Origin of the sequence: Pseudonocardia sp. MH-G8 (genome assembly GCF_002262885.1) — a bacterium.
GTDB lineage: Bacteria > Actinomycetota > Actinomycetes > Mycobacteriales > Pseudonocardiaceae > Pseudonocardia.
The window spans coordinates 114,238-227,424 of the sequence record NZ_NKYF01000004.1 but is presented as its reverse complement, the minus strand read 5'-3'; the positions used below and the strand labels follow the sequence as shown (position 1 = coordinate 227,424).

At 74.0% G+C, this 113,187-nt stretch carries 102 protein-coding genes and 3 pseudogenes (1 of these 105 only partly in view); 60 read left to right on the top strand and 45 right to left on the bottom strand.

Annotation, left to right across the window (positions count from 1 at the left end):
• Window positions 1-217: 217 nt before the first annotated feature.
• A complete protein-coding gene (locus tag CFP66_RS13165) occupies window positions 218-991 on the bottom strand; it encodes an enoyl-CoA hydratase-related protein (RefSeq protein WP_094923462.1) in 774 nt (257 codons plus the stop codon).
• Between the two features lie 133 nt (window positions 992-1,124).
• Here CFP66_RS13165 and CFP66_RS13160 point away from each other — a divergent pair, with 133 nt between their 5' ends.
• From CFP66_RS13160 to CFP66_RS13150, 3 genes are all read left to right on the top strand, one after another.
• Window positions 1,125-1,832: a TetR/AcrR family transcriptional regulator gene (locus CFP66_RS13160; protein ID WP_094923461.1), complete on the top strand. Its 708-nt coding sequence runs from the start codon at window positions 1,125-1,127 to the stop codon at window positions 1,830-1,832.
• 32 nt (window positions 1,833-1,864) lie between these two features.
• Window positions 1,865-3,115: a cytochrome P450 gene (locus CFP66_RS13155; RefSeq protein ID WP_198961420.1), complete on the top strand. Its 1,251-nt coding sequence runs from the start codon at window positions 1,865-1,867 to the stop codon at window positions 3,113-3,115.
• A 110-nt stretch (window positions 3,116-3,225) separates the two neighbouring features.
• Window positions 3,226-5,061, top strand: a complete 1,836-nt coding sequence (locus CFP66_RS13150; protein WP_094923459.1) for a hypothetical protein — start codon at window positions 3,226-3,228, stop codon at window positions 5,059-5,061.
• On the opposite strand, the gene CFP66_RS13145 is transcribed toward CFP66_RS13150, so the two are convergent.
• Window positions 5,058-5,588, bottom strand: a complete 531-nt coding sequence (locus tag CFP66_RS13145) for an NUDIX hydrolase (RefSeq protein ID WP_233159386.1) — start codon at window positions 5,586-5,588, stop codon at window positions 5,058-5,060. The genes CFP66_RS13150 and CFP66_RS13145 overlap by 4 nt on opposite strands.
• 44 nt (window positions 5,589-5,632) lie before the next feature.
• On the opposite strand from CFP66_RS13145, the gene CFP66_RS13140 reads away from it, so the two are divergent.
• The 7 genes from CFP66_RS13140 (at window position 5,633) to CFP66_RS13115 (ending at window position 11,714) form a co-directional block, all read left to right on the top strand.
• Entirely contained in the window at window positions 5,633-6,604 is a 972-nt protein-coding gene (locus CFP66_RS13140; RefSeq protein ID WP_094923457.1) for a YafY family protein, read from the top strand.
• 98 nt (window positions 6,605-6,702) lie between these two features.
• Window positions 6,703-7,362, top strand: coding sequence for an endonuclease NucS (gene nucS, locus CFP66_RS13135; protein WP_094923455.1), 660 nt, complete (start codon window positions 6,703-6,705; stop codon window positions 7,360-7,362).
• 19 nt (window positions 7,363-7,381) lie between these two features.
• The gene (locus tag CFP66_RS47890) at window positions 7,382-7,603 is read left to right on the top strand and encodes a hypothetical protein (protein ID WP_158228087.1); all 222 of its coding nucleotides are present in this window, start codon (window positions 7,382-7,384) and stop codon (window positions 7,601-7,603) included.
• A complete protein-coding gene (locus tag CFP66_RS47885; protein ID WP_158228086.1) occupies window positions 7,600-8,019 on the top strand; it encodes a type II toxin-antitoxin system VapC family toxin in 420 nt (139 codons plus the stop codon). Before CFP66_RS47890 ends, CFP66_RS47885 begins: the two co-directional genes overlap by 4 nt.
• A 58-nt stretch (window positions 8,020-8,077) precedes the next feature.
• The gene (locus CFP66_RS13125) at window positions 8,078-9,568 is read left to right on the top strand and encodes an aldehyde dehydrogenase family protein (RefSeq protein ID WP_094923452.1); all 1,491 of its coding nucleotides are present in this window, start codon (window positions 8,078-8,080) and stop codon (window positions 9,566-9,568) included.
• 74 nt (window positions 9,569-9,642) lie between these two features.
• Window positions 9,643-11,424, top strand: coding sequence for a 3-hydroxyacyl-CoA dehydrogenase family protein (locus CFP66_RS13120; RefSeq protein WP_255413854.1), 1,782 nt, complete (start codon window positions 9,643-9,645; stop codon window positions 11,422-11,424).
• Window positions 11,424-11,714: a hypothetical protein gene (locus CFP66_RS13115; protein WP_094923446.1), complete on the top strand. Its 291-nt coding sequence runs from the start codon at window positions 11,424-11,426 to the stop codon at window positions 11,712-11,714. The genes CFP66_RS13120 and CFP66_RS13115 overlap by 1 nt, the downstream gene beginning before the upstream one ends.
• A 48-nt stretch (window positions 11,715-11,762) precedes the next feature.
• Here CFP66_RS13115 and CFP66_RS13110 read toward each other — a convergent pair whose 3' ends face one another.
• The 3 genes from CFP66_RS13110 to mce form a co-directional block, all read right to left on the bottom strand.
• A complete protein-coding gene (locus tag CFP66_RS13110) occupies window positions 11,763-12,995 on the bottom strand; it encodes a hypothetical protein (protein ID WP_094923444.1) in 1,233 nt (410 codons plus the stop codon).
• 89 nt (window positions 12,996-13,084) lie between these two features.
• Entirely contained in the window at window positions 13,085-14,416 is a 1,332-nt protein-coding gene (ccrA, locus tag CFP66_RS13105) for a crotonyl-CoA carboxylase/reductase (RefSeq protein WP_094923442.1), read from the bottom strand.
• 96 nt (window positions 14,417-14,512) lie between these two features.
• Window positions 14,513-14,956, bottom strand: coding sequence for a methylmalonyl-CoA epimerase (gene mce / locus CFP66_RS13100; protein WP_094923440.1), 444 nt, complete (start codon window positions 14,954-14,956; stop codon window positions 14,513-14,515).
• A 119-nt stretch (window positions 14,957-15,075) separates the two neighbouring features.
• On the opposite strand from mce, the gene CFP66_RS13095 reads away from it, so the two are divergent.
• Window positions 15,076-16,266: an acetyl-CoA C-acetyltransferase gene (locus tag CFP66_RS13095; RefSeq protein ID WP_094923438.1), complete on the top strand. Its 1,191-nt coding sequence runs from the start codon at window positions 15,076-15,078 to the stop codon at window positions 16,264-16,266.
• A gap of 11 nt (window positions 16,267-16,277) precedes the next feature.
• A complete protein-coding gene (gene meaB / locus CFP66_RS13090; protein ID WP_094923437.1) occupies window positions 16,278-17,252 on the top strand; it encodes a methylmalonyl Co-A mutase-associated GTPase MeaB in 975 nt (324 codons plus the stop codon).
• On the opposite strand, the gene CFP66_RS13085 is transcribed toward meaB, so the two are convergent.
• Together CFP66_RS13085 and CFP66_RS13080 are read right to left on the bottom strand one after the other, a co-directional pair.
• Window positions 17,249-18,475 carry a helix-turn-helix transcriptional regulator gene (locus CFP66_RS13085; RefSeq protein WP_094923435.1) on the bottom strand — a complete coding sequence of 409 codons (1,227 nt, stop codon included), beginning with the start codon at window positions 18,473-18,475 and terminating at the stop codon, window positions 17,249-17,251. The genes meaB and CFP66_RS13085 overlap by 4 nt on opposite strands.
• Window positions 18,472-19,383 carry a pentapeptide repeat-containing protein gene (locus tag CFP66_RS13080; RefSeq protein WP_094923433.1) on the bottom strand — a complete coding sequence of 304 codons (912 nt, stop codon included), beginning with the start codon at window positions 19,381-19,383 and terminating at the stop codon, window positions 18,472-18,474. Before CFP66_RS13080 ends, CFP66_RS13085 begins: the two co-directional genes overlap by 4 nt.
• A 110-nt stretch (window positions 19,384-19,493) precedes the next feature.
• Between CFP66_RS13080 and CFP66_RS47200 the strand changes: the two genes are divergently transcribed.
• The gene (locus CFP66_RS47200) at window positions 19,494-19,808 is read left to right on the top strand and encodes a hypothetical protein (protein WP_143517245.1); all 315 of its coding nucleotides are present in this window, start codon (window positions 19,494-19,496) and stop codon (window positions 19,806-19,808) included.
• Window positions 19,809-19,819: 11 nt separating this feature from the next.
• Here the strand turns inward: CFP66_RS47200 and CFP66_RS13075 are convergent, their stop codons facing one another.
• The gene (locus tag CFP66_RS13075; RefSeq protein ID WP_094923431.1) at window positions 19,820-20,347 is read right to left on the bottom strand and encodes a MarR family winged helix-turn-helix transcriptional regulator; all 528 of its coding nucleotides are present in this window, start codon (window positions 20,345-20,347) and stop codon (window positions 19,820-19,822) included.
• A gap of 105 nt (window positions 20,348-20,452) precedes the next feature.
• On the opposite strand from CFP66_RS13075, the gene CFP66_RS13070 reads away from it, so the two are divergent.
• Window positions 20,453-20,755, top strand: coding sequence for a thiamine-binding protein (locus tag CFP66_RS13070; RefSeq protein WP_094923429.1), 303 nt, complete (start codon window positions 20,453-20,455; stop codon window positions 20,753-20,755).
• A 58-nt stretch (window positions 20,756-20,813) separates the two neighbouring features.
• On the opposite strand, the gene CFP66_RS13065 is transcribed toward CFP66_RS13070, so the two are convergent.
• Window positions 20,814-21,107, bottom strand: a complete 294-nt coding sequence (locus CFP66_RS13065; RefSeq protein ID WP_094923427.1) for a hypothetical protein — start codon at window positions 21,105-21,107, stop codon at window positions 20,814-20,816.
• A gap of 314 nt (window positions 21,108-21,421) precedes the next feature.
• On the opposite strand from CFP66_RS13065, the gene CFP66_RS13060 reads away from it, so the two are divergent.
• Window positions 21,422-22,336 (top strand): tetratricopeptide repeat protein, encoded by a 915-nt coding sequence (locus tag CFP66_RS13060; RefSeq protein WP_094923883.1) that lies wholly within the window; start codon window positions 21,422-21,424, stop codon window positions 22,334-22,336.
• A gap of 116 nt (window positions 22,337-22,452) precedes the next feature.
• Here CFP66_RS13060 and add read toward each other — a convergent pair whose 3' ends face one another.
• The 5 genes and pseudogenes from add to CFP66_RS50285 form a co-directional block, all read right to left on the bottom strand.
• Entirely contained in the window at window positions 22,453-23,490 is a 1,038-nt protein-coding gene (gene add, locus CFP66_RS13055; RefSeq protein ID WP_233159385.1) for an adenosine deaminase, read from the bottom strand.
• A 164-nt stretch (window positions 23,491-23,654) separates the two neighbouring features.
• Entirely contained in the window at window positions 23,655-24,671 is a 1,017-nt protein-coding gene (locus CFP66_RS13050; protein ID WP_094923423.1) for a LacI family DNA-binding transcriptional regulator, read from the bottom strand.
• 111 nt (window positions 24,672-24,782) lie between these two features.
• Complete coding sequence (locus CFP66_RS13045) at window positions 24,783-25,268, bottom strand: SRPBCC family protein (protein WP_094923421.1); 486 nt, start codon at window positions 25,266-25,268, stop codon at window positions 24,783-24,785.
• Window positions 25,265-25,627, bottom strand: a complete 363-nt coding sequence (locus CFP66_RS13040; protein ID WP_233159384.1) for a helix-turn-helix transcriptional regulator — start codon at window positions 25,625-25,627, stop codon at window positions 25,265-25,267. The genes CFP66_RS13045 and CFP66_RS13040 overlap by 4 nt, the downstream gene beginning before the upstream one ends.
• 837 nt (window positions 25,628-26,464) lie before the next feature.
• Window positions 26,465-27,043 (bottom strand): annotated as a pseudogene (locus CFP66_RS50285) (neutral zinc metallopeptidase); the annotation flags it as partial.
• A gap of 91 nt (window positions 27,044-27,134) precedes the next feature.
• On the opposite strand from CFP66_RS50285, the gene CFP66_RS13030 reads away from it, so the two are divergent.
• Window positions 27,135-28,352, top strand: coding sequence for a glycosyltransferase family 87 protein (locus CFP66_RS13030; protein ID WP_158228084.1), 1,218 nt, complete (start codon window positions 27,135-27,137; stop codon window positions 28,350-28,352).
• A 1,330-nt stretch (window positions 28,353-29,682) separates the two neighbouring features.
• Here the strand turns inward: CFP66_RS13030 and glgB are convergent.
• Window positions 29,683-31,875: pseudogene (gene glgB / locus CFP66_RS13025) on the bottom strand (1,4-alpha-glucan branching protein GlgB); the annotation flags it as partial.
• A 220-nt stretch (window positions 31,876-32,095) separates the two neighbouring features.
• Between glgB and CFP66_RS13020 the strand changes: the two are divergent.
• Entirely contained in the window at window positions 32,096-32,611 is a 516-nt protein-coding gene (locus CFP66_RS13020) for a hypothetical protein (protein ID WP_094923416.1), read from the top strand.
• A gap of 51 nt (window positions 32,612-32,662) precedes the next feature.
• On the opposite strand, the gene CFP66_RS13015 is transcribed toward CFP66_RS13020, so the two are convergent.
• Genes CFP66_RS13015 through treS form a run of 3 tightly spaced genes read right to left on the bottom strand, consistent with a single transcriptional unit; the run spans window position 32,663 to window position 36,890 of the window.
• On the bottom strand, window positions 32,663-33,679 hold the full coding sequence (locus CFP66_RS13015) for a sigma-70 family RNA polymerase sigma factor (RefSeq protein ID WP_198961419.1): 1,017 nt from the start codon (window positions 33,677-33,679) through the stop codon (window positions 32,663-32,665).
• 59 nt (window positions 33,680-33,738) lie between these two features.
• The gene (locus tag CFP66_RS13010) at window positions 33,739-35,142 is read right to left on the bottom strand and encodes an aminoglycoside phosphotransferase (RefSeq protein WP_094923413.1); all 1,404 of its coding nucleotides are present in this window, start codon (window positions 35,140-35,142) and stop codon (window positions 33,739-33,741) included.
• Window positions 35,139-36,890, bottom strand: a complete 1,752-nt coding sequence (gene treS, locus CFP66_RS13005) for a maltose alpha-D-glucosyltransferase (RefSeq protein WP_094923412.1) — start codon at window positions 36,888-36,890, stop codon at window positions 35,139-35,141. Before treS ends, CFP66_RS13010 begins: the two co-directional genes overlap by 4 nt.
• A 510-nt stretch (window positions 36,891-37,400) precedes the next feature.
• Between treS and CFP66_RS13000 the strand changes: the two genes are divergently transcribed.
• A complete protein-coding gene (locus CFP66_RS13000; protein WP_143517244.1) occupies window positions 37,401-38,012 on the top strand; it encodes a hypothetical protein in 612 nt (203 codons plus the stop codon).
• Window positions 38,013-38,084: 72 nt separating this feature from the next.
• On the opposite strand, the gene CFP66_RS12995 is transcribed toward CFP66_RS13000, so the two are convergent.
• A complete protein-coding gene (locus CFP66_RS12995) occupies window positions 38,085-40,079 on the bottom strand; it encodes an alpha-1,4-glucan--maltose-1-phosphate maltosyltransferase (protein WP_094923408.1) in 1,995 nt (664 codons plus the stop codon).
• Between the two features lie 499 nt (window positions 40,080-40,578).
• Here CFP66_RS12995 and fepB point away from each other — a divergent pair, with 499 nt between their 5' ends.
• Window positions 40,579-41,544 (top strand): Fe2+-enterobactin ABC transporter substrate-binding protein, encoded by a 966-nt coding sequence (gene fepB, locus CFP66_RS12990; protein ID WP_094923407.1) that lies wholly within the window; start codon window positions 40,579-40,581, stop codon window positions 41,542-41,544.
• 56 nt (window positions 41,545-41,600) lie between these two features.
• Here fepB and CFP66_RS12985 read toward each other — a convergent pair whose 3' ends face one another.
• Complete coding sequence (locus CFP66_RS12985) at window positions 41,601-42,146, bottom strand: TetR/AcrR family transcriptional regulator (RefSeq protein WP_158228083.1); 546 nt, start codon at window positions 42,144-42,146, stop codon at window positions 41,601-41,603.
• 58 nt (window positions 42,147-42,204) lie between these two features.
• On the opposite strand from CFP66_RS12985, the gene CFP66_RS12980 reads away from it, so the two are divergent.
• Entirely contained in the window at window positions 42,205-43,029 is an 825-nt protein-coding gene (locus CFP66_RS12980; protein ID WP_094923404.1) for a S9 family peptidase, read from the top strand.
• 10 nt (window positions 43,030-43,039) lie between these two features.
• Here the strand turns inward: CFP66_RS12980 and CFP66_RS12975 are convergent, their stop codons facing one another.
• Window positions 43,040-44,467, bottom strand: a complete 1,428-nt coding sequence (locus CFP66_RS12975; RefSeq protein WP_094923402.1) for an MFS transporter — start codon at window positions 44,465-44,467, stop codon at window positions 43,040-43,042.
• Between the two features lie 86 nt (window positions 44,468-44,553).
• Window positions 44,554-45,000: an Rrf2 family transcriptional regulator gene (locus tag CFP66_RS12970; RefSeq protein ID WP_094923401.1), complete on the bottom strand. Its 447-nt coding sequence runs from the start codon at window positions 44,998-45,000 to the stop codon at window positions 44,554-44,556.
• 116 nt (window positions 45,001-45,116) lie between these two features.
• Here CFP66_RS12970 and glgP point away from each other — a divergent pair, with 116 nt between their 5' ends.
• A complete protein-coding gene (glgP, locus tag CFP66_RS12965; RefSeq protein WP_094923879.1) occupies window positions 45,117-47,693 on the top strand; it encodes an alpha-glucan family phosphorylase in 2,577 nt (858 codons plus the stop codon).
• Here the strand turns inward: glgP and CFP66_RS12960 are convergent.
• Genes CFP66_RS12960 through CFP66_RS12950 form a run of 3 tightly spaced genes read right to left on the bottom strand, consistent with a single transcriptional unit; the run spans window position 47,658 to window position 52,281 of the window.
• Window positions 47,658-48,302 carry a TetR/AcrR family transcriptional regulator gene (locus CFP66_RS12960; protein WP_094923399.1) on the bottom strand — a complete coding sequence of 215 codons (645 nt, stop codon included), beginning with the start codon at window positions 48,300-48,302 and terminating at the stop codon, window positions 47,658-47,660. The genes glgP and CFP66_RS12960 overlap by 36 nt on opposite strands.
• Entirely contained in the window at window positions 48,299-50,824 is a 2,526-nt protein-coding gene (locus CFP66_RS12955) for a PEP/pyruvate-binding domain-containing protein (RefSeq protein WP_094923398.1), read from the bottom strand. The genes CFP66_RS12960 and CFP66_RS12955 overlap by 4 nt, the downstream gene beginning before the upstream one ends.
• Window positions 50,824-52,281 (bottom strand): MFS transporter, encoded by a 1,458-nt coding sequence (locus CFP66_RS12950; protein ID WP_233159383.1) that lies wholly within the window; start codon window positions 52,279-52,281, stop codon window positions 50,824-50,826. Before CFP66_RS12950 ends, CFP66_RS12955 begins: the two co-directional genes overlap by 1 nt.
• An 808-nt stretch (window positions 52,282-53,089) precedes the next feature.
• On the opposite strand from CFP66_RS12950, the gene CFP66_RS12945 reads away from it, so the two are divergent.
• Complete coding sequence (locus CFP66_RS12945) at window positions 53,090-53,293, top strand: zinc ribbon domain-containing protein (protein WP_094923396.1); 204 nt, start codon at window positions 53,090-53,092, stop codon at window positions 53,291-53,293.
• Window positions 53,294-54,475: 1,182 nt separating this feature from the next.
• Here CFP66_RS12945 and glgX read toward each other — a convergent pair.
• Complete coding sequence (glgX, locus tag CFP66_RS12940) at window positions 54,476-56,527, bottom strand: glycogen debranching protein GlgX (protein ID WP_094923394.1); 2,052 nt, start codon at window positions 56,525-56,527, stop codon at window positions 54,476-54,478.
• 38 nt (window positions 56,528-56,565) lie between these two features.
• Between glgX and CFP66_RS12935 the strand changes: the two genes are divergently transcribed.
• Entirely contained in the window at window positions 56,566-57,330 is a 765-nt protein-coding gene (locus CFP66_RS12935; protein ID WP_094923393.1) for an ABC transporter ATP-binding protein, read from the top strand.
• 31 nt (window positions 57,331-57,361) lie between these two features.
• On the opposite strand, the gene CFP66_RS12930 is transcribed toward CFP66_RS12935, so the two are convergent.
• Window positions 57,362-58,015 carry a helix-turn-helix domain-containing protein gene (locus CFP66_RS12930; protein ID WP_233159382.1) on the bottom strand — a complete coding sequence of 218 codons (654 nt, stop codon included), beginning with the start codon at window positions 58,013-58,015 and terminating at the stop codon, window positions 57,362-57,364.
• A 56-nt stretch (window positions 58,016-58,071) separates the two neighbouring features.
• Here CFP66_RS12930 and CFP66_RS12925 point away from each other — a divergent pair, with 56 nt between their 5' ends.
• From CFP66_RS12925 to CFP66_RS12915, 3 genes are read left to right on the top strand one after another with little or no spacing between them, the layout of a single operon-like run.
• Complete coding sequence (locus CFP66_RS12925; RefSeq protein ID WP_094923390.1) at window positions 58,072-58,575, top strand: pyridoxamine 5'-phosphate oxidase family protein; 504 nt, start codon at window positions 58,072-58,074, stop codon at window positions 58,573-58,575.
• Window positions 58,572-59,255, top strand: coding sequence for an alpha/beta fold hydrolase (locus CFP66_RS12920; protein ID WP_094923388.1), 684 nt, complete (start codon window positions 58,572-58,574; stop codon window positions 59,253-59,255). The genes CFP66_RS12925 and CFP66_RS12920 overlap by 4 nt, the downstream gene beginning before the upstream one ends.
• Window positions 59,252-60,031 carry an enoyl-CoA hydratase/isomerase family protein gene (locus tag CFP66_RS12915; RefSeq protein WP_094923387.1) on the top strand — a complete coding sequence of 260 codons (780 nt, stop codon included), beginning with the start codon at window positions 59,252-59,254 and terminating at the stop codon, window positions 60,029-60,031. The genes CFP66_RS12920 and CFP66_RS12915 overlap by 4 nt, the downstream gene beginning before the upstream one ends.
• 131 nt (window positions 60,032-60,162) lie before the next feature.
• On the opposite strand, the gene CFP66_RS12910 is transcribed toward CFP66_RS12915, so the two are convergent.
• Window positions 60,163-60,510, bottom strand: a complete 348-nt coding sequence (locus tag CFP66_RS12910; RefSeq protein ID WP_143517241.1) for a hypothetical protein — start codon at window positions 60,508-60,510, stop codon at window positions 60,163-60,165.
• A 36-nt stretch (window positions 60,511-60,546) separates the two neighbouring features.
• On the opposite strand from CFP66_RS12910, the gene CFP66_RS12905 reads away from it, so the two are divergent.
• The 4 genes from CFP66_RS12905 to CFP66_RS12890 all read left to right on the top strand — a co-directional run bounded on the left by CFP66_RS12905 (window position 60,547) and on the right by CFP66_RS12890 (window position 64,118).
• Entirely contained in the window at window positions 60,547-61,512 is a 966-nt protein-coding gene (locus CFP66_RS12905) for a class I SAM-dependent methyltransferase (protein ID WP_094923384.1), read from the top strand.
• Between the two features lie 55 nt (window positions 61,513-61,567).
• Window positions 61,568-62,713, top strand: a complete 1,146-nt coding sequence (macS, locus tag CFP66_RS47880; protein WP_094923382.1) for a MacS family sensor histidine kinase — start codon at window positions 61,568-61,570, stop codon at window positions 62,711-62,713.
• 17 nt (window positions 62,714-62,730) lie between these two features.
• A complete protein-coding gene (locus tag CFP66_RS12895) occupies window positions 62,731-63,366 on the top strand; it encodes a response regulator transcription factor (RefSeq protein ID WP_094923874.1) in 636 nt (211 codons plus the stop codon).
• Between the two features lie 95 nt (window positions 63,367-63,461).
• Window positions 63,462-64,118: a response regulator transcription factor gene (locus CFP66_RS12890; protein ID WP_094923381.1), complete on the top strand. Its 657-nt coding sequence runs from the start codon at window positions 63,462-63,464 to the stop codon at window positions 64,116-64,118.
• Between the two features lie 43 nt (window positions 64,119-64,161).
• On the opposite strand, the gene CFP66_RS12885 is transcribed toward CFP66_RS12890, so the two are convergent.
• The 3 genes from CFP66_RS12885 to CFP66_RS47875 form a co-directional block, all read right to left on the bottom strand.
• Window positions 64,162-65,094, bottom strand: coding sequence for a nucleoside hydrolase (locus CFP66_RS12885; protein ID WP_094923379.1), 933 nt, complete (start codon window positions 65,092-65,094; stop codon window positions 64,162-64,164).
• A complete protein-coding gene (locus tag CFP66_RS12880; RefSeq protein WP_094923378.1) occupies window positions 65,091-65,927 on the bottom strand; it encodes a ribokinase in 837 nt (278 codons plus the stop codon). Before CFP66_RS12880 ends, CFP66_RS12885 begins: the two co-directional genes overlap by 4 nt.
• A 100-nt stretch (window positions 65,928-66,027) precedes the next feature.
• Complete coding sequence (locus tag CFP66_RS47875) at window positions 66,028-66,168, bottom strand: hypothetical protein (RefSeq protein WP_158228082.1); 141 nt, start codon at window positions 66,166-66,168, stop codon at window positions 66,028-66,030.
• Window positions 66,169-66,260: 92 nt separating this feature from the next.
• On the opposite strand from CFP66_RS47875, the gene CFP66_RS12875 reads away from it, so the two are divergent.
• Window positions 66,261-66,995: an acyltransferase gene (locus CFP66_RS12875; protein WP_094923376.1), complete on the top strand. Its 735-nt coding sequence runs from the start codon at window positions 66,261-66,263 to the stop codon at window positions 66,993-66,995.
• Window positions 66,996-67,092: 97 nt separating this feature from the next.
• Window positions 67,093-67,251, top strand: coding sequence for a hypothetical protein (locus CFP66_RS47870; protein WP_158228081.1), 159 nt, complete (start codon window positions 67,093-67,095; stop codon window positions 67,249-67,251).
• Window positions 67,252-67,257: 6 nt separating this feature from the next.
• Here the strand turns inward: CFP66_RS47870 and CFP66_RS12870 are convergent, their stop codons facing one another.
• From CFP66_RS12870 to CFP66_RS12855, 4 genes are all read right to left on the bottom strand, one after another.
• A complete protein-coding gene (locus tag CFP66_RS12870) occupies window positions 67,258-68,511 on the bottom strand; it encodes a glycosyltransferase family 4 protein (RefSeq protein ID WP_094923374.1) in 1,254 nt (417 codons plus the stop codon).
• 201 nt (window positions 68,512-68,712) lie between these two features.
• Entirely contained in the window at window positions 68,713-70,200 is a 1,488-nt protein-coding gene (locus CFP66_RS12865; protein ID WP_094923372.1) for a 1,4-alpha-glucan branching protein domain-containing protein, read from the bottom strand.
• On the bottom strand, window positions 70,197-70,937 hold the full coding sequence (locus tag CFP66_RS12860; RefSeq protein ID WP_198961434.1) for a bifunctional 2-polyprenyl-6-hydroxyphenol methylase/3-demethylubiquinol 3-O-methyltransferase UbiG: 741 nt from the start codon (window positions 70,935-70,937) through the stop codon (window positions 70,197-70,199). The genes CFP66_RS12865 and CFP66_RS12860 overlap by 4 nt, the downstream gene beginning before the upstream one ends.
• 110 nt (window positions 70,938-71,047) lie before the next feature.
• The gene (locus CFP66_RS12855) at window positions 71,048-71,962 is read right to left on the bottom strand and encodes an NmrA/HSCARG family protein (RefSeq protein ID WP_094923369.1); all 915 of its coding nucleotides are present in this window, start codon (window positions 71,960-71,962) and stop codon (window positions 71,048-71,050) included.
• 98 nt (window positions 71,963-72,060) lie between these two features.
• Between CFP66_RS12855 and CFP66_RS50280 the strand changes: the two are divergent.
• Window positions 72,061-72,597: pseudogene (locus CFP66_RS50280) on the top strand (TetR/AcrR family transcriptional regulator); the annotation flags it as partial.
• A gap of 78 nt (window positions 72,598-72,675) precedes the next feature.
• A complete protein-coding gene (locus tag CFP66_RS12845; protein WP_094923872.1) occupies window positions 72,676-73,329 on the top strand; it encodes a class I SAM-dependent methyltransferase in 654 nt (217 codons plus the stop codon).
• Between the two features lie 7 nt (window positions 73,330-73,336).
• On the opposite strand, the gene CFP66_RS12840 is transcribed toward CFP66_RS12845, so the two are convergent.
• Window positions 73,337-73,645, bottom strand: coding sequence for a hypothetical protein (locus tag CFP66_RS12840; protein ID WP_094923367.1), 309 nt, complete (start codon window positions 73,643-73,645; stop codon window positions 73,337-73,339).
• A gap of 88 nt (window positions 73,646-73,733) precedes the next feature.
• Window positions 73,734-73,874 carry a hypothetical protein gene (locus tag CFP66_RS48540; RefSeq protein ID WP_198961417.1) on the bottom strand — a complete coding sequence of 47 codons (141 nt, stop codon included), beginning with the start codon at window positions 73,872-73,874 and terminating at the stop codon, window positions 73,734-73,736.
• A 231-nt stretch (window positions 73,875-74,105) separates the two neighbouring features.
• On the opposite strand from CFP66_RS48540, the gene CFP66_RS12835 reads away from it, so the two are divergent.
• The 13 genes from CFP66_RS12835 to CFP66_RS12775 all read left to right on the top strand — a co-directional run bounded on the left by CFP66_RS12835 (window position 74,106) and on the right by CFP66_RS12775 (window position 89,302).
• On the top strand, window positions 74,106-74,888 hold the full coding sequence (locus tag CFP66_RS12835) for an electron transfer flavoprotein subunit beta/FixA family protein (protein WP_094923365.1): 783 nt from the start codon (window positions 74,106-74,108) through the stop codon (window positions 74,886-74,888).
• A 33-nt stretch (window positions 74,889-74,921) separates the two neighbouring features.
• On the top strand, window positions 74,922-75,869 hold the full coding sequence (locus CFP66_RS12830) for an electron transfer flavoprotein subunit alpha/FixB family protein (RefSeq protein ID WP_094923364.1): 948 nt from the start codon (window positions 74,922-74,924) through the stop codon (window positions 75,867-75,869).
• Between the two features lie 115 nt (window positions 75,870-75,984).
• Window positions 75,985-76,224 carry a hypothetical protein gene (locus tag CFP66_RS12825; protein ID WP_094923362.1) on the top strand — a complete coding sequence of 80 codons (240 nt, stop codon included), beginning with the start codon at window positions 75,985-75,987 and terminating at the stop codon, window positions 76,222-76,224.
• A 102-nt stretch (window positions 76,225-76,326) separates the two neighbouring features.
• Window positions 76,327-77,091, top strand: coding sequence for a GNAT family N-acetyltransferase (locus CFP66_RS12820; RefSeq protein ID WP_094923870.1), 765 nt, complete (start codon window positions 76,327-76,329; stop codon window positions 77,089-77,091).
• A gap of 2 nt (window positions 77,092-77,093) precedes the next feature.
• The gene (locus CFP66_RS12815) at window positions 77,094-77,987 is read left to right on the top strand and encodes a 1-acyl-sn-glycerol-3-phosphate acyltransferase (protein WP_094923360.1); all 894 of its coding nucleotides are present in this window, start codon (window positions 77,094-77,096) and stop codon (window positions 77,985-77,987) included.
• 85 nt (window positions 77,988-78,072) lie between these two features.
• On the top strand, window positions 78,073-79,287 hold the full coding sequence (locus CFP66_RS12810) for a cysteine desulfurase family protein (RefSeq protein WP_255413853.1): 1,215 nt from the start codon (window positions 78,073-78,075) through the stop codon (window positions 79,285-79,287).
• The gene (mnmA, locus tag CFP66_RS12805) at window positions 79,284-80,360 is read left to right on the top strand and encodes a tRNA 2-thiouridine(34) synthase MnmA (RefSeq protein ID WP_094923357.1); all 1,077 of its coding nucleotides are present in this window, start codon (window positions 79,284-79,286) and stop codon (window positions 80,358-80,360) included. The genes CFP66_RS12810 and mnmA overlap by 4 nt, the downstream gene beginning before the upstream one ends.
• Before the next feature lie 555 nt (window positions 80,361-80,915).
• Window positions 80,916-81,953: a methionine synthase gene (locus CFP66_RS12800; RefSeq protein WP_233159410.1), complete on the top strand. Its 1,038-nt coding sequence runs from the start codon at window positions 80,916-80,918 to the stop codon at window positions 81,951-81,953.
• A 22-nt stretch (window positions 81,954-81,975) separates the two neighbouring features.
• Window positions 81,976-83,658 carry a DUF1841 family protein gene (locus tag CFP66_RS12795; RefSeq protein ID WP_094923353.1) on the top strand — a complete coding sequence of 561 codons (1,683 nt, stop codon included), beginning with the start codon at window positions 81,976-81,978 and terminating at the stop codon, window positions 83,656-83,658.
• Between the two features lie 46 nt (window positions 83,659-83,704).
• Window positions 83,705-86,038 (top strand): NAD-dependent DNA ligase LigA, encoded by a 2,334-nt coding sequence (gene ligA / locus CFP66_RS12790; protein WP_233159380.1) that lies wholly within the window; start codon window positions 83,705-83,707, stop codon window positions 86,036-86,038.
• Window positions 86,039-86,170: 132 nt separating this feature from the next.
• Window positions 86,171-86,890, top strand: coding sequence for a 3-keto-5-aminohexanoate cleavage protein (locus CFP66_RS12785; RefSeq protein WP_094923349.1), 720 nt, complete (start codon window positions 86,171-86,173; stop codon window positions 86,888-86,890).
• A gap of 187 nt (window positions 86,891-87,077) precedes the next feature.
• Window positions 87,078-88,151: a ferredoxin reductase gene (locus CFP66_RS12780; RefSeq protein ID WP_094923347.1), complete on the top strand. Its 1,074-nt coding sequence runs from the start codon at window positions 87,078-87,080 to the stop codon at window positions 88,149-88,151.
• A gap of 8 nt (window positions 88,152-88,159) precedes the next feature.
• A complete protein-coding gene (locus CFP66_RS12775) occupies window positions 88,160-89,302 on the top strand; it encodes an acyl-CoA desaturase (RefSeq protein ID WP_094923345.1) in 1,143 nt (380 codons plus the stop codon).
• A gap of 78 nt (window positions 89,303-89,380) precedes the next feature.
• Here CFP66_RS12775 and CFP66_RS12770 read toward each other — a convergent pair whose 3' ends face one another.
• Window positions 89,381-89,989 (bottom strand): ATPase, encoded by a 609-nt coding sequence (locus tag CFP66_RS12770; RefSeq protein ID WP_094923343.1) that lies wholly within the window; start codon window positions 89,987-89,989, stop codon window positions 89,381-89,383.
• Window positions 89,986-90,543: a peroxiredoxin-like family protein gene (locus CFP66_RS12765; protein WP_094923342.1), complete on the bottom strand. Its 558-nt coding sequence runs from the start codon at window positions 90,541-90,543 to the stop codon at window positions 89,986-89,988. The genes CFP66_RS12770 and CFP66_RS12765 overlap by 4 nt, the downstream gene beginning before the upstream one ends.
• A 70-nt stretch (window positions 90,544-90,613) precedes the next feature.
• On the opposite strand from CFP66_RS12765, the gene CFP66_RS12760 reads away from it, so the two are divergent.
• Both CFP66_RS12760 and CFP66_RS12755 read left to right on the top strand, forming a co-directional pair.
• Window positions 90,614-91,225 carry a TetR/AcrR family transcriptional regulator gene (locus CFP66_RS12760; RefSeq protein ID WP_094923340.1) on the top strand — a complete coding sequence of 204 codons (612 nt, stop codon included), beginning with the start codon at window positions 90,614-90,616 and terminating at the stop codon, window positions 91,223-91,225.
• Between the two features lie 136 nt (window positions 91,226-91,361).
• Entirely contained in the window at window positions 91,362-92,480 is a 1,119-nt protein-coding gene (locus CFP66_RS12755; protein ID WP_094923339.1) for a right-handed parallel beta-helix repeat-containing protein, read from the top strand.
• Window positions 92,481-92,547: 67 nt separating this feature from the next.
• Here CFP66_RS12755 and CFP66_RS12750 read toward each other — a convergent pair whose 3' ends face one another.
• Both CFP66_RS12750 and CFP66_RS12745 read right to left on the bottom strand, forming a co-directional pair.
• Entirely contained in the window at window positions 92,548-93,696 is a 1,149-nt protein-coding gene (locus CFP66_RS12750) for a helix-turn-helix domain-containing protein (RefSeq protein WP_143517239.1), read from the bottom strand.
• A 23-nt stretch (window positions 93,697-93,719) separates the two neighbouring features.
• Window positions 93,720-94,373: an amino acid-binding protein gene (locus CFP66_RS12745; protein ID WP_094923335.1), complete on the bottom strand. Its 654-nt coding sequence runs from the start codon at window positions 94,371-94,373 to the stop codon at window positions 93,720-93,722.
• A 264-nt stretch (window positions 94,374-94,637) separates the two neighbouring features.
• Between CFP66_RS12745 and gatC the strand changes: the two genes are divergently transcribed.
• The 3 genes from gatC to gatB are packed head-to-tail and all read left to right on the top strand — an operon-like array spanning window position 94,638 to window position 97,947.
• Window positions 94,638-94,949: an Asp-tRNA(Asn)/Glu-tRNA(Gln) amidotransferase subunit GatC gene (gene gatC / locus CFP66_RS12740; RefSeq protein ID WP_094923334.1), complete on the top strand. Its 312-nt coding sequence runs from the start codon at window positions 94,638-94,640 to the stop codon at window positions 94,947-94,949.
• On the top strand, window positions 94,946-96,451 hold the full coding sequence (gatA, locus tag CFP66_RS12735; protein ID WP_094923332.1) for an Asp-tRNA(Asn)/Glu-tRNA(Gln) amidotransferase subunit GatA: 1,506 nt from the start codon (window positions 94,946-94,948) through the stop codon (window positions 96,449-96,451). Before gatC ends, gatA begins: the two co-directional genes overlap by 4 nt.
• Window positions 96,448-97,947, top strand: coding sequence for an Asp-tRNA(Asn)/Glu-tRNA(Gln) amidotransferase subunit GatB (gene gatB, locus CFP66_RS12730; protein WP_094923331.1), 1,500 nt, complete (start codon window positions 96,448-96,450; stop codon window positions 97,945-97,947). Before gatA ends, gatB begins: the two co-directional genes overlap by 4 nt.
• Before the next feature lie 91 nt (window positions 97,948-98,038).
• Here the strand turns inward: gatB and CFP66_RS12725 are convergent, their stop codons facing one another.
• Complete coding sequence (locus tag CFP66_RS12725) at window positions 98,039-98,599, bottom strand: hypothetical protein (RefSeq protein ID WP_143517238.1); 561 nt, start codon at window positions 98,597-98,599, stop codon at window positions 98,039-98,041.
• A gap of 396 nt (window positions 98,600-98,995) precedes the next feature.
• Between CFP66_RS12725 and CFP66_RS12720 the strand changes: the two genes are divergently transcribed.
• A complete protein-coding gene (locus CFP66_RS12720) occupies window positions 98,996-100,171 on the top strand; it encodes a hypothetical protein (RefSeq protein WP_094923327.1) in 1,176 nt (391 codons plus the stop codon).
• 74 nt (window positions 100,172-100,245) lie between these two features.
• On the opposite strand, the gene CFP66_RS12715 is transcribed toward CFP66_RS12720, so the two are convergent.
• Window positions 100,246-101,400, bottom strand: a complete 1,155-nt coding sequence (locus tag CFP66_RS12715) for a sorbosone dehydrogenase family protein (protein WP_233159379.1) — start codon at window positions 101,398-101,400, stop codon at window positions 100,246-100,248.
• 80 nt (window positions 101,401-101,480) lie between these two features.
• Between CFP66_RS12715 and CFP66_RS12710 the strand changes: the two genes are divergently transcribed.
• Both CFP66_RS12710 and CFP66_RS12705 read left to right on the top strand, forming a co-directional pair.
• Complete coding sequence (locus CFP66_RS12710; RefSeq protein ID WP_094923323.1) at window positions 101,481-102,074, top strand: DoxX family protein; 594 nt, start codon at window positions 101,481-101,483, stop codon at window positions 102,072-102,074.
• Window positions 102,071-102,976: an aminoglycoside phosphotransferase family protein gene (locus CFP66_RS12705; RefSeq protein ID WP_094923321.1), complete on the top strand. Its 906-nt coding sequence runs from the start codon at window positions 102,071-102,073 to the stop codon at window positions 102,974-102,976. The genes CFP66_RS12710 and CFP66_RS12705 overlap by 4 nt, the downstream gene beginning before the upstream one ends.
• Window positions 102,977-103,030: 54 nt before the next feature.
• On the opposite strand, the gene CFP66_RS12700 is transcribed toward CFP66_RS12705, so the two are convergent.
• Window positions 103,031-103,720, bottom strand: a complete 690-nt coding sequence (locus CFP66_RS12700) for a TetR/AcrR family transcriptional regulator (protein WP_094923868.1) — start codon at window positions 103,718-103,720, stop codon at window positions 103,031-103,033.
• 186 nt (window positions 103,721-103,906) lie between these two features.
• Here CFP66_RS12700 and CFP66_RS12695 point away from each other — a divergent pair, with 186 nt between their 5' ends.
• The 5 genes from CFP66_RS12695 to atzF are packed head-to-tail and all read left to right on the top strand — an operon-like array spanning window position 103,907 to window position 112,279.
• A complete protein-coding gene (locus CFP66_RS12695) occupies window positions 103,907-105,433 on the top strand; it encodes an amino acid permease (protein WP_094923319.1) in 1,527 nt (508 codons plus the stop codon).
• On the top strand, window positions 105,434-106,264 hold the full coding sequence (locus tag CFP66_RS12690) for an urea amidolyase associated protein UAAP1 (protein WP_094923317.1): 831 nt from the start codon (window positions 105,434-105,436) through the stop codon (window positions 106,262-106,264).
• The gene (locus tag CFP66_RS12685; protein ID WP_094923315.1) at window positions 106,261-106,917 is read left to right on the top strand and encodes an urea amidolyase associated protein UAAP2; all 657 of its coding nucleotides are present in this window, start codon (window positions 106,261-106,263) and stop codon (window positions 106,915-106,917) included. Before CFP66_RS12690 ends, CFP66_RS12685 begins: the two co-directional genes overlap by 4 nt.
• Window positions 106,914-110,537 carry an urea carboxylase gene (gene uca / locus CFP66_RS12680; protein WP_233159378.1) on the top strand — a complete coding sequence of 1,208 codons (3,624 nt, stop codon included), beginning with the start codon at window positions 106,914-106,916 and terminating at the stop codon, window positions 110,535-110,537. The genes CFP66_RS12685 and uca overlap by 4 nt, the downstream gene beginning before the upstream one ends.
• A complete protein-coding gene (gene atzF, locus CFP66_RS12675) occupies window positions 110,534-112,279 on the top strand; it encodes an allophanate hydrolase (RefSeq protein WP_094923313.1) in 1,746 nt (581 codons plus the stop codon). Before uca ends, atzF begins: the two co-directional genes overlap by 4 nt.
• Before the next feature lie 14 nt (window positions 112,280-112,293).
• On the opposite strand, the gene ilvD is transcribed toward atzF, so the two are convergent.
• Window positions 112,294-113,187, bottom strand: the final stretch of a protein-coding gene (gene ilvD / locus CFP66_RS12670) for a dihydroxy-acid dehydratase (protein WP_094923311.1). 948 nt of this gene lie beyond the right edge of the window; the window shows 894 of its 1,842 coding nt (coding positions 949-1,842); its start codon lies beyond the right edge, outside the window — the gene reads right to left on this strand; its stop codon occupies window positions 112,294-112,296.

Below are 113,187 nucleotides of genomic sequence, written 5' to 3'. Positions count from 1 at the left end.
TCGGTGACAGCCCTGACGTCGATCTGATCATGGAACGGGCGGCCATGATCAGCGAGAGTGGTGTCAGAGCGACAGATCTGGCGCCCCCACACCACTCCTGGCGATCATGGCAGCGAGTCGGAGTGCGAGACGTACGTCAGCGCGGTCGCGAGGGCCCTGGTGTGCGACTCGCACCGCACGCCGTCTGATCAAAGCCGGCTCAGGCACGTGATCAGCGCTAGTCGGGCCAGACCGGCTTGCGCTTCTCCAGGAACGCGGCCATGCCTTCCTTGGCGCCGGGGGACTGCGACAGCGAGGCCATCACCTCGATCGCGATGGCGTAGGCGTCGGCCTCCGGGCGGTCGAGGTGGGCGTAGAGCGTCTGCTTGCCGACGCCCTTGCCGAACCGGCTGCCGCGGGTGGCCCGGCCGAGCAGGTCGTCGACCCGCGCGTCGAGCTCGTCGTCGGGTGCGACGTAGTTGACCAGCCCCCACTCGGCGGCGGTGGCGGCGTCGATCGCGTCGCCGGTCAGTGCCATCTCCATCAGGCGCTTGCGGCCGATGTTGCGGGCCACCGGCACGGCCGGGGTGTGGCAGAACCAGCCGCCCTTGCCGCCGGGTAGCGCGAAGGAGGCCGACTCGGCGGCCACGGCGAGGTCGCAGGACGCGACGAGCTGGCAGCCGGCGGCGGTGGCGATCGCGTGCACGCGGGCGATCACCACCTGCGGCACCGACTCGATCGTGCGCATCAGCCGGGTGCACAGCTGCAGCAGGTCGCGCACGCCCGCGAGGTCGCGGCCGGCGACGTCGGCGAAGTCGTGGCCGGCCGAGAACGCCTTGCCCTCGCCGGCGAGCACGATGCCGGTGGCGTCCGACCGCCCCGTGCGCTCGAACGCGTCGAGGAGCTCGCGCAGGTGCGCCTCGGTGAGCGTGTTGCGCCGTTCCGGCCGGTTCATCGTGATCCGGACGGTGTCCCCCTCCTGCTTCACCAGCAGGTGCTCGTAGTCGGCCATGCCCGACGGTAACCCGATCTGAGAACCGGTCACAGCACCGCGCTGAACTTCCTTGCCCCACCGCTTCGGCGGCAGTACCGTGACCGCATGACCAGTTGAGCAGATCTGGTCACAAAGTTCTGGAGGGTCGGAGATGGCGGCACCGGAGGTTCCGGACCCCCGCCTCGAGCGGGTGCTCGACAGCGCGGCGGAGCTGCTCGTGCGGTGGGGCTACCAGCGCGTGACGATCGACGACGTCGCCCGCCACGCCGGCATCGGCAAGGGCACGGTGTACCTGCACTTCCGCTCGAAGGACGCGCTCTTCGTCACAGTGCTGCTGCGGGATCAGCGCAAGATCGTCGAGCACCTGGCCGACCGGATGGAGGCCGACCCGCGCACCGTCCTGCCTGGCTGCATGATGCGCCTGCTCTACGAGCAGCTGATCGCCGAGCCGGTGGCGCGCTCGCTCTACCTCAGCGACGCCGAGGTGCTCGGCCGGCTGGCGCACGAGGGCGGCGACACGCTCGGCGAGCTCGCCACCGCCCGTGCGGAGGCGATCCGGCAGCACATGCACCTGCTCGGCGAGGCGGCCTGCCTGCGCCCGGGCCTCACCCCCGCCGCGGCGCTGTACGCGTTCAGCGCCGTCGCGACCGGTTTCCTGCTGGTCGACGGGTTCGGCTACGGCGACCTCGTCCCGGACGTCGAGGAGCGATCCGCGCTGCTCGAGCAGACCATCGCGGCCGCGGTGCACGCACCCGACCCGCCCGCCGACGAGCTCGCCCGCCTCGCACCGGAGATCGCGCAGCGCTACCGGTCGCTGCTCGCCCACGTCGACCACGAATGGCGCCGCCGCGTCCGTTGACCCGGACACGGGCGCCGGAAGCGGAGCCAGTGATGACACAGCCGTCAACCCAGCCGCGCCCCGAACCCGACGTGATGGATCTCGCGCTGCTGCGCGACCCGGTGGCGGGCTTCGGGCAGCTGCGTGAGGAGGGCCCCGTCCTGCGAGGTCGGGCGCCCGGCGGCACCCCGTGCTGGATCGTCACCCGGCAGGCAGATGTCCGGACGGTCCTCGGCGACCCGCGCTTCGTGAACAGCGCCACGTCGGTGAGCGGCGTGACCGTGGACAACCTGCGCGACAAGCTCACCGAGATGGTCGGCATCCCGCGGGAGCTCGCCCACTACTTCACCGACTCGATCCTCGACGCCGACGGCGAGGACCACACACGGCTGCGCAAGCTCGTCTCGCGGGCGTTCACGGTGCGCCGGATCGGTGAGTTGCGGCCGCGCGTGGAGGAGATCACCGGGGCGCTGTTGGACCGGATGGCGGCGCAGGACGGCACCGTCGACCTGGTCGCCGAGTTCGCCTACCCGCTGCCGATCACCGTGATCTGCGAGCTGGTGGGGGTGCCGGAGGAGGACCGGCCCGCGTGGCGCCGGTGGGGCGCGGTGCTGACCAGCATGGATCCGGAGAGGACACCCGCCGCGGTCGGCGAGATGATCGACCACATCCACGACCTCATCGCGCGCCGCCGCGCGGAGCCCGCGGACGACCTGCTCACCGCGCTCGTCCAGGTGCAGGAGGAGGACGGCGACCGGCTCAGCGCGGACGAGCTCGTGACGATGGTGCTCACGCTGGTCATCGCGGGGCACGAGACCACGGCGCACCTGATCGGCGGCGCCACGCTGGCCCTGCTCACCCACCCCGACCAGCTGGCGCGACTGCGCGCCGAGCCGGACCTGTGGCCGGGCGCGGTGCACGAGCTGATGCGCTGGTGCGGGCCCGTGCAGTTCTCGCGGGTGCGCTACGCCGCGCAGGACGTGGAGCTCGCAGGCGTGCGGATCCGGCGGGGCGAGGCCGTGCAGCCCGTCCTGGTCTCGGCGAACCACGACCCGCGCGAGTACACCGATCCGGACCGCCTCGACGTGACGCGGCGCCCGGCCGGGCGCGGCGAGGGGCACGTCGGGTTCGGACACGGCTTCCACTACTGCCTGGGCGCCGCGCTGGCCCGGCAGGAGGGCGAGGTGGCGTTGCGGGCGCTGTTCGAGCGGTTCCCCGACCTCGCGCTCGCCACCGAGGAGCAGGAATGGGTGCCGGTGCCGGGCATCCGGCGCCTCGCGCGGCTACCGCTGCGGCTGCGGTAGCCCGCTGAACTGGGTGCCGTCGCCGCTCTAGCGGGATTCGGACGGGGAAGACCACCCCGGCCGATTGTGGTCCACTCTCTCCGTACAGGGGGTCGGAGGGGGTGGGGGCGATGAGCGGCGACGGCACTGGCGACGAGACCGTGCGGATCGGCTCGGCGGAGGGCGAGCCCGAGCCGGCGGAGCACCCACCGGCCGGGTCGGTGGTGGGGGAACCACCGGCCGCGGGGGTGGACGCGGCAGGGCCGGACGGCGCCGGGGAGTCGCGTCCGGCCGAGCCGGGCCGGTCGTCGGCCGGGTCCGCCGGGGGAGCGGATCCGGCTGCGGGGGAGGAAGGCCTGGTCGGGCCGGAGGCGGGGGGCTCCGGTCCGGCCGGGCCGGAGCCCGCGGTGGCGTCGTCGGTCTCGCCTGCCGAACCGGCGGACCACGGGCGTTCGCCCCTCGCCGCGCTGCTGTTCAACCTCACCGGGTTCGGTCTCGGGTACGCCTACCTGCGGCGCTGGCTGCGCACCACGGCCTGCGCGGTCATCGCAGTGTTGCTGGTGGTGGTCGCCTTCACGAACGACGCGGCGCGGGAGCCGTGGTTGTGGCGGATCCTGGCCGCGCTGTGGATCGTCGGCACCGCCGCCGACGCGTGGTGGGTGGCCCGGCACGGTTCGCGACCGCCTGCGCGTCGCCGGTGGCGCCCGGTGGCCGTCGGGGTCGCTGCTGTGCTGGCCGTCGTCGCCGCCTACCTGGGCTACGGGGTGGCCGGCCGGGCCACCTACGCCGCCGGCGTGGAGGCGCAGAGCCGGGCCGACTGCGTCGCCGCGAACCGCGCCTTCGACGCTGTCGCCGGCCCGTTCGAGCTGACCCTGAGCCGCGACGTCGGGGCCGCGGAGCTTCGGCACGCGGAGTGCACCGAGTTCCTCGCCGCGCAGGGCTTCGAGGCTGCGGGCGCGCACGCAGATGCGGTCGCGGGGTACCGGGCCTACCGGGACGAGCACCCGGGCAGCCCACTCGACGCGTTCGCCCGGGAGGGCACCCGGCGCGTGCTGCTGGTGTGGGCGGGCGAGCTGCGCAGCGCCGGCGACCTCGGTGATGCGATCGACCGCTACCGGGACCTGCTCGGCGAGCTGGACGGCGATGCGCCCACCCCGCTGGTGCGCGAGGACCTCGCGGCCACCTACATCGATCGTGCGGACGGGGCGCGCGCCGCGATGGCCGCAGCCGCCGGGCAGGACCGCGTCGACGCGTTGCGGGCCGCGATGGAGGACCTGCTGCTCGTCGGGCGGGAGCTGGCGAACACGTCCTCGGCGGCGGGGGTCGCGCAGGCCGTTCTCGCCACGTTCACCACGGCCAACGACGCGGTGGCGGCGGGGCGATTCTGCGACGCCCTCCCGGTGCTCGACTACGCCGTCACGCTGCCCGACTCCGCGGGCGTCGCAGGTGTCGCGCACCGAGACCGCGCCCGCTCGCTCTCCGAGTGCGGGCTGGCGAACTACGGCGCCGGTGACCTCACCGGCGCCACCACCCGCTTCGGGACGCTCGTGGGCGAGTACCCGGACGACCCGGGCGTGGCCCAGGCCCGTTCGGCCCTGATCGCCGCGGAGGTGGGCCGCAACGTCAGCGTGCCGTTGCCGCTGCCGGCGCCCCTCGGGGCACCCGGCAGCGCCCCGGTGGTGGTCTACAACGCGGCGGCCACCGAGGTCCGTGTGCTGGTCTCGGGCCCCACCGCGCACGAGATCACCCTTCCCGGCTGCCCGGGGTGCCCGCCCGCGTACCAGGGCGGCGGCGAGTCGTGTCCCGGCGCGGCGGGCAGGCCGTCGGTGACGGTGCAACTGCGTCCCGGCGCCTACTACGTCATGCAGGACCGGGCCGAGCTCGGGCCGGACGAGACGGTCGACGAACCGGTCACCGTGCGGGCCGCCGGGGGCGAGCTGTGCGTCACCGTGACCAGGGACAACTAGCCGCGGTCGTGCAGCGTCAGCAGGAGGTAGGCGGCGAGCGTCTGGGCGTCGACGAGCTGTGAGCAGCGCACCATCTGCTCGAACTCGGCGGTGGTGAACCAGCGCGCCCGCATGTCCTGCTCGCTGTGCTCGCGCCGGATCGGGCCCTCGCGCAGGTCGCTCGCGAGGAACACGTGCTCGCGCTGGCTCGACATGCCGGGTGCGATGTCCAGGTCGCCGAGCAGCTCCATCCGGCCGGCGACGAGGCCGGTCTCCTCGGCGAGCTCGCGGGCGGCGAGCTCGGCCGGGTCGATCTCGGCGCGGTCGGGCGCCGTACCCATCGGGAACTCCCAGCGGCGCTGCCCCACCGGGTAGCGGAACTGCTCGACGAGGTGCAGCCGGTCGCCGTCGCGGGGTATGACGATGGCGGCGGTCGGCTTGTCGACGACGCCGTAGATCCCCTCGGTGCCGTCGTCGAGGCGGATCGCGTCCTCCCGGAGCGCCATCCACGGGTTCTCGTAGACCTGTCGGCTGCTGATCCTCTGCACGCCGACCACCGTGCACCGCTGCCGCGTGCGGCACGATTCCGGGGGTGCGCGCGTCCCGGCTGGTCACCCTGCTGTTCACCCTCCAGCGCCTGCGGGGGGCGACGGCGGCCGCGCTGGCGCGTGAGCTGGAGGTCTCCGAGCGCACGATCTACCGCGACGTGGCCGCGCTGTCCGCGGCGGGAGTGCCGTTGTGGACCGAGCCCGGTCGCGGGGGCGGCATCCGGCTCGTCGACGGGTGGCGCACCCGCCTGGACGGGCTGACCGCGCACGAGGCCGCCGCGATCTTCGCGGTCGGCGCCCCACAGGTGCTCGCCGAGCTGGGTATGAGCGCGGCGCTCGCCGGGGCGCAGGCCAAGTTGCTCGCGACGCTGCCGGCGGAGCTGCAGGAGCATGCGCGCAGCGTTGCGCAGCGGTTCCACCTCGACGCCCCGGGCTGGTTCCACACGCCCCAGCAGGTGACGCAGCTGGCCGGCGTGGCCGAGGCGGTCTGGGAGCAGCAGCGGCTGCGCATCGGCTACCGGCGCGGGCACGACGTCGTCGAGCGGACGATCGACCCGCTGGGGCTCGTGCTCAAGGCCGGCACCTGGTATCTCGCCGCGGGCGTCGACGAGACCGTGCGCACCTACCGCGTCGACCGCATCACGGCGGCGGAACCCACGGGGGTGTGCTTCGAGCGGCCCGACGGCTTCGACCTCGCCGAGTGGTGGGCGGGTGCCGCGGGCCGGTTCGAGAGTCAGATGCTGCGCGCGGCCGTGCGGCTGCGGGTGGGGCCGCGTGGACTGAAGATCCTGCCGCACGCCGCCGACCACGACGCAGCGGTGAGGGCGATCGCGCACGCCGCGCCTCCGGACGCCGACGGCTGGCGCGAGCTGGAGCTAGAGGTCGAGAGCATCGAAGTAGCGGCGGGCCAGCTCACGGCGCTAGGGGGCGAGGTAGAGGCCCTGTCGCCGGAGGAACTGCGCACCGCGCTGGCGTCGGCAGGAGCGGAACTGGCCGCCCGCAACGCCGAGCGCTGAGCGCTCCCCACGCTGTACGAGCGGCACTTTGGTCCGATAGAGCGGTACGAGCGGCACCTTCGTCCAATGGCCGGGGCCGCTGCCCCTACGCTCGCCCCGTGCGTCTCGTCATCGCTCGGTGCCAGGTCGACTACGTCGGGCGGCTCACCGCCCACCTGCCGATGGCGCCGCGGCTGCTGCTGGTCAAGGCCGACGGGTCGGTGAGCATCCACGCCGACGACCGCGCCTACAAACCGCTGAACTGGATGAGCCCGCCGTGCTGGCTCGAGGAGCAGCCGGGCGTGTGGACGGTGCGCAACAAGGCCGACGAGTCGCTCGTCATCCAGATCGACGAGGTGCTGCACGACTCCAAGCACGAGCTGGGCGTCGACCCGGGCCTGGTGAAGGACGGCGTCGAGGCGCACCTGCAGGAGCTGCTCGCCGCGCACCCCGGCACGATCGGCGAGGGCTACTCGCTGGTGCGGCGCGAGTACATGACCGCGATCGGGCCCGTCGACCTGCTCTGCCGCGACGCGGACGGCCGCTCGGTGGCCGTCGAGATCAAGCGGCGCGGCGAGATCGACGGCGTCGAGCAGCTCACCCGCTACCTGGAGCTCATGAACCGCGACCCGCTGCTCGCACCCGTGAAGGGCGTGTTCGCGGCGCAGCAGATCAAGCCGCAGGCGCGCACGTTGGCCACGGACCGCGGCATCCGCTGCGTCACCGTGGACTACGACGCCCTGCGCGGGTTCGAGAAGGACGACCTGCTGCTGTTCTAGATGGGGGTACACTGGGGGTATGCCCAAGGTCAGCGTGTATCTCCCGGACGAGCTCTACCGGGCGGCGCAGGAGCGCAAGCTGCCGCTGTCGACGCTCACCCAGGAGGCGGTCGAGCACGCCCTCCGTACCTCGGATCGCAAGGAGTGGGTGGCTCGAATGCGGGCTCGACCACCGCTCACCGATGTGACCATCGATTCGGCGGCTCTGCTCGACGAGGTTCGCGAGGAATTCGGCGAGTGATCGTTCTCGATGCCTCGGCTCTCGTCGACGTGGCGCTGGCCCGACCGAGCGCGCAGTGGATCCTCGATCTGATCGACGAGGAGGATGTCGCCGCTCCGTCCCATCAGCCGGCGGAAGTCCTCTCGGCGCTTGCGCGGCTCGTACGGGCCGGAGTCCTGACGCCCGACAAGGCCAGGGTTGCGCTCGACGCGGCGCTCGATACACCCCAGGAGCTGGTGACTCCCTCCGCTGCCCACGTCCGACGCGCGTTCGCCCTTCGCGAGCACATCCGGGTGGCAGACGGGCTGTACGTCGCACTGGCCGACGAGCTCGGCTGCCCACTCGTGACCACGGACCGGCGGCTGGCGGGGGCGAACACCCCCTGCGAGGTGCGCGTTCCTCCGTCCGGTCCGATCCCGCCACCGCGCGACGGATAGGCCCGGGTGGGCCGCCGTCGGCCTGTCCGGGCCGTGGGTCGCGCCCTACTCTGGAGTAATGACCGCAACCGAAGCGCCCGCCGTGCCGGCCCCGGTGACCTTCGAGTCCCTCGACCCGCGCACGGGCGACGTGGTCGGCACCCACCCCGTGCACGACGCGGCCGCGGTCGAGGCCGCGGTGGCGCGGGCGGCGGGTGCGGCGCAGTGGTGGGAGGGCCTCGGCCACTCCGAGCGCCGGCGGCGGCTGGCCGCGTGGCGCACGGTCCTCGTCCGCAAGCTCGAGGACCTCGCGCACGTCGTCACCGAGGAGACCGGCAAGCCCCTCGACGACGCCCGGCTGGAGCTGGTGCTCGCGATCGACCACCTCGACTGGGCCGCGAAGCACGCCGAGAAGGTGCTCGGCACGCGCAAGGTCGCGCCCGGGCTGCTGATGGGCAACCAGGCGGCGAGCGTGACCTACCGGCCGTTCGGCGTGATCGGCGTGATCGGCCCGTGGAACTACCCGGTGTTCACGCCGATGGGCTCGATCGCCTACGCGCTCGCGGCGGGCAACGCCGTCGTCTTCAAGCCGAGTGAGCTGACGCCGGGCGTCGGTGTCGCGCTCGCCGACACGTTCGCCGAGATCGTCGACGGTCGCCCGGTGCTGCAGGCCGTCACCGGGTTCGGTGAGACCGGTGCCGCGCTGTGCAGCGCCCCGGGCGTCGGGAAGATCGCCTTCACCGGCTCGACGGCCACCGGCAAGCGCGTGATGGCCGCCTGTGCGCAGACGCTGACGCCGGTCCTCGTCGAGTGCGGCGGGAAGGACCCGCTGATCGTCGACCTGGACGCCGACCTCGACGCGGCGGCCGACGCCGCGGTGTGGGGCGGGATGTCCAACGCGGGCCAGACGTGCGCGGGCGTCGAGCGGGTGTACGTGCTCGACGCGGTGGCGGAGGAGTTCACGGCGAAGGTCGTGGCGAAGGCACGCGGGCTGCGATCGGGTTCCGGCGGTGACTACGGGCCGATGACGATGCCCGCGCAGGCCGAGGTCGTGCGCCGCCACATCGAGGACGCGCTGGCCCGCGGGGGGCGCGCGGTCGTGGGCGGTGCGGAGTCGGTGCAGCCGCCGTTCGTCGAACCGGTCGTGATCGTCGACGTCCCCGAGGACAGCGCCGCCGTCACCGAGGAGACCTTCGGCCCCCTGTTGGTCGTCAACCGGGTGCCGGACCTCGACGAGGCCGTGCGCCGGGCCAACGCCGGCCGGTACGGCCTCGGCGCCTCGGTGTTCTCCCGCGCCCGCGGCGAGGAGATCGCCGGGCGGCTGCGCTGCGGGATGGTCTCGGTCAACGGCGTGATCTCGTTCGCGGGTATCCCGGGCCTCCCCTTCGGAGGAGTGGGCGATTCGGGCTTCGGGCGCATCCACGGCGCCGACGGGCTGCGCGAGTTCACCCGTCCGCAGGCCGTTGCCCGGCAGCGTTACCGGCTGCCCGTGCCGGTCACCAGCTTCTCCCGCACGTCGCGCACCATGAAGGCGCTGCTCGGGATCGTGCGGGCGCGGCACGGGAGGTAGCTCTCACACCCCGGGAACGGGGCGCGGATGGGAGGATCGGCCGGTCCGTCCCTCGGGGAAGTGGGAGGTTGGCAGTGCGTGAGTTCCGGACGGTCGGCGTGGTCGGCCTGGGCACGATGGGTGCCGGCATCGTCGAGGTGTTCGCCCGCAACGGGCTGCACGTGATCGCTGCCGAGGTGGACGCCGAGGCCGTCGCGCGCGGCCGGGCCCACCTGGAGACCTCCACGGCGCGCGCAGTGGGGCGCGGCAAACTCACCCAGGAGGGCGCGGACGAGCTCATGGGCCGCGTCACCACCACCACGTCGCTGTCCGACCTGGCCGACGTCGATCTCGTGGTCGAGGCCGTGCCGGAGCACCGGGACCTCAAGGCAGGGGTCCTCGCCGAGCTCGACCGCGTGTGCCGCCCGGACGTCATCCTCGCGTCGAACACCTCGTCGCTGTCGGTCACGGAGCTGGCGGTCCGCACCGGCCGCCCCGGCAAGGTGGTCGGGATGCACTTCTTCAACCCGGCTCCGGTGCAGAAGCTCGTGGAGCTGGTGCGCACGGTCGTCACCGAGCCCGACGTGATCGAGGACGTGCAGGCGTTCGCCGCCACGCTCGACAAGGTGCCCGTGGTGATCGGCGACCGCGCCGGGTTCATCGCCAACGCCCTGCTCTTCGGCTACCTCAACCACGCCGCGCGCATGTACGAGCAGCACTACGCCACCCGCGAGGACCTCGACGCCGCCATGCGCCACGGCTGCGGCTACCCGATGGGTCCCCTGGCGCTGCTGGACCTCATCGGGCTCGACACGGCCTACGAGATCCTCGAGACGATGTACCGCGAGTCGCGCAACATGATGCACGCGCCCGCCCCGGTGCTGAAGCAGATGATGACGGCGGGGCTGCTGGGCCGGAAGACCGGGCGCGGCTTCTACACCTACGCCAAGCCGCACAGCTCCGAGGTCGTGCCGGACGCGAGCACGCCGTCGGGCACCGTGCCGGAGGACGTCACCGTCCGGGACGTGCAGCGCGTGGGCGTGGTCGGCACCGGCACGATGGCCGCCGGCATCGTCGAGGTGTTCGCGAAGGCCGGGCTGGACGTGGTGGTGCGCGGGCGCAGCGAGTCCAAGGTCGACGGTGCGGTCGCCGGCATCCGCCGCTCGCTGGACAAGGCCGTGGTGCGCGGCAAGTTCGCCGAGACCGAGCGTGACGCCGCGGTCGCCCGGATCACCGGCACCACCCGTCTCGAGGACCTGGCCGACGTCGATCTCGTGGTCGAGGCGGTCGCCGAGGAGCTGGACGTCAAGCGGGCCGTGTTCGGTGCGCTCGACGAGATCTGCAAGCCCGGCGCGATCCTGGCCACCACGACCTCGTCGCTGCCGGTCGTCGAGTGCGCGTCGGCCACCGCGCGCCCGCAGGACGTCGTGGGTCTGCACTTCTTCAACCCCGCCCCCGTCATGAAGCTGGTGGAGGTCGTCTCGACGATCACCACGGCGCCGGACGTCGCGGCCACCGCGCTCGCGCTGTGCGAGCGGCTGGGGAAGGTCCCGGTGTCGTGCGGCGACCGCGCGGGCTTCATCGTCAACGCGCTGCTGTTCCCGTACCTCAACGACGCGGTGAAGATGCTCCAGGCCCACTACGCCACCGCCGACGACATCGACGCCGCCATGAAGACCGGCTGCGCGCTCCCGATGGGGCCGTTCGAGCTGCTCGACGTCGTGGGCCTGGACGTGTCGCTGGCCATCGAACGCTCGCTCTACCAGGAGTTCCGACTCTCCGGCTTCGCGCCGGCGCCGCTCCTGGAGCACCTGGTCACCGCAGGCAGGCTGGGCCGCAAGACCGGTCACGGCTTCCGGGACTACGCGGCGCGCTAGTGCCCCGCTCGAACCGGCACCGCCGTGCCGAACACCTGCCGCTGCGCTCGGCCGCCGTCACCCGTCGTGAGGCGGGCAGCGACGGCGACTGGGTGGTGCGCAGCGTCACGGGTTCCGCGGCCGCGAAGGACTACCGCTGCCCCGGCTGCCAGCAGCTGATCCGCCCCGGCACCGGCCACATCGTGGCCTGGCCGGCCGACGAGGTGGGCACCGTCGCGGACCGGCGGCACTGGCACACGGCCTGCTGGGCGGCGCGGCACCGGCGGCGACCGGGTGGGCGAGGCGGCTGAGCGCCCGAGCGGCCGTGATCGACACGCCGATCATGGGTTGCGCGAGCCTCAGCGGCGGCTCGACCCGGCTTTGGACCTGCGGCGCTGGCGGCGCGCAGCGCTGCGGGCCGGGGCCTCACCGGACTCCTCGGCCTCGGCCGGTTGCCCGTCCGACGGGGTGGCGTCGGGCGTCGTGCCGGAACCGTTGTTCTCAGGCCGGCCGGCCGGCCGGTCGCTCTCGGCTTCCGGGTCGGCCGCGGCGTCGGCGACGGGCGCTGTGTCGGGCTCGGCCGTCCGCGCCGTGGGGGACGGCCGGTGGACCTCGTCGGCGCGTGGTTCTTCGGTGGCAGTGTCGGGCGCGCTCGGGGCCGGAGCCGGCGGCACGGCGGCGAGGAGCTGTTCCGGGGGGAGGGCCAGCGAGCCGAGCGTGTCGTCGAGCATCGAACGCGTCACGCCGAGCTGCTCGGCGATGCGGGCGCGGGCGGTGACCAGCTCGGCCACCCGACGTTCGGCGTCGGTGATCATCTCGCGGGCGGTGGCCTCGGCCCGGGCGATGGTCGCCCGTGCCTGGGATCGGGCCGACTCGCGCAGCTCCTCCGCCTCACGCGTGGCCGCGTCGCGCTCCGCGGTGAGTGCGGCGAGCGCTTCGGCCCGGCGCTGGTCCATGGCGAGGGTGAAGTCCTCTTCCACCAGTTGGCGGCGCGACTCCGAATCCGACCACGCCCGGGCCCGCTCGGACTCGGCCGCCTCGGTCCGGGCCCGGAGATCGGCCTCGGTGGCCGTGCGCTGGGCGGCCAGCCGCTCGAGGGCGGCCTCGCGCTCGCGGGTGAACTCCTCACGCTCCTGCGCCGTCTCCAGACGCATCTTCTCGGCGTCGGTGCCGGCCTCCTCGCGCAGGGACTCGGCGTCGGCACGAGCGGCGGCGAGCGTCTGCTCCGCCAGCGCGTCGGCATCCTTGGTGCGCCGGTTCGCCTCGACCTCGGCGCGGCCGAGCATGTCGGCGACCTCGTCCTCGGCCAGCCGCAGCATCGAGCGGATCCGCTCGCTGGTGTTCTGCGGGCTCTGCTGCGGGCTGGCCAGCGAGCGCACCTGCGCGCGCAGCCGTTCCGCGTGCACGCGCGCCTCGTCCAGCTCCCTCGCCAGCTGCGCGGACTGGGCGAGCGCCGCGTCCCGATCGGTGACGAGGATGCTCACCTCCGCGTCCAGCCGCCGCATGTGCGCTTCGACCTGCCCCTGGTCGTAGCCCTTGCGGACGACTTCGAAGCCGGCATCGGACGGAGGTGGTGCGTGCTGTCCGGCCATGGAATCACCGTACCGGGCGTGCCAGGTACGGCAACGCGGTCCACGTTCGGGGGTGAAGAGCCTCACCCCTGTGGGTGTTCGGCGAGGGGTCAGACCCCGCGGAAGCGGTTGATCGCGTCGACGTGCCGTGCCCGCTTCTCCTGATCGGTGACGCCGAGGCCCTCTTCCGGGGCGAGCGCGAGAACGCCGACCTTTCCCTGGTGGCTGTTGGTGTGCACGTCGAGCGCCGCCTGCCCGGTCTCGCCGAGGGGGTAGACCCGCGACAGGGTCGGGTGGATGAGGCCCTTGTCGATCAGGCGGTTGGCCTCGAACGACTCCCGGTAGTTCGCGAAGTGCGAGCCGATGATGCGCTTGAGGCTCATCCACAGGTAGCGGTTGTCGTAGCTGTGCTCGTAACCCGACGTGGACGCGCAGGTGACGATCGTGCCGCCCTTGCGGGCGACGTACACGCTGGCGCCGAACGTCTCGCGGCCCGGGTGCTCGAACACGATGTCCGGGTCGTCGCCGCCGGTGAGCTCGCGGATGCGGGCGCCGAAGCGCTTCCACTCCTGCTGGTCCTGGGTGTGCTCGTCCTTCCAGAACCGGAAGCCCTCGGCGCTGCGGTCGATGATCAGCTCGGCGCCCATCCGCCGGCAGAGCTCGGCCTTCTGCGGCGACGACACCACGCACACCGGGATCGCGCCCCCGTTGAGCGCGTACTGCGTGGCGTAGGAGCCCAGCCCGCCCGACGCACCCCAGATCAGCACGGTGTCGCCCTGCTTCATGTCGGCGCCGTGCCGGGAGACCAGCTGGCGGTAGGCGGTGGAGTTGACCAGGCCGGGGCAGGCCGCCTCCTCCCACGTGAGGTGTTCCGGCTTGGCCATCAGCTGGTTGGACTTCACCAGCGCCATCTCGGCGAGACCGCCGAAGTTGGTCTCGAAGCCCCAGATGCGCTGCTCCGGGTCGAGCATCGTGTCGTCGTGCCCGTCCGGGCTCTCCAGCTCGACCGACAGGCAGTGCGCCACCACGCGGTCCCCGGGCTTCCAGCGCGTGACACCGGGCCCGGTGCGCAGGACGACGCCGGAGAGATCGGAGCCGACCACGTGGTAGGGCAGGTCGTGGCGCTTCGTCAGCGGCGAGAGCCGGCCGTAGCGGCGCAGGAACGCGAACGTCGACAGCGGCTCGAAGATCGAGGTCCACACCGTGTTGTAGTTGATCGCGCTGGCCATGACGGCGACGACCGCCTCGCCCGGGCCCAGCTCGGGCGTGGGCACCTCGTCCAGGTGCAGGCTCTTGCGCGGATCCTTCTCGGCGGACGGCATGCCGGCGAACATCTCCGCCTCGTCGGCGTGCACGGTCATGCCCCGGTAGTGGTCGGGCACCTCCAGGTCGGCGAGCGCGGCGTACTGCTCGGCGAGGATGGCGTCGCGGATTTCCTGCACGGCTGGCCTCCGTTGGCTCGAGTCGTGGTCACCGTGGGTTACTCGGCGGTAGGGTAACCACGATCGCGGCCGTCGTGCGCCGTGACGGTGCCCACGTCAGTGTGCGGTGTCAGTGCTCGCGGCCGGCTCGACGAGCTCCACGAGCACCCCACCGGCGTCCTTCGGGTGCACGAAGTTGATGCGCGAGCCGGCGGTGCCCCGGCGCGGCTCGTCGTACAGCAGGCGCATGCCCTGCTCACGCAGCGCGGCGCAGCTCGCGTCCACGTCGGCCACGCGGTAGGCCAGCTGCTGGAGGCCCGGGCCGTTGCGGTCGAGGAACTTCGCGATGGCCGAGTCGTCGCGCAGCGGGGCGAGCAGTTGGACGGCGGAGCCGGCGTCGCCGGGCGCCGCGAGCATCGCCTCCCGCACGCCCTGCTCCTCGTTGGTCTCGGTGTGCGTCGCCACCAGTCCGAAGGTGGAGGCGTACCACTCGATCGCGGCATCGAGGTCCGCCACGGCGATCCCGACGTGGTCGACAGCGAGGACGGTGTGCTCTCCCATGGGCGGACGATAACCGCCCGACGACGGATTGGCTCTGCTGTGCGGGTTCTCACGACCGCGAGGAGGGCTACCGGCGGGTATCGTCGGGTCGCCCGCCAGCACCGCCGATGGAGGTAGCCGTGTCCGGATCCGTGATCGTCGCCGGGGCCCGCACCCCGATGGGCAAGATGTCGGGTGGGCTGAAGGGCTTCAGCGGCGCCCAGCTCGGATCCGTCGCGATCAAGGCCGCGCTGGAGCGGGCAGGCGTGGCGCCCGACCAGGTCGAGTACGTGATCATGGGTCAGGTGCTCACCGCCGGCGCGGGCCAGATCCCGGCCCGGCAGGCGGCGTTCGGCGCGGGGATCCCGATGGAGGTCCCGGCGCTCACGATCAACAAGGTGTGCCTGTCCGGGCTCGACGCCATCGCGCTGGCCGACCAGCTCATCCGGGCCGGCGAGTTCGACGTCGTCGTGGCCGGTGGCCAGGAGTCGATGACGCAGGCGCCGCACCTGCTGCCGAAGTCGCGCGCCGGCTTCAAGTTCGGCGACGTCACGATGCTCGACCACATGGCTCACGACGGGCTGTTCTGCGCGTTCGACCAGCTCCCGATGGGCGCGTCCACCGAGAAGTTCAACGCGCGCTACGGCGTGACGCGTGAGGACCAGGACGCGTTCGCGGCCCGCTCGCACCAGCTGGCGGCGAAGGCGGCCACGAACGGCACGTTCGCCGAGGAGATCGCTCCCGTCAGCGTGCCCCAGCGCAAGGGCGACCCGCTCGTCCTCGACACCGACGAGGGCGTGCGCGGGGACACCACCGGTGAGAGCCTCGCGAAGCTGCGCCCCGCCTTCTCCTCGGACGGCACGATCACCGCGGGCTCGTCGTCGCAGATCTCCGACGGTGCCGCGGCCGTGGTCGTGATGAGCCGGGCCAAGGCGGAGGAGCTCGGGCTCGCCTGGATCGCCGAGATCGGCGCGCACGGCGTGGTGGCCGGCCCGGACGCGAGCCTGCACGAGCAGCCGGCCAACGCCATCGAGAAGGCGTGTGCGAAGGAGGGCATCGGCGCAGGCGACCTCGACCTCGTCGAGATCAACGAGGCGTTCGCCGCCGTCGGGCTGGTGTCCACCAAGAAGCTCGGCATCGACTCCGACAAGGTCAACGTCAACGGCGGTGCCATCGCCCTCGGCCACCCGATCGGCATGTCCGGCGCCCGCATCGCGCTGCACCTCGCCCTGGAACTGCGCCGCCGAGGCGGCGGCGTGGGGGCGGCCGCGCTGTGCGGTGGTGGCGGCCAGGGCGACGCTCTGATCATCCGCGTTCCGGCGGCGGGCTGAGCCCGCTCACGATGCCACGGCCCGTCGACGTACCCGACCTGGCCGAGCGGGCCCGGCGGGGGGAGCAGCTCGCCGTCGCGCGGCTGCTCTCGCTCGTCGAGGACGGCGCCGAGGCGGCGTTGCGCGAGGTGGCGGGCGCGCTCGTGACCCACACCGGCCGCGCGCACGTGGTGGGGGTGACGGGGGCGCCGGGGGTCGGGAAGTCGACCACGACGTCCGCCGTCGTCGGTGCGCTGCGCGCGCAGGGGCGCCGCGTGGGCGTGCTGGCGGTCGACCCGTCCTCGCCGTTCTCCGGCGGCGCGCTGCTCGGCGACCGGGTGCGGATGGGCGAGCACGCCACCGACGACGGCGTGTTCATCCGGTCGATGGCCACCCGCGGGCACCTCGGCGGCCTCGCCCGCGCCACCCCGCAGGCCCTGCGGGTGCTCGCCGCGGCCGGGTGTGACGTGGTGCTCGTCGAGACCGTGGGCGTCGGCCAGTCCGAGATCGAGGTGGTGGGTCTCGCCGACACCACCGTCGTACTGGTGGCGCCCGGCATGGGCGACGGGGTGCAGGCCGCGAAAGCCGGTATCCTCGAGATCGCCGACGTGTTCGTCGTGAACAAGGCCGACCGCGACGGCGCCCGGCAGACCGCGCGCGACCTGCGCAACATGCTCTCGCTCGCCGAGCCGTCCGCAGGCGACGCGTGGAAGCCCGAGGTGGTGCGCACCGTGGCGGCACGCGGCGAGGGCGTGGACGACGTGGTGTCGGCGCTTGACGCCCACCGCGAATGGCTCGACCGCAGCGGCGAGCGCAGGCGGCGCAGTCGGGTCCGCGCGGAGGCCGAGATCCGGGCCATCGCGCTCGACGCGGTGCGCAGCCGGATGGAGGACCTGCGTGGCGCGGCCGGGTTGCCGCAGCTGGCCGAGCGGGTGCTGGACGGGGAGCTCGACCCCTACGGTGCCGCCGACGAGCTGACCGGCCGGCTGGGCGGCCCCGGCCGCTAGCGCTCGAACTCGGAACGATCGATCGTCGCCGCACTCATGGCGGGGGCGGTGGCTCCGCCGCGGGCGGCCAGGAGGGCCTGCGTGCGGGCGGAGCCGATGCGCTCGGCCAGCGCCCGGGCCTGCCGGGCGTGCCGCACCGCGTCCTCCGGGTGCTGCGGGGCCAGCGCGAGCGCCAGATCGGCGTGCAGGGCGGCGCGGTGTCGCACCGAGCGTGGCGGCGCCGCGAGCGCGCGCTGCAGCGGCGCGACGGCCGCCGCGTCGCCGAGGACGGCCAGTGCGTGGCCGTGCCAGCGCTCGACGTCGGCCAGCTCGACCGCGAACCCGGGCGCGACGGCGTCGATCCGGGTGCCCTGGCCGGCCGGCGCGGGAGCAGGAGGATCGGCTAGCAGCGGTTCCGTGCCGGGGTCGGACCGCGACTGCAGGGCGATGCCGAGCGCCCGGTGCGTGCCTGCGGCGTCGCCCGTCGCCGCCAGCGCGGCCGCCCGCGCACCGGCCAGGCGGGCGCGCGCCGGGCCGTCGACTCCCGGCTCCACCGCTTCCAGGAGCGCGACGGCGGCGGCGGGCTCGCCGACGTCGACGAGCACGGAGGCCTGCCCGGCGAGGGCCACCCCGATGCCGGGAGCGTGCCCGGCCGTGCCGGCGGCGGTGCGTGCGAGGTCGTAGCGCTGCCAGGCCTGGTCGGGACGGCCGCGGTCGAGCTCCTGGGCACCGGCGAGGGCCGCCGCGGGCGCCAGCACCGCCGCCACGGCGGCCCGCGCCGGATCCCCGATCACGTGCCGGAGCGTGTGGTCGAGCGCGTCGACGAGCACGCGGACCAGCTCGGCGGCCCCGGCGACGCCCAGCTCGTCGTCGAGCCGGACGGCCAGCTCCAGCTGCGCGTGCCACAGCTCGAGAGCCGCGGTGTCGACGGCCGCGGCGGCGGCGAGTGCGCCGCGGAGTCGGGCGGGTGCCGTGTCGGCCTCCGGATCCGCGGACGGCCCGGTGATGCCGAGCTCGGCCGGCGTGCGCCCGTAGAGCTCGCCCAGCAGCGCGCGGTACTGCAGTTCGGGCACGGCGTGGCCGTTCTCCCATCGGGACAGCAGGGTCTTGAGGCTCGCCGCCCCGGCCACCGGTGCCCCGTGGGCACGGGCGAGTGCGACGAGCTCCCGCGCGGCCTCGGACTGCGACCATCCGCGCGCTCGCCGCGCCGCCCGCAGCCCGCTGGGCTCGTGCCGCGCGGTCACGGCGCCAGCGCCTCCACAGCCCAGCGTCCGGGAGCGCCGTCGACCCTGGTGCCGTTCCCGGCGCGGAGCGTGCCGACCTGCGTGTCGGGAGCGGCGGTGGTGAGGTCGACGAACCCGTCGACGGTGGCCCCGGTGAACGCCACCTCGCCGCCGAACGTCGCGCGCCGGAACGAGACGCCACCGTGGAAACGTGCGTCGCGCACCTCGAGCCGGCCGAAGAAGGCCGCCTCGGTGAACAGCACCGGCTTGGTCGCCTCCACTGTGGACAGCCGGGTGATGCCGTGGAAGCGGGCGTGGCGCGCCGTGAGCCGTCCGATGCGCCTGCCCTCCAGGCGGAAGTGCTCGAGCCGGGCGCCGGTGAGGTCGAGGTGGTAGGCGCGCGGATCGCGGTCCGTACCCCACGGGAGCAGATCGGCGATCAGCCGCTGCGCGGTGAGGCGCACCTCGCGCTCCCGATCGGCCACCGGGTCGCGCTGCGGTGTCTCGTCGGCCTCCTCAGCGGCGTCGGGGAGGCCGGGGTGCTCGAAGGGCCTGCGCAGGTAGGCGCAGAGCACGTCGAGGACGGTCTGCTTGTAGCGGGGCGTGGACCCGGCCAGCCACGCCAGCGCGTGCAGGGCGCCTACCCGCACCTGGTCGGCGTCGTTGCCCAGCAGCTCCACCGAGCGCGCGAACCGCTCGTCGGCGATCTTCTCGCCCTCCAGGTCGTGGCGGGCCTCCTCGATCCGCCGCCTGCGGTCGTTGAGCCACAGGGCGTAGAGCGCGATGACCGCACCACCGCTGAGCGCGCCGGTGCGGACGGCCTCCGACAGCGGGGCCAGGGGTTCGACGAGCACGAGCACCGCGGTGGTGGCCACGGTGATCGCGATGGCCCCGAGCAGTGTGGCCAGCAGCATGAAGCGCTCCCGCACGCCTGCTCCTCCCACATCGGCTCGTCGCCGTCCCAGGATGTCGGGGGTGGCGCCTACCGTCAACGGTGTTGCGGCAACAGGGCGGTAACAACGGCGGAGGGGGTGCACTCGTGGATCTCACGACGTGCCCGATGTGTGCGCTCGCAGGCTCGGTGGGGGGCGTGGTCGGTGGCTACTACGCGGCGCGGCGGCCCCGCCGGTCGGCGGATCCGGCGGGCTCGCGCAGGCGCGGTGCCGGGAGCGGGCCGGGCGGGCGGCGGCGGGGCAGACGTGCGGCGCGACGTCCCGCCGGCGGCCGCACCATGCGCTCGTGGCCGGGGGGCGCGCGCCACTCGGGGCCTGCCGAGGAGCCCGCTGAGCGGGCCGCCGAGCAGGCGGTCGAGGGGCCCGACGCGCGGGGAGGTGGCGGGGAGGAGCAGGCCTGAACGCGTGCCCCTCAGGCGTGGCGCCGGTCGGCGCGCTCGTCGAAGTCGCCTGCCGCTCGGCGCACCCGTCCGAGCAGGGCGGTCAGCTGCGTCTCCTCGTCCGGAGTGAGGCCGGTGAGGCCGAAGTCGATCGCGGTCACCGACTTGGTGGCGTTCTCCTGGAGGGCCGAGCCGGCCTCGGTGATCTCCACGAGCGTGGCCCGCCGGTCGGTGGGGTGCGGTGCGCGACGCACCAGACCGTCGGCCTGGAGGCGATCCACGATGTTGGTCACGCTGGTGGGGTGCAGCTGCAGCCGCTCACCAATCACGCGCATCGGCAGCCGGCCGGTCCGGGCGAAGGTCAGCAGCACCAGTGCCTCGTAACGGGCGAAGGTCAGCCCGTGCGGGCGCAGAGCCCCGTCCACGGCCGAGAGGAGGATCTGCTGCACCCGCATCACGCTGGTCACCGCGGCCATGGTGCGTGCCGGACCGATGCGCTCGTCCCACAGCTCGGCGGCGCGCAGGATCGGATCGAACGGCAGTGGCTCCCGGCTGGCCATGGGTGGCGACGTTAGCAGTGCTGCTGTCACGAGCCGGCCGGCGTGGCGGGGTCCGCCGGGTCTGCCGGGTCGCGGAGAGGAAGCGGACTGGGGCAGGGTGGCGACATGCTCTTCGCCTTCAGCATCGCGCCGGCGGGCACCGCCGACGACAGCGTGAGCGGCGCCGTCGCCGACGCCGTCCGGGTGGTCCGCGAGTCGGGCCTGCCCAACGAGACCACGTCCATGTTCACCACGATCGAGGCCGAGTCCTGGGACGAGGGCATGGCCGTCGTCAAGCGGGCCGTCGAGGCCGTCCAGGCGCACGCGCCGCGGGTGAGCCTGGTGCTCAAGGCCGACATCCGCCCGGGCTACATCGGCCAGCTGCAGTCCAAGGTGGAGCGCGTCGAGGCGGCCCTCGAGGAGGGCTGAGCACGCGGAACGGGCCGCACGATCGTCGATCGTGCGGCCCGTCCGGGTGCGGGTGGTGTCAGCCCAGCGAGACGTTCAGCGTGTAGAAGAACACGCCGATCAGGATCGCCGCACCGCCGAGCGCCATGGCGATCTTCGCCTGCTTGGCGCTGACCGGGCGTCGGACGGCCGCCACGCCGAGGCCGATGGCGACGGCGCCGACGATGAACCCGAGGATCGAGATCGGGCTGACGAGCAGGGCGACCACACCCACGATCAGAGCCGCCTTGCCCAGCGCGGGGCTCTCGGTCTTGGCGGTCTTCTTGCGGGCGTCCTCGAGCAGGCGGTCGGCGACGGTGTTCTCCGAGCTCATGCGGGTTCCTTCGAGTGAGGGATGCCGCGGGTGCGGCCGAGTAGATGTCTACGCAGAGCGACCACTCGGTCACTCACACTTGGTCAACGAGTGGCCCGCGTGTCTGGTGCTCCACCGGTCCGGTGATCGATAGCGCAACGCGACGAACGAGTTGCACACAGTGAGTGAATTCGACCCGGGGATCTCGGGTCGGGACTACCTGATCGGATGATGTTCGGTGCGTGCGCGCGGGCACGGTCGCCGGTGGCAGGATGAACGGCGTGTCTCGACCCGATCCTCGTCAGGCGGCGCAGTCGGCCGCCCTGTCGCGCGCGATGGCCGGTGCGGTGGATCTCTCCGCGCTGAAGGCAAGTTCCGAGGCGGCTGCTCGCCCGCAGGCGGCACCGCAGGCAGGCGGCGGGGGAGGTGACAGCCGGTTCGTCGTCGATGCCACCGAGCAGAGCTTCCAGGCGGACGTCCTCGAACGGTCGCTGCAGGTCCCGGTCGTCGTCGACCTGTGGGCGGAGTGGTGCGGCCCGTGCAAGCAGCTCTCTCCGGTGCTGGAACGCCTCGCCGAGGCCGGTAACGGAGCGTGGATCCTCGCCAAGGTCGACGTCGACGCCAACCCGCGCATCGCGCAGGCGTTCGGCGTCCAGTCGATCCCGATGGTGGTGGCCGTCGCCGGCGGCCAGCCGGTGGACGCGTTCAACGGCGCGCTTCCCGAGCCCCAGATCCGGCAGTGGATCGCCGCCCTGCTCGACGCGCTGCGGGAGCGGATGCCCGCCATCGGCCAGGCCGAGGCGGGTGCCACGGCCGATGACGAGCCGGCCGAGGAGCCCGAGGACCCCCGCTTCACCGCGGCCGAGGATGCGCTCGAACGCGGCGACTACCCCGCTGCCGAGGCCGCCTACCAGCAGATCCTCGCGGTAGAGCCCGCCAACGAGCAGGCCGGCGCCGCGCTGGCGCAGGTGCGGTTCCTGGCCCGGGCGGAGGCTGCCGACCCGTCGGCGATCGCGCGGGCCGACGCCGCTCCCGACGACGTCGACGCCCAGCTGGCCGCCGCCGACGCCGAGGTCGCTGCCGATGGTGTCGAGGCGGCGTTCCAGCGGCTGGTCACGGCGGTGGGACGGACCTCGGGGCCGGACCGCGACCGCGTCCGCGAGCACCTGGTGGGCCTGTTCGAGCTGTTCCCGGCCGACGACCCGCGCGTCAGCACGGCCCGGCGGGCGCTGGCCCGCGCCCTGTTCTGATCACCAGTTCGGTGCAGGGACGGCCGTATCCGGCCGCTTCTGCACCGAGCTGACGATCACGGACGGGACTCGGCAACAGCAGCCTCCCCGCCCAGCCGATGTCGGGATCGGGGCGATCACCCCGCGTTCGTGGCGGCTGCCCCCTCGACCTGGTCGATCTCGGCGAGGATGCGATCCCGCAGGTCGGGCTCGCAGAACGCGGCCCGCGCCCCGGTCCGCGCGATCTCGGCCAGCTCGGGCACGGTCATCCCGAACACCTCGTGGCACAGCTGGTACTCGGCGTTCAGATCCGTGTGGAACATCCCCGGGTCGTCGGTCGCCAGCGTCACCGGCACACCCGCCGCGTGCAGCACCGGCAGCGGGTGCTCCTCGATTGCCCGCACGGCGCCCGTCCGCAGGTTCGAGGTGGGGGAGACCTCGAGCGGGATGCGGTGCTCGGCGAGGTGCTCCAGCAACCGCGGGTCGCGGGCGGCGCCGATCCCGTGCCCGACCCGCTCGGCGCAGAGCTCGTTGACCGCCGCCCACACCTCGTCGGGGCCAACGGTCTCGCCCGCGTGGGGCAGGCTGTGCAGGCCCGCGGCGCGGGCGCGCCGGAAGGCCGGTGCGAAGTCGGCGCGGTGGATGCCCGTCTCCGGCCCGCCGAGCCCGATGCCGACGGTGCCCTCCGGGCGGTGCCCGACGGCGAAGTCGACGGTCTCCTCCGCGCCGTCGGGGCCGAGGAGCGCGTCGGCGTCGAAGACCCAGCCGAGTTCCACGCCGTGGCGCTCGCGGGCCAGAGCCCGCCCCTCGGTGAGCGCTCCGGCGAGCGCGGCGTAGCCGATGCCGGCCATGCGGTTGCGCACCGGCGTGACCTGCACCTCGGCGTAGCGCACCGTACGTGCGGCGAGCTCCGCGGCGAGCCCGTCGAGCAGTGTGACGACGTCGGCGGCCGTGGTGACCAGCCGGTTCACCCGCTCGTAGACGCGCAGGAAGTGCGGGAAGTCGGTGAACGCGTAGTACTGGCGCAGCGCCTCGCGTTCGGTGGGCACGCCACCGTCGGGGTGACGACGGGCGAGGGCGAGCGCGGTGTCGAGCGAGGCGGAACCGATCAGGTGCAGGTGCAGCTCGACCTTGGGCAGGGCGGCGACGAACGCCGCCACACGGGACGGGGACACGGGGGAACCTTCCGGACGACGGGACAGGACGGGAGCGCGAGCGCACTCACCAGTCGGCGTCGCCCCGGTCGTAGCACTGCCCGTACAGCGGCCGCCGCAGCAGCGCCGCCGTCCGGAGATCCATGAGTGGCACCGTGCCCGCAACGGCGGCGGACGTCAAGCGATCATCCGCGCCGCGGCGGGCTCGTGCTCCCCCGCGGCACGAGCGTGTGGGCCGAGTCGAGGTGGGCTCGTGCCGGCGCGCCCTCGATGACCTCGAGCAACCGTCGCGCGACGTGCGACCCGTACGCCATCACGTCGTGCGCGAGCGCGGTGATCGCCGGGTGGGTGAGCCGGCTCAGCGGGGAGTCGTCCCACGACACCACCGACAGCTGCCGGGGGACCTCGATCCCCATCTCGCCGGCGACCGACAGTCCCGCCACGGCCATGACGTCGTTGTCGTACACGATCGCGGTGGGCGGGCTGTGGCCGCAGAGCAGCCGGCGGGTGGCGCGGGTGCTGTCCTCGCCCGAGTAGTCCGACTGCAGCACCACCTCCTCGAGCCCGAGCCGCTCGGCGGCCGCGTGGAACGCGCGGGTGCGCTGGACGGTGTGCCGCAGCTGCGCCAACCCGGCCACGCGGCCGACCCGGCGGTGCCCCAGCGCCGCGAGGTACTCGACGATCCGGGTCATCCCGGCGACCTCGTCGGTCCAGACGCATGCGACGTCCGGCTGGTCCCGCGCGTCCCCGACCACCACGAACGGCAGGCCCATCTCCTGCAGCGGGACGATGCGGTCGTCGTGGTCGAGGAGGTCCACCACGATCGCGCCGTCGACCTGACGGGCGCCCTGCCAGCGGGCGCAGGTGGCGAGGCCGGCCGCGTGGTCGGGGACGAGCTGCAGCAGCAGGGCGGTGTCGCGGCTGCTCAGCTCCTGCTCGAGGCCGCTGATGAAGGCCATGAAGAACGGTTCGAGGCCGAGCGTCCGCGCGGGACGGGCCAGCACCAACCCGACGACGCCGGCCCGCGCGCCGGACAGGACGCGGGCGGCGTTGTTGGCCGTCCAGCCCAGCTCCTCGGCGATGGCGACGACCCGCGCCTGCGTGGCGGGCGAGACACCGCGGCGCCCGTTGAGGGCGTAGGACACGGCGGCCTTGGACACGCCCGCGCGCGCCGCGATGTCGGAGATGGTCGGACGGTGCATGGGGCTCCCACTCGGCCGGACACGTGGCCGGCCCTCCCACCAGGTTAAACGGTGCTGGTCCGGATGCCCCGCATGCGCCGGGTGGTGATCAGGTGATCCCCGCGCCGTCGGTCACAGGGACTTCACCACCTCGACCAGCTGGTCCAGCGTGAGTCCCCAACCCTCGAGGAAGCCCATGTCCTCGTGCTGCTTCTTCGAGGATGCGTCGGCGTGCATGGCCGTGGCGGTGTACCTCGTGCCGCCGTTGCCGTCGGACTCGATGCTGATCACCGCCGTGAACGGGAAGCCGCCCTCGACGAGCTGCGGGCGGAAGCCGGCGGCCAGGGCCGAGGTGAAGACCAGCTTCGAACCGTCCTCGACCGCCAGGATGCAGCCCGTGTTCGGGTACTCGTCGCCGTCGGGCGAGCGCATGGTGGTGTTGCACCTGCCGCCGGGCTCCAGGTCGATCTCGCAGGACGTGGTGGTCCACGGCTTCGGGGCGAACCACTGCACGAGCAGCTCAGGCGTGGTCCAGGCCTTCCAGACCAGCTCCGGCGCGACGTCGACGGTGCGCTCCAGGACGAGGTCGAGCTCGGGGTTCACGCGGTAGACGGTCATTCCTGCTGCTCCTTCAGTTGGTAGAGGAACGTGTCGAGCTGATCGAGGCGCCGGGTCCACAGCGCGCGTTGCGCGGTGAGCCAGGAGCCGAGGTCCTCGAGCGGGCGGGGGGCGAGCCGGTAGGTCCGCACCCGTCCGTCCTTCTGCGACGTCACCAGGCCGGAGCGCTCGAGGACGCCCATGTGCTGGGTGAACGACGGCAGTGCCATGTCGAACGGGCGCGCCAGATCGCTCGTGGTGGCGGGCCCTCGGCCGAGGCGCTCGACGACCTGACGGCGGGTGGGGTCGGACAGCGCGTGGAACACGCGGTCCAGTTCTGCGACGGTCCCCCCGGCTCCGACCTCCACTCGCTTAGGCACGTGCCTAAGTATCTGGGTGGCGGTGGCTGCCGTCAACCCTCGACGCGTTCTGCCTCAACGGCCGGGCAGGCAGCCGGCCGGCCCGTCGAGGAGGCCGGTGCGGAACCGGGTGATGCGCTCGAACCCGTGCTCGGCCGGGTCGGAGGCGCCCTCCGCGTCGCGGGCGACCCAGTCGGCGAGCAGCAGCACCTGCACCGCCTCGTCGAGGTCGCCGGGGGAGAGCCGGAACCCGTCTGGTGCCTCGAGCAACCGCCCGGTGTAGGCGCCCGCGAGGCAGGTGGCGCCCGCGCCCGCGGGCCGCCCCACGGGCGACGTGCCGACGGCGTCGAGCGCGGCCATGCCGTACCGGCCGGCGACGAGCGTGGCGGCGGCGAAGTCACCGATCTCGCGGTGCACGTCCTCGATCGCGGCGAGGTCGACCGCCACCCCGCCGTCGTCCGGGCAGTACGCGGCGGGCCCCTGCGTCGCGAGCCGCTCGGGCGGGCAGGCGCCGCCGGAGCTCAGCCGCGGCGCGTCCCGGCCCGGGGCCAGGTCGGTGAACCACCTCCCCGCGTCGTCCTCGACGAACGCCAGCAGGTCACGCAGCGGCAGGTTGCCGCCCCGGGCCAAATCGGCCTCGGAGCCGAACCGGCGCTGGGTGAACGTCCGGTTGTCGACGGTCATCTCCGCGCATCGCACAGCGCCGTCGCGATGACCGTCCTGGAACGCGGAGACGCGGTCGAACGCGTTGCCGTGCGCGCTCTGGTCTCCGGGCTCGACGCCGACGGGGTCCCGGAACCCGACGAGCGCGCGCATCGCGTCGTCGCGTTCCGCGGGACCCAGCGGCAGCCCTGCGACCGGTTCCTCGAGCAGGTGGGCGATCGCGACGCCGGCGTAGCAGTCGGCCATGGCCTCGAGCAGGATCGTCGGGTAGCGCTGCGGGCCGCGCTCCTGCGCCGCGTCGATGCCCAGCCGGGTCTGCACCGCGTGCCCCACCTCGTGGGCGAGCACCACCACCACTCCCGCCGGGCCGAACCGATCCTGCAGCAACGGCATGAGCCCGTCGGCGTCCCAGGCGACGGCGTCGGCGGCCGGGCAGTAGAACGCCTGGTCGGCGAGGTCGGCGGCGCGGTTGGTGCACGGTGGGGCGGTGGCATCCGGATCGTCGGTGGCGACCGCGGCGAAGGTGGTGATGTCGGTCCACTCGCGGCCGAACGCCGCCGGGAACTCCTGCCGCCAGAACTCCTGCAGCGCCGCGACGGTGGTTGCCGCGACCTCGCTCGCCGGCCCGGTGGGCGGCACCGCGGAGATGGCGGCCGTGGCCGGTGCCGTGGCGGCTCGCGCATCGCCGGGCACCACCCGGCTGCAGGCGCCTCCCAGCAGCACCGGGACGGCCGCGACGACGACCGCCGCCACGACGGCGACCCAGCGGGGCATCGGTGCGGACACGCGGCACATCATCGCGCGCCGACCCCCTGCGGGGGAGCGGTTCCGCCGAACCCGAACGGGCCGGATAGCGTCAGGAACCGTGACCGTGCGGAACCAGTGGCGACGCGACGGGGTGGACGACCCCGGTCGTGTGCCCGGTGCGCGCGCGAACGCCCTGCGCCACGCCGCGTCCGGGATGGTCGTCCTGGCGTCGGTGGTGGCCACCGTGGTGCTGCACGTGCGCCACCCCGACGCGCTCGTGACGCTGCTGCCGGGCGCGGACATGCGCGACCTGCACGTCGACTTCGACACGTTCTGGCACTCCGCGGTGGCCCTCGTCGGGGGCGCCGACATCTACGAGACGCCGGCGAAGCTCACCAACCTCAACCCGCCGCTGCTCACGCTGCTGCTCGTGCCGTTCGCGGGGCTCGACGCGCTCACCGCCTACCGCGTGTTCGCCGTGGGCACGCTGCTCGTCGTGGTGGCGGCCGTGGTCGCGGTGGCCCGCGAGCTGAGGTTGACGCGCCCCGTCACCGCGTTGGTGGTGCTCGCGGTCCTCGCGTCGTCGCCGCTGCACGGCACGCTCGTGCTCGGCCAGATCTACCCGTTGCTGCTCGCGGGTCTGGTGGCGGGCTGGATCGCGGAGCGCCGGGGGCGACCGGTGCTCGCCGCCGTGCTCTACGGGTTCACGGTGGCGCTCAAGCCCTCGCTCGCGCCGCTGCTGCTGCTACCCGCCGTCCAGCGGCGCTGGCGCCCGTTCCGGGCCGGCATCGCCGGTGCGGCCGGCGCCACCCTGCTCGGCGTGCTCGCCGCCGGCCCGTCCAGCGCGTTCACCTGGCTGCGCATCGCCGTCAGCGAGCCGGTGCCCGACACGGTGGACAACGCGTCGCTGCCCGGGCTGGCAGTGCGGTTCGGCGTGCCGTCGCTGCTCGGCGCCCTGCTCGGGGCGGCCGTGCTGGTCGGCACCCTGGTGTGGATGGGACGCCACCGGGACCGGATCGACCCCGCGGGCACCGCTCCGTGGGCCGTGCTCGCGGCCGGGCTGCTGTTCTCGCCGATCGCCTGGCACAACTACCTCATGCTGCTGTGGCCCGGTGTGCTGCTGCTGGTCACGCTCGGGCTGGGCGGGGTGGCCGCCGCAGCGCTCGCCGTGGCCGTCGTGCCGGTGTCGTGGAACGCGGAGTGGACGGGCGACAGCATCGCCGCGGACGTCGCACGCTCGCTCTACTTCGTGGTGCTCCTCGGCTACTGGCTCGCGCTGATGTGGACGGCGAGCCGGCCGCGCACCTCGGCACGGCCGGCCGCGCCGGCGGGGTAGCGCTCCCCGCCGGGAAGGAACGAGCGCGGTGGCCAGGAACATCCACCGGGTCGTGCAGCCGCCGCTCCGCAGTCACCCGCGCGCCTGCCCACGCACTCCGCTCACACGACCCGTCGACCGGGCGCACGGCGCGGATCATCGGCCACAGGGTGTGAGCACGTCCTCGACGCGGCGCGCCCCGCCGTTCCTCCCCGTGGCCCTGCCTCGTAGGCCCGGGGGTGGATCGGGAGCACCGCAAGGTGCGCACAGGCCTGGGCCCGCGCCGGGGACGGCCGCCCACTCAGCCCCGATATTCGGCAGTTCTGCCCACCCGGCCACCCCGCCGACGGGCAGGAGCAGCGGAACCCGGCCGACTGCGCGGACGTCCCGGGCCGGGGCGTGAGGCAGCGGTCGCGAGCCGGGAACGGCGCACCCACAGGAGATTCCATGTCTACCTGATCATGACGCCGAGCCGGCGCGCGAGAAGCACGTCAGCGTGGTCGCGACGACCCTGACGTGCGACTCACACAGTGAAGGCTCAGGGCCTGGCGCCGGGGTCCGGGTCGACCGGCTCCGGCGGGGCCTCGCCCGTGACGGGAGCGGCAGGTCCGTCGTCCAGCACGCTGTCGGTGTCCGGGGCGGGGGCGTCGGGCACCGCGTCCGTCGTCGCGAGCTCCCCGGCCGGCTCGACCCGGGGCTGCTCGGGCTCGAGCGCCGAGCCGCCTTCCCCGGACGCCGTGGGCAGGCCGGTTGCGGCGGCCGAAGGGCCGGGCTCCTCCGTGGGGCCTGCGTCGGGGCGCGACGCGGCGGGCGACGGCGCGTCGACGCCCGTGGTGTCCGTGGCGCTGCGCGGCTCGTCACCTGCCCGGACGCCCGGTGTGGGCCGCGGTTGCGGGGCCGTCCACGGCGTGCCCGCCGCGTCCGGGTCCGGGCCGGCCACCGGCGAGGTCGTGACCGGTGCGCTCGTCCCGGTGGTGGTGGCGGAGGGGCCGGCGACGGCCGAGGGGCGGGCGGGGACGTCGGAGACCGGAACCTCGGCCGCGAGATCGGGCTCGTCACCGAGGTCCTCGGTGCCCGCCGGGTCGGCACCGGGCTGGACGACCGGGTGGCGCTGGGACGCATCGGACATGGGGACCTCGGCGGCGAGGTCGTCGGTGCCGGTGCTCGTCAGATCGGCGGCGGGCCCGCTCGCCGGGTGGCGTTCGCCCGCGTCGGACGTGGGGACCTCGGCGGTGAGGTCCGGCTCGTCCGCCACGCCCGGCGGCAGGATGTCGAAGCCCCGCGGCGGGGTCACCGCCTCGGCGGCGGCGACGGCGGCGGCCGAACGACGGCGCACCGCACCGGCCCCGGGCTCGGGCACCAGCCACAGCACTCCGGCCGGCGGCAGCTGCAGCACGGCCGACGCGGGCCGCCCGTGCCACATGACCTGCTCGGCCTCGACCGCGCCCAGGTTGCCGACGCCAGAACCGCCGTAGATCTGCGCGTCGGTGTTGAGCACCTCGCGCCAGCGGCCGGCGAAGGGCAGCCCGACGCGGTAGTCGCGCTTGGGGCTGCCGGAGAAGTTGGCGACGCAGGCGAGCACCGTCGGCTTGCCGTCGGCGTCGGTGCCGTGGCGTAGGAAGCTCAGGACGTTGCCGGAGGCGTCGTTGGCGTCGATCCAGGAGAAGCCCTCGGGCGTGGAGTCCCTCGTCCACAGGGCCGGGGTGGCGCGGTAGGCCCGGTTCAGGTCGCCGACCAGTGTCTTGACGCCTGCGTGCAGCGGGTCCTCGAGCAGGTGCCAGTCCAGCGGGCGCGACTCCGACCACTCGCGCTCCTGGCCGAACTCACCGCCCTGGAACAGCAGCTGCTTGCCCGGGTGCGCCCACATGTAGGCCAGCAGGCCGCGCAGGTTCGCCGACTTGTTCCAGGCGTCGCCGGGCATGCGGGCCCACAGCGAGCCCTTGCCGTGGACCACCTCGTCGTGGGAGAGCGGCAGCACGAAGTTCTCGCTGAACGCGTACATCAGCGAGAACGTCATCTGGTTGTGGTGGTAGCCCCGGTAGATCGGGTCACGCCCCGCGTAGTCGAGCGTGTCGTGCATCCAGCCCATGTTCCACTTGAAGCCGAAGCCCAGACCGCCCAGGTGCGTGGGACGGGTGACGCCCGGCCACGCGGTGGACTCCTCGGCGATCGTGATGACGCCGGGGTGGTTGCGGTAGACGGTGGCGTTCATCTCCTGCAGGAACGCGACGGCGTCGAGGTTCTCCCGACCACCGTGGACGTTGGGCAGCCACTGGCCCTCGGGGCGGGAGTAGTCGAGGTAGAGCATGCTGGCCACGGCGTCGACGCGCAGGCCGTCGACGTGGAACTGGTCCAGCCAGAACAGGGCGTTGGCGACGAGGAAGTTGCGCACCTCGCGGCGGCCGAAGTCGAACACGAGCGTGCCCCAGTCGGGCTGCTCGCCGCGGCGCGGGTCCGCGTGCTCGTAGAGCGCGCTGCCGTCGAACTTCGCGAGCGCCCACTCGTCGCGGGGGAAGTGCCCGGGCACCCAGTCGATGATCACGCCGAAGCCGTGCTGGTGCAGGTGGTCGACGAACCAGCGGAAGTCGTCCGGGGTGCCGAACCGCGCCGTGGGCGCGTAGAAGGAGGTGACCTGGTAGCCCCAGGACCCGCCGAACGGGTGCTCGGCCACCGGCAGCAGCTCGACGTGGGTGAACCCCATCTCGCCCAGGTACGTCGCCATCTCGCGGGCGAGCTCCCGGTAGTCCAACCCGGGGCGCCACGAGCCGAGGTGCGCCTCGTAGACGCTCATCGGCTCGGCGTGCGCCTGCCGCCGCGCACGGGCCTCCAGCCACTCCTCGTCGCCCCACCGGTGCGTCGAGGCGTCCACGATGGACGCGGTGGCGGGCGGGATCTCGGTGCGGAACGCCATCGGGTCGGCCTTGTCGCGCCAGCGCCCGTCGCGGCCCAGGATGCGGAACTTGTAGCGGGTGCCGGGCTCGATGCCGGGGACGAACAGCTCCCAGATCCCCGAGCTGCCCAGCACGCGCATCGGGTGGGCCCAGCCGGACCAGCCGTCGAAGTCGCCCGTGACGCGGACGCCCTGCGCGGTGGGCGCCCAGACCGCGAAGCTCGTGCCGGTGACGGGGCCGGCGGGCGTGTCGTAGCGGCGCAGGTGCGCCCCCAGCACGTCCCACAGGCGCTCGTGGCGGCCCTCGCCGATCAGGTGCAGGTCGACCTCGCCGAGGGTGGGCAGCCAGCGGTACGGGTCGTCGACGACGTCGACGCGCTCGCCGTAGCGCACGGCGATCCGGTAGTCCGCGGGCTCACCCGGCACGAGGCCCGAGAACAGGCCGGAGTCGTGCACCTTGACCAGCGGGTGCCGCTCCCCGCCCGCGCGCACGACGTGCACCTCGTCGGCGTGCGGGCGCAGCACGCGCACGGCGGTGCCGCCGGGGTGCGGGTGCGCGCCCAGGACCGAGTGCGGATCGTGGTGGGCGCCGCCGAGCAGCCGTTCGACCGTCCGTGGGTCCGGCGGGCACGGGTCGACCCGCTCGCTGATCATCTGGGTCCCGTTTTCCTCGCGAGCCACCTGCGCACCCTATTGCCCTCCGCGGCGCGGTGCCGACCCTGGGCGCAACGATGTGATCACTCTGGGTGCGAACCGCGCGCGCCGATTCCGTGCTGGTACACCGAGCGTGGTGCCGCCACACCGGTTGCAGTCGGTGTGGGAGGACAGGAATCGGTGTGGGAGGGGCGGATATGGGGTCGCGCAGGCGTCGCCGGTGGTGGTGGCGGGCGTCGGCCGGGTGGACGAGGGGACGCAGCGCGTCGCGGAGTTCTTCGGCGACCTGCGCGGCGGCCCGGCGTTCCTCGCCTGCCTCACCGACGCCTGCTACGCGCGCATCGGAGGTGGTGGCGAGCGGGGCATCGCCGTGCTGAACCGTGCCGTGATGCTCTCGCCGCGCGGGATCGACCCCGTGATCGCCGCGCACGAGCTGACGCACGTGGAGCTGCACGCCCGGCTGGGATCGGCGACCGTGCCGCAGTGGTTCGACGAGGGCCTCGCGGTGCTCGTCTCGGACGACGCCCGCTACCTCCAGCCCGCGGGGACGGGGGACCGGTGTCGCGTCGAGCCGGCGGGGCCGCTGCCCGAGACGCTCGGCGACTGGTTGCACGCGGCGGGGGCCGACCCGCAGGTCTACGCGCAGGCCGGGTGCGCGGTGAGCCGGCTGCTGGCGACCCACGACGTGCACGCGCTCGTGGCGCAGCTCGCGGCGGGCGAGGTGCTGCCGGGCTGACGCGGTTCCCGCCTCACCGCGGCGGGCCGGGGGACATCCGCCGGCTGGTCCTCACGAGCCCGGCTCCGCGGGCAGGCTCTCCGGCAGCCCGAAGCGTGGGAACAGCGACCCGTCGAGGAACGCGGTGACCGCGGCGAGCCGGTCGCCGCGGAACGTGAGGACGTCGAGGGCGGCGCCGCGGAAGTGCCCGACGCGCTCGTCCCAGATGTAGCAGGCCACCGCCTGCTGCCCGTTGGCGCGCACCGGCAGGTGGCGCCAGCGCTCGCGCAGCGGCAGCCGGACCAGGAAGTCGGTGACGGCGGCACGGCCGCGGTACCAGCTCGCCAGCGGCGGCATCGACCAGCTGACGTCGGCCGTGAGCAGGGTGACGAGCGCGTCGGCGTCGCCGCGCTCGAGCGCGTCGGAGTACTGCGCGACCACCTCCCGCAGGCGGACGTCGCCGAGCGCGCGCAGCGTCTGCTGCTGGCTCTGCTCGGGCCGCAGCTCCTCGACGACCTTGCGCGCGCGTTGCAGGGCGCTGTTGACCGACGCGACGGTGGTGCCGAGGGTCTCGGCGACCTCGCGGGCCGAGTAGCCCAGCACCTCGAACAGCAGCAGCGCGGCACGCTGGTTGCCCGGCAGGTGCTGGAGAGCGGCGACGAACGCCAGCTCGACGCTCTCGCGCTGCTCGTAGCGGACGTGCGGGGCCGCGGGCCCGTCGGCCACGCCGTCGTCGGGGTAGGGGCCGAGCCAGGCGATTTCGGTGAGCGCATGGTCGTCGAGCACCGCGTGCTCCGCCGCCGGGCCCAGGTCGACCGGCAGCGCCCGCCTTCCCCGGCTGCCGATCGCGTCCAGGCAGGTGTTGGTGGCGATGCGGTACAGCCAGGCGCGCACCGAGCTGCGCTCCTCGAAACGGCCGATCCCGCGCCAGGCCCGCAGCAGCGCGTCCTGCAGGGCGTCCTCGGCGTCGTGCAGGGAACCGAGCATCCGGTAGCAGTGCGCGCGCAGCTCACCCTGCAGTGGCTCGACGAGCCGGTGGAACGCCGCGTCGTCGCCCCCGCGGGCCAGGGAGAGGTCTGCCGCCGTCACGCCGCCAGTGTGTCCCACGCCCCTGACAACGGGCCGGTGGCCAGGTTGTGGCCGGGGTACTAGACGCCCGCGTCGGACTGCGCCTCGGCGGTGAGCCGCTCGATCGACGCCAGCGGGATCACGGCCCAGGCGGGTCGGCTGCGCGTCTCGTAGACCACCTCGTAGACGGCCTTGTCCAGCTCGAAGCCGCGCAGCAGGGCCGCCTGCTCACGCGGGTCGCCGCCCGCGCGCAGGGCGTAGCCGTCGCAGAAGGCGCTGCGGTTGCGCTGGGCCCACTCACGGGCCCGCCAGGCGAGCTGGGAGTCGTGGTCCGGGTCGGTCCAGTCGCCTGCGGGCTCCCACTGGGAGAGCTGGTGGAACGCGGCGTAGTCGAACGAGCGGAGCATGCCGGCGACGTCACGCAGCGCCGAGTCCGGCCGGATGCGTTCGTCGAGCGGCGCGGCGGGCTCGCCCTCGAAGTCGATCACGAGCCAGCCGTAGGGCGTGCGCAGCGTCTGGCCCAGGTGCAGGTCGCCGTGCACACGCTGGACGGGCACGCTGCCGGTCAGCGCAGCGACCGCGTCGTACCCGGCGCGGATCCGCTCGACGTGCGCGGTGAGCGCCGGTACCTCGGCGGCCGCCGCGGTGAGGCGGTCCCGCCAGGCGGCGGCCAGCGCGCGGGGGTCGCCCTCGCCGGTGCCGAGCGCCTCGCGCAGCTCGGCGTGCACCACCCCGATCGTCTCGCCCAGGCGGGACGCCTCGGCCGCGAAGTCGCCACCCACCTCGTCGGCGCGCAGGTCGCCCTCGGCGAGCAGGTCCCGGACGCTCGCCTGGGCCATCAACCAGCCGTCGGCGGAGTTGGCGGCGTAGTCCTGCAGCATGCCCAGCGTGACCGGCTCACCGTCCAGGACGCCCTCGATCGCGCCCTGCAGCGCGGCCACCTCGGTGCTGCCGACCGACCGCAGGGCCCGGTGCAGCTCGAGGTCGGGGTTGACGCCGGGCAGCACGCGGCGGAACAGCTTGAGGATCGACTGCTCGCCCCACGACACCGAGGTGTTGGACTGCTCGACGCCCAGCACCCTCCCCGGGCCCTTCTCGGCGAGGGTGGCGCCGGGCTCGGGCACGAACCGCACATCGCCCGCGGTGAAGCCGGAGCGGATGGCGTCCAGCAGCCATTCCGTGACCGCGGGGTCCCAGAGCCCGTCGTAGGCGAGGTGGGCGCCGATCTTCCCGATCATGCTGTGCTCCAGCTCGCCGCGCGGCTGCTCCCGGCGGCCGACGAGGAGCTGGTAGTGCTGCACGGGCGAATCGTCGGCGAACGCGACGGCGAGCAGCACCAGGTCGAGGAGCGGTTCCGCGCCCGTGCGCAGCGGGGTGACCGCCGCGACGGTGACCGTGCGGACCGGCCGGCCCTTCGCGGCGAACCAGCGCTGCGTGGGCAGCCACTGGGGCAACAGGGCGGGAAGCTCCTCGGCGAGATTCATCCAGACTCCTCCGGCGGGGTGATCGAGAACCAGTAGAAGCCGTGTCCCGGAAGGGTCAGCAGGTAGGGCAGCTCCCCGATCGCCGGGAACGGCACGCCACCGGTCAGCTCGTGGGGGGCGCAACCCTGCCACGGCGAGAGGTCCAGTTCCACCGGTTGCGGGAACCGTGACATGTTGTTGACGCAGAGCACGGCGTCGTCGCCGTCCGAACGCACGTACGCGAGGACGGACGGGTTCGAGCCGCCCAGCTCGTGGTACTCGCCCAGCCCGAACGCGGGGTGCCGCTTGCGGACCTCGATCATGTGCCGGGTCCAGTGCAGGAGCGACGTCGACGAGTGCGACTGCGCCTCGACGTTGACCGCCTGGTAGCCGTAGACCGGGTCCATGATGATCGGCAGGTACAGCCGGCCGGGGTCGCAGGTGGAGAACCCGGCGTTGCGGTCGGGCGTCCACTGCATGGGGCTGCGGACGGCGTCGCGGTCGCCCTGCCAGATGTTGTCACCCATGCCGATCTCGTCACCGTAGTACAGAACGGGTGAACCGGGCAGGGACAGCAGCAGCGCGGTGAACAGCTCGAGCTGGTTGCGGTCGTTCTCCAGCAGTGGGGCCAGCCGGCGGCGGATGCCGATGTTGGCCTTCATCCGCGGGTCCTTGGCGTACTCCGCGTACATGTAGTCGCGCTCTTCGTCGGTGACCATCTCGAGCGTGAGCTCGTCGTGGTTGCGCAGGAAGATGCCCCACTGCGTGCCCGACGGGATCGCCGGGGTCTGCGCCAGGATCTCCGAGATCGGGAAGCGGTTCTCCCGGCGCACGGCCATGAAGATGCGCGGCATGAGCGGGAAGTGGAACGCCATGTGGCACTCGTCGCCGCCGACCTCCGCGTCACCGAAGTACTCCACGACGTCCGACGGCCACTGGTTGGCCTCGGCGAGCATGACGCGGCCGGGGTACTCGACGTCCATCACTTTGCGGCAGCGCTTGAGGAAGTCGTGGGACTCGGCGAGGTTCTCGCAGTTGGTGCCCTCGCGCTCGAACAGGTAGGGCACCGCGTCGAGGCGGAACCCGTCGATGCCGAGGTCCATCCAGAACCGCAGGACGTCGATCATCGCGTCCTGCACGTCGGGGTTGTCGTAGTTCAGGTCGGGCTGGTGGGAGAAGAACCGGTGCCAGTAGAACTGCCCGCGGACCGGGTCGTAGGTCCAGTTGGACGTCTCGGTGTCGACGAAGATGATCCGGGCGTCGGCGTACTGGGAGTCGTCGTCGGACCAGACGTAGAAGTCGCCGTAGGGGCCCTCCGGGTTGCGCCGCGACTCCTCGAACCACGGGTGCTGGTCGGAGGTGTGGTTCATGACGAGGTCGGTGATCACGCGGATGCCACGCTTGTGGGCCTCGTCGAGCAGCACCACGAAGTCGTCCACGGTGCCGAACTCGGGCAGCACCACGCGGAAGTCGCGGATGTCGTAGCCGCCGTCGCGCAGCGGTGAGTCGTAGAACGGCGGGAGCCAGAGGCAGTCGACACCGAGCCACTGGATGTAGTCCAGCTTCTCGGTGAGGCCCCTCAGGTCGCCGGTGCCGTCCCGGTTCGAGTCCGAGAACGCGCGGACCAGCACCTCGTAGAAGACGGCCCGCTTGTACCAATCATGATCGACCTTCAGTGTGCGCGCATGCTCGAAATCCTCCGACGAGGACTCGACCAGCTGGTCGTCGTCGGTGTGCTGGGGCTCGGCGTCCGAGGTGTCGATCGACATGGGGGTATCGCGTTCCTACCGGGCGGGGACTGATGGCGGAGGGGGCACCCGGCCAGTCTTACCGGGCGGATGCCCGTGCGCAGGACGTGGCTCGGCGGCCGGTGCGAGCGTAACTGCCGCCCGGGAGGAGGACCTCAGAGGAGTCATCGGGCCGGTACGAACGGTCACCGCCCGCGACCCGCGACAGAGGCGGGCTCCGGCGCTACGCGGAGTAGGTGACGTGCGGACCGGTTGAACGGGCACGCGCAGCATCGGGGCCAATTGCTACGAGGTTGCCGGTCGGCTCGTCGGCAAGGTCTGGGTCTGGTCGGGATGACGTTGCTGGTCGCCGTCGTCGCCGTCGGGGTGACGCTGATGCTGCGGGGCCACGGACATCGCACACCGGCCACCCACGTCGGTCGGGACTCAGTGGTGCCGTCACCGCACGTGGTCGATCGCGCACGGATTCGAGGGTTCTGCCGGGACCGCAGGTGGAGGACCCTGAACGCCCCGCACCAGGAAGGAGCCGCCGTGTTCGTACAGGTGTTCCAGGGACAGGTGACCGACGCGGGCCAGGTGCGCCAGGCCCTCGAGGACTGGGTGGAGCGGCTCGCCCCGGACGCCGAGGGCTGGCTGGGGAGTACGGCCGGCGTGGCCGAGGACGGCACCTTCGTCGGCGTGGCCCGCTTCGCCTCGCCGGAGGCGGCGCAGCGCAACAGCGGGCGGGCGGTGCAGGGCGAGTGGTGGTCCGGGGCGTCGAAGCTGTTCAGCGGTGAGGTGGCGTTCCACGACTGCAGCGAGGTGGACACGGGCCGCGGCGGCGGGTCGGACCGCGCGGGCTTCGTCCAGGTGATCCAGGGCCGGACGGACGACGTGCCCAGGATGCGCGAGCTGACGGCGGTGCTCGACGAGCGGTCCTCGGCCGTGCGCCCCGACCTGCTCGGCTTCTTCACCGCCCTGCACGACGGTGAGGAGGGGGCCTTCACACAGGTCGCCTACTTCACCTCGGAGGAGGACGCCCGCGCTGCCGAGCGCGGCGAGCCCCCGGCCGAGGTGGCGGAGACGCTCCGCGAGGAGTTCGATCTCATGCAGGACGTGCGGTACCACGACCTGCGCGAGCCCTGGCTGCACTCGCCACGCTGAGCACGGGCGGCGGGTGTCGGGTGTCGGGTGTGTACGGCTGCGGCGACGACCGTGGACATCCGATACCCGCGATCATCGTGGGGTCGAGGGCGTCCTGTCCCGCTGCACCCGGAAGACGTGCGCCACGTGGTTCTGCGGTTCCAGCCGTACGTAGTTGAACTGGCCCCACTGGTAGGACTCGCCGCTGACCTCGTCGTGCACGGTGACGCGCTCGTTCCACTCCACGCCGAGCGAGGGCATGTCGAGCGACGTGGTGCCCTCCTGCGCCTGGCGCGAGTCGAGCGTGCACACCACGAGCACGGTGTCGCCGGTGGCCGGGTCGGTCTTGGAGTAGGCGATGATCGCGTCGTTGTCGACCTGGTGGAAGTGCAGGTCGCGCAGCTGCTGCAGCGCCGGGTGGGCGCGACGGATCTCGTTGAGCCGGGTGAGGTAGGGCTCCAGCGTGCGGCCCTCGTTCAGTGCGGTGGCGAAATCGCGCGGGCGCAGCTCGTACTTCTCGGAGTCGAGGTACTCCTCGCTGCCCGGGCGCACCGGCTGGGACTCGTAGAGCTCGAACCCGGAGTACACGCCGTAGGTCGGGGACAGGGTGGCGGCGAGCGTGGCCCGGATCGCGAACATCGCCGGGCCGCCGGTCTGCAGCGACTCGTGCAGGATGTCGGGGGTGTTGACGAAGTAGTTGGGCCGGCACTCGTCGGCCCGCTCGGCGTGCATCAGCGCGAAGTCGGTGAGCTCCGCCTTCGTGGTGCGCCAGGTGAAGTAGGTGTAGGACTGCGTGAAGCCCAGCCGTGCGAGCCCGAACAGCCGCGCCGGGCGGGTGAACGCCTCGGCCAGGAACAGAACGTCCGGGTAGCGGGACTTGACCTGCCAGATCAGCCAGTGCCAGAAGTTCGGCGGCTTGGTGTGCGGGTTGTCCACGCGGAAGATCCGCACACCGTGCTCGGCCCAGTGCAGCACCACCCGCAGCGACTCCGCGTAGATGCCGGCGGGGTCGTTGTCGAAGTTGACGGGGTAGATGTCCTGGTAGCGCTTCGGCGGGTTCTCCGCGTAGGCGATCGTGCCGTCCGGGCGCACCGTGAACCACTCGGGGTGCTCGGCCACCCAGGGGTGGTCGGGGGCGCACTGCAGCGCGAAGTCGAGCGCGACCTCCATCCCGAGGTCGTGCGTGCGCGCGACGAAGGCGTCGAAGTCCTCGAGCGTGCCCAGTTCCGGCTCGATCGCGTCGTGGCCGCCCTCGGCGGAGCCGATCGCCCACGGCGAGCCGACGTCGTCCGCGCCGGCGTTGACGTTGTTGTTGCGCCCCTTGCGGTGCACCGTGCCGACCGGGTGGATCGGCGGCAGGTAGACCACGTCGAAGCCCATCGCCGCGACCCGGTCGAGCTCCTTGGCCGCGGTGACGAACGTGCCGTGCACGGCGCGCCCGGTCTCGTCGCGACCCCCGGTGGAGCGCGGGAAGAACTCGTACCAGGAACCGAACAGGGCGCGCTCGCGGTCCACGTGGACCTGCTGCGGGCGCCCGCGCGTGATCAGCTCCCGCACCGGGCGCTCGGTCATGATCTTCTCGACGGCCGGGAACAGCGCCGGCGCCACGCGCGCGTGCAGCGGCAGCGCCGTGTCGCGCAGCGTGTTGGCCGCGCCGAAGAGCAGGTCGCGGTGCGGGCGCTCGCCGGGACGGCGGCCCACGCGCTGCAGCAGCCGCGCGCCGATCTCGAGGTCGTTGGCCAGCTCGTCGGCACCCTGCCCGGCCGAGAGCTTGACGGTGACGGCGTGGCGCCAGGTGGCCCACGGGTCGCTCCAGGCGTCCACGCGGAAGGTCCACAGCCCCGGCTCGTCCGCCACGACGGTGGCGGTGAACCGGTCGGTGCCGCGCCCGAGCGGCGACATGCGGACGTGGTGGGCGGCGCCGTTGCTGCCGATGCGACGCCAGACGACGTTCGCGGCGACGGCGTCGTGGCCCTCGCGCCAGACCGTCGCGGTGATCGGGACCACCTCACCGACGACGGCCTTGCTCGGATGGCGACCACCGCTCACAGTGGGTGTGACGTCATCGATCCCGAGCCGACCGGTCATCGGCACACCCCCAGCTGCAAGAACCCCGTCGCGGAAGTCACAAAACTACCTACCCGATCGCCGGTCGCCGGGAACGGGGCGCCGCCGTTCACCCGATAGTCACCCGGGTGACGTAGCCGTCATACCCGCGAGGAGTCGGCGCAACCCCCAGTGGACGCTGCGCCGCAGCTCGGGGCCCGCCCGCCGTCCACGTCGAGGCCGGTCGCGGCAGGCACTCCCGGACGATGACGCCGAGCCGCTGCGCGTTCGGGCCCCGCGCGTCCCCTCGGCCCACGACGGCGAGAGCGTGGGCGTCAAGATCGTTCCGAGGTCCAGCTGATCGCCCTTCGAAGGGTGATCGGGTCGATCTGAGATCGATCACCGACCCATGATCCGTCCGAGATCGACCTCAACGCCCTGCCGGGGTGGCCGGGCACGGCGCCGCGTCGTCGGTCGGCTCGGGGCGACGTCACAGCGGCGCACATTGACATCAGGCTAGGCATGCCTAACCATCCTGGCAATGCACGGAAGATCTGCTGCGCGCCTGGTTGCGCTGGTCGTCGGGGCGCTCCTGCTGACGGCGTGCGGGGGCGGACAGGCCGCCGAGGGGGCCGCGCCGGCCCCGGCCACTCGCACCGTCACCCACGCCATGGGCGAGACCGAGGTCCCGGAGACGGTGCAGCGGGTCGTGTCGGCGAGCGTCACGATGACCGGTCCGCTGCTCGGGCTCGACGCGCCCGTGGTCGCCTCGGCCACCGCCCGGCCCGGCGGCGTCGCCGACGAGAACGGCTTCTTCCTGCAGTGGGCGCCGGCCGCCGTGGAGCGCGGGGTGGTGTCGCTGGGCGGGCCGCAGGCGCCGATCGAGGCCATCGCCGAGCAGCGGCCCGATGTGATCGTCGGCAGCGCCGTCGGCCTGGACGCCGTGGACGGCGAGGTCTACTCCCGCCTCTCGCGGATCGCCCCGACGATCGTCCTCGACCACAGCACCGCCTCGTGGGGGGAGCTCGCCACCGAGCTGGGCGCGGCGCTGGGCCACGAGCAGCAGGCCGCCGCGGCAGAGGCCGAGTTCGACGCCCGCGCGGCGGAGCTGCAGCTCGACACCACCCACCCCGCCGCGGCCCTGACCGTCACGTCGGAGGGGCTGAACGTGTTCACCGCCGAGTCCGCGCAGGGCAAGCTCCTCCAGTCGCTCGGGATGACGCTCGCCGACGTCGGCGCGGGCGCGGGCGCCGGCGCGGGCGGCGGGGACCGTCGCGACGTCGTGCGGCTCGCCCACGAGAACGTCGGGCAGCTCGGAGACGCCTCGCTCTACGTCGTCAACGCCGAGGAGCCCGACATCGCCGAGTACCGCGGCGCCCACCCGGTGCTGGCCGGGCTGCCGGCGTTCGCGGAGGGGCGCGTCGTGCCACTGGGCCCGGAGTCGTTCCGGCTCGACCGCTTCGCCGCGATGTCGGTGCTGGACCGGATAGCCGCCGCTCGGTCCTGACACCGCACACGGTGCGGGCGGTGTGCGCCGTCCCCACCCGCTGTGCGCGGTGGCGCCTATCCGACGATGCCGGTCAGCAGCCAGTCCAAGCCGCGTTCGAAGGTTCCCCGCAGCTCAATGCCGGGAAGGGGGCGCTCGCCGTCGAAGGCGGCGAAGCCGATCGCGTAGACGATCAGCACGCGTAGCGCCTCGCGTGCGGCGGCGCCGGTGACGCCGGCCGCCGCCAGGTTCTCCAGCGCCACCGCGCCCAGGTGCTGCGCGTTCGGGCCGCGGGCGCCCTGACGGGCGAGGAAGGCCGGCACCAGCTGCGGGTGGCGCAGCAGCACCTCGTGGGTGGAGCTCATCATCCTGTGCAGCGCCGCGACGGGGTCGCTGCCGGCCCGGGGCGCCTCGACCTGGGCGAGCACCCGGTCCAGCACGCCGTCCACCAGCTCGGTCTTGTCGGCCACGTGGCTGTAGAGCGCGTTGGGCGCGACGCCGAGGCGCTGCGCGACCGCGCGCATGGTGACCGCCCCGCGCTCGGTGAGCAGGCCGGTGGCGGCGTCGAGGACGAGGTCGCGGCTCAGCCCGGCGCGCTCGCCGGGTCCCCGGGTCGGAGGCACTTGCCAACTGTACAGCGTCCAGTTAAATTGGACGGCGTACAGTTCAGAGGAGGAAGCCATGACAGCGAGCACCGCGATCACCGGCACCGCGGCGGGAGTCCCGTTCCTGGCCGTGCCCCCCGCGGGAGGACGGGCGGACGCGCCAGTCGTCGTCGCGTGGCACCTGATGGACGCGCCGTGCACGGAGGCCGCCTTCGCGGCGGCGCTCCCGCTCGCCGGGCTGGACGCCTGGCGGATCTACCTCGGCCTGCCGCTGTGCGGGTCGCGGCTGCCCGCGGGCGGCTTCGACGAGCTCATGCGGCTGGGCTACGAGGACGCCGTGCTGAACCTGCAGGGGCCGATCAGCGCGCAGGCGGCGGCGGAGTCCGCGCCTGCGGTGGCCGAGCTGCGCGACCGGCTCGGACTGGGGGACGGACCCGTCGGGCTCCTCGGCGGCTCGCTGGGTGCCGCGGTGGCTCAGCAGGTCGTCGCCGATCGGCAGCTGGACGTCGCAGCGTCCGTGCTGGTCAGCCCGCTGGTGCAGCTGCGGCCCGCGGTCGAGGCGCTGGGGCGCGTGTTCGGCGTGGAGTACCCGTGGTCGGAATCGTCGCTCGAGGTCGCCAGGCGGATGGACTTCGTGGCGCGGGCCGACGAGGTCGCGGCGTGCCCCGCCACGCGGCTCGTTGTCGGCGCCGAGGACGACGAGGCGGGCTTCCGGGAGCCCGCCTCGCGCCTTCGGGACGCGCTCGAGCGCCGGTCGGTGGCCGCCGACCTCGTGGTGGTGCCGGGAATGGGCCACGCGCTCGCCGAGGAGCCGGGGATCGAGCCCGCTCCGCAGTTGCCGGCAGCTGCGGAGGTCGACCGGCTGGCCGCCGACTGGTTCACCCGGCACCTCGGGCGGTAGCGGCTCGAAATCACCGCAGGTCACCCGCGGGCACGGGCGCCGGGCGCATCCGGGAGGCGACGAGCAGGGCGATGGCGGCGATCACCGCCATGGCCAGGAAGGCGTCCGAGTGGGCAGTGCCCCCGTGACCGGTGAACAGGGGGTTGAGGGCGCCGCTCCCGCTCTGCAGCCGTGCGCTCACCACCACGCCGAACAGTGCCGGGCCCGCGCCGGCGCCGAGGAACTGGGCTCCTTGGAGCACCCCGATGCCGATGCCGACCTGGTCTGCCGGCAGTGCACCCGCCGCGGCACTGATGATCGGGGTCAGCACGAGGATGAACCCCGCGCTCAGCCCGAGGATCCCGATCGCCGTGGGGACCACCGACGTGTTGCCCGCGTAGGTCGAGAGGAGCAGGGCGAACAGCCCCATGGTCGCGACGCCCGCCAGTACCAGCGGTCTTGTGCCGACGCGGTCGGCGAGGCGGCCGATCAGCGGTGACAAGGCGGCGACGGCGAGCCCTGCCGGGATCATGACGAGGGCGCCGGCGCCCGGTGTGAGGCCGTGGACGTCGACGAGCAGCAGCGGCACGAACACGAGGGCGCCGAGGTTGACGGCCATGGCGAGGAAAGCCACGAGGACCGCAGTCCGGTAGACCCGGTTGGCGAACAGCGAGGGTGGGACGAACGGCTGGGCGACGCGGACGGTGCGTCGTCCGAAGAGTGCCAGCGCGACGACCGCCGTCACGAGGCTCCCCCACGACGAGGGTGCGGCGATGCCGGCGACCTGGGCCTGGGTGATGCCGTGGAGCAGTAGTCCGGTGCCGAGGCCCAACAGGACGCCGCCCGCGACGTCGAACCGGCCCGCGCCCGTCGGGCGCCCGTCGGGCAGCACCCGCCACGCGGCGGGGAGCAGGACGAGCGCGACCGCGAGCATGAGCCAGAACAGCGCGGGCCAGCCCAGCAGCTGGCCGACACCGCCGCCGATGGCGGGCCCGGCGGCGGTGCCGACGCCCGCGGCCGCGGAGAGGGCGCCGATGCTCGCGCCGCGGCGGTCGGCCGGCAGCAGCCGGGTGACGGCGACGATCGAGAGAACGGGTATCGCGGCTGCGCCCAGACCCATCACGATCCGGCCGAGCACGAGCACGGGCAGGCCTGCGGCGAGGGCGCAGATCATGCTTCCGGCGGCGTAGGTCAGCAGCGCGAACGCGAAGAGGTGTCGCAAGCCGATGCGGTCGCAGATGCGGCCGTAGAAGGGGATGCCGACCGAGAACGCCAGCAGGAAGCCGGTGACGACCCACGCGAGCTCCGCCTCGGAGGCCTCGAACCGTGCTCCGATCGACGGGAGCACGAGGGTGACCATGTCGCTGGCGACGACCGTGGCGAGCATCGCAGGCAGGAGCACGGCCAGCAGGGCCGGTGCCGATCTCGTGAGACCGCTCGTGGCCGTCGGGGGTGTCATCGGAGCTCTCCTTTTACTGCAACCGATATAGTTGCAGTTTGGGTATGGGTGGGCGGCGCAGGCGTGCAGCGCCTGTCGCGGTCCGACTAGCTGCCGGGGTGGGTCATGGCGCGCTCGCGCTCCACGGTCTCCCTGACCAGGTGGGCGATGGTCGTTCGGCCGAGACGCTCCTCGAGGGCGTGCTCCGCCTCCCGGAACTCGCGTTCGAGCACGGCCTGCATATGGCGCCCGACCTCGCACGCGTCGCTGGGTGGATGAGCGTGTCGCGACAGGACCGGGCCGGCCTCGACGGCGCGGTACGCGTCCAGGAGCGTGATCTCGCGGGGGGTTCGGGCGAGGGACCATCCGCCGCCGCGCCCCTCGGTGGCCCACACCAGGCCGGCGTCACGCAGGGATCCGAGGATGCGCCGGACGAGGACCGGGTTGCTCGCGAGGCTGTCGGCGATCTCCGCGGACGTCAGCGAGCCCTCGCCCTGGTGGGCGAGCTTCGTGAGCGCGTGGATCCCGACCGCGCTCCGGCTGCTGAGGCCCACTCGCCCTCCTCGTGGTCGCTCGAACTGCAACCAAGTTAGTGCTAGTTATGGAGGGCGTCAATCCCCGTGATCGGCACTGGACCGATCCCGGGATCCATTCATCTATGGTCTGCAAGGTGAAGGCACTCCGCAGGTTCACCGTCCGCGCCCAGCTGCCTGCCGCGCTGGCGCCGCTGCAGGAACTGGCCACCAACCTGCGGTGGACGTGGCACACCCCCACACAGGACCTCTTCGCGACGCTCGAGCCGGACGCCTGGGAGCGTTCGGGCCACGACCCGGTGCGGCTGCTCGGGGAGATCCCCACGGCGCGGCTGGCCGAGCTGGCCAAGGACGCCGACACGGTCGTCACCGTGCGGGAGCTGGCCGACGACCTCGAGGGCTACCTGCAGGAGCCGCGCTGGTACCAGGTGGAGCGCGAGCAGGACCCGTCGCTGCCGGCCGCCGTCGGCTACTTCTCCATGGAGTTCGGTGTCAGCGAGGTGCTGCCGAACTACTCCGGGGGCCTCGGCGTGCTCGCGGGCGACCACCTCAAGGCCGCCTCCGACCTCGGGGTGCCGCTGATCGGGGTCGGGCTGCTGTACCGGTCGGGGTACTTCCGCCAGTCGCTGTCGCTGGACGGCTGGCAGCTCGAGACCTACCCGGTGCTCGACCCGCAGGGCCTGCCGCTGCAGCTGCTCACGGGCGACGACGACGCACCGGTGCTCGTCGATGTGGCCATGCCGGGCGGGCGCACGCTGCGGGCCCGCGTCTGGCAGGCCGCCGCGGGGCGCGTGCCGCTGCTGCTGCTCGACTCCGACATCGAGGAGAACGAGCCCGACCTGCGCGGTGTCACCGACCGGCTCTACGGCGGCGACCAGGACCACCGCATCAAGCAGGAGATCCTCGTCGGCATCGGCGGGGTGCGGGCGGTGCGCGCGTTCTGCGCGGTCACCGGGCACCCGGCGCCCGAGGTCTTCCACACGAACGAGGGCCACGCCGGCTACCTCGGCCTCGAACGCATCCGCGAGCTGCACGAGCGCGACGGGCTCTCGTTCGACGAGGCCGTGGCCGCGGTCCGCGCCGGCACCGTGTTCACCACGCACACACCGGTGCCCGCGGGCATCGACCGGTTCCCGCTGGACCTCGTGCGCCACTACTTCGCCGGGTCGAGCGACAGCGAGGCGCGCATCGAGACAGGCCAGCTGCTCCCCGGCGTGCCGATGGACCGCGTGCTCGGGCTCGGCGCCGAGGAGAACCCGAACATGTTCAACATGGCGCACATGGGCCTGCGGCTGGCCCAGCGCGCCAACGGCGTCTCCCGGCTGCACGGCGCGGTGTCGCGCGGCATGTTCGGCGGGCTGTGGGAGGGCTTCGATGCCGACGAGGTGCCGATCGGCTCGGTCACCAACGGGGTGCACGGCGCCACGTGGGAGGCCCGCGAGGTCACGGCGCTGCTCGGCGACGCCGGACCGGTCGCGAACCACACGCCCCGCGAGCCCGTCTCCGACGAGATGCTGTGGGAGCTGCGCGGGACGCTGCGTGCGCGGCTGGTGTCGGAGGTGCGCCGCCGCGTGCGCGCGGCCTGGCTGCAGCGCGGCGCGTCCACCCCGGAGCTGTCGTGGACCGACCACGTCTTCGACCCCGAGATCCTCACCGTCGGCTTCGCGCGCCGCGTGCCCACCTACAAGCGGCTGACGCTCATGCTGCGCGACAAGGACCGGCTCCGCGACCTGTTGCTGGACCCGCACCGCCCGGTGCAGCTCGTGGTCGCGGGCAAGAGCCACCCGGCCGACGACGGCGGCAAGGCGTTGATCCAGGAGATCGTCCGGTTCGCCGACGACGCGGGCGTGCGCCACCGCATCGTCTTCCTGCCCGACTACGACATGTCGATGGCCCGCTACCTGTACTGGGGCTGCGACGTGTGGCTCAACAACCCGCTGCGGCCGCTGGAGGCCTGCGGGACGTCCGGGATGAAGTCGGCGCTGAACGGCGGGCTGAACCTGTCGATCCGCGACGGCTGGTGGGACGAGTTCTACGACGGCGCCAACGGCTGGGCGATCCCCACCGCCGACGGCATCGTCGACCCGGTCCGCCGCGACGACCTCGAGGCCAACGCCCTCTACGAGCTGCTCGCCACCCAGGTGGCGCCTGCGTTCTACGAGCGGGTCGACGGCGTGCCGCCGCGCTGGGTGGAGCTGGTGCGCCACACGCTCACGACGCTGCGTCCGCAGGTGCAGGCCACGCGGATGGTGCGCGAGTACGTCGAGGACTGGTACGCGCCCGCGGCACGCGCGGCCACGCGGATCGCGGGCGAGGACTACGGCCCGGCCCGCGAACTGGCGGCGTACCGCACGCGGCTCAACGCGTCCTGGCCGCAGGTGCAGGTCACCGGCGTCGACGCGTCCGGGCTGCCCGACACCCCCGAGGTGGGGGCGCCGATGACGGTGCGCGCGTCGGTGCAGCTCGCCGGGCTCGACCCGCGCGACGTCACGGTCGAGGCCGTGGTCGGGCGCGTCGGGGAGACCGACGACCTGACCGACGCGGTGACGGCGGCGATGGAGCACGTCGGTGAGGTCGACGGGATGGGCGAGCGCTTCGAGACCGTCGTCAAGCTGCCGAACGCCGGCCTGACCGGCTACACCGTGCGGGTGCTGCCCGCCCACCCGCTCCTGGCGTCGTCAGCCGAGCTCGCGAAGATCGTCCTCGCCGGCTGACCGGGGCCGCAGGAGCGGGAGCACCACCTCGTCCACGATCTCGACGATGGTCGCGTCGGGGATCGTGCCGTTGACGAGGAAGTGGTAGCGCAGCATTGCGTGCCCGGCCTCCATCTGGCGCGGGGTGGTGGCGGCGGCGTCGAGCTCGCCCCGTTCCCCCGCCCGGCGCACCAGTTCCTCGACGAGCCGCTGGCTGCTGCCGCGGGCGTAGTCGCGGATCTGCATCGCGCGGCCCTCGTCGCGCAGGGCGTCGCTCAGCAGGCCCCGCAGGCCCTGGCCGGCCGCTCCCGCCAGCTGGCGGGCCACGATGCGGAACATCGCGAGCAGGTCGCCGCGCAGCGTGCCGGTGTCCGGAGGGGCCTGCATGTCGGGCAGGGCGTGGTAGACGGCGTCCATCACCAGCTCCGTCTTGCCCGGCCACCGGCGGTACAGCGAGGCCTTGCTGGCCCCTGCGCGCTCGGCCACCCGCTCCACCGACAGCTGCGCGTAGCCGACCTCGCCGAGCTCGGCCAGCACGGCCTCGAGGATCGCGGTGTGCAGCACGGCGCCGCGGCGCCGCGGCCGTGTGCGGTGGTCGGCCGCCGGGTCCGGCCCGGCTGTCGCGGTCACGGCACCAGGGTGCCCGACGCCGCGGCGCCCGTTCGCACTCGACCGGTGTCGCCGTCCACGGTCACCACCTGGCCGTCCACGAGCGTGGCCGTGCCGGTGGCGGAGCCCATCACCGCGGGGATCCCGTACTCGCGCGCGACGATCGCGGCGTGCGAGCCGAGCCCCCCGGTGTCCACGACGACGGCGGCCGCGCGCTGGAACAGTGGGGTCCACGCGGGGTTCGTGTAGGCGCACACGAGCACGTCGCCGCTGCGCAGCAGGCCGAATTCGGCGGCCTCGCGGATCACCCGCACCGGCCCGGTGGCCTGCCCGCCGCTCGCGGGTGTGCCGGTCACGAGGGCGTCGCCGACGTCCGGCCGGTGCCCGAACAGGACCGCCGGGGCGATCAGCGGCACCCCGGCGAGCTCGGCGCGGCGGGCCGACCGGCTGCGCACCGCGGCCCGCAGGCGCTCGGCCTCGGCCGGCACGACCGTGGCCGCGTCGTCGAGCGACTCCAGCTCCTCGAGGCGCAGGTGCAGCACGTCGTCGGACGCGCTCAGCACGCCCGTGGCGGTCAGCCTGCGCCCCATCTCGAGCACCGCGCGTCGCAGCACGGGAAGCGCGCGGGTGCCGTGGAAGTGGGTGTCCTCGCGCAGGGCGATGCCGGCGCGGACGTCCACCAGCAGCCGGCGGACGCGGGGGCCGGAACCGGTGAGGCGCACCAGCGGGTGGGCCAGCAGCCGCTGCTCGGCGCGCGCGGCCCGCTCGTCCTCGGATGCCGGCCGGGCGTCCTCGACGAGGACCTTGACCATGCCCAGGACCGTGGCCGGAGCCTCGCCCCACGTCGGCGCCGACATCAGCAGCGCGCTGGCGGTCTCGCGGTGGCCGTACTCCTCCAGGAACGCGGCCAGCGCGGCGCGGAACCGCGCGAAGGCCGGGTCCTCGTCGACCCGCTCCGCGAGCGCCTGCGGTTCGAGTGCGAAGGCGGTGCGCAGCCTCCCGTCCTCGCGCACCTGCGCGGCGAGCTGCGCGAGGGCCCGGTTCGCGTCCTCGGTGCGGCTGCGCGTGCCCAGCGTCAGGCCGGTGAGGTCGGTGCGGCGCAGCAGCACCTTCAGCACCCGCAGTCGCAGCAGGTCGATCCCGACGCGGGGCAGGTAGTCCACGCGGAGGTCGGTGACCAGATCCGTGGCCTCGTGCGCGCGGTGGGGCAACCCGCGCAGCTCCGGCCAGCTCAGCTCGCGGACCTCGAGTGCGCTGAGCTCCCGGATCGCGCGGTCGAAGCGCGTGAACCGGGGGTCGCGCGTCCAGCCGGCCGCGCGGAAGCGGCGGATCCTCGGGAGGTTGCGCGCAGGCGCGCTCAGCACCTTCGCGGTCGGGTGCGGCTGCGGCGGGACGAAGCGGTCCACGACGCCGTCGCGCTCGGGGAGCACGTCGGCGAAGTCGAAGCGCAACCCGGCGATCTCCGCCATCATCCGTTTGACCATGCGCCCGATCCCGGGCGTGATCCAGCCGCTCACGTCCATCGGGTAGGGGCGCACCGGCATCATCTCGACGAACTGCGGGCCGGTGAAGCGCTGGATGCGCGACAGTCGGATCGGCGGCGGCGGTAGTGCCGTCATCGGCCGCGCCTGCACCAGCGACACGCGCCCACCCGCGTAGGCCCACTCGATGTCCTGCGGGCGCCCGAAGTGGACGGCGACGGCGCGGCCCAGCGCTGCCAGCTCGGCCAGCACGGCGTCGGGCAGCTCGACGTGCTCCTCGCCGCTGCGGTGGGCGACCCCGCCCTCCGCCGTGCCGCGCACCACCACCTCACGCCGCCCCGGCTTCCGCTCCCTGACCGAGCCCGCGGCGTCGAGCACGTAGTGGTCGGGCGTCACGAGCCCGGAGACCACGGCCTCGCCCAGGCCGCTGCTGGCGTCGACGACGACCTCGTCGCGCGCGCCGGTCACGGGGTTCGCGGTGAAGAGCACCCCCGCGTACTCGGACACGACCATCTGCTGCACGACAACGGCGATCCGCACCCCGTCCTGGGCGATGTCGCGGCGGGCGCGGTAGGCAATGGCGCGTTCGGTCCACAGCGAGCCCCAGCAGCGGCGCACCGCGTCCAGCAGCGCGTCGGCGCCCACGACGTTCAGGTACGTGTCCTGCTGGCCCGCGAACGCGGCGCCGGGCAGGTCCTCCGCCGTGGCACTGGACCGCACGGCGACCGGGCCGCTCCCGAGCCCCGCGTAGGCCTCGAGGATCGACTCGCGCAGGGCGCCGGGGATCCCGACGGCGGCGAAGGCCTCCCGCAGCGCGGCGCCGTCTTCACCGGCGGCGGCCGGCTCCAGCCCGGCGTGCGCGACCACCGCCGCGTAGGCGTCGGTGCTGATCACCACCCCGTCCGGCACCGGGAACCCGGCGCGGACCAGCTCGCCGAGGTTCGCGCCCTTGCCGCCTGCGGACGCGAGGTCGTCGCGGCCGAGTTCGGTGAGCGGGAGGACGAACCGCGTGGTCGGCCCGCCGCGGTCGGTGGGGTCGGGTCGGGTGGTGGCGTGGGTCATCACGCGCTCCTTCCATCGGACGAGCCGGAGGCGTGCGCGGTGTCGCGCAGCGGCAGTGCGGGGAGTGCGAGTGCCAGCAGGAGTGCCAGCGCGAGCAGCGGAGCGGCGAACCCGAAGACGGGCGCGACGCTGGCGCCGAACGCCTCGCGCACAGCGGCGGGCAGCTGCGCGAGCTGTTGCGGGTCGAGCGCCGTGGCGATGTGCGGGTCCGTGCCCGGGGGCAGCGCGGCGGCGAAGCGGGACGTGATCAGGGCGCCGAACGCGGCCACCCCGGTGCTGGCCCCGATCTGGCGCAGGAAGGCCACCGCGGAGGTCGCGGCGCCGAGGTCCCGGTGCTCGGCGCCGTTCTGTGCCACCAGCACCATCACCTGCATCACCATCCCGACGCCGAGTCCGATCAGCAGGAGGGCCGCGAGCACCAGGGGCAGCGGTGCCGCCGCACCGACCGCGCCCAGCAGGGCCAGCCCCACCGCGGCCGTGGCCGTGCCCGCGACGGGGAACGCCTTGTAGCGGCCGGTGTGGGTGATCACGCGGCCCGACAGCGTGGTCGTCACGACGACGCCCGCCATCAGCGCCGTGACCACGAGGCCGCCCTGCGTGGCCGACGCGCCCCGCGCGACCTGCAGGAACGTCGGCAGGTAGCTGATCGTGGCGAAGAGGGCGAAGCCGATCAGCATGCTGATGGCCGTGGCGGTCGCGATGGCGCGGCTGCGGAACAACCGCAGGGGCAGCACCGGGTCGGCGGCGCGGCGGGCCGAGACCCACCATCCGCACGCGGCCGCCGTGGTGGCAGCAGCGACCCACCCGGGCGCGCCCACACCGCTGCTGAGCAGCACCACACCGGCCACCGTGGCCGACAGCAGCACCGCGCCCGCCACGTCGAGCGGCGGCCGCCGCGGTGGCGCGGGCAGGTGGAGCGTGCGCGCGACCACGACCAACGCGACCAGACCCAACGGCGGGTACAGCACGAAGATCCAGCGCCACGTCAGGAGGTCGACGGCGAGCCCGCCCAGCAACGGCCCGCCCACGGCCGCGACCACGTAGACCCCGCCGAGCAGCCCGAGGTAGCGCCCCCGCTCCCGCGGGCTCACGACCTCGCCGAGCACGGCCTGGGCCCCGATCATGAGCCCGCCGCCACCCGCGCCCTGCAGGACCCGCCAGGCGAGGAGCGCGGGCATCGACGTCGCCGTGGCGCAGAGGACGGCGCCCGCCACGAACACCCCGATCGCGGCGAGCAGCAAAGGCTTGCGCCCGAACCGGTCCCCGAGCTTGCCGTACAGCGGCATCACGACCGTGGCGGCGGCGAGGTACGCCGTCAGCACGGCCGGCATCAGGTCGAACCGCCCCAGATCGGCGGCCACGGCCGGCAGGGCGGGCGTCATCGCGGTCTGGTCGAGCGCGCCGAGCAGCATCGCGAGCATGACACCCGGCAGGACCCGCCGCGCTGCGCCGTCCACGACGACCCCCTCATAGTAAACGCTGCGTTCTCTAAGGAGAGTAGAGTTCGGCCCTGCGAAACGCAACGTTCACTACACGTCCATGCCCCCGCCGGTGCGCCCTACGCAAGTCGCGACGCACCCCACGCAAGTCGCGAGGTACCCCGCGCGAGTCGGGGCGCCTCCCGCGCGAGTCGCGACGCCCCCGCGCGAGTTGGGACGCCCCCGCGCGAGTTGGGACGTACGCCGCGCGAGTCGGGACGCACTGCGCGCGAGTCGCGACGCATGCCGCGCGAGTTGGGGCGCCCACCGGGCGAGTTGGGACGCCCACCGCGCGAGTCGGGGCGCCCCCGCTCGAGTCGGGACAAACCCGCGCGAGTCGGGATCCAGCCCGCGCGGCTTGGGGCGCAGCTCGCGAGAGCAGGGACGCAGCCGGCATGAGTCGCGATGGAGCCCGCGTGAGTTGGGGCGCAGCCGGCATGAGTCGGGACGGAGCCAGCGCGAGTTGGGGTCCAGCCTGCGCGACTTGGGGCGCAGCTAGCGCGAGCTGGGGCGCAGCCGGCGCGAGTCGGGACGGAGCCAGCGCGAGTTGGGGTCCAGCCCGTGTGAGTGGGTATTGGTTGTGCCTGTCGGAGGGGATTGCCTGAGGCGGGGCAGCGCGCGAGTCGAGGTGCGGGTGGTCCGGGTGTCGCGGGCTCGCGCCCAAGACCGGTGAATCGCTGGTGGCGTCATTGTGCTCGGGCGCGCGGGCCGAGGAGCGGGTGTGTACGACATCGCGCCGTGCGATGAAGGTCTGGGTGCCGGGCGCCGGGCAACGTAGGCTCAGCGGGTGCCCCGCTACGACTTCCGCTGCCGGGAGTGCGGCTCGACGTTCGAGGTCAGCCGCACGATGAACGCCGCATCCGACCCAGCTCGCTGCCCGGACGGGCACGACGACACCGTCAAGCTGCTGAGCACGGTCGCCGTGGGCGGCCGCGGCGCCGCGCCCGCGAGTGGCGGCGGCTGCTGTGGGGGCGGCTGCTGCGGCGGCTGACACCGGCGCGCAGGCCGTGATCGCCGGAAGTGGTGTGAGGACGACAGATCTGTCGCTGTGACACCACTCTTGGCGATCATCCCGGCGAGTCGGTGCGCGAGAAGTACACGAGCGCGGTCGCGAGGACCCTGACGTACGACTCAGGCTGATCGTGCCGCGAGAAGAACCTCCTGGGGTCCCGGGTGCAGCGGGACGAGCGGCCGTGCCGCGGTGATCCGTCCGAGGAGTACACCGGAGCGGTCCTCCCCACCAAGGCGTACGACTCGCAACCATCAGGAGGCATTGATCGATCTGTGCAGCACATGAGTGCCGATTCGCGAACCGTGGCGTGCGACTCGCAGCGATCAGCTGCGGCGATCGTGCCGATCGTGCACTCGACCGTGCTCATGCCGTCGTCCTCGTCGCGACGACAGCGCAGCGGCGGCAACAGGCCGGGACCGGGCACCACTTGCGGTGACCATGGCCGGGCGACATCGCACCTTCGCGCCCAGATCGATGCCGGCGCACCCACGCCCCGACTCGCGACGATCGGACCGACCCGCGCCGGGCGCCAGGCCTGGACTCGCGCGAGCGAGAGCCCATCTCGCGGGGTGGAGGGCCGGACTCGCGGGGGCGGAGGCCCGATCTCGCGGGGTGGAGGGCCGCGGTTCGCGGGAAGGGCGGCCCATCTCGCGGGGTGGAGGGCTCGACTCGCGGGTAGGGGGCCAATCTCGCGAGGCGAGCGCGCGGCTCGCGGGGAGGGCGGCCCATGTCGCGGGGGTGGGCTCGACTCGCGGGTAGGGGGCCAATCTCGCGGGGCGAGGGCGCGGCTCGCGGGGTGGAGGGCCCATTTCGTGGGGTGGAGGGCCGGACTCGCGGGGGCGGAGGCCCGATCTCGCGGGGCGGAGGCCCGATCTCGCGGGGTGGAGGGCCGCGGTTCGCGGGAAGGGCGGCCCATCTCGCGGGGTGGAGGCCCATCTTGCGGGGCGAAGGGTGCGGTTCGCGGGAGGGGGCCATCTCGCGGGGAGGGCGGCCCGTCTCGCGGGGTGAGGGGCCCGTCTCGCGGGGTGGAGGGCGCGACTCGCGGGGTGAGGGGCGCGTCTCGCGGGGTGGAGGGCGCGACTCGCGGGGTGGGGGGCCCGTCTCGCGGGGTGGAGGGCGCGACTCGCGGGGAGGGGAGGCGTGGCTCGTGGGGGAGGGCGGTCAGGGGGTGCGGAGCAGGAGTAGGGAGCGGGGCGGGAGGGTGATGGTCGTGCGGCTCGGGAGTGGGCGGCGGCTCACCGGTTCCCCGTCGGTGCGCGTGCTGTCCAGCTCCGGCGTGTACGGGCCGTCGGACGGGAGGGTGGCAGCCACCGCGTCCGATCCGGCGTGCAGCAGCATCAGCCACTCGCCGCGCTGCAGTCCGAGCGTGTGCAGGCGGCCGTCGTGCCAGTCGGCGCCGTCGAGCCTGCGGCCGGCGGGGTGCCACCAGAGCACGTCGCCGTCGCGGTAGAAGCGGTCGCGGTGCAGGGCCGGCGAGCTGCGCCGGATCTCGGTGACGCGGGCGGTGAACGCGGCGAGGGTGCCGTCGCGGTGCGTCCAGTCCACCCAGGAGGTCTCGTCGTCGAGGCAGTAGGCGTTGTTGTTGCCGCCCTGGGTGCGCCACAACTCGTCGCCGCCGAGCAGCATCGGCGTTCCGGTGGACAGCAGCAGGGTGGCGAGCACCGCGCGGGCCGTCGCGAGCCGGCGGGCGGCCCGCACGGGTGACGTGGTCTCGCCCTCCTCGCCGAAGTTCTGGGACCGGTTGTCGTCGGTGCCGTCGCGGTTGTCCTCGCCGTTGGCCTCGTTGTGCTTGTGCTCGTAGGAGAGCATGTCGCGCAGCGTGAAGCCGTCGTGCGCGGTGACGAAGTTGACCGATGCCCACGGTCGTCGCCCGGAGATCTTGTACAGGTCGGAGCTGCCGGTGAGCCGGGACGCGACCTCGCCGATGCTGCCGTGGCCGCGCCAGAAGTCGCGCACGGCATCGCGGTAGCGCCCGTTCCACTCCGACCACGCCACGCCGAACCCGCCGACCCGGTAGCCCTCGCCGGTGGCGTCCCACGGCTCGGCGATGAGCTTGACCCGCGACAGCACCGGGTCCACCGCGATGGCCGTGAGCAGCGGCGCGTGCGGGTCGAACGCGCCGGACCGCGGGCGGCCCAGCACGCTGGCGAGGTCGATCCGGAAGCCGTCGACGCCCATGACGGTGACCCAGTGCCGCATCGCGTCGCACACCATCCGGATGACGGTGGGCGAGCCGGCGTCGAGGGTGTTGCCGGTGCCGGTGATGTCGGCGTCGCGGCCGTCGCCACCGAGCGAGTAGTACGCGGGTGCGTCCAGCCCGCGGTAGGACAGCGTGGTGCCGCCGACGCCGCCCTCCGCCGTGTGGTTCGGGACGAAGTCGAGGATCACCTCGATGCCCGCGCCGTGCAGAGCCGCCACCATCGCCGCGAACTCCTCGACCTCGGCGCCCGGCATGCTCGCGTAGCCCGCGTGCGGGGCGAGGAAGCCCAGCGTGGCGTAGCCCCAGAAGTTCGTGCGGCCGCGCTCCAGCAGCGGGGGCTCGTCCGCGATCGCGGCCACCGGCAGGAGCTCGACGGCGGTGACACCGAGTCGGCGCAGGTGGGCGACGACGGCGGGGTGCGCGAGGCCGAGGTAGGTGCCGCGGTGCTCGGGCGGCACCTCGGGATGGCGCATCGTGTAGCCGCGGACGTGCACCTCCGCGACGACCGTCTCCGACCACGGCACGTCCGGTCGGGGGCCCGGGCTCACGGGGTCGGGGGCGGTGACCACGGAGAGCGGCACGTGCCCGAGCGAGTCGCGGGTGCACGGCGGGCCGGTCATCGGGTCGTCGGTCCAGCCGCGGGCGGCCTCCAGGTCGGTGATCCGGCCGGTGATCCGCCGGGCGTACGGGTCGACGAGGATCTTGGCCGGGTTGGCGCGCACACCGTCGCGAGGTCGGTACGCACCGTGCACGCGATAGCCGTAGCGCTGCCCGGGGCCCACTCCGTCGACGTAGCCGTGCCACACCCCGAAGGTGCGCTCCGTGAGCGCCACCCGTCGTTCGGACAGATCCCCGTCCGGACCGTCCACGAGGCACACCTCGACGGCGTCCGCGCTGGTGGACGCCACGGCGAAGCGGGCCCCGCCATCGTCGGCGTGGGCACCCAGCGGGAAGACAGGCACGATCGGCGAGGATAGGGCCCGTGGCAGCGCCCGGATCACACTCTGAGTCATTCCTCACCGCGGATGATCTTGCCGACACCGTCGTCCGCATGGACGGCGTCGCCGTGCGGCGTGGTGCGGCGACCCTCCTGCACGACGTCGACTGGACGGTGGAGCTCGACGAGCGATGGGTGGTCCTCGGCCCGAACGGTGCCGGGAAGACCACACTGCTGCGCCTGGCCGCAGCCGAGCTGCACCCCACCGTCGGTGCCGTGCACGTCCTCGGCGAGCGGCTGGGGCGGGTGGACGTCTTCGAGCTCCGGACCCGGGTCGGACTCACGTCCGCGGCGCTGGGGCTGCGGGTGCCGAACGAGGAGACGGTGCGCGACGTCGTCGTCAGCGCCGGGTACGGCGTGCTCGGCCGGTGGCGGGAGCGCTACGAGGCCGCCGACACCGACCGCGCCGACCATCTGCTCGCCGCGCTCGGCGTCCGCCAGCTCGCCGGGCGCGAGTTCGGCACGCTGTCGGAGGGGGAGCGCAAGCGCACCCTCATCGCCCGCGCCCTGATGACCGACCCCGAGCTGCTGTTGCTCGACGAGCCCGCCGCCGGGCTCGACCTGGGCGGGCGCGAGGACCTCGTCGGCCGGCTCACGGCGCTGGCCGCCGACGCGGAGGCGCCGGCGTCGGTGCTGGTCACCCACCACGTCGAGGAGATCCCGGTGGGCTACAGCCACGGGCTGCTGCTGCGCGAGGGCGGAGTGGTGGCCGCAGGCCTGCTGGACGACGTGCTGACCGACGAGAACCTGAGCGCCACCTTCGGCCTGCCGCTGTCGGTGCAGAAGCGCAGGGGCCGCTACACGGCCTGGCTGCGGTAGCACTCCTGACGCGGAGCACCCCTGACGCGGCTCAGGTGCCCACGGCGGCCGGGCGCGGGAAGCGGCGCAGGAAGCGGCCGGCCTTCTCCGCGTCACCGGCCACCTCGGCGTCGCCGGCCGCCACCGCCTCGGCCAGCGCGCGGCCTCCGAAGACCACCGCGCGCAGGCCCGCGGCGTCGGTGCGGACCTCCGCGTCCGCGTGCTCGGCCGTCCCGCGCACGAGCTCCAGCCGCCCGCCCGACACCGAGGCGGCGAACGCGTCGTCGCCCAGCCGCAGCGTGATCCGGACGTCCTCGGCCCCGTCGGCGTCGAACGTGGTGAGCAGGGCGAGGGCCAGGGCGTCGGCGGACAGGTCCGTGCGCGACGTCGTCGGCACGCGGCTGCCCCAACGCGCGAGCTCGATCACCACCGGTCGCAGTGCCGCGCCGCGCTCGGTGAGCTCGTAGACCTGCCCGCTGACCGGCGGTCCGAGCCGGCGGCGCTCCACGAGCCCGGCGCCGCCCAGCTCCCGCAGCCGCTGCGACAGGACGTTCTGGCTCATCCCGGGCAGGCCGCGGACCAGGTCGGAGAAGCGCTTCGGTCCGAACAGCAGCTCCCGGACGACGAGCAGCGTCCAGCGCTCGCCCACCAGGTCCAAGGCGCGAGCCACGCCGCAGGGGTCGTCGTAGTGCCGGGCTCCAGCCATAGATCCACGGTAGCAAATGCTTGCGTAACAGATGTAGTCGCTCCTAAATTAGGAGTATGACGACCGCAACGCTCCCACAGGGGCACCCCGACCTGATCACCACCGACACCGCGCGCCGCCTGCTCGCCTCCCGGGAGCTCGCCCGGCTCGCCTACACCGCGGCCGACGGCACCCCGCGCGTGTTCCCGATGCTCTTCCACTGGACGGGCGAGGAGATCGTCTTCGGGACGTTCGCCGGCGCCCGCAAGATCGAGGCGCTGCGGTCGCGGCCGGACGTCACGATCACCATCGACACCGCCTCGATGCCGCCCGAGGTGCTGCTGCTGCGCGGTCGCGCCGAGGTCACCGACATCGACGGGATCGTGCCCGAGTACGCGCAGGCCCAGCTCCGCTACCAGGGCGAGGAGGGCGGGCGCGCCGCCGTGGCCGAGTCGGATCGGCCCGGTGTCCGGATGGCCCGGATCGCGGTGCGCCCGACCTGGGTCGGTGTGCTGGACTTCACCTCGCGGTTCCCCGGCGGGGGCACCGCGGACCAGTTCGCGGAGCGGGGGCGGTCATGAGCACGTATGTACTGGTGCCCGGGGCCGGTGGGCAGGCGTGGTACTGGCACCGGGTCGTGCCGCTGCTGCGGGCCCGAGGCCACGAGGCGATCGCGGTGGACCTCCCGGCCGCCGACGAGCGCGCCGGGCTCGCCGAGTACACCGACGCGGTGGTCGCGGCGGTCGGTGCGCGTCGCGACGGCCTGGTGATCGTCGGTCAGTCACTGGCCGGGTTCACCGTGCCGCTCGTCGGCGAGCGCGTTCCGGTGGCGCAGTTGGTGTTGCTGAACGCGATGACACCGAAGCCGGGCGAGTCGGCCGGGGAATGGTGGGACGCCACCGGGCAGGAGGCGGCCCGGGCCGAGAAGGCGCGCCATGACGGCCGCGAGCCGGGCGACTTCGACCCGTTCGAGGACTTCCTCCACGACCTGCCCCCGGATGTGCTCGCCGAGGCGACGGCGGTGGGCGCTCCGGAGCAGTCGGGCACGCCGTTCGAGGCCCCGTGGCCGCTGGCGGCGTGGCCGGACATCCCGACGCGGTTCCTGCAGGGCCGCGACGACCGGTTCTTCCCGCTGGAGTTCCAGCGCAAGGTGGTGGCGCAGCGGCTGCCCGGTGTCGAGGTCGAGGAGCTGCCCGGGGGGCACTGCCTCGCGTTGAGCCGCCCGGTCGAGCTCGCCGAGGCGTTAGGGTCCGGGCCGTGACCGAATTCGTGACGCTCGAGGTCGACGGTGGGATCGGCACGATCCGGCTGGACCGCCCCCCGATGAACGCGTTCAACCGGCAGGTGCAGGAGGAGCTCAAGGCCTGTGCCGAGGAGGCCACGCGGCGCGCCGACGTGCGCGCTGTGATCGTCTTCGGCGGGGAGAAGGTGTTCGCGGCAGGTGCCGACATCAAGGAGATGACCGGCATGTCCTACGCGGACATGGCCACCACCGCCCGCCGGCTGTCGGCCTGCTTCGGGGCCCTGTCCGAGGTGCCCAAGCCGACGGTCGCCGCGATCACCGGTTACGCCCTCGGCGGCGGCATGGAGGTCGCGCTGGGTTGCGACCGGCGAATCTGCGGCGACAACGTGAAGCTCGGCCAGCCCGAGATCCTGCTCGGGATCATCCCCGGTGGGGGCGGTACGCAGCGGATGGCGCGGCTGATCGGCCCGTCCCGCGCGAAGGACCTGATCTACACCGGCCGGATGGTGAAGGCGCAGGAAGCGCTGGAGATCGGGCTGGTGGACGAGGTCGTCCCGGCCGACGAGGTCTACGCCGCCGCGCGCCGGTGGGCCGAGCAGTTCGTGAACGGGCCCGCGGTGGCCCTCGCCGCGGCCAAGAAGGCCATCGACGGCGGCCTCGACACCGACCTGCGCACCGGCCTGGACATCGAGGCGGAGCTGTTCGCGGCACTGTTCGCCACGGACGACCGGAAGATCGGGATGGAGTCGTTCGTGGCCAACGGCCCCGGCAAGGCGGAGTTCACCGGCCGCTGAGCCCGACCACCGGACTCCGCACACCGTCCAGTCACTTCGCACAAGGCGGGCCTTGTGCGAAGTGGAGGCTGGGTGTGCGAAGTCCGGGTAGCGGCGTGGGTCGCGCATCAGCCATCCGCGGCCGAGTCGGATCAGGCGGCGAGCAGCGGCGGCACGACCGCGACGACCCGGACCACTGCGAGCACGAGCAGCACCGCGCAGGCGGCGAGAGCCAGTGCGATCAACGTGCGGACGGCGGCCCCGGCCTGCCGCCAGAGGCCGGCCACGAGCGCCACCGGAACCACGAGGGCGAAGCCGCCCAGCAGCAGGACGAGCAGGGTGAGCAGGCCACCGCCACCGATGGCGCCGCTGCCCAGGACCAGCACCGCCGAGATCGCGAGGCAGAACACCACGACGCCGGCATGGGCCGCGGTCGGTTGCGTCGGGGTGCGGTCGGAGGCCCATGCTCCGGGTGGAGGGGTCACGCGTGGCTCGCTCATCATCGGCGATCGTAGCTGCGGATAGGGTCCCTACCCATGAGTACGGCGGACCCGGCCCCGAACCCGCACGCCACGGCCGAGCAGGTGGCCGCGGCGCGGCACGACCGGAAGCTCGCCAACGTGCTCTACCACGACTGGGAGGCCGGCACCTACGACGAGAAGTGGTCGATCTCCTACGACGAGCGCTGCACCACCTACGCCGCCGACCGGTTCCGGCTCGCGGCGGGCGAGCAGGGGTGGCCGTACGGGCGTGCGCTCGAGCTGGGCAGCGGCACCGGGTTCTTCCTGCTCAACCTCATGCAGGCGGGGGTGGCGTCGAGCGGCTCGGTCACCGACCTCTCGCCGGGCATGGTGCAGGCCGCCCTGCGCAACGCCGAGCACCTCGGCCTGGACGTCGACGGGCGGGTGGCCGACGCCGAGCGCATCCCCTACGACGACGACACGTTCGACCTGGTCGTCGGGCACGCGGTGCTGCACCACATCCCGGACGTCGAGCTGGCGCTGCGCGAGGTGCTGCGGGTGCTGCGGCCCGGCGGGCGGTTCGTGTTCGCGGGAGAGCCCACCAAGACCGGCGACTGGTACGCCCGCCGGCTCGGCGCGCTCACCTGGAAGGCGGTCACGACCGTCACCAGGCTGCCACCCCTGCAGGGCTGGCGGCGCCCGCAGGAGGAGCTCGACGAGTCGTCCCGTGCGGCGGCGCTGGAGGCCGTCGTCGACATCCACGTCTTCGACCCCGCCGAGCTGGAGGCCACGGCCCGCCGCGCCGGTGCCGGGGACGTCCGCGTCGCCACCGAGGAGTTCAGCGCCGCGATGCTCGGCTGGCCGGTCCGGACGTTCGAGGCCGCCGTGCCCCCCGGGAAGCTCGGGCTCGGCTGGGCGATGTTCGCCTACCGGTCCTGGCAGCGGCTGTCCTGGCTGGACGCCACCGTGCTGGCCCGGGTGGTGCCGCGCGGCTGGTTCTACAACGCGCTCGTGACCGGCACCAAAGCGTCCTCCCAGTAGTCCTCCCGGTAGTCCTGCGGATGGGGGCGGCCGTCCCGACCGGGACACTGGCCCCGTGACCCTGCCAGGCGCCGACGTCGAGCACCCGCTCGAACCCCTGTGGCGGGGAATGCTCGTCTACCGGGCGCTCACGCTGGTCAGCTCCGCGATCGGTGTGCTGCTCGCCCTCGACGCGTACGCCTCGCGCGCGGGTGCCGTCGGCGTGCTCGTCGTGATGGCCGCCTGGACGGGCGGCTCCGGCTACGTCTACCTGCGGCGCCCGGCGGCAGCGGTCGAGCGGCGCGGGCGGCTGGCCGTCCTCGACGTCGTGGTGACGGTCGCGGTCATGGCCAGCACGCCGCTGGTGCAGACCTCCGCGCAGCTCGCTGCCGACGCGCCCGTGATGGGCTCGATCTGGACGTCCGGGGCCGTGCTGGCCTGCGCGATCGCCTTCGGCGTCCCCGGCGGGATCGTGGGCGCGGCGGCGGTGTCGGCCGCGCTCGTGGGGTTCCAGGCGGAGCTCGCGGCGGAGCTGCCCGACATCCAGCTCCTCACGCTCGCGGGGCTGACGATCGGCTTCGCGTCCACGGTGCTGCGCCGCTCCGCAGAACGGGTACGTCGCGCGGTCGCGTTCGAGGCCGCGATGTCCGAGCGGGAGCGGCTGGCGCGCGCGGTGCACGACGGTGTGCTGCAGGTGCTCGGCTACGTGCGGCGGCGTGGCGCGGAGCTGGGCGGGCCCGCGGGGGAGCTGGGGACGCTCGCGGGGGAGCAGGAGGTCGCGCTGCGCACCCTGCTCACCACGGGATCGGCGCCCGTCGACGATCGCGGCCGCCGCGACCTCGCCGCCGCGCTGCGCGTGCTCGCCTCGGCGCGCGTGACGGTGTCGACGCCCGCGCACCCGCTCGAGCTGCCGGCGCACACCGTCGACGAGCTGGTGGCCGTCGTCGGGGCCGCGCTGGCGAACGTCGCGGTGCACGTCGGCGCGGACGCACGCGCCTGGGTGCTGCTCGAGGACGTCGGCGGCCGGGTGGAGATCAGCGTGCGGGACGAGGGACCGGGCATCGCGGCGGGCAGGCTCGAGGCCGCCGAGGCGGAGGGGCGTCTCGGGGTGGCTCGGTCGATGCGCGGCCGGGTGCAGGACCTGGGTGGCACGATCACCTGCGACACCGGGCCGGACCGCGGCACCGAGTGGATCATCGAGCTGGTGGAGGACCGGGCGTGACGGAACCGATCACGGTGATGGTCGTCGACGACCACCCGATCTGGCGCGAGGGCGTGGCCCGCGACCTCACCGAACGCGGGCTGGACGTGGTCGCCACCGCGCCGGACGCCGATGCAGCGGTGCGGATCGCGAAGGCCGTCCGGCCGCAGGTGGTGCTCATGGACCTGAACCTCGGGGAGACCTCGGGGGTGCAGGCGATCGAGGGCGTGCTCGACGCGCTGCCCGGGACCCGAATCCTCGTGCTGTCCGCGAGCGGCGAGCACGCCGACGTCCTGGAGGCGGTCAAGGCCGGCGCCGCCGGCTACCTCGTGAAGTCCGCGAGCGCGGAGGAGCTGCTCGCCGCGGTGCAGCGCACGGCGGACGGCTTCCCGGTGTTCACGCCGGGCCTCGCCGGGCTCGTGCTGGGCGAGTACCGCCGGCTCGCGGGGGAGGAGCCGCGCTCCGGTCCGGCCGTCCCCGCGCTGACCGACCGCGAGACCGACGTGCTGCGCCTGGTGGCGAAGGGGCTCACGGCGCGCCAGATCGGGGAGCGGCTCGGGGTGTCGCACCGCACCGTCGAGACGCACGTCCAGAGCACCCTGCGCAAGCTCCAGCTGCACAACCGCGTCCAGCTCGCCCGTTACGCGATCGAGCAGGGCATCGCCGACGAGTAACACCGACGGTGACCGCCTCGGCCGTACGGGTGATGACCGCGCAACCGCGACAATCCGGAGCTCCTCTTTGGAAGGATCCGGAGCATGATCACGCGGTGGGTGGCTCCGGCCGGATGAACGTGCGGGGCGTACCGGTCACGGCAGTGCTGATCACGGCGTCGCAGGCCGCCCCGCACGTGGCGGCGGTGCTGGTCCGCGGGGGTGTCGAGCTGCTGGCCACCGTCGCCCCGGGCGAGGCGGAGGAGTTCGTGGCCCGGCGCGGCCCGCACGTCGCCGTGGTCGAGCTGGACGGGGGTGCGGCGCCGCTCGAGGCCGTCGCCGCCCTCTCCGCCGCCGCGCCGCACGTCCCGGTGGTCACGCTGTCGGGCCGGCCCGACCACGCGGTCGCCCTCGCCGCGGTGCGCGCCGGCGCCACCAGCCACCTCGCGGGCCCGGTCGCCCCCATCGACCTGGGCGACGCCGTGCGCCGCACCTCCGCGGGGGAGGTGGTGTTCAGCCCCGGCCTCGCCGACGTGCTCCTCGAGGAGTTCGGCCGCCCCGCCGGGGGCCGGGAGGAGTCCCGCCCGCTCACCGAGCGCGAGGCCGACGTCGTGCGGCTCGTGGTCGAGGGCTTCACCGCCCGCCAGATCGCCTCCCGCCTGGTCCTGTCGCCGCGCACGGTGGAGAACCACGTGCAGAACGTCCTGCGCAAGCTGCACCTGCACAGCCGAGCGGCGCTGGTCCGCTACGCGATAGAACACGGCATCGCCTGAACCGCACTCCCGCCCTCCCGCCCTCCAAGGTGCGGGTCGGGAGTCAGTTCAGGCGGCTCAGGCGTTCCAGGATCTCGGTCAGTACCGCGTCTGTGTCGGCCTCCAGGGCCACTTGCACGCTCGGACCCGGACCCAGGGGCATCGCGACCGTTGCCCCGCGGGCCGGGCCCAAGTCGCAGGCCACCTCGATCGGCATCGCCGTAGTGCGCAGCGTGCCCGGCAGCACGGCCTCCAGCACCGCGACGGCGTCGTGTACGGCCACCGCGTCCATGCCGTAGCGGGCGCGGTAGGCGGCCCGGTAGTGCGCGATCACCTGCGCGAGCTCGCCGCAGCGGGGGCCGGCGCCGGCGAGCGAGTCGAGCCAGGCGGGGCCTGCGGGGCAACGCAGCGTGAGGTCCAGCGGCACCATCGTGACCGGCACGTCGGCCTGCGTGAGCACCCGGTGCGCGGCCTCCGGGTCGCAGTGTGCGTTGAACTCGGCCGCCCCACTCGTATTGCCGGCCCCGAGGGAGCCGCCCATCCAGACGATCCGGGTGATGCGCGACGTCAGCTCCGGGTGCACCGCGAGCAGGAGCGCCACGTTCGTCAGCGGGCCGATCGGTACCAACGTCACCGGCTCCGCGGACGCCCGCAACACCGCGGCCATCGTCTCGACCGCGCCACGGGCCTCGGGTTCCGCGGCGGGGGCGGGGAGGGCGGAGGCCCGCCCGCCGAGGCCGTCGCCGCCGTGCCACTGCTGCGCGCGTTCGCGCTGCGGGTGCACCAGCGGCCGCGCGGCGCCGGCGGCGACCGGGACGTCGGCGCGGTCGCACAGCGCGAGGATCCGGCCCGCGTTCGCGGTGGTCGACTCCAACGCGACGTTCCCGAACACCGTGGTGATCGCCCGGACCTCGACCTCCGGCGAGGCCAGCGCCAGCATGATCGCCACGGCGTCGTCGACGCCCGGGTCGGTGTCGATCACGATCGGCGTGCTCACAGGACCGCCTCCAGCTCGGCGGCGGTGGGCAGCGACGGCTGCGCGCCCGCACGCGTCACGGCCAGCGCGCCGGCCGCGCAGGCCCGGTGCAGGGCGTCGGCGTCCGAGGCGCCGTCGAGCAGAGCGACCGCGAGCGCCGCGGTGAACGTGTCGCCCGCTGCGGTGCCGTCCACGACGCGCACGGGCGGGGGCGCGGCCCGGGCCACCTCACGCCCGCCGCGACGCAGCACGGCGCCGGCCGCGCCGTGGGTGACGGCCACCGCGCCCGCAGCGTCGAGCCCGTCGATCGCGGCGTACTCGCCCGCGTTGACCACCACCAGATCGACGCGCGCCAGCAGCCCCGGGTCGAGCGCGCGCGCCGGCGCCGCGTTGAGCACGACCATGCCGGTGGCGTGCCGGGCGGCGTCGGCCACGGCGGCGTCGGGGATCTCCAGGACGGTGAGCACGGCGTCGGCGCCGCGGACGTCCTCGGCCGACACCGTGAGCCCTGCGTTGGCGCCGCCGACCACCACGATGGTGGTCTCTCCCGCGTCGTCCACGGTGATCAGGGCGTGGCCGGTGGGCTCGTGGGAGTCGTAGTCCAGACGGTTGAGCCGCACGCCCTCGAGGGCCAGCAGGGCGAGGGCCTCGTCCGCCTCGGGGTCCCCGCCGACCGCGGCGACCAGCGTGACGTCCGCGCCGAGCCGGCGGGCGGCGAGCGCCTGGTTGGCGCCCTTGCCGCCGGGGACGCGGCGCAGGCCGACCGCGGCGATCGTCTCGCCGGGAGCGGGCAGGCGAGGCACCCGGGCCACCAGGTCGAGGTTGACGCTGCCGACCACTGCGATTCGAGACACCCAGCGGACTCTAGAGTCCGATCGCCTCGGAGTCTGATTGCCTGCGCTTCGCTGCGGCGGGCTCGCCGGCCCTTGTGACGCAGCCTCGTTCCTCCGCCGCTCACTCCGAGCGCGTGGGCTCGCTGTCGTCGTCGGGGCTGGGCGCGTCGGTGCCGGCGGGGTCGTCGGTGTCGTCGGGCGCGGGGTCGGCGGCGCGGTAGACGCGCTCGTCGCCGGGAGCGGCCTCGGTGGGGTGCTCCACCCGCCGGGAGACGACTCGGTCGTCCTGATCGCTGCTGATGGCAGGTCCTACCCGTGCGTCGAGGTCCGGGAAACGGTCATAGGGTCGGGCCCATGACGAGCACGGGGCTGCGCGGTCGCCGCCGCGATCCGCGGCAGGCCCGCTTCGTCACGCTCGCGTCGCTGCGCTGGATCGTGCGCCACCGCGCCGTCACCCCCTGGTACCTCGTGCGGTACTGGCGGCTGTTGCGGCTGCGGCTCGCCCACCCGAACGTCGTCCTGCGGGGGATGGTGTTCCTGGGCAAGGACGTGGAGGTCGAGGTCCCTCGCGGGTACGGGCGGCTGGAGATCGGGCGCTGGGTGCACATCGGCGACGGCACCGCGATCCGCTGCCACGAGGGGTCGATGCGGATCGGCGACAAGGTCGTCTTCGGTCGCAACAACACCCTCAACTGCTATCTCGACGTCGAGATCGGCGCCGCCACGCTCGTCGCGGACTGGGTGTACGTCACCGACTTCGACCACCGCACCGAGGACGTGCACGCGCCGATCAAGGACCAGGGCATCGTGAAGTCGCCGGTGCGGATCGGGCCGGACTGCTGGCTCGGGGTCAAGGTTTCGGTGCTGCGGGGCTCCCGGATCGGCCGGGGAACCGTCCTCGGGGCGCACGCGTTGGTCCGTGGTGACGTACCGGAGTACGCGATCGCAGTAGGAGCACCCGCTCGAGTGGTGCGCGACCGCAAGGCTGATCACGAAGCGTCCGCGGCAGAGCGGGCTGCGCTCGTGGACATCACCCGGAAGACGGATGCGGCCGTCGCAATGAGGTTAACGCAGACTGAATCGTTGTGACCTCGCACAACCCTTCGGGGGTGCGGAAACAATGCGGGAAGCCCGTCCGTTGGACATGGTGGACAGACACCCCGTTCCGAGAGGATGCGTTCCCACCATGAAGGACGCCACCGTCCGTCGTCTCCAGGCCCTCGAGGAGGAGTACGCCTTCGAGGTCAACGCGGCGGTCGGCGAGGACCGCAGCGACCTGGTCGCCGCGCTCGTCGACGAGTACCCGGACGCCGCACTGGAGGTCCTGCGCGGCGACGCCGCCTGAGCCCTCTCACCGCCCGAACACGTTCCCGGTCGGGATCTTCGGTCGTGCCAGCTCGACCGGCCCGCCGCGGGTCGCCCCGGCGTACACGGTGACCGTGTCGGCCGCGATCCGCGCCCACTCGAACGCGCTCCCCAATCGCTTCCGCGCGGCCCGCGCCCGGCGCGCCGCAGCGGCCGGATCGGCCAGCACGGCGCCCACGGCCTCCGCAAGGGCGGCCACGTCGCCCGGCGCGAACGACAGCCCCGTCTCCCCGTCCAGCACCACCTCGCCGAGCCCGCCCGCCGTCGAGGCCACCAGCGGTGCACCCGCCGCGGCCGCCTCCAGCGCCACGATCCCGAAGGGCTCGTAGCGGCTCGGCAGCACCACGGCGTCGGCGGCCCGCAGCACGGCGGCGAGATCGGCGTCGGGCAGCCGACCGGTGAAGGTGACGCTGCGCCGCACCCGGTGCGTCCGGGCCGCGGCCACCAGCTGCTCGGCCGCCGTGCCGGTACCGGCCACGAGGAGCCGGGTGCCGGGGTGCGCCCGGCGGATGCGCGGCAGGGCCCCGATCAGGTCCTGCACGCCCTTCTCGTACTCGAGCCGGCCGAAGTACAGCAGCACCGGGCCGTCGGCGGGGGCGTAGCGCTCCCGCACCTCCCGCACCCGCGCCGCGCCCGCCCGCCAGCGGCGCGGCGCGATGCCGTTGTGCCGCACGACGATCCGCGCGGGGTCGAGGTCGTAGAGCTCGGCCACCTCCGCGCGCATCGCGGCGGAGCAGGTGATCAGGGCGTCGGCGCGGTGGGCCAACCACCACTCGGCGGAGTGCACCTGCCGCGACAGCGGCGACGAGAGCCAGCCCGCGTAGCGGCCCGCCTCGGTGGCGTGGATCGTCACGACCAGCGGGACGGCCAGCACGTCGGCGAGCGCGATCGCGGGATGCGCCACGAGCCAGTCGTGCGCGTGCACCACGTCCGGCCGCCAGGAGCCCAGCCGGGTGAGGCCCGCGCGCAGCATCCCGTGGCCCATCGCGAGCGTCCAGGCCACCATGTCCCGCTCGAACTCCAGGTGGGGCGGGTCCTCGGCCACGCGCAGCACGCGCACCCCGTCGTGCACCTCGTCGGTGGTGGGGTGGGTGTCGGCGTCGCTGCCGGCGGGCTGGCGGCACAGCACCACGACCTCGTGACCGGCCGCGGCCAGCTCGACGGCCAGCGCGTGCACGTGCCGGCCCAGACCGCCGACGATGACGGGCGGGTACTCCCACGAGACCATCAGCACGCGCACGGGAGGAACCTACCGGCCGGTAGAACTCGCACCGTGCCTGCCCGCGACACACCCGCACCCAGACCCCGACTCGCGGGTTCGGGGCCCACAACACCCGCGAGTCGCGCTCTAGCTCCCGCGAGTCGCGCCCTGCCTCCCGCGAGTCGCGCTCCAGCTCCCGCGAGTCGCGGTCTGGGGGTGTGCGTGTCGCGGCGCGGCGAGTCAGCGCGCGAGCAGGCGGGCGTCGAGGTGGCCGAAGACGGCGTCGTCGCCGCCCCAGCCCGCCACGCGGTGGGCGGCCGCACGGCGCCGCCCCGCCGCCAGCAGCCCCGCCAGCTCCTCGACGCGGGCTGCGTGGCCGAACGCGCGTTCGCGCGCGTAGCCCGCTGCCGAGTCCTTGGTGACCATGAACGCCCAGTCGCTCGACAGCGCGAGCAGCGCCTCGGTGGCGAGCGCGTCGCGCAGCGGGTCGCGCGCGGGACCCGGCGTCGCCACGGCGAGCAGGCACTGCTGCACCCGCTCGTGCAGCGCCACCAGGTCGGCCACCGGCGCTCCCGTCCAGACGCGCCAGTCCTTGCCCGAACCCCACGAGGACGGGGGCAGCGCCACCGGCTCGCCCACGAGCCCGGCGTCGGCGGCGCCGCGCAGCGTGGTCACGCGCACGCCCGCCTCCGGCAGCGCCCGCAGCACCGCCTCCAGCCAGGCGGGACCCTCGTGCCACCAGTGCCCGAACAGCTCGGTGTCGAAGGCGGCGACCGTGAGCGCGGGTCGTCCCGACCGCTCGCGCAGCGCGGCGAGCCGGTCGCGGACGACGGCCACGAAGTCGGCGGCGTCACGGGCGACGGCCGCGGCCGCGCGTGCCGGGTCGTAGGGCCGCTTGTCCTGCGGGGCCACCCGCCGCCCGGTGACGCGGGCCGGTTTCAGCCCCGACGGGTGGTCGTAGGTGTGGAAGTCGCGGTAGTCGCGCCCGCCCGGGTAGCCCGCGCGCGGCGACCAGACCCGGTAGGTCACGTCCAGGTCCCGACCGAAGGCCAGCACGTCCGAGTCGCCCACCGGCCTGGCGAGCGCGGTGTCGCCCCGCAGCGCGGGCCCGTCCACGAGGAACCGGTGCACGCCCGCCGCGGCGTACCCCTGCTCCATCCCGGGCGCGTAGGCGCACTCGGGGGCCCAGATCCCGGCCGGCCGGGTGCCGACCCGGATCGCGGCGTCGGTGAGTCCCACGTCCAGCGCGAAGGCGCGGACCCCGGGCGTCACCAGCGGCCCGAACGGGTGCGTCGCGGGCCCGCCGAGCAGCTCCAGCGCTCCGCCGTCGGCGAGCCGGCGCAGTACCGGGGAGGCGCCGTGGCGCCAGTGGCGTTCGAACAGCCCGAGCGCCGCGGCGGCCGTGCGGTGCTCGTACGCCGCGAGCGCGGGTAGCCGGGGCGCCGCCTCGTGGGCGCGCAGCTGCCACCCGCCGAGCCAGCCGTGCATCCCGCGCAGGCAGTGGGGGTCGTCGAGCTGGGCGGCGAGCACCGGCGTGACGCCGAGGGTGAGCAGGTCCCGCCGCCCGTCCTGCGCCAGCCGCGCCACGACGTCCAGGACGGGCAGGTAGGCGTGCGCCCAGGACTGGTAGAGCCACTCCTCGCCGACGGGCCACCGCCCGTGGTGCGCGAGCCAGGGCAGGTGGCTGTGCAGGACGAGGCAGAAGGTGCCGACCGGCTCGCGGGTCACGGTGCTGACGGCCTCGTCGCCACGGCCAGCAGGTCCAGGCTCGCGTCCAGCTCGGCCGCCTGCAGCGTGAAGTCCTCCACCACCACCGACGCCACGTCGGCCTGCAGCTGTTCGGGCCACGCACCGCCGCCGAGCGCGACGGTGACCTGGGCGTCCACCAGCGAGCCGCCGTGCCGGACGTCCAGCTCGCGCAGGCGGGGGCCGTGGTGCAGGCCGTGGACCTCGACGTCGGTGAACCCGGCGTCGTGCACCAGCCCGGCCAGCTCGGCGCCGGACAGCTCGCGGGTGTGGAACGGGTTGAGCGGGGTGTCGCGGCCGGGGGAGAACGTGAGCCGGTTGGGCGTCGAGACCAGCAGCACCCCTCCCGGACGCAGCACGCGCAGGCACTCGCGCAGGAACCGTTCCTGCGCCCACAGGTGCTCGATCACCTGCAGCGACACGACCGCGTCGCAGCTGCGCGCACGCACGGGGAGGGCGACGAGGTTGGCCCGCGCGACCGCGACGCGGGGGTAACGGCGGGCGACGTGGTCCGCGGTGAGCGGGTCGTAGTCGAGGGCGAGCACGGTCGTTGCGACGTCGGCAAGCAGGTCGGCGCCGTACCCCTCGCCGCAGCCCGCCTCGAGCACCCGGGCGCCGCCGCAGCGGCTGCGCACCGCCGCGTACACGGCCTCGTGGCGGCGGAACCAGTAATTCTCGATCTCGACGCCGGGCACGGTGCGCTCGCCGGTGAGGGGCAGGTGCGCCGGTTCGCCGGGGTCGCGGGGCGAGCCGGAGGACCGGGCCGGCGGATGACGTCTCACGCGGGGCACGGTGTCAGACGGGTGCGCGGCCGGCCTCCCCGGACCGGTCAGGCCCGCATGTGCTCCCGCGCCCACGCGTCGAAGCCGGTGAGCGGGATGCCGAGGTCCGTCGCGTACTGCGGGCGGCCCGGCTGGCCGGCCACGTTCAGCCACTCGTGCGAGGCGCCCATCGGCGGCATCCCGGCGGCGAGGGCCTCCTCCTCGGTCATGTCGGGTGCGGACACCGGCCTGCCCAGGGCGCGGGTGAGGACCTCGGCGATCTCGGTCATCGACAGGTGCTCGCTCGCCAGCTCCAGCTCCACCCCGTCGAAACGTTCCGGCTCGGCGATGGCCGCGGCGGCCGCGGCGCCGATGTCGTCCACCGCGACGAGGGACAGCCGGGTGTCGGGCTTCAGCACGCTCACGAGGCCGCCCTCGACACCGCGGGGGAAGAGGAACGCCATGGAGGGCAGGAAGTTGTCCATGAAGAAGCCCGGCTTCAGCAGCGTCCAGCGGGGGAATCGGGCCGCGCGGACTGCGTCCTGGACCGCGGCCTTGGCGTTGAGGGAGGGCTCCACGGACCATCGGCCCTCGGCCCACCCGGGAGCAGCGGTGTGTTGGCCCGCGCCCGTGACGGACGTGTGCACGAACTGCGGCACCCCGGCGGCTCTCGCGCCCTCGACGAGGTTGACGCCCTGGGCGATCTCCCCGTCGAAGTCGAAGCCCTCCGCCGTGATGCCGGGCATCTGGACGGAGAAGACGGCGCGAGCGCCCTGCGCGGCACGGGTCACCGAGGCGCGGTCGTGCAGGTCGCCCGTCACCAGTTCGGCGCCGAGGGCCTCCACAGCCTTCGCCCGGTCGGTGGCCGGGTCGCGGACCAGGGCGCGGACGGGGACGCCCGCCGCGAGCAGGGCGCGGGCGGTGGCGCCGCCCTGCCTGCCGGTGGCACCGGTGACGAGGACGGGCGTGCGATCGGTGGTCATCGGGGTGCTCCTGGTGCTCGACGGCGAAACGGCGGGGCCCGCCGTTTCTGTGCCGCTACGATATGGCGGGCCCCGCCACTTAGCAAGGAGAGGACGCCGTGGTCGATCACCGGCGCGCCGATGCCCGGCGCAACTACGCGCGCATCCTCGCCGTGGCCGAGCAGGAGGTCGCGGCCCACGGGGGCGGTGCCTCCCTCGAGCAGATCGCCCGCACCGCGGGGGTCGGCTCGGCGACGGTGCGCCGGCACTTCCCCACGCGGCACGCGCTGCTGGAGGCCGTCTCGCGGGAGCGGGTCGAGGCACTGCGCCTGCGCGCCCGCGACCTCGTCGGGCAGGGCGAAAGCCGTGCCGCGCTCCTGGAATGGCTGGACGAGGTCGTCGCCTACTGCGTCACCGCGCGAGGGCTGGCGGCCGCCCTGGCGTACCCCGCCGACGACCCCCTGCACGGCGACAGCTGCGCGGCCACCCTGGAGCAGGCGGCCGAGCCCCTGCTGCGCCGCGCCGCGCAGGACGGCCGGGTGGCGGCGGGCGTCACCGTCGCGGATCTGATCACGCTGATCGTCGGCATCGTCCTGGCCACGGAGCACCACGCCGATCCCGCCGGGGAGACGCACCGGCTGTTCCGGTTGGCGGTGGAGGGGCTCAGCCCGGATCGCTTGCCGGATCGGCAAGAAAACCGGCCCGAAGGACGGCGACGGTCGCAGAGTGGCGGCATGGACCACGACGTGACGGACCCGGCGCCCGCGAGCGGCGAGCAGTTCTGGGACGAGTTCTACGCCGCCGAGGAGCGGATCTGGAGCGGGAACGCCAACCCGCTGCTGGTGCAGGAGGCCGAGGCCCTCCCGCCGGGCACGGCCCTCGACCTGGGCTGCGGTGAAGGTGGCGACGCGATCTGGCTGGCCCGCAACGGCTGGCGGGTCACGGCCGTCGACATCGCCGCGAACGCCCTGCGCCGCGGCGCGGACCACGCGCGCGACGCCGGTGTCGGCGACGCCGTGCACTGGGAGCGCCACGACCTGTCGCGGTCGTTCCCGGACGGGGAGTTCGACCTGGTCTCGGCGCAGTTCCTGCACTCACCGGTGGCGCAGGCGGGGGAGCGGGAGACGATCCTGCACCGCGCCGCCGCCGCGGTGGCAGCCGGCGGGATCCTGCTGGTGGCAGGCCACGCCGGGTGGCCGTCGTGGGTGTCGGAGCCCCCGCACGACGTCCACTTCCCGACCACGGGCGAGGTGCTCGCCGCGCTCGACCTCGAGCCGGGCCGGTGGCGCGTCGAGCGGGAGGAGTTGATCGAGCGGGACGTGACCGACCCCGAGGGCCGGCCAGGGCGCCGCGCGGACAACATCCTTCGCCTGCGGCGCGCCGCCTGAGGACCTCCTAGCCTCCGGCCGTCCGCGGTCGCGGGCCGCCTCGGACCGACACCACGCCGCCGACGTCGTGGGTGAGCCAGGCCAGCACCGTGCTGTCCTCCAGCGTCAGCGGGACCCGCGGGCCCTGCCAGGTCAGCAGCGCCGTCGGCCGGTGGGCGAGCGCGTCGCGCAGGAGCGCGGCCAGTTCGGGTGTCGCCCGCACCGACAGTCCGCCGTGGTGGACCGCCTCGGTGGCCGACGTCCCGTCGGTGGCGTCCGCGCCGGTGCGCAGGACGTAGCCGCAGCCCTGCCGGTCGTCGTAGCCGGTGACGATCACCTCGGTCGTCCTGTCGTCGCGTGGGGCACGTCCCCGACCGTAGCGTCGAGCAGGGCTGCGCCTCGTCCGGTGTGGCGTCGGTGTGCGGTCAGCGGCGGCGCAGGCGCGCGAACAGGCCCCGGGCGCGCTCCCGGTTGCGGGGGTCGGCCGCCATGCGCCGACCCTGGTCGGTCATCCGCCTGCCCTGGGGGCTGGCGAGGAAGGCACGGATGCGCTGGAGAAGAGGCATTCGCCGGAATACCCTCCGTGGTGGGCGTTCACACCGCCTGCACCGCAGGTGAGGAGTTTCACCTGCGGAGCCGTTTGCTGGATGGCTACCCCCCGGTAACAATTGCCCGAAACGGGCGCCCGCCGGGCCGAGCCGCAACCCCGATGGCATTGTCGGCGGACGGGCGCCGTGCCCAGCGTCCGAGAGACCCACCGCGGCAGGTCCGCACCGGCAGGAGGTCGAAGAGGTCCGATGAACATCGTCGTGCTGGTCAAGCAGGTGCCCGACACGTATTCGGAGCGGAAGCTGAGGTCCGACGGCACGTTGGACCGCGACGCCACCGACTCGGTGCTCGACGAGATCAACGAGCGTGCGGTGGAGGCAGCGCTGCAGCTGAAAGAGGCCCACGACGGGTCCGAGGTGACCGTCCTCACGATGGGTCCCGACCGCGCCACGGACGCGATCCGCAAGGCCCTGTCGATGGGTGCGGACAAGGCGGTGCACCTCTCCGACGAGGCGCTGGCCGGGTCGTGCGCGGTGCAGACGGCGCGCGCGTTGGCGAAGGCGATCGGCACGGTCGAGGGCGTGGACCTCGTGGTGGCCGGCAACGAGGCCTCCGACGGTCGCGGCGGCGCCGTGCCGGCGATGGTGGCCGACGTGCTGGGACTGCCGGCACTGACGCACGCCCGCGAGATCACCGTGGACGGTTCCTCGATCACGGTGAAGCGCGAGACCGACGACGGCGTCACGATCCTGACTGCCGAGTTGCCCGCCGTGGTGAGCGTGGGTGAGAAGATCAACGAGCCGCGGTACCCGTCGTTCAAGGGGATCATGGCGGCGAAGAAGAAGCCGGTGGCGACGATCGGCCTGGCCGACGCCGGCATCGACGCCTCCGAGGTCGGCCTGGCCGCCGCGCTGTCGACCGTCACGTCCTCGCAGCCCAAGCCGCCCAAGAGCGCGGGCGAGAAGGTCGAGGACGAGGGTGACGGCGGCTCGAAGATCGCCGCCTACCTGGTGTCGCAGAAGCTCATCTGAGACGGATCGACGAGAGAGTTAGGAGACAGACCCATGGCTGAGGTGCTGGTCCTCGTCGACCACCTCGAGGGTGAGATCAAGAAGAGCACGTTCGAGCTGCTGACCGCGGCGCGTGCGCTGGGTGAGCCGTCCGCCGTCGTCGTCGGGCCCGCGGGCACGGCGGGCAAGCTGGCCGACGGCCTGAAGGAGTACGGCGCGGCGAAGATCTACGTCGCGGAGACCGACTCGGGCGAGTTCCTCTCGCCCGAGGTGTCGGTGCTGTCGTCGCTGGTGGAGTCGAAAGACCCGGCGGCGGTGCTGATCGCGGTGTCCGCGGACGGCAAGGAGATCGCCGGCCGGGTTGCCGTGCGCACCGGCTCCGGGCTGCTGGGCGACGTCGTCGCCGTGACCCCGGAGGGGGCCACGCACTCGGTGTTCGGCGGTGCGTTCATCGCCGAGGCGAAGGCGAACACCGCTCACCCGGTGATCACGGTGCGGCCGGGTTCGGTCGACGCCGAGGCGGCGCCGGGTGCGGGCGCGGAGGAGACGGTGGAGGTGGCCGCCGCCGGTGGGCGCTCGGCCGCCGTCTCGAGCCGGGAGCCGATCACCGGTGGTGACCGCCCGGAGCTGACCGAGGCGTCCGTGGTCGTGTCCGGCGGCCGTGGTGTCGGCTCGGCGGAGGACTTCTCGGTGGTCGAGGCGCTGGCCGATTCGCTCGGCGCGGCGGTCGGCGCGTCGCGCGCGGCCGTGGACTCGGGCTACTACCCGCACCAGTTCCAGGTGGGTCAGACCGGCAAGACGGTCTCCCCGCAGGTGTACATCGCGCTGGGCATCTCCGGCGCCATCCAGCACCGGGCCGGGATGCAGACGTCGAAGACGATCATCGCGGTGAACAAGGACGCGGAGGCGCCGATCTTCGAGATCGCCGACTACGGCGTGGTGGGCGACCTGTTCAAGGTCGCCCCTCAGCTGCAGGAGGAAGTCGCCAAGCGCAAGGGCTGAGCGCAGCCTCCGACGTGCCCCGGGCGGCCAGGCCGCCCGGGGCACGCGGCTGTCCCGGCGTCCCCGACGCGACTATGTTCGGTTCGGGTGCGGTGCCGGCGGGGGGCGGGCGGAAATGGCGTTCAGGACGGCGTTGACCGCCGCTCTCGCGGTGGTCGCCGGCGCCTCGGTGGCCCTGCTGCTGGTGGGCTTCTTCGCGCGAGTGACGATCGATCTGCCCGGGGTCCTCGAGCTCACGTTCGACGCGGACGGGCCACCCGGGATCGAGCTCTGGTTCAACCTGCTCGTGCCACTCGCGCTGGTGCCCGTGCTCTCGGCGGTCTTCTGGCTGGGCGGGCGCGCAGTTCGTTCCTGACCCGTCTCGGGCTCCGGCCGGGCGGCGGAGTTCATCCGCCTGCCACCCGGTCGTCGATGCATCCGGGTACGGGTGTTGCCTGCGGCCCGTACCAAGACCCGCGTGACCTCGACGCAGGTGCTTGCCCGGACGTCGCAGTCGGCGTCGTCCCACCGCTACTCCCTCCTGCTCACCTCCGATCCCGACGAGGTGCGCGCGGCCCAGCGGCTGCGCCACCAGGTCTTCGCCGACGAGCTCGGCGCGGTCCTGCACTCCCCGGAACCCGGCCTCGACATCGACCCCTTCGACGCGTTCTGCGACCACCTCCTGGTCCGGGAGGAGGCCGGCGGCGAGATCGTCGGCACCTACCGGATGTTGCCGCCCTCGGGTGCGGCGCGTGCGGGCCGGCTGTACGCCGACGGCGAGTTCGTGCTGGACGAGCTCGCGCCGCTGCGCCCGTCGATGGTGGAGACCGGGCGCTCGTGCGTGCACCCGGAGCACCGCAACGGTGCCGTCGTCGGCCTGGTGTGGGCCGGCATCGCCCGCTACATGCTGCTCACCGGTCACCGCTGGCTCGTCGGGTGCGCGAGCGTCCCGCTCGCCGACGGCGGGGCGGCTGCCGGCACCGTGTGGGACCGCGCGCTGGCCCGGCACCTGTCGCCCGAGCCCTACCGGGTGCAGCCGCGGCTGCCGTGGCGCCCGCCCGTGCTGCGCAGGCCCGGCCGGGCCGCGATCCCCCCGCTGGTGCAGGGCTACCTGCGCCTCGGCGCCTGGGTCTGCGGGCCGCCGGCGCTGGACCCCGACTTCGACTGCGCCGACTTCCTGATCCTGCTGGGCCTGGACCACCTCGACGAGCGGTACGCGCGCTTCTTCCTCGGCGGGGCGTAGCGGTGGCGGTCGCACTCGTACGGCGGACCGTGCCGGCCCGGGCGGGCACGGTGTCGGCGCACCCGGCGCCGCCGTCGGGGTGGATGCCCGCATCCCCGTGCGGCCCGGACTGCCTGTCCGACGACCGCGGCCCGGCCAGGTCGGTGTGGGTCGTGGCGGCCCGGCTCGTCGGGCTGGCGGCGGTGCTGGTGGCCACCCTCGTCGGGGTCGCAGTGCTGCCCGCGGCCACCCGCGCGCGCTGGCTCTGCAGCTGCTGCCGCGCCGTGCTGCGGTGCAGCGGTGTGCGGGTGCGCGTCACGGGGGAGCTCGGCACGGGCGGGGAGCTGCTGGCCGTCAACCACCTGTCCTGGATCGAGGTGCTCGCGGTGGCGTCGCTGCGCCCGGTGCGCCCCGTGGCGAAGCGGGAGATGAGCGACTGGCCGGTGATCGGTGCCGTCGCGCGTCGCGCCGGTGCGCTGTTCGTGGACCGGGCCGGGCTGCGCGGGCTGCCGGACACGGTCGGCGCGACGGCCGCTGCCCTGCGCGCCGGCGCGGACGTCGCCGTGTACCCCGAGGGCACCACGTGGTGCGGCGCCGCGGCCGGCCCGTTCCGGCGGGCGGTGTTCCAGGCCGCGATCGACGCCGGTGCCCCGGTGCGGCCGGTGGCCGCCGTCCTGCGCGGGCCGGACGGCACGCGCGCCCCGGCCGCCACGTTCATCGGGGAGCAGACGTTGGGGGACTCGCTAATGCAGGTGCTGCGGATGCCGACCCTGCACTGCGAGCTGACGATCCTGCCGGCGCTGCCGCCCTCTGCCGACCGCCGCGAGCTGGCCCGGGGAGCGGGCGAGGCGGTCGCGGCGGTGACCGGCGTTCCGCACCCGGCGGCGCGCCGCGTCCGAGCAAGGGTCGCGGCCTGACGTCGGAGCCCGTGCTCGACGCCACCGCGGCCGGGTCGCCGCGGCCGGGCGACTATCCTTGCCCGGAGCCGATCGAGTTGAGGAGGTGGCCGCCACGAGTGCGACCTACCTCGACCACGCCGCCACCACGCCGATGCTCCCCGAGGCCGTGGCGGCGATGGCAGAGGCACTGTCCCGCACCGGCAACGCGTCCTCGCTGCACACAGCGGGGCGCCGCGCCCGTCGCGACGTCGAGGAGGCGCGCGAGCGGATCGCCGCCGCGGTCGGCGCGCGCCCGTCGGAGGTCGTGCTCACCACCGGCGGCACCGAGAGCGACAACCTGGCCGTCAAGGGCCTCTACTGGTCGCGCCGCGCGGCCGACGCACGGCGCACCCGCGTGCTGGTGTCGGCGATCGAGCACCACGCCGTGCTCGACGCGGCGCAGTGGCTCGCCGCGCACGAGGGCGCCGAGGTCGAGCTGCTGGACGTCGACGACGTCGGCCGCGTCCGGCCGGAGACGCTGCGCGCCGCGCTGGCCCGCGAGCCCGAGCGCGTCGCGTTGGTGTCGGTGATGTGGGCCAACAACGAGGTCGGCACGGTCAATCCGGTGCGCGAGCTCGCGGCCATCGCCCACGAGTTCGGCGTCCCGTTGCACAGCGACGCCGTGCAGGCCGTCGGCGTGCTCGGCGTCGGCTTCGCCGCGTGCGGCGCCGACGCGCTCACCCTCACCGGCCACAAGCTCGGCGGCCCGATCGGGGCGGGTGCGCTGCTGCTGGGGCGCGAGGTGGCGCTCACGCCGCTGCTGCACGGGGGCGGTCAGGAGCGCGACGTGCGGTCCGGCACGCTCGACACCCCCGCTGTGGTGGGCCTGGCCACGGCCGTGGAGCTCGCGGTGGCCGACGCGCCGCGCAAGTCCACCGCCCTCGCCGCGCTGCGCGACGACCTGGTCGCGAAGATCCTGGCGGCGGTCCCGGAGGCCACGCTCAACGGCGACCCGGGCACCGGGGTCGTCGAGGGCGGGGCCTCGCGGCTGCCCGGCAATGCCCACCTGTCCTTCCCCGGGTGCGAGGGCGACAGCCTGCTCATGCTGCTCGACGCGCAGGGCGTGGAGTGCTCCACCGGCTCGGCGTGCACGGCAGGCGTGGCGCAGCCCAGCCACGTGCTCCTCGCGATGGGCGCCGACGAGGCCACGGCGCGCGGCTCGCTGCGGTTCTCCCTCGGGCACACCTCCACCGCCGCAGACGTCGACGCGGTCGCCGCCGTGATCGCGCCGGTGGTCGAGCGCGCCCGCCGCGCGGGGCAGGCGGCGTTGGCACGATGAGGGTTCTGGCCGCGATGAGCGGTGGCGTCGACTCGGCGGTGGCTGCGGCGCGCGCCGTCGACGCCGGGCACGACGTCGTCGGCGTGCACCTCGCGCTGTCGCAGACCCCGGACGCGCTGCGCAGCGGCTCGCGCGGCTGCTGCTCGCGGGAGGACGCGGGCGACGCCCGCCGCGCCGCCGACGTGCTCGGCATCCCGTTCTACGTGTGGGACTTCGCCGCCCGGTTCACCGAGGACGTGGTGGACGACTTCGTCGCCGCCTACGCCGCGGGTCAGACGCCGAACCCGTGCCTGCGGTGCAACGAGAAGATCAAGTTCTCCGCGCTGCTGGAGAAGGCGCTCGCGCTGGGCTTCGACGCGGTCTGCACCGGGCACTACGCGCAGTTGGTCGGCGGGGAGCTGCGCCGGGCCGTCGACGCCGACAAGGACCAGTCCTACGTGCTCGCCGTGCTCACCGCGCACCAGCTCGCGCACGCGATGTTCCCGATCGGCGACACCCCGAAGCCGGACGTGCGCGCCGAGGCCGCCGAGCGCGGGCTGCGCGTGGCCGAGAAGCCCGACAGCCACGACATCTGCTTCATCCCCTCCGGCGACACCCGCACCTTCCTCGGCAGCAGGCTCGGCGTGCGCCCCGGCGCCGTCGTCGACGCCGACACCGGCGCCGAGCTCGCCCGCCACGACGGCGTGCACGGGTTCACCGTCGGGCAGCGCAAGGGCCTCGGCGTCGACGCCCCCGCCGCCGACGGCCGGCCGCGCTACGTGCTCGGCATCGAGCCCGCCACCGGCACGGTGCGGGTGGGCCCGGCCGCGGCGCTCGACGTCCGCACGATCGAGGCGGGCCGGCCGGTGTGGAGCGCGGGCAGCGCTCCCGGTCCCCGGTTCGACTGCGTGGCGCAGGTCCGCGCCCACGGCGGCATCGCCCCGGCCGTCGCAGAGCCGGCCCCCGACGGCTTGCGCGTCGAGCTCGCAGAGCCGTTGCGCGGCGTCGCCCCGGGCCAGGCCGTAGCCCTCTACCGCCCCGACGCGGACGGCGACGTGGTGCTGGGCAGCGCCACGATCACTGCGGCCGCGTAGCGCGACTCGCGCTTCCCACAGCGCGACTCGCGGGTGTTGCAGCGCGACTCGCGGGTATGGGCGCGCGACTCGCGGGTGGGGGCGCGCGACTCGCGGACGTGCTGCGTCCCTTCCGCGAGTCGGGCGCAGGAGCTCGCGAGTCGGGGTCTGGGTGCGTGGGTGTCGCGCTCCGCGACGCCGCGGCCGTGATCCGTCCGAGCCGTCGGTGATGGTCGCGCTCCCGACCGTGTCGTGCGGCTGGCAGCAATCATGTGCCTGAGATCGCCTCGAGCGGCACTTAAGCGTTGCCAGCGCCGCCCTGGTGTACGGCTCGGGTGGATCACGGCGCGGCCGCTGCCGGTTTCGACGCCCGCACGTTCGTACGACGCCCGTGTGCTTCTCGCGGGGATGGGCTCTCCCGGGCGGGGGGAGCGGGCACGGCGGTGGTAGACAGCGGCCGTGAGTACCGATCCGCTCGAGGCCGCGCTCGCCGCGGCCGGCCTGGCCGGCGCCTCCCCAGGGGAGACGGTGGGGGGCGGCGCGTTCGCCGTTCCCGCAGGGGCGGGCGACGACGTCGTGGCCGCGCCGCCCGCCCGGTGGTCGGACGGTGCGGCCACCGGCGTGGGTTCCCTGCCCGGCACCGATCCGCGCGAGGTGGCGGCCACCGTCGTCGGCGAGCTGCCGCTGCTGCCGCACCTGCCCGAGCTGCCGGCCCGGGGTGTCGGGGCGGACATGATCGGCCGGACGGCCGGGCTGCTCGTCGACATCGCCGTCGAGGTGGTGCCCACCGGCTACCGGGTCACGGCGCGCCCCGGCGTCGACCACCGCAGGGCCGTCGACCTGCTGCGCGCCGACCTCGACGCCCTCGACGAGGCATGCGACACCGCGCGCCCGGAATGGGTCAAGGTGCAGGCGGCCGGGCCGTGGACGCTGGCCGCGGCGGTGGAGCTGCACAGCGGGCACCGTGTGCTGACCGACCCCGGTGCGGTCCGGGAGTTCACGGCCAGCCTCCAGGAGGGGCTGCGCACGCACGTCGCCGAGGTGGCGGCGCGCACCGGCGCGCAGGTCCTCGTCCAGCTCGACGAGCCGACTCTGCCCGCGGTGCTCGCCGGCGTGCTGCCCACCGCGTCGGGGTACGGCACCGTGCGCGCCGTGGGCCGCAACGAGGCGCAGGACGCCCTGCGCGACCTCGTCACGGCCCTGGGGGTACCGGTGGTGGTGCACTGCTGCGCCGACCGGCCGCCGGTGCGGCTGCTCGCCGGCGCCGGGGTCGCCGGTGTCGGGATCGACGCCACCCTGCCCGCCTTCCACGGCGAGACGGCGCTGCCGGCGGCGCTCGACGCGCTCGGCGAGGTCTGGGACGGTGGCACGCCGCTGCTGCTCGGCCTCGTCCCGGCCCGCGAGCCCACCGCGCCGCCGCGGTTGCGCGATCTCGCGCGCCCCGCGTTCGACCTGGCCGACCGGCTCGGTTTCGACCGCTCCCGCCTCGGGGCCCTCGCCGTGCCCACCCCCACCTGCGGGCTCGCCGGCGCGACACCCACATGGGCGCGGCGGGCGATGGAGCTCGCCCGCGAGCTGGGCCAGGCCTTCGTGGACCCACCCGAGCAGTGGTGACACGGTCTGGCACGGTGACCGCGTGAGCCCGCAGAGCAAGGGACGGAAGCGCAAGAAGTCGGCGGCGCGCGGCCGGAAGGGTGCACCGGGGTCGGACGTGCACGCCGACCGCATCCTCGCGGACGCCGTGCACGAGATGGCGGCCGCCACCGACGCGACGCAGGCCGAGCTGTACGTGTCGGTCCTGCTCGGCGCGTGGTGGGGGAAGGTGCTGGTCGACGCCGACCCGGAGGTCGTGTTCGGCGAGGAGCTCGTGGCGCGCGCGGCCCGCAAGCGGCTCCCCGGCGCGGTGGGGCTGCTGCGGGTGATCGCGGTCCTCGGCACGCAGCGGCAGCGGGAGCAGGCCGCTGCCGGCGCCGACGCGCTGGTCGCGGGCGGGGTGGACGAGCCGGCCTGGGTGCCGACGCTCGGCACCGAGCGCGCGGTCGAGGCGTGGGCCTACGGCGACGTCTACGGCGACCAGAGCACCGTGCTGCTCGTCGTCGAGCGCGGCGGGGCCCGTCACGCGCTGGTGGCACTGGTGGACCACACGGTCGGCGGGATGGTGGAGGAAGCGTTCTTCACCGAGGACCCGGACGCGGCGCGCGCGGACCTGCGTGACCTCGCGGACGAGCACTCCGTCGTCGAGCACGAGCTCTCCCTCGGTGACGCCGCGGCGGTGCTCGTGCCGGCGTTCGCCGTCATCGACAGCGCGGCGGAGCTCGCGCTCGAGCCGCCGGTGGGCGAGGAGTTCGCGGCATCCCGCGCCCTGGCCGCCGCCAGGTTGCGGTTGCTGCCCACCCCGGTGGAGCCGGTCCCCGCGCTCCCCGACGAAGCCTCGCGGGCGGCCGTCGTGGACGAGTTCCTGACCTCGCACGACCTCCCGCCCGGGGCGCGCGGATGCGCCGGGATGCTCGTCGAGTTCGGCGCCGCCGTCTCGCCCGCCCGGCCGCTGCGGATCGGGCCCGGGATGCTCGACCAGTTCCTCGACGAGACCCTGAACGACGGCCCGCCGGTGTCGCAGGAGGAACTGGAGGCGCTGCCCGAGACGCTGCGTGCCTGGGCGGACTGGGCGGGGCGACGAGCCGGCCTGCCCGAGGCCGCGCTCGCCGAGCTGGCGGACGAGGTCGACGACATGGTGGGTGCGATCGGGGGGCCGGGCGACGCCGATCCCGTCCCGTACGACGTGCCGGACGATGTCGTGGACGCCTACCTCGCCGGCCTCGATCTGGAGTCGCTGAACCCGCAGGACCTGCCCGACGTGCTCGCGCGCCGGATGTTCGCCGTCCCCGGCGTCGCGACCCGGATCGGCGACCAGGAGTTCTCGTTCCTGGACCCCGGCGACCCGGACGACCGCAGCGTGCTCATCAAGGGCGAGCACCCGGAGTACCACGAGGCGCTCGCGGACCCCGACACCGACACGGTCGAGGGGGTGAACCCGCGGCTGCACATCACGGTGCACGAGATCGTCGCCAACCAGCTGTGGGCCGACGATCCCCCGCAGGTCTGGCAGGCCGCCCGGCGCCTGCTCGCCACCGGTGCGGAGCGCCACGACGTGCTGCACGCGATCGCCGACGTGCTGGTGGAGCACCTGCACGGGCTGCTCACCGGGCAGGGCGACGGCGACGTGGCCCCCTACATCGCCGGGCTGGAGCAGCTCGGCCGCGGTCTCGACCCGGATCCCGTGGGGGAGGCCGACGTCATCCCGTTGCGCCGGAAGCGGTGACGCGCAGGTCCCGCAGCCTGTCGGGCCTCCTCGCTAACCTCTGCACGTGAGCCCTGACACCGAGGTGCGCGAACGGCACGCACGGCTGGCCGCGGAGGTGGCCGATCACCAGTTCCGCTACTACGTGCTCGATGCCCCCGCCGTCTCCGACGGCCAGTTCGACACGCTGTGGCGCGAGCTGGTGGAGCTGGAGGAGGCGCACCCCGAGCTGGTCACCCCGGAGTCGCCCACGCAGAAGGTGGGCAGCCGGTTCTCCACCGATTTCGTCGCCCACGACCACCTCGAGCGCATGCTCAGCCTCGACAACGCGTTCACGGCCGACGAGATGCGTGCCTGGGCCGAGCGGGTCACGCGCGAGGTGGGTGCGAGCACACTGCACTACCTCTGCGAGCTGAAGATCGACGGGCTCGCCGTCAACCTGCTGTACGAGAACGGCAGGCTCACCCGCGCCCTCACCCGCGGCGACGGGCGCACCGGCGAGGACATCACGCTCAACATGCGCACGCTGGAGGAGGTGCCCGACCGGCTCACCGGCACCGACGAGTTCCCGGTGCCCGCGCTGGTGGAGGTCCGCGGCGAGGTCTACTTCCGGCTGGAGGACTTCCAGGCGCTCAACGCGTCGCTGGTCGAGGCGGGCAAGCCGCCGTTCGCCAACCCCCGCAACACGGCCGCGGGCTCGCTGCGGCAGAAGGACCCCAAGGTCACGGGGTCGCGCAACCTGCGGCTGATCTGCCACGGGTTCGGCAAGCGCACCGGGTTCACCCTCGAACGCCAGTCCCAGGGCTACGACGCGCTGCGCGCCTGGGGTCTGCCGGTGTCGGAGCGCAGCGTGGTGCTCACCGGCGTCGCCGAGGTGCTCGCGCACGTCGAGCACTGGGGCGAACACCGCCACGACATCGAGCACGAGATCGACGGTGTCGTGGTCAAGGTCGACGAGGTCGCGCTGCAGCGGCGCCTGGGGTCCACCTCGCGTGCCCCGCGCTGGGCGATCGCGTTCAAGTATCCGCCGGAGGAGGCCACGACGAAGCTCCTCGACATCCAGGTCAACGTCGGGCGCACCGGCCGCGTCACCCCGTTCGCGCAGATGGAGCCGGTGGTCGTCGCCGGTTCCACGGTCGGGCTGGCCACCCTGCACAACGCGCAGGAGGTCAAGCGCAAGGGCGTGCTCATCGGCGACCGCGTCGTGATCCGCAAGGCCGGCGACGTCATCCCCGAGGTGCTCGGGCCGGTCGTCGAGTTGCGCGACGGCAGCGAGCGCGAGTTCGTCATGCCCACCCACTGCCCGGAGTGCGGCACCGCGCTGGCCCAGCAGAAGGCGGGCGACGTCGACCTGCGCTGCCCCAACGCCCGCTCCTGCCCCGCACAGCTGCGGGAGCGGCTGTTCCACGTGGCCGGCCGGGGTGCGTTCGACATCGAGGGCCTGGGTTACGAGGCCGCTACCGCGCTGCTCACCTCGGGTGTCGTGCAGGACGAGGGCGACGTCTTCGTGCTCACCGGGGAGGATCTGCTCCGGGTCGAGCTCTTCCGCAAGAAGGACGGTGAGCTGTCGGCCAACGGCCACCGCCTGCTCGCCAACCTCGACGCCGCGAAGGACCGCCCGCTGTGGCGGGTGCTCGTCGGCCTCTCGATCCGGCACGTCGGCCCCACCGCCGCGCAGGCGCTGGCCCGGGAGTTCCGGTCCATGGAGGCCATCGAGGCGGCGGCCGAGGAGGCCGCGCGGGCCACGGCCGAGGCCGGGCTGGCGATCACCTCCGACGGCAGCGCGGAGGACCCCGGCGAGGCCACCGCGCCCGCGGCGGTCGGGTCCGCAGCCGTCGCCGCGGCGAGCGAGGCGGAGCCGGCGGAGGATGCCGAGCCTGGGGCGGACGGCCACGCGGGGGAGCCCAGCGCGGAGGAACGCGCCGCGCAGGAGGAGCGGGCGGCGCGTGTCGCCGCGCGGGCGCAGGCGAAGGCGTTGGCGGCGGCGCTGGCCCCGATCGCCGGGGTCGAGGGTGTCGGCCCCACGATCGCGGCCGCCCTGCGCGACTGGTTCTCCGTCGACTGGCACCGCGAGGTCGTGCAGAAGTGGCGGGCCGCGGGCGTCCGGATGGTCGACGAGGCCGACGAGTCCGTGCCGCGCACCCTCGAAGGGCTGTCGATCGTCATCACCGGCTCCATGGAGGGCTTCTCCCGCGACGAGGCGAAGGAAGAGATCATGGCGCGCGGCGGGCGGGCGGCCGGTTCGGTGTCGAAGAAGACCGCGTTCGTCGTCGCGGGCGACGCTCCCGGGTCGAAGTACGACAAGGCCGTGGAGATCGGTGTTCCCGTGCTCGACGAGGCGGGTTTCCGCGTCCTGCTCGAACGCGGCCCGGACGCCGCCCGGGAGGCGGCCACGGCCTAGGCGCCCCTAGGTCCATACACGATCGTGGAGACCTCGAACACGTAGGATCTCGCCATAGAGGCGGTCTCCGCTCGGCCGCCGCGCAAGGCCACCGAGCGACGGATACCCTTTGCGGGGAATGGGGGTGTCGGCGTGCTGCAGGCGGTGTTGAACGGGTCGCGTCCCGCTGATGCGCACCCCGCGCTCCCCGTGATCGCCCGGCACCTGGCCCGCGACGCGCGCTCGGTGGCCGAGCTGGGCATCACCGCCGTCCACGTGCACCCGCGCGCCCCAGACGGCCAGGAGACCCTCGACCCGATCTACGTCGGCGACACGGTGGCGGCCATTCGCGCCCAGGTGCCCGGGATGGAGATCGGGGTCACCACGGGGCGGTGGATCCAGCCCGATCCGCGCAAGCGCATCGAGGCGGTCTACGCCTGGGGGCACCTGGGCGTCGGCAAGCCGGACGTGTGCTCGGTCAACGTGCACGAGAAGGGCTGGATCGACGTCTGCGCCGCGGCCCGCGCCGTTGGTATCGGTGTCGAGCTCGGGGTGTGGACGAGCGGTGACGCCGTCACGCTGCGCACCAACGGGGTCCCTCCGGGCACCACGCGGGTGCTCGCCGAGTCCACGGTGTCCGACCCGGAGACGGCGGTCGCCGAGGGCGTCCGCATCCTGCGTGCGCTCGGCACGCTGCCGGTGCCGGTGTTGATCCACGGCGAGGAGACGGGCGCGTGGCCCGTGCTCGAGTACGCCATGCGGATGGGCATCGATACCCGCATCGGCTTCGAGGACGTGCTCGTCACGCCCCGGGGCTGGCTCGCCACGGGCAACGACCACCTCGTCTCCGAGGCGTTGCGCATCCGCGTCTGATGTGTCCGGCGCAGGTGTCGACGAGACACGGCGCACGGCCGCACGGCGTGTGGGGGAGCCGGCTGACGGGTACGGCCGGGCACTTTCGATGCGCAGCCCGCAGTCTTTGGCATCCGCCACAGAATTGAGGGTTCCGCCGTGGCCGTGGCCGTGGCGTCTGTGCGTTGCGCGCAATACGGTCAGGCATATGGGAGTTCTGGCCGACCTTGGCAGACGGGCCCGCGTCGCCGCGGGCTGGTTCACCCAACCGCTCGTGCCCGACGATCTTCTCGGCACGCTCAACCCCGTGTGGTCCACCCGTGAGCCCCACGCGCGCGTGGTCGGCCTGCGGCGGGAGACCGCGGACACGACCACGCTGTTGCTGCGCACCGGCCCCGCGCGCACGACGCACCGGGCCGGTCAGTTCGTCGGGATCGGAACCCGGCTCGACGGCGTGTGGCACTGGCGTACCTACTCCGCGACCTCCTGCCCCTCGGACCCGTTGCTGGCCGTGACGGTCACGGCGATGCCCGGGGGCACCGTGTCGGGAGCGCTCGCCCACCGCACGCCCGTGGGCGCGCTGCTGCGGATCGGGCCGCCTGCGGGGGAGTTCGTGCTGCCCGACCCGGTGCCGGAGAAGCTGCTGTTCGTCACGGCGGGCAGCGGCGTCACACCCGTCATGGGGATGCTGCGCAACCTCGCGAACACCCGGCCCGACACCCTCGAGGGCGCCGTCGTCGTGCACTGCGACCGCACGCCCGCGGACCTGGTGTTCGGACTCGAACTGCGCGCGCTCGCGGCGGCCACCGGGCTGCGCCTCATCGAGCGGCACACGGCGGTCGAGGGGCGGCTCACGCCGGATGCACTCGCCGACGCCGTGCCCGACTGGGCCGCCCGGCAGACGTGGGCCTGTGGCCCCGCCGGGCTGCTGGACGCGCTGAGCGAGCGGTGGGAGCGCTTCGGCGACCCGGACGCCCTGCACATCGAGCGCTTCGTCGCGCCCACGCCGGCCTCGGACGCCGGGTCCGGTGGCCGCGTCACGTTCACCACCAGCGGGATCACGGCCGACGCCGGGCCGGGCACCCCGCTGCTCGCCGCGGGCGAGGCGGCAGGCGCACTGCTGCCCAACGGCTGCCGCATGGGCATCTGCCACACCTGCGTCGGGGCGCTGCGCTCCGGCGGGGTTGCCGACCTGCGCACCGGCGAGGTGCACGACACCCCAGGCCAGAGCGTCCGCACGTGCGTCTCCGGCGCCGCGGGCGACGTCGAGATCGAGCTGTAGGAGCGAACATGCCTGACACCCCCAGCGCCGCGGCGCACCTCACCGACGAGCAGGTCGAGGCGATCGGCGCGGAGCTCGACGCGATCCGCGCGGAGGTCGTCGACAGCCTCGGCGAGGCCGACGCCCGCTACATCCACCGCGTGATCGCGGTCCAGCGGGCCCTCGAGGTCGGCGGCCGCGGCATGCTGATCTTCTCGAAGTTCCCGCCTGCCTGGATCGCGGGCACCGCGGCGCTCTCGGTGGCCAAGATCCTCGACAACATGGAGATCGGGCACAACGTCCTGCACGGTCAGTGGGACTGGATGCGCGACCCGAAGGTCCACTCCACGACGTGGGAGTGGGACCACGCCACCCCCGCCGAGGCGTGGAAGCGGACGCACAACTACGAGCACCACACCTTCACCAACATCCGGGGCAAGGACCGCGACCTCGGGTACACGATCATGCGCATCACGCCGGAGCAGGAGTGGAAGCCCTCCAACCTGTTCCAGCCGCTCACCAACCTCGGCCTGTCGCTGATCTTCGAGTGGGGCATCGCGCTCTACGACCTCGAGTTCGACAAGGTCAAGGACGGCACGAAGACGCAGGCGGAGGCCAGGGCCGACCTGATGACGTTCTGGCGCAAGAGCCGCAAGCAGTTCGCGAAGGACTTCGTGCTGTTCCCGCTGCTGTCCGGCCCGGGCTTCCTGCAGACGGCGGCCGCGAACCTCACCGCCAACGTCGTGCGCAACGTCTGGTCGCACGCGGTGATCTTCTGCGGGCACTTCCCCGACGGCACCGAGACGTTCGAGGAGGAGCGGCTCGAGGGTGAGACGAAGGGGCAGTGGTACATCCGGCAGATGCTCGGCTCGGCCAACCTCTCCGGTAGCCCGCTGTTCCACATCATGACCGGCAACCTGAGCCACCAGATCGAGCACCACCTGTTCCCCGACGTCCCGAGCAACCGGTACGCGGAGATCGCGCCGAAGGTGCGGGAGATCTGCCGGCGCTACGGCCTCCCGTACACCACGGGCTCGCTGCCGCGCCAGTACGGCAAGGTGCTGCGCAAGATCGCCCGGCTGGCCTTCCCGGGTGGCGGCCCGAAGAACGAGGTCACCCCGCTCCCGGCCCGTCCGAAGCCCGTCGGCACCCCGATCCGCCTGGCCGGCTGACACCTACCCGCCGGTATCGGTTGCCCATGGCTGTGCACGCGACCATGGGCAACCGATACTCGTGAGTACCGGCTCCGCTCACGTCAGGCCGTGGTCCTCGGCGTAGACCTTGCGGCAGGACGGCGCGCAGAACGCGTGGGCGACCCCGTCGTGCGTGATCGTGAACCGGGCCGCGTCCCACTCGACCGGCATGCCGCAGACGGGGTCGATCGTGCTGCCCGCGGGAGCGACCCGGCGTTCGCCGGAGTCGCGGTAGCCCTGCGTCATGAGGCGGGTCATCTCGGTGCTCGTCGTGGTCGCGCCGAGCGTCCCGATGCAGTGCTCGCGCAGGCCGATGACCTGCACGATGCAGTGCGGTTCGCGGAGCAACCGGGTGGGGTCGGGCTCCGTGGCGGCGACGGCCTCGGTGATCAGCGGCACGACGTGGGCCCCGAACTCCCGGTCGCTCCACGATCCCGGCACGGTGAGCCGCACCAGGTAACGGGGCGCCGCGTCCGGCGTCGGGCCACCGGTGGCCCAGGTGCGCGGTTGCGCGACCAGCACGTGGACGAACTCGCGCATCCCCTCCATCGCCGCGTCGGGCGCCGCGTCCTCCGTGGTCAGCGCGCGCAGGACGCGGTCGCCGAGGTCGCGCTCGGCCTCGGCGGTGAGCGCCCGGCCGGTGACGAACACCTCCAGCGTCATCATGCGCGGTCACCCGCCGGCACGAGCGCGAGCAGCTCGTCGACCGACCACTGGTCGTCGAGGTGGGCGCCCTGCTTCTGGGCGAGCACCCGCCCGTCGGGGGCGATGAGGAAATCGGCGGGCAGGCCGAGGCGACCGTCCTGCGGGTGGGCCGGGCCGGCCGGTCGTCCGCGACGGCGGATCGCCCGCACCTCCTGCGTCACCGCCCGCGCGATCCCCGGCCAGCCGCGCGGGTCGAGCAGGGCCCGCGGCCCGTACTCCACGCCGAACTCCCGGTAGAGCGCGCGGCCGGGGTCGGCGACGACGTCGAGCGGCAGGTCCGCGGTGAAGGGGTGCAGCGCCTCGGCGCTCGAGTGGAACACCACGACCTCGCGGATGCCGGCGGCCACGACCTCGGCGTGCCGGAGGGCGAACGAGCGCAGGTGCAGGTTGCACACCGGGCACCCGGCGAACCGGCGGAACTGCAGGTGGACCACCCGGTCCGGGTGGGGCACCGGCACGCGGGCGCCGGCGACGGTGTCGAGGGTGCGGGCGGGGACGACGGTGGGAGGCGGCACGGCACGGGCTCCTTAGGTGTACGTAGTACGCGTACGACCAGTATGCGCGTACCTTGTACGCTGTCAAGCCGTGCCCCGTCCCCGCTCCCTCACCGACGACCAGCTGGTCACCGCCGCCCTCGCCGTCGTCGACCGCGACGGTCTGGCGGCACTCACGATGCGCACGGTCGCGCGCGAGCTCGGCGTCGCGACGATGGGTCTCTACCGCTACGTCGCCGACCGGCAGGCGCTCGAGGTGCTGGTGGTCGAGTACGTGTACGGCTCGGTCGACCTGGTGCTGCCGCCCACGGGCTGGCAGGACCGTCTCCGTGTGCTGCTCGACCGGGTGCGCGTCGCGGTGGCCCGCCACCCCGCGGTGGTGCCACTCGTGCTGCGGCACCGGCAGGCCGCCCGGGCATCCCTGCGTCTGATCGAGGCCATGCTGGAGGTGCTCACCGACGGCGGCCACGAGGGCGTCGACCGGGTGCTCGCGCAGCGCACCCTGATCGGCTACCTGCTGGGGTTCCTGCAGAGCGAGCATTCCGCCGCGCTGTCGGGGCCGGGCACGATCGTGCTGTCGGAGCTGTCCGCCGACGAGTACCCGCTGCTCGCCCGCACCGCGAGCGACGCAAGGGCGGTGCCGCCGGACGAGGAGTTCCGCCGCGGCCTCGACATCGTCCTGCGCGGCCTCACGACGAGCTGAACCCGCAGAGGGAGAGGGGGGTCACTCCCCGCTCGATCAGCCCGCTACCCTGCCCCGTTCAGGGGACACCCGATCGGACCAACGTGTACGCCGGGTGGGTCTCGCACAGGAATTCTCGATGTGGAGCGGGTGGGACATGTACAGGTTCTTCTCGGGAGGCGTCGCGGCCGTACTGGTCGTGTCGGGCCTCCTGGTGCCGGGGTCGGCAGAGGCCGCCGAGCAGCAGTTCACGCCGAAGCGCGAGCTGGTCGTGGCGTGCAAGAACAACGTGCGGGACTCCGCGTTGATCGCCCGGACGCTGCAACGCAGCGCCGAGGGCGACGAGATCGTGTTCGACGGCACGTGCCTGGTGTCGCAGACCATCCCGTTGCTGGAGAACCGCCAGTACCGCGGGCGCTCGCGCACCGGAACGGTGATCCAGCAGGCCGACGGCGCGAACCTGGACGCCATCTTCGCCAGTGACAGCTACCTCGACAACTCCCCGACCACGGGCCTCTCGACGGCCCTGCGCTCGATGACGATCAAGGCCAACAGCGAGAACAACCCGGACGCCCACGACGCCGTGGTGCTGCGTTCGTGGCAGACCGTCCTCGAGGACGTCCAGATCTCCGACTCCGCCCGGCACGGGGTGCGGCTGACCAACCTGTCGGCCAACGGCACGCCGCTGGAGAACACCCAGGTGAACGGCCGGCTCGCCCAGTTGCAGATCAACCGCTCCGGCGGCAACGGCATCTTCGTCGAGGACACCGGCAACTCCGTCACCGACTGGCAGCTGCAGGACAGCTACATCGCGAGCACCGGGGACGCGGGCATCCGGATGCAGAACGCGGCCGGGTGGATGATCCGGGGCAACCACATCTACGGCGTCGAGGGCGGCCCCGCGCTGTGGGCCGAGCGGCTGTACGGCTCCTCGATCACCGACAACTACATCGAGGACTTCGTCGGCACCGGGATCCTGGGCACCGTCCAGGGCGGGTCGGCGACCACGATCACGAACAACCGGATCTTCCAGGACGACGGGGAGGCCGGCACGTTCCTGCACGTCGCGGGCAACTACGGGGACGCGAAGGTCGCGGTCACGGGCAACACCATCCGCGGCGAGGGCGCCGGCATCGGCCTGGACTACCAGAAGGGCAACGCCGACAGCCTCGAGGTGGCCTCCACCGGCAACCTGGTCACCGAGGTCACCACGCAGCGGCAGGTCGGCGAGGGCGTCACGGTCACCGAGGGCATGCTCGCGTCGCTGACCGGCTGATAGCCGGGCGACCCGCGCGCTCGCACACCGATCGTGGTGCGACCGCGGAAGTCGGTGTGCGAGCGGGTCAGGGAAGATCACCCGGCGTGCAGGTGCGCAGGGCCACGGCGAGCTCCAGGCGCGCGACCGGGTCGTCGAGGGCGTCACCGAAGGCCTCGCGCAGACCCGCGAGGCGGTAGCGCACGGTCTGCGGGTGCACGTGCAGCGCCGCGGCCGTGGCGGTGATGTCGCCGTGGGCGTCCAGCCAGGCCCGGAGGGTCTCCTCGCCGCGCGCGGCGGCGCCGGTGGGGAGTGCGCGCAGCGGGGCGAGGGCGCGCCTGGCCAGCGCGGCGGCCAGTTCGGGCGCCGCCGCGAGCAGCAGCGCGAGCAGGTGCTCGTCGGCCCGCACGAGGGTGGTGCCCGCGTCCAGCCGCCCCGACGCGTGCAGCGGCCAGGCGGCCTGCGCGAGCCCCGCCGAGCGGTACGCCTCACCGGGCTCCACGAGCGGCCCGAGCACGGCCTTGCGCTCGCCCACCGCGGCGCGCACCCGCTCCAGCCACCGGGCGTCGGCCTCGCCGCGGCCCGCCGTGACGACCAGGCCGACGGGGTCCAGGTCGGCGCCCACCGCGCCGGGCAACCGGGCGGCCACGGCCACCGCGTCCTCGACGACGAGCGCGGCGACGCGGGGTGGCAGCCGCCAACCCGCAGCCGCGGTCGCCCGCTCGAGCTCGGCGGGCGCCGGCGGGGGACGCCGGGTCAGCAGCTCGACCAGGGCGTGCCGCCGCGCCTGCATGGATCCCGCCTGGCTGGCCTCCTCGTCGGCCCACCCGGCCACCGACGCCGCGCTGAGCTCCTCGATGTAGCCGAACAGCGCCTCGGCCAGGATGAAGATCACCTCGGGCGGCAGCCGGCGGGCGGTGGTGCTGCTGCCGAGCTGGCGCCACAGCGTCCGGGTGCCCACCTGGTAGGCCGATTGCAGCGCGGCCAGTGTGCGGCCCTCGCGGTGCTCGAGCTGGCCCAGTGCGCGGTAGACGCTGGCGTCGGCGAGCGCCTCGTCGCGGCCGAGCAGGTCGACGAACTGCCCGAGCGCCACGGAGACGCCCTCGGTGATCCGGCTTCCGAAGCGGCCGGTGAGCGGGCGCGCGTACTCGGGAACCTCGGCCCGGACCGCCGCGATGATCTCGTCGACGGTGCCCGCGAGCTCGGGACGCAGCGCGGCGCCGACCCAGTTCGGCACGCGCGACCAGGGTCGGTCCACTGCTACGGCCCCAGCACCGTCGTCACGATCCCGGCGAGGTGGGTGAGGCGCGCCAGCTCCGACGGGCGGAACGCCGGCCCGCCCGGGCGTCCGACCACGAGGGCACGCGCCTTCGGCCCGAACGGGGCCGCCGCGAGCTCGGTGTCCAGTGCGCTCCACGGCTCCGGCACCCAGTGCACGCCCGGGTCCAGCACGGTGGCGCGCTCCAGGGGCAGCCAGGGCAGGTCGCCCGCGCGCGTCTCGGGCGCGGCCGAGCTCTGCGCCAGCCGGTAGGAGGACTCGCCGTCGCGCACCGCGATCAGCGCCCAGCCGGCGCGGAAGATCCGGGGGACGCCGTCGGCGAGCAGTTGCAGCCCGTGCTGCGGGTCGCCGGTGATCTGGTCGATCAGCTCCAGCTCGTGGTGCGTCTCGAGCCGCCCCGAGTGCGGCCGCACGGACTCGACCTCGACGCCGGGGACGGACTCGGCCGCGGTGATCAACACGTCGGGCGGCCGGCCGGTCTGGAGCTCGACCGCGAGGTCGTCGATCGCGTGGCCGTGGGCGCGTTCCACGACGTCGACGCCGAGGATGTCGGCGCCGGCGTTTCCGAGCGCCGTGGCCACGGCTCCGAGACTGCCCGGCTTGTCCGGTAGCACGACCCGGAGCAGGAACGACACGCCACACGTCCTCTCGCAATGCCCTTCAGCTGGGCCCTTCAGCAGGCCCTCCTCCGCGGGAAGCTCCCGCGCCATCGGCGGCGGTCCGCGCGGCGGCAACCCTGCAGATTCTGTCAGGCCGCGACCGGTTCGGCACAACACGTGGATGCGATCGCCGGGCCCGCCTGCCACCACGACTAGACTTGTGGGGTCCGCCGTGCGGACCCCACACGCAGGTCACCGCCCGCCGCAGCGGGCCGCCCACGCACACCGTCCTGGAGGGACATGTCCGCCGAATCCGCGCCGATCACCCGGGACGAGGTCGCGCACCTCGCCCGGCTGGCCAGGCTCGCCGTCACGGACGCCGAACTCGACGTCTTCGCCGGCCAGCTCGAGGTGATCCTCGGCGCCGTCGCCCGCGTCGGCGAGGTCGCCGCGGACGACATTCCGCCCACCTCGCACGCGGTGCCGCTGCAGAACGTGTTCCGCCCCGACGAGCTGCGCCCCAGCCTCGACCAGGAGAGCGCCCTCGCCGGCGCCCCTGCGGCCGAGGACGGGCGCTTCCGCGTGCCGCAGATCCTGGGGGAGGAAGCATGAGCGAGCTGACCCGGCTGACCGCCGCGGAGCTGGCCGAGAAGATCCGCACGCGCGAGGTGTCGGCGGTCGAGGTGGCGCAGGCGCACCTGGACCGGATCGCCGAGGTCGACGGCGCGCTGCACGCGTTCCTGCACGTCGGGAAGGACGCCGCGCTGGCGTCGGCGGCCCTGGTCGACGAGGAGCTGGCCGCGGGCTCGGCCCCGGCGTCCCCGCTGGCGGGTGTGCCGCTGGCGCTCAAGGACGTCTTCACCACCACCGACATGCCCACGACGGCGGGCTCGAAGATCCTCGAGGGCTGGCGCCCGCCGTACGACGCCACGGTCACGGCGCGGCTGCGCGCGGCCGGCATCACGATCCTGGGCAAGACCACGATGGACGAGTTCGCGATGGGCTCTTCCACCGAGTACTCGGCATACGGCCCCACCCGCAACCCGTGGGACACCACGCGCGTCCCAGGTGGCTCGGGCGGCGGTTCGGCTGCGTCGCTGGCGGCGTTCGAGGCACCGCTGGCGATCGGCACCGACACCGGCGGCTCGATCCGCCAGCCGGCCGCCTTCACCGGCACAGTGGGCGTCAAGCCCACCTACGGCGGGGTCTCCCGCTACGGGCTGATCGCCGCGGCGTCCTCCCTGGACCAGGGCGGGCCGTGCGCGCGCACCGTGCTGGACGCGGCGCTGCTGCACGAGGTGATCGCCGGGCACGACCCGATGGACTCCACCTCGATCGACCAGCCGGTGCCGGCCGTCGTCGAGGCGGCCCGGCGCGGCGCGGACGGCGACCTGTCCGGGCTGCGCATCGGGGTCGTCCGCGAGCTCGGCGGCGAGGGGTACCAGGCCGGTGTCCGGGCCTCCTACGACGAGGCGCTGCGGCAGCTGGAGAAGCTCGGCGCGCAGCTCGTCGAGGTCTCCTGCCCGCACTTCGAGTACGGGCTCGGCGCGTACTACCTGATCATGCCGAGTGAGGTGTCGTCCAACCTCGCCCGCTTCGACGCCATGCGCTACGGCCTGCGCGTCGACAAGGGCGCCTCGGCCGAAGAGGTCATGGCCGCCACCCGCGAGGCCGGCTTCGGCCCCGAGGTGAAGCGCCGCATCATCCTGGGCACGTACGCGCTGTCCTCGGGCTACTACGACGCCTACTACGGGCAGGCCCAGAAGGTGCGCACGCTCATCGCGCGCGACTTCGCCGCGGCGTTCGAGCAGGCCGACGTGCTGGTCTCGCCGGCCACGCCGACCACGGCGTTCCCGCTGGGGGAGAAGGTCGACGACCCGCTGGCCATGTACCTCAACGACCTGGCCACGATCCCCACCAACCTCGCCGGTACCGCCGCCCTGTCGGTGCCGTCCGGGCTGGCCGACGGGCTGCCGGTGGGTCTGCAGGTGATGGCCCCCGCGCTCGGTGAGGCCGTGATGTACCGGGTGGCGGCGGCGTACGAGGCCGCCCGCAACGCCGAGGACGGTGGACCGCTGCTGGACCGCGTCCCGTCCCTGGAGGGAGCCGCATGACCGCGCCCACGCTGGTGCCCTTCGACGAGGTGGTCGCGCGCTTCGACCCGATGCTCGGGCTCGAGGTGCACGTCGAGCTGAACACGCAGACCAAGATGTTCTGCGGCTGCCCCACCGCGTTCGGGGCCGAGCCGAACACCCAGGTCTGCCCGGTGTGCCTGGGTCTGCCCGGTGCGCTGCCGGTGGTCAACCGCAGCGCGGTGGAGTCGGCCATCCGCATCGGGCTGGCGCTGAACTGCTCGATCGCACCGTGGGGCCGGTTCGCGCGGAAGAACTACTTCTACCCGGACATGCCCAAGAACTTCCAGACGTCCCAGTACGACGAGCCGATCGCCGTCGACGGGTACCTGGACGTGCCGCTCGACGACGGCACCGTGTTCCGCGTGGAGATCGAGCGCGCGCACATGGAGGAGGACACCGGCAAGTCGCTGCACGTCGGCGGCGCCACCGGGCGCATCCACGGTGCCGAGTACTCGCTGCTGGACTACAACCGCGCCGGCGTGCCGCTGATCGAGATCGTCACGAAGATGATCCCGGGCACGCGGGAGCGCGCCCCCGAGGTGGCCCGCGCCTACGTCACGGCGCTGCGTGACCTGATCAGGTCGCTCGGCGTGTCCGACGTGCGCATGGACCAGGGCTCGATGCGCTGCGACGTCAACCTGTCGCTCTCCCCGGTCGGCAGCGGCGTGCTGGGCACCCGCAGCGAGACCAAGAACGTCAACTCGCTGCGGTCGGTGGAGCGTGCCGTCCGCTACGAGATGACCCGCCACGCGGGCGTCCTGGACGCGGGCGAGAAGGTCGTGCAGGAGACACGGCACTTCGAGGAACAGACCGGCACCACGCGCGCCGGACGCATCAAGGAGACCTCGGAGGACTACCGCTACTTCCCCGAGCCCGACCTCGTGCCGATCGCGCCACCCGCCGAGTGGGTGGAGGAGCTGCGCGCCACGCTGCCGGAGCTGCCTTGGGAGCGCCGCCGCCGGATCCAGGAGGCGTGGGGCCTCACCGACGCGGAGCTGCGCGACCTGGTCAACGCCGGGGTGCTGGAGCTGATCGAGGCCACCGTCGCGGCCGGGGCCCCCGCGGGCGAGGCCCGCTCCTGGTGGGTGTCGTACCTGACGCAGCAGGCCAATACCCGCGGCGTCGAGCCGGCCGGGCTGCCGATCACGCCGGCGCAGCTGGCCCGGGTGATCGAGCTCGTCGCCTCCGGGGCGTTGAACAACAAGCTGGCGCGCCAGGTCGTGGACGGCGTCCTCGCCGGCGAGGGCGAGCCCGACGAGGTCGTGGCCGCCCGCGGTCTCGCCGTGGTCTCCGACGACAGCGCCCTGATCACGGCCGTCGACGAGGCGCTCGCCGCCCAGCCCGACATCGCGGAGAAGATCCGCGGGGGGAAGGTGGCGGCGGCCGGTGCGATCGTCGGCGCCGTCATGAAGGCGACCAAGGGGCAGGCCGACGCCAAGCGCGTGCGCGAGCTGGTCATCGAGCGCTGCAGCTGAGCGGGGGAGGCGGCGTGCGGCGCCGGGATCAGCGCCGCACGTACGCCCCTGACGACTCGGAGCCCGCGGGCCGTGAGCGGCGAGGGTGGGTCTACCCCTCGGCGGAGAGGGAGAGAACGCTCTCCGCCACGCTCTGTACCGTGGGGCCCGCCCGGTCCTGGGCCTGAACGAGGGCGAGCGCGATCTCCACCCGCACCACCAGGTTGCTGTCCTGAACGAGGATCGATGCGGCCGTGTCGTTGATCCCGTTCCCCGTGCCTTGCACGGCGTGCTCCCAGCGCCCGGGCAACTCTGCCACCTGCTCCGCGGTTCCCGAGAAGGTGGACAGCATGTTCTCGAACTCAGCGGCGGCCAGCCGCGGGGTCGGCAGCCATTGCACGTCGACCCGGGTGGAGCCGCCGCCGAAGTCGTCGTTCGCTTCGTTCGTGCCGGAGCAGTTCGCCGACGAGAACGGAACGGTGTACCGGCCGCTCCCGGTGACTTCTCCGCTGAACGGGGCGAGGGCCTCGACCATGGAGAAATCGATGCGCTTGCACAGGCCCTCGACGTAGCGGTATGCCCCACCCGGCGGATCAGTCGAGTCGGCGGTCGGTGTCGGGCTCGCGACTGCTGCCGGGTCCTCGCCCGATGTACTGCTCGCGCTGCCCGCCACCGGATCCGTACCGCACGCGGTGGATGACAACACGACGACAACAGCGGCCGAGATCAGTGCGACAACACGGTTCCTCGTGATCCTCAATTGCATTCCTTTCGTGGGGACGTCATCGACCGCACGTGCGCATGGACTTGAGCGTTGAATCTGGAACTGCACGCGGAATGGCCGTCGGCCACGAACGACGTCGAGCGCGACGGCTGTGTGCGGAGCGGCGCGAGGGCAGTGCGTCACCACGCGTGTGCCCGGCGGCTCTCACCCATTCGGGCGTACGGTACGGCACCGGTCCGCCCGGGCGCCGATCACGGGTGCACCGCTACCGCCGGTTGTCGCCCTCACCCGTCCGCGGCTGGATTCGGGAGCTGCCGTGGGAGCGCCGCCTCGGATCCAGTCCGAGTGGGGGATCACCGCCGCGACGAGGTCCTGGCCGCTCAGCTCGATGTCGCGGAGAAGATCCGCGGCGGCAAAGTGGAGGCGGCGGGCGCAGTGGCCGCTGGAACGCTCGTCCCGAGCGTGGTGCCGGTTCTCGCGATCGCGTCCGCCGCATCCGCTACCGTCGCCCGGCCCGGGGCGGGCGACGCGCCGGTGATCCGACTGGGGGTACGGGTGGGCTCGAGGTGGGTGTGGTGCGGGGTGCTCGCGGTGGCGATGATCGCGTGCGGGAGCCCGCCGCCGCAACCGCAGGGCCCGACGGCCACGCCCGCACCGACCACGACGCCGGCGCCGCTCCCGCACCGCATCGGCGACGATCCGGTCACCGGCGAGCAGCTGGCGCAGCTCGCGGCCGAGCTGGCCGGCTACCGGACCTGGGACGTATGTGCGCTGCTGGATACCGCGGCTGCCGAGCGCGTCTTCGGCGCGGGCGAGCTGGACCCCGACGTCGCGGAATGCCGCTTCAGCAGCGACGCGTGGTCGGCCCGGCTGTGGGCGGGCAGCCCGTTCGACCGCGCCGACCGCGACCCGACGGCCGCGATCACCGTGGCCGACCGGACGCTGTACCGGGTGCGGACCGCCGACGAGGACGAGTGCAAGGTCCGGCTGCCGGTCAGCGACCGGTTCGCCGTCGAGCTGCACGTCCGCGCCGGCGCGGCGGCCTCGCCGGACGCGTCCCCTTGCGCGGTCGCCGAGCGCTACGCCACCGAGGTCGCCGGGCGGTGGGACCTGCCCCCCGACGACGGGGGCGCCCGGCCGCTGCCGCTGGCCGACCGTGACCCGTGCGCCCCGGCCGACGAGCTGACCCGGCGGTTCGCACCAGGGGCCGCGGGTGTGCACCTGCGGGAGATGCCGAGTCCGTCGTTCTGCGCCGTCGTGCTCGGCGAGCAGGCGGTGACCATGTCCTTCTCCGTCGACCCGTTCGGTGAGGTGGCGCCGGGGCCGGAGCGCACCCTCGTCGAGGTCGGTGGCCGGACGGCCGTGCAGCGCACCGGCGACGCCCTCTACCCCTGCCGGATCGGGGTGCGGTGGAACGCGCCGCCCGACCCGACGCTCGGGGCGACCGTGCAGGTCAACAGCAGTGCGGACTGCGGCGCCGGGCGTGCGGCCGCCGAGATCGTCATCGAGGCGCTCGGCTGAGTGGAGCTTGCGGCGAGGCTCGACACCGCGTCGAACGCGATGCGGGGGTGTACTCGGGTCGCCGACCGGCGCCGTCATTGCCAGCTGTTGCCGCCGGCCGAGGGGGGCTGGATCCGGATCACGCGGTCGTCGGAGGGCACCGGCTCGCCGCCCGCCTTGTTGATCGTGCCCAGCCAGACGAGGCCGTCGGGGGCGATGGCGGCCGCGGAGAGCCGGCCGTAGGTCCCCTGCAGCTGCTGCTCGGGTGCGCCGACGAACAGGTTGTTCGGATCGGAACGGATCACGAACAGCGACTCGGACCCGACCTGGGGCACCATCACGGTGCCGTCCTGCGCGGCGCACCCGGCGACGCCGGGCCGGTCCGGCCACCGCCATGCCGGAGTGGGCAGCGGCCCGGGCGCCACCATGTGCAGGGCGTCCTCCCCCGTGCGCCGGTCGGTGACCCACGCCGTGCCGCGGGTGGGGTCGACGCAGATCCCGCCGGGGGCCTGCAGCCCGGAGCTCAGGACGGGCGAGGCCGGGTCGGGGTTGCCCTCGGCCGGGCGGCCCTGCCCGTCGATGCGCAGCAGCTTCCCGGCCAGCGATGCGGGTGCGGGGTCGGTCTGGCCCGCGTCGCCGGTGGCGACGAGCAGCGACCCGTCGTCGCCGACGGCGAGCGCGCCGCCGTTGTTCGTGGCGCCGCGCGGGATGCCGGTGAGGACGGGCTCGGGCGGGTCGTTCGCGGCGAGCCGCACCACCCGGTTGTCCTGCGGGGTGGTGATGTAGACGTAGACGAGCTGGTCCTCGATGAACGACGGGGAGAGCACGAGGCCGGTGAGGCCGCCACCGCCGCTCGGGTCCACGGGCACGGTGGCCAGCAGCTCGGGATCGCTGTCCTTCTTCACCCGCAGCACGCGGCCCGTCCGCCGCTCTCCGACGAGGGCCGTCTCGGCGTCGGGGAGCACGGCGATCGCGCCGACCGGGTCGAGGCAGGTGGCCACGACCTGGGGGTCCGGGTCCTCGCAGCCCGACGGCTGTTGTTGCTCGCCGCCCTGGCCCTCCTGCCCGGGCTGCGGCGGTGTCTGCGGTGGGGGCGAGGGTTCGGGCACCACCGGCGGCCCGCCGAGCTCGCCGGGGCCCTCCAGCTGCTCGTGCCACTCGCGCGGCCCCTGCTCGGGGAAGGTGGCGCACCCGGCGAGCAGCAGCCCGAGCAGCGCCGCGGCCGCAGCACGCCGCACCCGTCCTCCCACGGCTCCAGGTTAGGCGGCGGCGGGTGAGCGGCCGGTGAGTAGCCGCCGGAACCGGCGACCGACGGCTACGCTGCGACAGCATGAGCGAGCACCCCACGTCGATCTTCCCGAACGCGGGGAGCTTCGGCGACACGGACCCGGCCCCCACCCGGCCGAATCGTCGTGAGCTCGCCTGGAACCGCGGCACGGACGTCGGGTTGTTGCTGCTGCGGTTCGCCGTCGGCGGCACCTTCTTCGCCCACGGCATGCAGAAGGTCTTCGGGCTGTGGGGCGGCCCGGGCATCGGCGGGTTCGCGCAGGTGCTGGAGGGCTTCGGCTTCCGGGAGGCGATGACGCTGTCCTGGGTCACAGGGATCACCGAGCTGGTGGCGGGCGCGTTCGTGGTGCTCGGGGTCGTCACGCCGCTGGCGGCGGCCGGGCTGCTCGCCATCATGATCAACTCAGTGGCGCTCAAGTTCGGCAACGGGTTCTTCATCGCCTCCCCCGCGGGCGCGGGTGCGGTGGAACTCGACGTCGTGCTCGGTATGGCCGCGGCCGCGCTCGTGTTCACCGGCCCCGGCCGGATCGCGCTCGACAACGGGCGCACCTGGCACCGCCGCCCGGCCCCGTGGGGAGTGCTCGCGCTGGTGGTCGGCGTGGTCGCCGCGGTGCTGGTTCTCGTGCTCCTGCGATGACGCCCCCGCCGCCGGACGCGGCGTGGCTGCCCGCGGCGGCGCGCTGGGCGGGAGCGCCGGTCGCGGTCGCGGACCGCGCCCCGCTGGCGGGCGGGTACGCCGCCGCCGCCGTCGAGCGCGTGGTGCTGGACTCCGGCGTCGCGGTGGTCGTCAAGCGCACCCACGCGCGCGAGGTGGCCGCCATGCGCGCGATCGCCGTGGTGCCGGGGGTCGACCGCCCGCGCCTGCTGGCCGCCGGCCGGGACGCGCACGGGTCCTGGCTGGTGATGCCGTTCTACGCCGGGCCCGCCCTCGATGGCACGGGCGAGGTGCCCGATGCGGTCTGGGCGACGCTGCGCCGGGTGCACGCCCACTGGCAGGGGCGCCGGCCGCGCGGTGTCCCGGTCGTGGACGCCCGCTGGTGGCGAGAGTTGATCACGACGCAGGCGCTGCCGGCAGTCCGCGGTGCCCGCGACCGCACCGGCGACGCGCGGTTCGCCGAGGCCGCCGACCTCCTGGAGGCGTGGTCGGTCGACGCCCGGCTGCGCACCGCGCTCGCGCTGCTCCCGCACACGCTCACCCACGGCGACGTGCACCGCGGCAACGTGCTGCTCGACCCCGACGGCGCCGTACTGATCGACTGGGGCAACGCGCGCGTCGCTCCAGCCGGGCTGGACCTCGCGACGCTGGCCGCGCAGGGCGCTCCGGCGCCGGAGGCCTACGCCGCGGCGCCGGGCTCGGCCGGCCCGCCTGCGGGTCTGCGCGACGTCGAGCGGCTGTGGGCCGTGGTGCAGGTGCACGTCCAGTACCTGGGCTTCGCCGCGGACCACCTCGGCGTCGCGCGGGTCGTCGAGATGGTGGAGACCGCCGCCCGTGCCCTCGACGACCTCGGCCCCGCGCTTGCCGCGGCGTCGGCCGGCTGATACCGGGAACGACCATGCCGCGCTACGGCGGCCGCGTGGTGCCGGAGGACGACGTCAGCCCGCCGGAACGAGCAGGGCCGCGGAGATGTCGCGGAGCATCTCCTCGCCGGACCGCGCCACCGGCGTGACGTCCCCGGACCAGCATGCGAGCCGCACGCAGCCTTCGGCGACCTGGGCCGGGGAATCCGCCGTGGCCCGTCCGTCGGCGCGCAGGTTCACCAGCGACTCGACGAGCCGGAACGCCAGGTCGCCGGCCTGGGACGGTCCTCCGGTGCGGGCGACGACGTCCGCGCCGGCGCGGACGTAGCACTGCCGCAGTCGTTCGCGCGCGGTCTGGAACGGGACGAAGCGGGGTGCGCGCAGCTCGGGCAGGAGGTAGAGGGCGCCGAGGTTCCACCGGGTGCGGCACAGCTCGCGGCCGTCGTGCAGGGCGAGTGCGTAGAGCCGTGCGGCCGCGTGCTCGGCGTCGCCCGCCGGCACGCGCAGTACGGCGTGGGCCACGGGCAGCGTGGGGGTGACCGTGCTGGTCAGAAGCGCTTCGAGGACGTCGTCCTTCGTCCGGAAGTGGTGGTAGAGCGACGCCTGGCGGATCCCGACCGCCTCGGCGATCGCGCGGGTGGAGGTCCGCGCGTAGCCGTGGGTGGTGAACAGCTCCGCGGCGGCGTCGAGGATCTGCTCGCGTCCGGTGGCGCCGGGACGCAGCGGGCCGGTGTGCCGGGGGCGGCCTGGTCCGGGCGACGTCACCACCTCATCTTCTCACCGGGTCGAGGATCCGCACGTCAGCGGTTCGACACGTACCTGTCACACGACAGGTATTCCGCAATTCGAACGTAACGAGCGGTCTCGATCGGTTACGCCGGGGACACCTGTCGTGCCCTGGGGCGCCGAAAACTGTCGGTCAACAGTTATCCCCCAGACCCCGGAGTGCTGATGACCACGACGCTCCCACCACCGAAGACCGGGCCGGACGACGCCGACCTGCACGGGCTGGGGTACCAGCCGACGCTGCACCGCAAGCTCGGCCGCTACGCGTCCTTCGCGGCGGGCTTCTCGTTCGTCTCGATCCTCACCACGATCTTCCAGCTCTTCGGCTTCGGCTACTCCTTCGGCGGGCCCGCGTTCTTCTGGACGTGGCCGCTGGTGCTGGGGGGCCAACTGCTCGTGGCGCTGGTCTTCGCCGAGCTCGCCGCGCGGTACCCGCTGTCCGGTGCCGTCTACCAGTGGTCGCGTCGGGTCGGCGGGGAGCTCGTCGGCTGGTTCGCCGGCTGGTTCATGGCGCTGGCCCAGGTGGTCACGGCCGCGGCCGCGGCGATCGCGCTGCAGGTGGTCCTGCCCCAGCTGTGGGGCGGCTTCCAGGTCGTCGGCGGGGACCCCGCACTGACCTCGGTCACCGGCGCGACCAACGCCGTCGTCCTCGGGGCGCTGCTGCTCGTCGTCACGACCGTGATCAACTCGATCGGCGTCGGGATCATGGCGCGGATCAACTCGATCGGCGTGACCTGCGAGATCATCGGCGTGATCGCGGTGGTGCTCGCACTGGCCACCGCGGCGCGGCGCGGTCCCGCCGTCGTCGCCGACACGAGCGTGCTCACCGGCTCGGACCTGGGCGCCGTCGGTGCGTTCCTGGTCTCCGGCCTGATGGCCGCCTACGTCATGGTCGGGTTCAACTCGGCGGGCGAGCTGTCGGAGGAGACCCGGGACCCGCGGCGCACCGCCCCGCGCACCATCCTCTCGGCGCTGCTCGTCTCCGGGGTCGGCGGGGCGTTGATGCTGCTCACCGCGCTCATGGCCGCTCCCAGCCTGACCGACGGCCGGCTCGCCACCGAGGGCCTGCCGTATGTGATGACCGCGGTGCTCGGCACGTTCTGGGGCAAGGTGCTGCTCGTCGACGTCGCGATCGCGGTCGTGGTGTGCACGCTCGCGATCCAGACCGCGGGCTCCCGGCTGGTCTACTCGATGGCCCGCGACGGGCAACTGCCCGCGGCCGCGCACCTGAGCCGGGTCGACCCGGGGCGCGGTACCCCGGTGTGGCCGTCGGTCGTGATCGGTGTGCTGGCCGTGGCGCTGCTGGCGGTCAACATCGGAAACGCCGCGTTGTTCACGACGCTCAGCAGCGTCTGCATCGTCATGATCTACCTGGCGTACCTGCTCGTCTCCGTGCCGACGCTGGTGGCGCGGCTGCGCGGCCAGTACGGCACGGCCGAGCCCGGGCTGTTCTCGCTGGGCCGCTGGGGCCTCCCGGTCAACGTGGCGGCGGTGCTCTACGGCGGCGCCATGGTGGTCAACCTGGGGTGGCCGCGCGCCGAGGTGTACGACCCGAGCGGCGAGTACCCCTGGCTCCGGTTCTCCGCACCCGCCCTCGTCCTCGCCGTGCTCGTGCTGGGCCTGCTCGCCCGGGCGGTCGCCCGTCGCTCGGCCGTCCGGATGCCTTCCGCCGTGGTCCCCCAGGAGGCCTGAATGACCACCGCCACCACCGCGGGCGCCCGCGCGCACGCCCGCTCCCAGCACCGACGTCTCGTCACGGCGATGCGCCACGTACCCGCGACGGCGGCGCCCGCGCTGCCCGCCGACGTCCCGGCCGACGCCGTCACCTGGGCGGAGACCGTGGCCTTCGGCCGCTACACGACCATGGCGCTCGCCCGCGGCACCCGGCTGCGCCTGGCCGACCCCGATGGTGACGCCTGCGTCTCGCTCCTGCTGCACCGCGTCGGCGCGCCGCACGAGCGCCTCAACGTCGCCGACACCGTGAAGGTGCCGTGGCAGGCCTACCTGGGGGAGGGCCACCCGCTGCTCAGCGACGCAGGCAGGCTGCTGGCCACGATCGTCGCCGACACCTCGGGCCACCACGACGCCCTCACCGGGACGACGACGCCGGCCGGCAACGCCGAGCGGTACGGCGCGGGCGCCGCACACTCGGCCTCCCCCGCCGGGCGGGAACTGCTCACCCTCGGCGTGCTCAAGCACGGCATGGGCCCCCGCGACGTGCCCCCGTCGATCTCGTTCTTCCAGGGCGTGCGCGTCGAGCCGGACGGGACCACCAGGTTCCTCGGCAGCGCCGGGGCGGGCACCGCGGTGGACCTGCTGCTGCAGACGGACCTGATCGTGACGCTGGCGAACACCGCCCACCCGCTGGACCCCCGACCGGAGTTCACCGGCGCCCCCGTCGAGGTCGTCGCGTGGTCCGACCCGGCCGACCTCGCCGCGCTCGCCGCCGGGTCCTTGGGCCCGGAGCACCGCCGTGCCCTGGAGAACACCGAGCACGACCTGACCGCGAGGAGCCCGCGATGAGCGCGCCGGTCCTGTCCACACCCGCGCTCGTGCCGGCCGAGGTGATCCTCGACGAGCACGTCGCCGCCCGGGCGCCCTGGTCGGCCGTCGTCGCCGCCGGGGACGTGCTGACGATCGTCGACCTGCACGGCAACCAGGCCGTCGACTGCCTGCTCTACGCCGCCGCCGACACCGCCGTGCGGTACTCCGCACCCGAGACGATCCGCCGGCAGCGCTCCATCGTGCTCACCACGGGGTCGGTCCTGCGGGCGGACACCGGCGCCGCGCTGATGACGGTGGTGGCCGACGAGGTGGGCGTGCACGACACCCTCGGGGGCGCCTGCTCGCAGGAGTCGAACAGCCTGCGCTACGGCGAGCACACGCGCCAGCAGCACGCCTGCGTGGAGAACTTCCTGCTGGAGGGCGCCCGGTGGGGGCTGGGCAAGCGCGACCTCGTCAGCAACATCAACTGGTTCATGAACGTGCCGATCGACCCGGACGGCGCGCTCGGCATCGTCGACGGGCTGTCCGCACCGGGCAAGCGCGTCGCGCTGCGCGCCGAGGTCGACACGCTCGTTCTCGTCTCCAACTGCCCGCAGGTCAACAACCCGTGCAACGGATTCGACCCGACGCCCGTGCGCATGATCGTGACGCGGCCGGGAGGAGACCGGTGACCATCTCGACCCTTCTCGTCGCCAACCGGGGCGAGATCGCCTGCCGGATCATCCGCTCGGCCCGCGAGCTCGGCATGCGCACGGTCGCGGTCTTCTCCGACGCCGACCGGGCCGCGGCGCACGTCCGGCTGGCCGACGAGGCGGTGCGGATCGGTCCGGCGCCCGCCCGCGAGTCCTACCTGCGCACCGACGCGATCCTCGCCGCCGCGGCGGCCACCGGAGCCGGGGCGATCCATCCGGGCTACGGCTTCCTCTCCGAGGACGCCGGGTTCGCCGCCGAGGTGGAGTCCGCCGGGCTCGCGTTCGTCGGCCCGACCCCGGAGCAGCTGCGGATCTTCGGCACCAAGCACACCGCCCGCGCCGCCGCCCGCGCCGCCGGGGTGCCGATGATCGCGGGCTCCGGCCTGCTGCCCGACGCCGCGGCCGCCTCGGCGGCCGCCGAGGAGATCGGCTTCCCGCTCATGCTCAAGGCCACCGGCGGGGGCGGCGGGATCGGCATGACGGTCTGCCGCGGCCCCGAGGAGCTGGTCGCCGCCTACGAGAGGGTCGCCCGGCTCGCCGCGTCGAGCTTCGCCGTCGCCGGGGTGTTCGCCGAGCGGTACGTCGAGCACGCCCGGCACGTGGAGGTGCAGGTGTTCGGCGACGGCACCGGCCGGGTCGTGAGCCTGGGCGACCGGGACTGCTCGGTGCAGCGGCGGCACCAGAAGGTGCTGGAGGAGGCCCCGGCGCCGAGGCTGCCCGAGGCGGTGCGCGCGGAGGTGCACCGCACGTCGCGTGCACTGTGCGCGGCCGTCGGCTACCGCAGCGCGGGCACCGTCGAGTTCGTCTACGACCCCGTGCGGGGCGAGGCCTCGTTCCTCGAGGTGAACGCGCGGCTGCAGGTGGAGCACCCGGTCACCGAGGCGGTCACGGGCGTCGACCTCGTCGCGTGGATGCTGCGCCTCGCCGCGGGAGAGGAGGACGTCCTCGACGGTGTGCCCGACGCCGTGCCGGTGCGCGGCGCCGCCGTCGAGGCCCGCGTCTACGCCGAGGACCCGGCCCGCGATTTCCAGCCCAGCGCCGGGACCCTCACCCACGTCGCCTACCCGGCCGGTGTGCGCGTCGATGCCTGGGCCGAGACCGGCACCGAGGTGTCGACGGCCTACGACCCGATGCTGGCGAAGATCATCGCCTCCGCCGACGACCGGCGCGGCGCCTTCGCCCGGCTCGGCGACGCGCTGGCGCGGACCAGGGTCGACGGGATCGAGACGAATCTCGGCCTGCTCCGGGCCGTCGTCACCGATCCCACGGTGCTCGCGGCGGACCACTCCACCGAGACGCTCGCCGGGATCGGCGACCCCGAGCCGCGGATCGTCGTCGAGCGCGCCGGGATGCTGACCACGGTGCAGGACTGGCCGGGCCGGGTCGGGCTGTGGCAGGTCGGGGTGCCGCCGAGCGGCCCGATGGACGACCTGTCCTTCCGGCTCGGCAACGGCGCGCTCGGCAACCCCGAGGGCGCGCCGGGCCTGGAGTGCACGGTGAGCGGCCCGGCCCTGCGCTTCAGCGCCGAGACGACGGTGTGCGTGACCGGGGCGCAGGTGCGGGTGACGGTGGACGGCGCTGCGGTGCCGTGCTGGGAGCCCGTCGTCGTCCCGGCGGGCGGGCTGCTCGACGTCGGCACCGCCGACCGCGCGGGGTTGCGCACGTACGTGTTGGTCGCCGGCGGGTTCGACGTGCCGTCGTACCTCGGCAGCGCCGCGACGTTCACCCTCGGCCGGTTCGGTGGCCACGCCGGCCGGGCGCTGCGTCCCGGCGACGTGCTGCGGGCCGCGCCGCCGGTGGACGCTCCTGCGGGTCCCGTTCCCGCCGGCAGCAGGCCTGCGCTCACCACCACGTGGGAGCTCGCCGTCACCGAGGGGCCGCACGGGGCCCCCGAGTTCTTCACCCGGGCCGACGTCGACGAGCTCTCCACCACCGCCTACGCGGTGCACTTCAACTCCGCGCGCACCGGGGTGCGGCTGGTCGGCCCGAAACCCACGTGGGCGCGTGCCGACGGCGGTGAGGCCGGCCTGCACCCGTCCAACATCCACGACACCGCGTACTCGGTCGGCGCGCTGGACTTCACCGGGGACACCCCGATCCTGCTCGGCCCCGACGGGCCCAGCCTGGGCGGCTTCGTCTGCCCCTTCACGGTCGTGGCGGGCGAGCGCTGGAAGCTCGGGCAGCTGCGCCCCGGCGACACGGTCCGCTTCGTGCCGGTGCGGGCCGTCGACGCGCCGTCGCGCGCCGTGCTCGGCCCGGCCCGCCGCGCGTCCGCACCGCGGGTGCGCAGCAGCGGAGGGGACGGCGACGACGGTGTGCTCGGCGGACACCCGGCCCGCGACGGGGCCCCGGCTGTCACCTACCGGCGCTCCGGCGACGACAACGTGCTCGTCGAGTACGGCGAGATGGTGCTCGACCTCGGCCTGCGCGCCCGGGTGCACGCCCTGCACCAGCGGGTCGCGGCGCTGCGGCTGCCCGGCGTCGTCGACCTGACGCCCGGCATCCGGTCGTTGCAGGTGCACGTGGACCCCGACGTCCTGCCGGTCCCGCGGCTGCTGGGAAACCTGCGGGAGGTCGAGGCCGACCTGCCCGTCGCGTCCGAGCTGGTGGTGCCCAGCCGCACCGTCCGGCTGCCGCTGTCGTGGGACGACCCGGCCACCCGGGAGGCGATCCAGCGCTACATGGCCGGGGTCCGCAACGACGCCCCGTGGTGCCCGTGGAACATCGAGTTCATCCGCCGGGTCAACGGCCTCGGCTCGGTCGACGACGTGTACCGCACGGTGTTCGACGCGTCGTACCTGGTGCTCGGGCTGGGCGATGTCTACCTCGGCGCCCCCGTGGCGACCCCGCTCGACCCACGGCACCGGTTGGTCACCACGAAGTACAACCCCGCGCGGACCTGGACCCCGGAGAACGCCGTCGGGATCGGCGGCGCCTACCTGTGCATCTACGGGATGGAGGGTCCGGGCGGTTACCAGTTCGTCGGGCGCACCACGCAGGTGTGGTCGCGCTGGTCCGCCGCGGCCCCGTTCGAGCCCGGCTCGCCATGGCTGCTGCGCTACTTCGACCGGATCTCCTGGTACCCGGTGACGCCGGAGGAACTGCTCGACCTGCGGGCCGACCTCGCGGCCGGGCGCGGTCACGTCGAGATCGAGGACGGGACGTTCTCCCTCGCCGAGCACGAGGCCTTCCTCGCCGAGAACGCCGACTCGATCGCCGCCTTCCGCTCGACCCAGGCGGCCGCCTTCGGAGTGGAGCGGGCGGCGTGGGCGGCGGCGGGGGAGTTCGACCGGGACGACGATGCGGCCGGCCCGTCGGTGGCGGCCGCCGAGATCACCGTGCCCGACGGCGGCGCGCTCGTGGAGGCCCCCTTCGTGGCCAACGTGTGGCGGGTCGACGTGGCGCCGGGCCAGGTCGTCCGCGCCGGACAGACGTTGCTCGCGATGGAGGCGATGAAGATGGAGACGGCGGTGCAGGCGCCGTGCGACGGCGTGGTCGACCAGGTGCTCGTCGAGGCGGGGACGCAGGTGGTGGCGGGCGAGCCGCTCGTCGTACTGGCCGCGGTGACCGAGCCGGCCCCGGCGAAGGCCGTGGCATGACGGCGGCCGTGGCCCGGGTCCGCGCGGCGATGCGTGCCGTTGCCGCCGCCGACCGCCCGGAGATCTGGATCTCCCGGCTCCCGGAGGCCGACGTGCTGGCCGACGCCGCGGCCGTCGACGCCCGGGTGGCCGCGGGAGTGGACCTCCCGCTGGCCGGGCTGGTCGCCGCCGTCAAGGACAACATTGCCGTGCGCGGGATCCGTACGACGGCGGGCTGTCCCGGCTACGGCGAGGTCGCCGCCGAGGACGCGCCGGTGGTGGCCCGGCTCCGGGCGGCGGGCGCCGTCGTCCTCGGCACCACGAACCTGGACCAGTTCGCCACGGGCCTGGTCGGCACCCGGAGCCCGCACGGCGCGGTACGCGATGCCCGGCGCCCGGGCCGGATCTCCGGCGGGTCGAGCTCCGGCTCGGCGGTGGCCGTGGCGCTCGGCCTCGTCGACCTCGCCCTCGGCACCGACACGGCGGGCTCGGGCCGGGTCCCCGCGGCGTTCCAGGGCATCGTCGCGATCAAGCCGACGCCGGGGGTCGTGCCGACCGACGGGGTCGTGCCGGCCTGCCGGTCGTGGGACTGCGTCAGCATCTTCGCCCGAGATCTCCCGACCGCCGAGCTCGCCATGGGCGTGCTCGCGGGCGGCGCCCGGCCCTGGCCCGCCGACACGGTCCTGGCTGCGCCCCCGGCGCCCCGGGTCGCGGTTGCGCGGAACCTGCCCGGGCTGTCCGCGGAGTGGGAGGCAGCCTTCGCCGACGTCGTCGAGCGGCTGCGGGCGGACGGGACGCAGGTGGTGCCGATCGACCTCGACCCCTTCCTCGACGCGGCCCGCCTGCTCTACGACGGGGCGCTCGTCGCCGAGCGGTACGCCGCGGTCGGCGCGTTCGTCGACGCCCACCCGGACGCCGTCGACCCGGCCGTCGCGGGCATCATCCGCGCCGCCGGCACCGTGCCGGCGTCACGCTACGTCGCCGACACGGCCCGCCTCGCCGAACTGCGCATGCAGGCCATCGGATCGCTCGACGGGATCGACGCGCTGCTCGTGCCGACCGCGCCGGAGCACCCGACGATCGCCGAGGTCGCGGCGGACCCGGTCGTGGTCAACTCCCGCCTCGGCACCTACACCAACTTCTGCAACCTGCTCGACCTGTGCGCCGTCGCCGTGCCGGCGGGAACGGCTGGGGACGCGCAGTTCGGCGTCACCGTGATGGGCAGGGCGTTCGCCGACGCCCTGGTGGCCGACGTCGCCCGCCGCGTCGCCGTGCCCGCCGACCCGCCGCCGCAGGCCGCCACCGGGCTGCCCGCTCCGCGCGCGTCCACGCCGCCCTGGCCGGTGACCGCGGGCGCGAGCGCGGTGTCCCTCGTCGTGGTGGGGGCCCACCGGCGCGGGCAGCCACTCGCGCCGGACCTGGAACGCCGCGGCGCGCGCTGGGCCGGGCTCGTGCGTACCGCGCCCGCATACCGGATGGTCGCTCTCGACACCGTGCCGCCCAAGCCCGGGTTGCTGCGGGCGCCGGGCGGCGCGCAGATCGTCGGCGAGCGCTGGCTCCTCACGCCCGCCGCGCTCGGTGCCGTGCTCGCCGAGCTCCCGGCGCCGATGATGCTGGGGCCCGTCGAGCTCGAGGACGGGACCTGGTCGGTCGGCTTCGGCTGCGACCCCTCGGCCGCCGCGGGCGGGCGGGACGTCACCGCCGCGGGGGACTGGCTCGTCGTGCTGGCCGAGGCGGCCCGCACCCGGTCCCCGACCGGGTAACCGGTCTCGTCGGATCAGGGGATGCGGCGAACGGCTCCCAGGTCGGCGCTCGTGGCCAGGGCCGCGTAGGCGCGCAGGGCCTTGCTCACCTCGCGGTCGCGGTCGATGGGCTGCCACGGGCGCTCGCTCGCGTCCATCTTGGCGCGGCGCTCGGCCAGCACCTCGTCGGGCACCTGCACCTCGAGGGTGCGCTGGGGGACGTCGATGACGACCCGGTCGCCGTTCTCGATCAGGCCGATCACGCCGCCCGCGGCGGCCTCGGGCGAGATGTGCCCGACCGAGATGCCGCTGGAGCCGCCGGAGAAGCGGCCGTCGGTGATCAGCGCGCACTTCGCGCCCAGCCCCGCGCCCTTGATGAACGCGGTGGGGTGCAGCATCTCCTGCATGCCGGGCCCGCCCGCCGGGCCCTCGTAGCGGACGACGAGGACGTCGCCGGGCTGGATCTGCTTCGTGAGGATGACCGACACGGCCTCCTCCTGACTCTCCACGACCAGCGCGGGGCCCTCGAAGTGCCACAGCTCCTCGGGCACGCCGGCTGCCTTGATCACCGCGCCGTCCGGGGCGATGTTGCCGCGCAGCACGGCGAGCCCGCCGTCCTTCGTGTAGGCGTGCTCGACGTCGCGGATGCAGCCGCCCGCCGCGTCGCGGTCCAGCGAGGACCAGCGGTTCCCGGTGGAGAACGCCTCCGTGGTGCGCACCCCGCCGGGCGCGGCGTGGAAGAGCTCCACTGCCCGCTCCGACGGCGACGCCGCGCGGATGTCCCACTCCGACAGCCACTGCTGCATCGAGGGCGAGTGCACGGTGTGGACGTCGGTGTGCAGCAGCCCGGCGCGCCACAGCTCGCCGAGGACGGCCGGGATGCCACCGGCGCGGTGCACGTCCTCCATGTGGAAGTTCGAGTTCGGCGA

Excerpts from the sequence above, each read along its gene's own strand:
- CFP66_RS13060 (WP_094923883.1), top strand. The coding sequence starts at position 21,422 with ATGGCCGGTGCGGTGGATCTCTCCGCGCTGAAGGCAAGTTCCGAGGCG.
- CFP66_RS12855 (WP_094923369.1), bottom strand. The coding sequence starts at position 71,962 with ATGACCACCGATCGCACGCCCGTCCTCGTCACCGGTGCCACCGGCAGG.
- CFP66_RS12690 (WP_094923317.1), top strand. The coding sequence starts at position 105,434 with ATGACCACCGCCACCACCGCGGGCGCCCGCGCGCACGCCCGCTCCCAG.
- atzF (WP_094923313.1), top strand. The coding sequence starts at position 110,534 with ATGACGGCGGCCGTGGCCCGGGTCCGCGCGGCGATGCGTGCCGTTGCC.
- CFP66_RS13125 (WP_094923452.1), top strand. The coding sequence starts at position 8,078 with ATGACCGCAACCGAAGCGCCCGCCGTGCCGGCCCCGGTGACCTTCGAG.
- CFP66_RS47890 (WP_158228087.1), top strand. The coding sequence starts at position 7,382 with ATGCCCAAGGTCAGCGTGTATCTCCCGGACGAGCTCTACCGGGCGGCG.
- CFP66_RS12955 (WP_094923398.1), bottom strand. The coding sequence starts at position 50,824 with ATGACCCACGCCACCACCCGACCCGACCCCACCGACCGCGGCGGGCCG.
- CFP66_RS13010 (WP_094923413.1), bottom strand. The coding sequence starts at position 35,142 with ATGAATCTCGCCGAGGAGCTTCCCGCCCTGTTGCCCCAGTGGCTGCCC.
- gatB (WP_094923331.1), top strand. The coding sequence starts at position 96,448 with ATGACCGCGCCCACGCTGGTGCCCTTCGACGAGGTGGTCGCGCGCTTC.
- CFP66_RS12925 (WP_094923390.1), top strand. The coding sequence starts at position 58,072 with ATGACGACCGCAACGCTCCCACAGGGGCACCCCGACCTGATCACCACC.
- glgX (WP_094923394.1), bottom strand. The coding sequence starts at position 56,527 with ATGACTCAGAGTGTGATCCGGGCGCTGCCACGGGCCCTATCCTCGCCG.
- CFP66_RS12920 (WP_094923388.1), top strand. The coding sequence starts at position 58,572 with ATGAGCACGTATGTACTGGTGCCCGGGGCCGGTGGGCAGGCGTGGTAC.
- gatA (WP_094923332.1), top strand. The coding sequence starts at position 94,946 with ATGAGCGAGCTGACCCGGCTGACCGCCGCGGAGCTGGCCGAGAAGATC.
- CFP66_RS12895 (WP_094923874.1), top strand. The coding sequence starts at position 62,731 with ATGGTCGTCGACGACCACCCGATCTGGCGCGAGGGCGTGGCCCGCGAC.
- CFP66_RS47870 (WP_158228081.1), top strand. The coding sequence starts at position 67,093 with ATGAAGGACGCCACCGTCCGTCGTCTCCAGGCCCTCGAGGAGGAGTAC.
- gatC (WP_094923334.1), top strand. The coding sequence starts at position 94,638 with ATGTCCGCCGAATCCGCGCCGATCACCCGGGACGAGGTCGCGCACCTC.
- CFP66_RS13075 (WP_094923431.1), bottom strand. The coding sequence starts at position 20,347 with ATGGCCAGCCGGGAGCCACTGCCGTTCGATCCGATCCTGCGCGCCGCC.
- CFP66_RS12775 (WP_094923345.1), top strand. The coding sequence starts at position 88,160 with ATGCCTGACACCCCCAGCGCCGCGGCGCACCTCACCGACGAGCAGGTC.
- CFP66_RS13110 (WP_094923444.1), bottom strand. The coding sequence starts at position 12,995 with ATGGCCGGACAGCACGCACCACCTCCGTCCGATGCCGGCTTCGAAGTC.
- CFP66_RS13150 (WP_094923459.1), top strand. The coding sequence starts at position 3,226 with ATGAGCGGCGACGGCACTGGCGACGAGACCGTGCGGATCGGCTCGGCG.
- treS (WP_094923412.1), bottom strand. The coding sequence starts at position 36,890 with ATGTCGATCGACACCTCGGACGCCGAGCCCCAGCACACCGACGACGAC.
- CFP66_RS13045 (WP_094923421.1), bottom strand. The coding sequence starts at position 25,268 with ATGACCGTCTACCGCGTGAACCCCGAGCTCGACCTCGTCCTGGAGCGC.
- CFP66_RS12695 (WP_094923319.1), top strand. The coding sequence starts at position 103,907 with ATGACCACGACGCTCCCACCACCGAAGACCGGGCCGGACGACGCCGAC.
- CFP66_RS12710 (WP_094923323.1), top strand. The coding sequence starts at position 101,481 with ATGAGCGAGCACCCCACGTCGATCTTCCCGAACGCGGGGAGCTTCGGC.
- mnmA (WP_094923357.1), top strand. The coding sequence starts at position 79,284 with ATGAGGGTTCTGGCCGCGATGAGCGGTGGCGTCGACTCGGCGGTGGCT.
- CFP66_RS12825 (WP_094923362.1), top strand. The coding sequence starts at position 75,985 with ATGGCGTTCAGGACGGCGTTGACCGCCGCTCTCGCGGTGGTCGCCGGC.
- CFP66_RS12975 (WP_094923402.1), bottom strand. The coding sequence starts at position 44,467 with ATGACACCCCCGACGGCCACGAGCGGTCTCACGAGATCGGCACCGGCC.
- mce (WP_094923440.1), bottom strand. The coding sequence starts at position 14,956 with ATGGGAGAGCACACCGTCCTCGCTGTCGACCACGTCGGGATCGCCGTG.
- fepB (WP_094923407.1), top strand. The coding sequence starts at position 40,579 with ATGCACGGAAGATCTGCTGCGCGCCTGGTTGCGCTGGTCGTCGGGGCG.
- CFP66_RS13065 (WP_094923427.1), bottom strand. The coding sequence starts at position 21,107 with ATGAGCTCGGAGAACACCGTCGCCGACCGCCTGCTCGAGGACGCCCGC.
- CFP66_RS12780 (WP_094923347.1), top strand. The coding sequence starts at position 87,078 with ATGGGAGTTCTGGCCGACCTTGGCAGACGGGCCCGCGTCGCCGCGGGC.
- CFP66_RS12980 (WP_094923404.1), top strand. The coding sequence starts at position 42,205 with ATGACAGCGAGCACCGCGATCACCGGCACCGCGGCGGGAGTCCCGTTC.
- CFP66_RS12995 (WP_094923408.1), bottom strand. The coding sequence starts at position 40,079 with ATGACCGGTCGGCTCGGGATCGATGACGTCACACCCACTGTGAGCGGT.
- CFP66_RS12910 (WP_143517241.1), bottom strand. The coding sequence starts at position 60,510 with ATGAGCGAGCCACGCGTGACCCCTCCACCCGGAGCATGGGCCTCCGAC.
- CFP66_RS48540 (WP_198961417.1), bottom strand. The coding sequence starts at position 73,874 with ATGCCTCTTCTCCAGCGCATCCGTGCCTTCCTCGCCAGCCCCCAGGGC.
- CFP66_RS13165 (WP_094923462.1), bottom strand. The coding sequence starts at position 991 with ATGGCCGACTACGAGCACCTGCTGGTGAAGCAGGAGGGGGACACCGTC.
- CFP66_RS12830 (WP_094923364.1), top strand. The coding sequence starts at position 74,922 with ATGGCTGAGGTGCTGGTCCTCGTCGACCACCTCGAGGGTGAGATCAAG.
- meaB (WP_094923437.1), top strand. The coding sequence starts at position 16,278 with ATGCCACGGCCCGTCGACGTACCCGACCTGGCCGAGCGGGCCCGGCGG.
- CFP66_RS12905 (WP_094923384.1), top strand. The coding sequence starts at position 60,547 with ATGAGTACGGCGGACCCGGCCCCGAACCCGCACGCCACGGCCGAGCAG.
- CFP66_RS13155 (WP_198961420.1), top strand. The coding sequence starts at position 1,865 with ATGACACAGCCGTCAACCCAGCCGCGCCCCGAACCCGACGTGATGGAT.
- CFP66_RS12685 (WP_094923315.1), top strand. The coding sequence starts at position 106,261 with ATGAGCGCGCCGGTCCTGTCCACACCCGCGCTCGTGCCGGCCGAGGTG.
- CFP66_RS12930 (WP_233159382.1), bottom strand. The coding sequence starts at position 58,015 with ATGGCTGGAGCCCGGCACTACGACGACCCCTGCGGCGTGGCTCGCGCC.
- CFP66_RS12835 (WP_094923365.1), top strand. The coding sequence starts at position 74,106 with ATGAACATCGTCGTGCTGGTCAAGCAGGTGCCCGACACGTATTCGGAG.
- CFP66_RS13050 (WP_094923423.1), bottom strand. The coding sequence starts at position 24,671 with ATGCACCGTCCGACCATCTCCGACATCGCGGCGCGCGCGGGCGTGTCC.
- CFP66_RS13070 (WP_094923429.1), top strand. The coding sequence starts at position 20,453 with ATGCTCTTCGCCTTCAGCATCGCGCCGGCGGGCACCGCCGACGACAGC.
- CFP66_RS12845 (WP_094923872.1), top strand. The coding sequence starts at position 72,676 with ATGGACCACGACGTGACGGACCCGGCGCCCGCGAGCGGCGAGCAGTTC.
- CFP66_RS13160 (WP_094923461.1), top strand. The coding sequence starts at position 1,125 with ATGGCGGCACCGGAGGTTCCGGACCCCCGCCTCGAGCGGGTGCTCGAC.
- CFP66_RS12705 (WP_094923321.1), top strand. The coding sequence starts at position 102,071 with ATGACGCCCCCGCCGCCGGACGCGGCGTGGCTGCCCGCGGCGGCGCGC.
- CFP66_RS12770 (WP_094923343.1), bottom strand. The coding sequence starts at position 89,989 with ATGATGACGCTGGAGGTGTTCGTCACCGGCCGGGCGCTCACCGCCGAG.
- CFP66_RS12755 (WP_094923339.1), top strand. The coding sequence starts at position 91,362 with ATGTACAGGTTCTTCTCGGGAGGCGTCGCGGCCGTACTGGTCGTGTCG.
- CFP66_RS12935 (WP_094923393.1), top strand. The coding sequence starts at position 56,566 with ATGGACGGCGTCGCCGTGCGGCGTGGTGCGGCGACCCTCCTGCACGAC.
- CFP66_RS12875 (WP_094923376.1), top strand. The coding sequence starts at position 66,261 with ATGACGAGCACGGGGCTGCGCGGTCGCCGCCGCGATCCGCGGCAGGCC.